Raw genomic sequence first — 115343 nt, 5'->3', positions numbered from 1 at the left:
GCGTACAGCCCCGAGACGCGGCCGCGACTGTCCGGCGGTGACATGCGAATGATCAGCCCGAGAGCCGACACCGTGAACATCGTCGACCCGATACCGCCCAACGACCGGAACAGCAGAAGTTGCCAGTACTCCCCGGCGAAAGCGCACGCACCGGTCGAGACCGCGACGATCAAAAGGCCGACGATGTAGACCGGACGCTCACCGAGTTTCTGTACCAAAGTGCCGCTCATCGGCGCGAACACCAATCGCATGAATGCGAAAGACGAGATCACGATCGTGGCGGCGGTGACCGATACGTCGAAGCTGCGCGCGAACTGCGGTAGAGCCGGAGCGACCAACCCGAATCCGAGGGCGATGACGAAGCTGGCGGCGACCAGTACCCAAATTTCCTGTGGCAGCTTGGCTGCACGAGTTTTCATGTCGCCCGGAATTCTAGCCGGGCGACACGAGCGGTCCGCGAGCTAGTTCGCCTTCAAGACGCCGGACACCAAGTCCTTGGCCGCTGCCTGAACCTGAGCCAGATGATCGGCGCCCTTCATCGACTCGGCATAAATCTTGTACACGTCCTCCGTGCCGGACGGCCTCGCTGCAAACCACGCGTTCTCTGTCGTCACCTTGAGACCACCGATCGCCGCGCCGTTTCCGGGCGCCGCGGTCAGTGTCGCCGTGATCGGTTCACCCGCCAGTTCGGTCGCACTCACCTGATCGGGAGACAGTTTCGCCAAGACTGCCTTCTGTGCGCGTGTCGCGGGCGCATCGATCCGCGCGTACGCCGGGCTCCCGAACTTCTCGGCCAACGCGTCGTAATGCGCTGACGGAGACTTTCCCGTCACCGCGGTGATTTCCGACGCGAGCAACGCAAGGATGATGCCGTCCTTGTCCGTCGTCCAGACGGAACCGTCGTGGCGGAGGAAGGATGCACCGGCGCTTTCCTCGCCGCCGAATCCCACCGACCCGTCGAGCAGACCGGGAACGAACCACTTGAAACCGACTGGAACCTCGAGCAATTCGCGGCCCACACTGCTGACCACGCGGTCGATCATCGAGGAACTCACGAGTGTCTTGCCCACCTTGGTGTCTGCGCGCCACCCTGGCCGGTTCGCGAAGAGATACTCGATGGCAACGGCGAGATAGTGATTCGGGTTCATCAAACCGCCGTCGGGTGTGACGATGCCATGGCGGTCGGAGTCTGCATCGTTTCCGGTCGCGATGTCGTAGCGATCCCGAATTCCGATCAGCGACGCCATCGCGTCGGGCGACGAGCAGTCCATGCGGATCTTGCCGTCAGTGTCGAGCGTCATGAATCGCCAGGTCGGATCGACGAGCGGATTCACCACTTCGAGGTCGAGTCGATGAGTTTCGGCAATCGCGCCCCAGTAGTCGACGCTTGCCCCGCCGAGGGGATCTGCACCGATCCTGATTCCGGCATCGCGGATTGCATCGAGGTTGAGGACGGAGGGGAGGTCTTCGACGTAGTACCGGAGGAAGTCGTAGCGTTCGACGCGGTCCAGCGCCTGCGCCGCCGTGACACGCCGTACCCCGGAAAGCCCCTTGCGTAGTAGCTCGTTCGCTCGATCGGCGATAACCGACGTCGCATCCGTATCCGCGGGTCCGCCGTGTGGCGGGTTGTATTTGAAGCCGCCGTCACGCGGCGGATTGTGTGAAGGCGTCACGACGATGCCGTCGGCCTTTGCCTCCGGTCCCGTCGAGTTGTACCGCAAGATCGCGTGACTGACCGCCGGGGTGGGCGTGTAGGCATCACGTGAATCGACGAGGACGACGACGTCGTTGGCGACCAGAACCTCCAAGGCCGACAGCCAGGCAGGCTCCGAGAGCGCATGTGTATCGCGGCCGATGAACAGTGGTCCGTCGATGCCCTGCGAAGCGCGGTACTCGACGATCGCCTGGGTTGTCGCCAGGATGTGAGCTTCGTTGAACGCCGCGTCGAGACTGGAACCGCGATGTCCTGAAGTGCCGAAAAGTACCTGCTGCATCGGGTTCTCGGGATCCGGGGTGCGCGTGTAATACGCGGTGACCAGATGAGGAACGTCGATCAGATCCTCTGGCAGAGCCACTTGTCCTGCTCGTTCGTGCGCCACGAATCCCCCTCGGCCCGGTGGTCGACCACTGTGTCGACGCGACTGTGGACAATTGTCTACCCTGGCCGCGTGGCGTGCACGCTCGACGCCGGATCGGTCAATCCGTGATCTGGATTCCCAACCACGCAGCGGACAGTCCGACGATCAAACTGACGACGATGTAGATCAGCGAGAGGGCCGTCTGGCGCCTCTCGACCATCCCGACATTCTCGTTCGCAAAGGTCGAGTAGGTGGACAAGCCACCGCAGAATCCGGTCGCCAGAAGTGCGGCCATCTCGGTGGAAAGAGCTGCCCCGGTGAACAATCCAAGGAGGAAGCAGCCGATCACGTTGGCGGCGAACGTCGCAGCCGGGAATCCCTTGTACGCGGGTACATACCGCGCCAACAGGTACCGGCCGCTCGCACCAGCGCCGCCGCCGAGTGCCACCAGGAGAACTGTCATGCCGGCGCGCCGTCCCGCGCGCGGATCCAGCGTTCACCGAGCCCTTTGCCCAGTGCAGCGGCGAGGATCGCGGGAATCAGCGTCCCGAGAACATAGAGAATCGATCGCCACGGACTCTCCGTCACGGCGTGAACCGCGAAGGACGAGAAAGTGGTGAAGCCGCCACAGAACCCGGTGCCGAGAAAGAGGTACCCAACCTTGTTGTGGACGAGGAGGGCCGCGAGAACACCGAGAACGAACGAGCCGACGACGTTGATGACCAGCGTCGTCCAGATGTGGGGAAAGAGCTCCCCCAGCCCGTATCGACTCAGTGCCCCCAATGCTCCGCCGACGGCAACCGCTCCCACCGCACCCGGCAGCTTCAGATCACCCATGCTCTCGCCTCACCCGAAAGAGCCTACGTCCCGGATCGGGCTTTCGGCGGGCGCGGAATGAAGTAACTTGTCCGCTGCTGGTACTCGCGATAACCCGGACGCTGTTCCATATGTCGCTCGAGCAACCGCGCACCGGTGGCGAAGACCAGGAAGTACGTCATGGCGATCGGCGAGAGGACAGTCAACACTCCCGGCCACACGGACGCCGAGACGAGGAAGATCCCCCACCAGACGCATGCGTCGCCGAAATAGTTGGGATGCCGCGTCCACGCCCACAAGCCTTGATCCATGATGTGGCCACGGCTACCCGGATCGGATTTGAATTCCTCCATCTGCCGGTCGCCGACCGTCTCGAACGTGACGCCGACAATCCACAGCACGATTCCGAGCACAACAAGAAGCCCGAAGCTACCGTTCGATACTGCTGCGACCTGGATCGGCAGGGAGACGAACCATAACGAAATCCCCTGCGTGAGATAAATCTTGCGGAGCGCATACAGCGTTCGATTACCCGTCGCTCGTCCGAGCATTTCTTCGTACCGCGGGTCTTCACCCTTGCCGCGGGATCTGATCGCCATGTGCGTCGCCAACCGCAGACCCCAGATCGCCACCAGCGCCAGCATCAGCAACCGGCGCCAGAGGTCGCCGGTTCCAACTACCGCGGACACGAGGGCGATCAGAACGAAGCCGGCGCCCCACGACACGTCGACAACATTGTGCCGCCCGATCCGTACACCGATGGTGGCTGTCACTGCCATTCCGACGGCGATCGCCAACAGGCTCGTGAGCGTGACTACTCCGAATGCGCCCCAGTCGAATCCGTTCATCGCCGCGACACCCACTGCGGCCGGACCGATTCCATATCCGATCGACCATCACCGTGCGGCCGGACCGACAGAATCTGATCGACGCCCATCCTGCCGTCCCGAAATGCCATTCCTCCGCCGACGAGGTAGAGACGCCACACCCGAGCGACTTCGACACCCACGAGATCCACGACGCGATCCCAGTTCGATTCGAAGGTCTCGATCCACGCGTCGACGGTCCGCACGTAGTGCTCACGCAGGGCGTGCACGTCCCGGACTTCGAGTCCACCTTCCTCGATCATCGCAACAGTGCGACCGACCGGCCGCATGTACATGTCCGGCGCGATGAACGACTCGATGAACGGACCTCCCCCGGGGTGCGCACCGGTGCGTGACATCTGCTGAATCAGCACACGGCCACCGGCAATAACGTTGTCGTGGAGCGCTTTCACGTATGTCGGATAGTTGTCCTCACCGACATGCTCACCCATCTCGATCGACGCGACCGCATCGAAGGGCCCGTCCGGAATCTCACGATAATCTTGGAGCCGGATCTCGACCCAGTCTTCCAAACCGAGTTCGCGGATCTTCGCGTCGACAAAAGCCTTCTGCTCCGCTGAGATCGTGATGCCGACCACCCGAGCGCCGTACTCACGCGCTGCATGCAGGCTCAGCGAGCCCCAACCACAGCCGACATCGAGGAACCGTAGGCCTCGCGCCCGATCGAGACCGACCTTGCGGCACACCAGATCCAGCTTGTCTGTCTGTGAGTCTTCGAGCGTGTATTCCGGCGCATCGGAAGTCCAATAGCCCGAGGAGTACGCCATGTTCTCATCGAGGATCAGTTGGTAGAAATCGTTCGACAAATCGTAGTGGTGCCCGATCGCCTCGCGGTCGCGCGCGAGACTGTGCAAGCGGCCCTTCACCTGAGCCTGCGACGACGGTGGAGCCAAAGGTCTCCCGAAAGCACCGAAGGATCGCGCAGCCTTGACCGCGGCCAGGACGAGAGACGGGGTCGGGGTGATCGACCCGAGCCCCCGCTCGGCAGAGACCTTCCACACGTGTGTGAGCGCATCACCGAGATCGCCTTCGACGTCGAGTTCACCGAGAACATATGCCTGCGCCGCTCCCAACTCGCCGGGATTCCAGAGCAAGCGTCGCAGCACATTCGGGCTGTAGAGCGTCACTTTCGGAGCATCTTCCGGACCTGCTGTGCTGCCGTCCCAAGCAGTCAATCTCACCGGAAGTTCGCCGCCGACAAGTGGACTGAGGATGTCCGAGAGACGGCCCGCAACGCCGGCATCTTGCGCCGTTCGATCCATCGTGGCGGTCATCGCTGGTTCCTCCGATCGAGAACAATTTGCTGGACGTCGAGATATCCCGAGCGAAACCCTGCCTCGGAGTAGCAGAGATAGAAATGCCACATGCGCGCGAACACTGCGTCGAACCCAAGCGCGGACGCTTCGTCGGTGCGAGCACTGAAACGCTCGTCCCACAGCCGCAACGTCTGCGCGTAGTGATCGCCCATCGACATCCGCTCACGCACCCGAAGGGTTGTCATGCGTTCGGTGACGTCCTCTATCGCCCGCACCGACGGGAGAAATCCGCCGGGGAAGATGTACTTGTGCACCCAGGTGTAGGTGTTGCGGGTCGCGAGCATCCGATCGTGCGGCATCGTGATGGCTTGGATCGCCGCGCGCCCACCCGGCGCCAGCAGGGCGTCGATCGTCTGGAAGTAGCTTCCCCAGTACTGGTGGCCGACAGCCTCGATCATCTCGACCGACACGACGGCGTCGTACTCCCCCTGTACTTGCCGATAGTCGAGAAGGTCGACCTGAACGCGATCTGCCAGTCCCGCAGCGCTTATCCGCTTCGCTGCCAATTCCTGCTGTTCGACCGACAGTGTCACTGAGCGCACCGTTGCTCCGCGCTCGGCTGCTCGGATCGCCAATTCTCCCCAGCCTGTGCCGATTTCGAGCACTCGCGAACCGGGACCGACACCCGCACCGTCCAGCAGGCGATCGATCTTCCGATGCTGAGCCGCTGCGAACGCGTCCCACGACGGGGTAGCTCCCATCGACAGATCCTCGAAGAGAGCACTGGAATACGTCATGGTGTCGTCGAGGAACAGTTCGAACATCTCGTTCGAGAGGTCGTAGTGCCGGGAGATGTTCGAGCGCGTGTTCTGCGTCGAATTCCGCTCACTGCGAGGCTGCTTCGGAATGTAGAGGCCTCGTAGCCGCTGCAGGAAGTCGGGAATCAGCGTCGCCACCCGGGAGGCGAAGACTTCCAGGACCGCGGTGAGGTCGGAGGCTTCCCAATCGCCCGCCATGTACGACTCGCCGAATCCGATCAACCCACTGTCGCCCACACGAGCAGCGAAGTCGTCTGGACGGTGGATGACCATCAACGGCGAATCCGGACTACCTCCACCGGAGAACTCACCGTTGGGCATCTGAACGCGCAGCGGCAAGCGCGCGACCGCCTTGTGGAACAGAGCGCGGGCAACCGGCGACGCAACCCTCACTTTGAAGCCGCTGGGCACCGTGGCAACGCCCGGCCACCGCTCGGTTTCGATCGTGTGAGCGGAAGGTTCGGTGCCGAGAGTGGTCGTGGTCATTGCACTGCCTCCTGCGGGTGATGTTGCGGTCGGGGAACGATGGGTAAGCGCCTGGCCCACAGCCGGATTCCTTGAAATCTGATCTGCGCGGCGACTCGGAGCGGAGCCAGCGGGATGGAGAGCGCACTGCGGACGATCTCGCGCGTCGTCGCCGGCACACAACGACCGGACACCGTGGCTACGAATGGCGCCTTGCCGTCACGGGCCAGAACTATCGAGAGCGCGAGCGCGGTGTCGGGTAGCGGAAGTCGCATCCGGTACTCGCCGTCCAGATCGTTGAATGGAGACACGTAGAACTCTTTGGACGTGCGAGCCCCGCCGCGTTCGTCGGTTTCGAGCAGGTAGCAATGCCGCTCGCCGTAGGTGTTGTGAACCTCGGCAACGACGCACCGCTGACTGCCGTCGTCGTTCAGACACCAGAACACACTCAGTGGGTTGAACACATGCCCGAGAACACGTGCGTTCGCAAGCATGAGGATGCGGCCGCCGGCGAACTCCAATCCGTTAGTTGCCAGAAAAGACTCGACGTTGGCACGAATCGATCGGGTGGGGTCGCCGAGGTGATCTCCGGCGTCGAACTTCGCCAAGGGTCGCAAAGCCTTCGGGAGCTCGGGCAGATCGTCGACGTCGACGAGCCAGCTGTAGCTTCGGTACTCGAACTCGTTGTGCAACGGCTCCGTTCGTACGTGCCGGATGCTCGTATGAACGATGGACGGCGTGATGGGTGCAGTCACGGCCACCGACCTCCGACGCGTTCGGCGGCACGCAGGCCAGACAGTGCACCGTCCTCGTGGAAGCCCCATCCGTGGTACGCACCGGCAAACGCGAGCACGTCCGAGTCCAACTCGGGAAGCCGCGCTTGAGCGGCGACGGAGGTGGGTGTGTACTGCGGATGCTCGTAGGTCATCTGATCGATCACCGAGTCCGGGGACACCATTTCGTCTCCCCCCAACGTCACCAGGTAGCGCCGACCGGTCTCCGGCAGCCGCTGCAACCTCGTCATGTCGTAGCTGACCAGAACGTGATCTGGCTTCGCGTTGCATTCAGGGATGTAGTAGTTCCACGACGCGCGCGCATTGGTGTTGCCGGGCAGCACATTTTCGTCCGTGTGAAGTTGGGTGTGGTTGACGGAGTACGGCATTGCGCCGAGGACCTGGGATTCGGCAGGCGTCGGATCCGCCAAAATCTTCAGTGCTTGCTGCGGATGCGTTGCGACCACAACTGCGTCGAAGGTCTGGATCTGGTCGTCGCCGTCACGAATGTCGACGCGATCGTCGAACCGTTGGACGGCGCGAACTGGCGTGTTCAGGCGGATATCCCCGATACTTTTGGCGACGAGACGAACGTATTCGCCCGATCCACCGGTGACTGTTCGCCAGGTCGGCGATCCAGTGACGCTCAGCATTCCGTGGTGATCGAGGAACGAGAACAGGTACCGCGCGGGATACTTCAGCGCCGAGCCGGGATCACACGACCAGACTGCCGACACGAGCGGAGTCATGAAGTGAGCGGTGAAGTAGTCGGAGAACCGGCCGCTGCGCAGAAACACTCCCAGTGTCTGGTCGGGTGCCGACGGATCCGTGTTGTCGAGCAGAGCGCGGGCACGGCGATGGAAGCGCTTGACCTCCATCAACATGGACAGAAAGCTGCCGTTGACAAGGAGCCCCGGCGTCGGGAGAACGCCGCGCAACCCTTGGCCCCCCGAGTACTCGAGACCGCAACCCCCACACCTGACCGACATACTCATGTCGGATTCCTGCGTAGGCACATCGAGTTCTGCGAACAATCGCAACAATGTCGGATAGGTGCGATCGTTGTGAACGATGAACCCCGTGTCGATGGCGAGGCTTCGCCCTTCCGGGTCGGTGACCGAATGGGTGTCCGCGTGCCCGCCGAGCCGTGAATCCGCTTCGTAGAGGGTGACGTCACTGTCCTTACTGAGCACCCACGCCGCTGTCAGACCTGCGACACCACTACCGACGACGGCCACCTTGCGCTTGTCGGAACTCATCGTCGTTCTCCCATCTTTGTTGCGGCTACCCCGCGACTCATTCGTGCGATTGCATCCGCGACGAGGCGATGCCAGGTCGCCGCCCGACGGAGCATGAAGTGGCCTGCGCCGTCGATGCCGATCCATTCAGCGCTGTTACCCGACTTCTGCAGTTCGTCAACTTTCCGACGAGACGCTGCCGGGTCGGTCCACGAGTCGGCCGTGCCGTGGAGCACAACCAGTGGTGTGTCCGAACGCAGATTCACCGACGTTCCATCGGGCCACCACGGCGCCAGCGCAACCACACCGACCACCGCCGGATCGCCACACAGTTCGGCGGCGACCCGTCCGCCCATCGAGTGGCCCAGCAAAATCACCCGAGCTTGTGCATTACGTTTCGTTATCGCGTCGAGTGCGGCTCGCGCGTCGGCGACCGGACTGCGCTCGGCACCGTTCCAACCACGCACCCGATAGCGAGCCTGCACCGCTCTCACACCGGAGCGGCGAAGCTGAGCGGTGAACGGGCGCATCCGAAGGTTGGACAGATGCCAGGCGCGAGCCGGGCGATGGCTCGAGACCTTTCCTCCAGGCAGCACGAGCACCACCAGGTGCTGGTCACCGTCCTGCTGTTGCCGTCGGTTGGGCGTCATGCATGGCATTCGGAGCCGAAAACCATTTGGATGGGGTTCGTAGAATTTCTTTTGTGAATCGTGAAGCACTCGTCGGTGACGTCCTCGACGCCATGGACGCCAACTTGGTTTCCCATGCCTGCCACCTGCATGAACACTTGCCGACTGCATCGGTCACGGTCACTGCGGACGTTGTCGTCGCAGACAGCGGCCTCGCCGACGACACTTTCAACATCATCGCTGGTGCTCGCTTCGCCGTACCTGCCGACGGGCCCGAAGATCGGCGACTGATCGACATCCTCGCCTCGATTCGGGCAACCGGACATCCGTTCTCCTGGTGGACCGGACCCCGCGATAATCCCTCTGACCTCGGGGCTCGCCTGTCCGCCCTCGGCTGCGTGCGCTCCGAGGAAGAACGAGCGATGACGGCGGACCTTGACGTCGTCCCTCATCCGACGCCTGTCCCAGAACTCTCCGTTCATCGGGTGACTACTCGTACCCAGCTCGCCGACTATGCCGCCGTGATGGCCGCCAACTGGTCGCCGCCCTCAGCCGCAGTAATTGGATTCTTCGAAGACACCGCTGATGCCGCCCTCGATGAGCGTTCGCGGAGTTCGTTTGTCGTGGGGTACGCGAACTCCCAGCCTGTCGCCGGAGCCGAGGTCCACTTTGCCGCCGGCGTCGCCGGCCTGTATGGCGTCGTCACACTCGAAACGGCTCGCCGACGCGGATTCGGCTCGGCGGTCACCCTTGCCGCACTCGACATCGCCCGCGAGCGAGGTGCCCGAACAGCAGTACTTCAGGCGTCCAGCGACGGCGCACAGCTCTATCGAAACCTCGGCTTCAAGGATGTCGGCACCTACGCCGAGTACTCGATCGGAAGCAGTTAGACGTCCCCGCGGGGACGCTTTCACCCCGTATCCGTGAAGGTGTCGGCACCCACATCTACCATCGAACGTACATTCGAAATGATGTCGGACTCGAGCCGGGGGGCAACCATGAACGCAGCATTAACCGAGAACGCAGCACTGATCGATGAAGATACGCAGGGTTCCAACCGAGACGACGTGGATCAGCTCGGCTCGGAAATCTGCGCCCTCGCCGGCCAGATCGCCGCGGCCACGGCTCGATTCCTTACCCTCCTGTCGAAATTCGACGAAGACCGCGGATGGACCGGTCCGGGACTTCACTCGTGCGCCCACTGGTTGTCGTGGAAGTGCGGAATGAGCCTGCACACCGGCCGTGAATACGTTCGCGTCGCCAAAGCGCTCCGACCTTTGCCCGAGATGCGGAAGGCCTTCGAGCAAGGCCGCCTGTCCTACTCGAAGGTTCGCGCCCTCACCCGGGTCACCACGCCCTCCAACGAAAAGCAGATGGTTCGGTTCGGATGTGAGGCGCCCGCAGCCCAGATCGATCGTCTCGCCGCAGGTCTGCGTAAAGCAACCGACAACGAATCCGGCAAAACCAAAGCAGTCGAACATCTTCAGGTCCGCTGGCATTGGGACCCGGATACGGGCGAATTTGTCATCAAAGGACGCCTGCCTGCGCAGGACGGCGCCCGAATCCTCGCAGCGTTAGCTGTGGCGGAACGTGAACGCACCCGAATCGCCGCCATCCGCCCCGTCGACGAGAAGGCCGCAAAGAACCCGGTCGGAAATATCGGGCCAGGTCTCGTCGCGATGGGAGAGCTCGCCACCGCCGCAGTCACGGACCGCACGCCCAAGGCCGCCGCGAACGAAGTTGTGTTCTTCCACGAAGCGAACACCGTCCGAGTGCCGAGCGGACCCGCATTGCCTCAAAATGCCGCTGAGGAAGTGCTCTGCAACGCCAAGCTTCGCCTGGGAACGACCAAGGAAGGATGCGTTCTGAATCTAGGTCGGCGGACTCGCGTCGTCAGCGCTAAACAAATGTTGGCATTGAACTACCGCGACGGATGCTGCCGCACACCAGGATGCGGACGGACCCGCTTCCTGCACGCACATCACGTGAAATTCTGGGGACGCGGCGGCAATACGGACTTGGACAATTTGATCATGCTTTGCGGTACCTGCCACCGCGCGCTGCACGACGGCAAGTTCACGATCTCTGCACTCGGCGAGCAGAAGTTCGAGTTCCACTACGCCAATGGAGACGTCATCGACCCAGCACCGCCAACAGAGGGGTTCGCCGATGACCTATTGCGCGGAGACGTACCCGACGACGCGATCGTACCGGCGTGGAGCGGAGAGCCCCTCCACCTCGATCACGCGGTCAGCGTCATCCTCGACGGCTGGGCCGCGTGAGCAAACATTGGTCTAGTCCAATCTGAATCCGTCGTGAACAATCAGACAACCCTCGCATTCAGGTAGTGCAATTGGTCTAGTCCTATCGCAATATCTTTAGCGTGACCAAGAAAATCGCTCGCACCTCAGCCGCTATCACACTCCTCCTCGCCGGCGCTGTTGCTGCCGGAACTGCAACTGCTGCAGCAATTCCCGGATCGTCCGACCTCAATCCGTCGGCCGCCGAGAAGACAGTTGTCATCGGCCTTGACGGCACCATGCTCAGCCACATCAAGACCGCCGACGCTCCCCGTCTCCAGAAGCTGATCGCCGAAGGAACCAGCGGAGAATCTTCCATCCTCGGCCACACCACCATCTCCGGACCGTCGTGGTCGACCATCCTGACCGGAGTCTGGGACACCAAGCACGGTGTCAAGGACAACACGTACGCAGGCGCCCGCTTCGACCTCTACCCGAGCGTGTTCACACGGTTGGAAACAGCACAGCCCTCTCTGCTCACCGAGTCGATCTCCACCTGGGGCGGCATCGACAACATCGCATCCAGCGGCACACCGAAAGCCGACGTTGTCGTCACCACTGCCGATGCAGGTTCCGGAGCGGCCACCGATGCTGCGACCGCTGACGCCGTCGCCCGCGACATCACCGACAAGGGACCTGACCTGATCTTCACCCAACTCGATCAGGTGGACGGCGCGGGGCACAGCGGCGGCACCAACGGCGCTGCGTACGAAGAGTCCATTGCCTCGGTCGACGCTCAGGTGGGCAAGATTGTCGATGCCGTTGATCAACGAGCCGCGAAGACCGGTGAGAAGTGGACGGTTCTGGTCACTGCGGATCACGGCCACAAGCCTGCTGGAGGGCACGGTGGCCAGACGCCGGCGGAAGCAACGACATTCGTCATTGCACGCGGTGCGGGATACGCGGCCGGCAAGACCACCGACGCGTACACGATCGCCGACATCACACCGACCATCCTCCAAAGCCTGGGCGTTGCATTGCCTGCCGATCTGGACGGAAAGCCGCTGGCCAAGGAAGCTCCCGGCTTCGTCGGCTCGGTCGACCTGGGATTCTTCGGCTCCTGATCGCAAGAAGACCCGGGCGCTCAGCAGAGTGCCGCAGCAAGACCGCAAAAAGGTCGGGCCGGAGAGCGTGTGCTCTCCGGCCCGACCTGTTGTGGAGCTGCCGGGAATTGAACCCGGGTCCTACGTTGAATCGCTAGGGCTTCTCCGTGTGCAGTTCGCTAAGTCTCTACTTGGATCTCCCAGTCTCGCGAACAAGCCAGGATGACGATCCCAGTCACTGTTTGATGTCCCATTCGACTCCGTGACCGAGCCGAACAGTAAAGCCCTCTAGCTGATGCCAGGAACCGGGTCGAGGGCAACCCCGGGCTGACAGACACGCTTCGCTACTTAGGCAGCGAGAGCGTAGTCGCGCTGATTGGAATCGGCGCTTATAGGTTTGCAGCGACGCTTACGGTGGTCTCTTGCCTGCACCGACACGCTTCCCCTAACTCAACACACGCAGTCGAAACCGTTCAGCCCCGTGTGTGCCCCGCGTCTTTCGTGGGGCTATTCACTATAACGCGCCGAAGTTCGGAAGTCATACCAATTAATCGGCGGCACTTTCCGTGTCCTTCGCCGCAGCTGATTCCCTGATAGCTGCGGTCTCACGCTCTGCAGCACCGGTGATGTTGATGATCATCCCTTGGAAGACAACTCCGTGGAAAGGCAGGATCGAGTACCAGTACGCCCGGCCGGCGAGCCCGCGAGGGAAGAAGACCGCACGCTGATCGAGATGCGAACCCACCGGCCGTCCATCCGCACCCGCCGGACCTTCCGACACTCGCAACTCCAACCATGCTCCGCCCGGGACCTTCATCTCGGCGCGCAATCGGAGCAACTTGCCTCGATCGATTTCTTCGACCCGCCAGAAGTCCAGGGCTTCACCGGTGTTGAGCCGACGTGGATCCCGCCTACCCCGGCGCAGTCCGACCCCGCCGACCGCGCGGTCCATCCACCCCCGGATGGCCCACGCCAAAGGGAATGAATACCAACCATTCTCGCCGCCGATCGACTCGACGACCGACCAGAGGGTCTTCGGATCCGCAGCACAGTCACGTTCGCGGTGGTCTACGTAAACTGCCTCCCCTGCCCAGTCCGGGTCGGACGGAAGAGGATCGGACGGCGCTCCCGCGATCGTCGCACCGGACCACGCCGTCTCCACCTCACCGGTCTCGATCTTGCGAAGCGCCAAACGCACAGCTTCCCGGTACGGTGTGAGGCCACCGGCCGGAGGCGGGATGAAGTCGTCGATGTCGTGGTTGTGCATCACCGCGTCGTTCTGCAGTGATTCGATCAGTGGCATCGCCAAGCCCCGCGGGATCGGCGTGACCAATCCCACCCAGTGACCTGCCAGACGCGGGGTGAGGACGGGCAAGACGAGGATGCGTCGGCGTACCAATCCTGCGACGTCGGCGTAGGTGTTCATCATCTCGCCGTACTGCATGACATCTGGCCCACCGATGTCGAAGGCGCGGTTGACCTCCGGCGTTGTCGCCGCGGCGGCGATCAAATAGTGGAGTACGTCACGCACCGCGATCGGCTGAATGTTGTTGTGCACCCACTTGGGTGTGGTCATCACCGGAAGCCGATTGGTCAAGTGGCGCACCATTTCGAAGGACGCCGAACCCGATCCGATCACCACCCCAGCTTGAAATACAACTGTCGGAACCTCGGAGTCGAGGAGGATCCGACCGACTTCGAGCCGAGACTGCAAGTGAGTCGACAACTCTCGGTCGGACGGATGAAGCCCGCCCAGGTAGACGATCCGGCGCACCCCCGCATCGCGGGCAGCGGCGGCGACGTTCTCCGCGCTTCGCTTGTCGATATCCGAGAACGAACCTCCACCGCCCATGGCGTGAACGAGGTAGTAGACCACGTCGATATCGTCGAAAACATCTGAGAGGGAGGCACTGTCGGTCAGATCCCCACGCTTGATCTCCACGGAATCATGCCAGGGAACATCGCGTAGTTTCTCCGGGCTGCGCACCACCACTCGAACGCGATGGCCCTCTTCGACCAGGCGAGGGGCAAGACGTCCGCCGATGTATCCGGTCGCACCCGTGATCAACACTCTCACTGCGTCCATCACCCCACGCTACGCACAATTCAACTGCGAAGCGCCAGTGCAACCTCGAGGTCGTCGTTGGTCAACATCATGTTGATCCCCGCTCCAGCCTTCGCCCCGGCGGCTGCGGCCATGATGACCTGGGCACCCGGGTCGACGACGTTGCCCGCAGCGAACACGCCGGGCACACTCGTCGCCCCCATCATGTCGACTGTGACGAAATCGCCCATCATCGTCTCAGCGCGCTGCGCGCCGAACGCGCGCAAGATCGCATCGTTGGGGTCCATCGTGAGGGCGCCACCGACAAAGACCGCCGAACGCGCGACCACAGTGCCGTCGGCCAACCGCGCGCCGACCAACCGATCATTCTCGACGACGGGACCGACGACCTCACCCTCGACGATCGAAATATCGCGAGCTGCAAGCTTTTCCCGATCTTCGGAACTCAGTTCGGTGATTCGATGGAGGAAGAGAACTACGTCGTCGGACCACTGGCGAACCATGAGGGCCTGGTGCATCGCAAATTCCGCGCTCTTGGCGATGACACCAAGCGGCTGTTCGCGCACGCTGTACCCGTGGCAGTACGGGCAGTGCAACACGTCGCGGCCCCAACGCTCGCCGAAGACTTCGAGTTCGACCGGCAGGCGGTCCGTCAGACCCGTTGCAACAAGGACTTTGCGCACCTGAATCTTGCTGCCGTCAGCCAGTTCTACCGAGAATTTCTCGCCGTCCCGTGTCACGGAGACAACGGTGCCGTCATGGAACTCGCCGCCGAATTTGCGGACCTCACCTCGGCCGATGGTCAACAATTCGGCGGGGTTCATGCCGTCGCGGGAGAGGAATCCGTTCATGTGATCGGCGGCCGCGTTCCGTGGTGATCCGTTGTCGAAGACGATCACGGACCTGCGTGCCTGACCAAGGATGAGTGCGGCGTTCAGCCCCGCCGCGCCGGCTCCGATTACTGCTACGTCGAATGAGTTCTGCGTCATGAATCCAGAATGACAAGAGATCGCGTTCTTGACAAACACTGTTGCCACTTTGGCAAAATAGATCCATGACCGAAACATCGTTCGAAGCCGTTCTAGCCGGCATCGGCCCTCGCCTACGTGCGTTGCGCCAGCAGTCCGACATGACCCTGGCCGACCTGTCGGAGACCACCGACATCAGCGTCAGCACACTCTCGAGACTCGAATCCGGTACTCGCCGAGCCAACTTGGAGTTGCTGCTGCCGATCGCCAAGGCACACGGCGTCCCGTTGGACGACCTGGTGAACAGCAAGATCAAGGACCCCCGCGTTCGAGAAGAACCGCGAACGGTCGGATGCATGACGGTCATTCCGCTGACCAGTCAGCCCGGCAACCTCCAGGCCTACAAGATGATCATCTCCCCCACCGACGACGATCGCGAACCGGGATCCCACGAGGGCTACGAGTGGGTCTACGTTCTGTCCGGGCGCATCCGACTCCAACTCGGCGACCGGGATTTCATCATGGGGGCAGGTGAGGCCGCCGAGTTCGACACCCACATTCCGCACCGCATCAGCGCTGCCGACGGCCGACCTGCGGAGGCGATCAGTCTCTTCGGGAAACAGGGCGAGCGTGTTCACCTACGCGCAGCGCCGGCCGACAGACGCGGCTGAAACACTAGGACTGAAAACGCTGGAACTCGAAAGAATCTAGGCGCCCGCGACGGCAATCATGCCGACCGCCGCCAGCGCCAACAGCATTCCCGCTTGTTGCACGCGGCTTACCCGCTCGCCCAGCATCACCATGGCGAGCAGAACCGTCGCAGCCGGATACAGCGAACCGATCACGCTGACCAGTGAGAGCATTCCGCCTTGGAAGGCGTAGATCATCGTCCCGTTCGCGACGACGTCGAGGACGCTGACGTACACCGCGAGCTTGAGTGGCTCGCCTCGTGGGAGAACGAAGTGACCGGCCGCCAGCGCGACCAACCACACCACGACGGTCGCGGCGCCTCGAGATACGGCCAACGCCCACAGCCCGCTGCCCTCGCCGATCTGGTGAAGTGCGATGAACGAGAGAGCAAAGGCACCACCGCTTCCGACGCTCAGAAGAGCCACTTGCCTGGTGAAGCGGAGAGTGATTCCGCCGGCAACCTCACCCGCGGTGTCGTCAGGTGACTCGCGGCTGACCAGGACGACGGCAACCAGCGCGACGGCTATACCCAGGTACGCGATCAACCCCGGCCGCTCACCGAAAGCGAAGCCGACGAGCACCGGAATACCCGCCACCAGAACAGCTGTCAGCGGCGAAACCACCGACATGGGGCCAGTTGCCAGCGCGAGATAGAACCACCACACCGCCAGACCACTCGTGACGCCCGCGATCGCGCCCCAGATCAAACCATTCAGTGTCAGCGTCCCGGATACGAAAGGTGCTGCGATCAGAACGATGACGAGCGAGAGCGGATACGAGACGATCACCACACGCAGTGCGGCAACTCGTCGTGATGCAACTCCCCCGACGAAGTCGCTGACTCCGTAGGCAACTGCCGCCACGAGGGCAAGCAGGATGGAGGTCAGCGCATGCCCTTGATACGACGACCGAGCTCGCGAGTCACCTCGCGCTCGGCGGTCCGCTTGGCCATGTCCTGGCGCTTGTCGTAGTCCTGCTTACCCTTTGCCAGCGCGAGTTCGACCTTGACCTTGCCGTCGTTGAAGTACATCGACAGCGGAACCAGTGTCTGGTTTCCCTCGCGGGTCTTGCCGACGAGGTGCTCGATCTCACGCTTGTGCAGCAGGAGCTTTCGGGTGCGACGCGGTGAGTGGTTGTTCCACGTGCCTTGCGTGTACTCCGGAATGTGCAACGAGCGCAACCACACTTCGCCGTTGTCCACGGTGGCGAATGCATCAACGAGCGACGCCTTGCCTTCACGCAGACTCTTGACCTCGGTCCCGACGAGCGCGATACCGGCCTCGTAGGTGTCGATGATCGTGTAGTTGTGGCGTGCTTTGCGATTGGTCGCAATGACCTTGCGGCCCTTTTCCTTCACTGTCCGGGCCTCTCAGTCCGCTGTCTTGCTGTCGAATGGTTCTTGCTGTTCCAGCATAGAAGCTCGTGCAAACCGATTATTCGCGGACGTACAGACGCAGTGTCACGTACGCCGTCACCGCGGCCATTCCGACGCCGGCAAGTACGAGGATCGGCGAGACGAACAGCACGTCACTGTTGGAGATCCGCGCCACGATATTGGCTTCGTAGACATCGGACAGGACCCCGTCGATGAAGACGTTCTTCGCCGTGAACAGTCCGGCAATGGCGAGCACCGCACCGATCAAGGCCGCCACGACGGCTTCGAGGAGGAACGGAAGCTGGGTGTACCACCGCGTCGCGCCGACCAACCGCATGATGTTGACCTCGGTACGACGCGTGAACGCGGCGATCTGGACCATGTTGGCGATCAGCAGGATGGCCGCGATCGCCTGGACGATCGCGATCGCGAACGCTGCGTTGCGCACTCCACCGAGCACACTGAACAGTCGGTCCACCAACTCGCGCTGATTGAGCACACTCTCGACGCCGGGCCTCGAACCGAAGGTGTCGTTGATGACGCCGAACCGCTCCGGGTCACTGAGCTTGACCTTGAACGACGCCGGGAAGCTGTCCGGGCTCACCAGCGCTGCCAGCTCGGGCTGGTCCTTGAACACGCGCTCGGTGGCGTCCTTCACGGCGTCTTCGCGGTTGAGGTACTGAACCGCGACGACGGACGGAGTCTGCTCGAGTTCCTTGCGCAACGAACTGCAGATCTCCTGCTCGCAACCGGGATCAGCCGAAGAGATGTCGTCGGTCAGGAAGATCTGCACCTCGACGCGTTCGAGGAAGATCTGCTGGGTCTTGCCTGCCATCTGCACGACCAGCAGACCACCGCCGAAGAGACCGAGGGAGATCGCCGTCGTCAAGATCATGGCGATGGTCATCGTGATGTTGCGGCGTAGGCCGGTCAGTACTTCGCTGAAAATAAAGCTGGCGCGCATCGGGGAATCCGATTCCTTTTCGAGAGGCCGGTTGTTTCACGACAACCGGTGGGCGTACGGGACGTGTGGTCGTAGTCGGCGCTACCTGCCGACGCCGTACACACCCCGCGCTTCGTCTCTGGTCACCTTGCCGAGATCGAGTTCGATGACGCGTCGACGCATGGAGTCGACGATGTGGTGATCGTGGGTCGCCATCACGACGGTGGTGCCTGTGCGGTTGATCCGCTCGAGCAGCAGCATGATGTCCTGGCTCGTTTCGGGGTCCAGGTTGCCGGTGGGCTCGTCGGCGAGCAACACGAGCGGGCGGTTCACGAATGCGCGGGCGATGGCGACGCGCTGCTGCTCACCGCCGGAGAGTTCGGTGGGCAGTCGATCGGCTTTGCCGGCCAGACCGACCATGTCGAGAACCTCGGGCACAGTGCGCGCGATGACGTTGCGGGGTTTGCCGATGACTTCCAACGCAAAGGCGACGTTCTCGGACACCGTCTTCTGCTGAAGCAGGCGGAAGTCCTGGAAAACACAGCCCATGCTCTGGCGAAGCTTCGGCACGCGGCGGGCCGCCAACTTGTTGACGTGGAAATCCGCCACCTCGATGTCACCGGACGTGGGCGACTCCATCTTGAGCAGCAACCGCATGAACGTCGACTTGCCAGAGCCGGAGGGGCCGATGAGGAAGACGAACTCCCCCTTCTCCACCTCCACGCTGACTTTGTCGAGCGCCGGCCTGGTGGAGGCCTTGTAGGACTTCGACACATTCTTCATGCTGATCACAACTAGCCAGTCTAGCCGTTATCTAACGGTGACCTTGGCGCCACGCGCGAGCACCCTCGTCCTTATCCGGTACCGGTGGTCGCAGGTGACTGTGGCACCGACGTCGGTGCCTGCATTGCCGCACCAGGTTGCGGGACGGTCGTCGTCGCAGGAGTCGTCGGCACTGTGGTCGCAGACTGTTCGGCGTTTCCCGGAGCAGGCGCTGGACCAGAAGTCGGCGTCGGAGAACCGGAGCTGCCCGTACTCGATTCCGAGGACGGAGCCTCGGTGGTCGTCTGCTCGGTCGAGGACGGCACGGGGGTCGTCGTCGACGGTTTGACCGATGGAGCGATGTACGGCTCGGTGACTGACGTGTCGACGCTGGGCGGCGGAGTTGCTGCCGTTTCTTCCGGATTGAGGTACGTGTGCAGCAGATACGTGAGGATCCAGGCGACCACGAGAATGAACGTCGAGGTGCGCATCCGGCCACCGAAGATCCGTGACGGAAGCCAGTCCAGGTGAATCAGGCGGTCGAGTCCGCGGCGCGGTTCCTGATCGGTCATTCGCTCGCCTCCTCGGTCCGTGCGGTGTGCAGATCCGGTGACACCGTGATCCCCTGACGTCGCAGTGCTGCGGCGACGCGGACACGAAGTGCTCGCCCGACCTGGAATTGTTTGCCAGGCAGCGTGCGCGCAACCATCCGCACGTTGACCTGATCGACCTCGAGGCTTTCGACGCCCATGACAGTGGGCTCGTCGAGCAGCAGTTTCTTGAGTCCACGGTCAGCCATCGCGTCGACTCCGACCTGACGAAGTACCTCGTTGACCCGGGTGAGGTCGGCAGTCGCCGGAACCGGAACGTCGATGACGGCGCGTGCCCAGTCCTTGGACAGGTTGGTCGCTTTCACGATCTGGCCGTTGGGAACGGTGATGACCTCGCCGTCGGAGTTTCTCATCCGCGTCACGCGCAGGGTCACGTCCTCGATGACACCTTCGGCGTCGTCGGAGGAGCCGGTGATCGCAAGCCGGACGGTGTCACCGAAGCCGTACTGGCGTTCGGTGATGATGAAGAAACCGGCAAGAATGTCCTGCACGACGCGCTGTGCACCGAAACCGAGCGCCGCACCGAGAACAGTTGCCGGCGCCACGAGACTGCCGATCGGCAAATTCAGTTGGTCGAGAACCTTCAGCGTCGCGATCACGTAGATGAACGTGATGACCACCCAGGTGATGACCTGCGCGACCGAGTGGCGATGCTTGGTCGCCTCGGAGCGAACCAGCGCATCGCCCAACTGATAGTTGGAGTCGATCTGGTCGGTGACCTTGTTGCCGCCCCAACTGACCAACCGGGCGAGAATCATCGCGCCGAGCACGGTCATGAGGACGGACAAACCGGTGGTTTGAAGCCAATCGAGCAGGTTCTGCCCAGGTCGAAGTAAAGTCATCGTGCCTTTCGGTATCCGAACGCTATGCGGACTGGTTCTCGCTCATGCGCCAGCGAATGCCGGCCTCGAGGAACCCGTCGATGTCGCCGTCGAGCACTGCCGACGGGTTGTTGACCTCGTACTCGGTACGCAGGTCCTTGACCATCTGGTACGGATGCAGAACGTAGGAACGCATCTGGTTGCCCCACGAGCTGCCGCTGTCGCCCTTGAGCGCATCCATCTCGGCGCGCTCTTCCTGACGCTTGACCGCGAGCAGCTTGGCCTGCAGGACGCGCATCGCCGACACCTTGTTCTGGAGCTGCGACTTCTCGTTCTGACAGGTGACGACGATTCCCGTCGGGATGTGTGTGAGTCGAACGGCGGAGTCAGTGGTGTTCACGGACTGGCCACCCGGACCGGACGAGCGGTAGACGTCGACGCGGATGTCGTTCTCGTTGATCTCGATGTGGTCGGTCGTCTCGACGACCGGCAGGACCTCGACCTCGGCGAACGACGTCTGGCGACGCCCCTGGTTGTCGAACGGGCTGATTCGGACGAGCCGGTGGGTGCCCATCTCGACGGACAGCGTTCCGTAGGTGTACGGGCCCTTGATCGCGAACGTCGCGCTCTTGAGTCCGGCTTCTTCGGCGTACGACGTGTCGTAGACCTCGACGCCGTAGTCGTGCTTCTCCGCCCAGCGGATGTACATACGCATGAGCATCTCGGCCCAGTCTGCGGCGTCGATACCGCCGGCGCCGGAGCGGATGTTGATGAGTGCGTCGCGCTCGTCGTACTCGCCCGACAGCATGGTCTTGACTTCCATCGCCGCGATGTCGTCACGCAGGCTCGCTCGCTCGGCGTCGGCATCGGCCACCGCGTCGGGGCCTTCGTCTTCTGCCAGTTCGTAGAGGATCGGCATCTCGTCGAGCCGCTCGCGCAGTGCAACGATGCGGCGAAGCTCCGCCTGGGCGTGGGAGAGCTGGCTGGTGACCTGCTGGGCGTGTTCCTGGTCGTTCCACAGACCGGGGTCGGCCGCCTGGTGCTCGAGCTCGTCGATGCGTCGGCGCAGCTCCTCGACGTCCACAACCGATTCGCAGGTGCGAAGGGTGGTGTCGAGGGCGTTCAGGTCTGCAATTACGTCGGGATGCACGGTTCTCAAGGCTACCGGGTGCCGACCTGGGCTCTGCTGTGCGTCACCCTGTCCGCTCCCCCGTGCGTCACCTATTGGGATCACCGCGACTGGAAGCCTTGCCAACCAGGGTCCGAGGGAACCTACTGGAGTGATGACTGTCACCGACGAATACCTGCAGAACAACGCCGCCTACGCCGAGCAGTTCACCGGTCCGCTCCCCCTCCCACCCAGCAAGCACGTTGCCGTTCTCGCCTGCATGGACGCCCGCATCGACGTCTATCGGGTGCTGGGGATCCAGGAAGGTGAATCGCACGTCATCCGCAATGCGGGTGGAGTCGTCACCGACGACGAGATCCGATCCCTCGCCATCAGCCAGCGTCTGCTGGGAACTACCGAGATCATCCTCATCCACCACACCGACTGCGGAATGCTGACGTTCACCGACGACGACTTCAAGCGATCCATCCAGGACGAGATCGGCATCAAACCAAACTGGGCTGCCGAATCGTTCCCCGACATCGACGAGGACGTCCGTCAGTCGTTGAAGCGCATCGAGAACAGTCCGTTCGTCACCGCGACGACCTCCCTACGCGGATTCGTCTTCGACGTCGCCACCGGAAAGCTGAACGAAGTCCTCCCCGTTTGAGCCGGTAGGTTGTGTACCCGTGACCGATCGCGCATCCGACCTCGCACTAGCCCTCCGTATCGCCGACGAGGCTGACGCGATCACTCGCGCCCGCTTCGGTGCGCTCGATCTTCGAGTCGACGACAAGCCGGACCTCACCCCTGTCTCGGACGCCGACCTCGCTGTCGAGCGTGCAGTGCGCGCGACACTCGGTGAGCACCGACCGGAGGATTCCGTACTGGGCGAAGAATTCGGCGGCGACGCAGTCTTCGAGGGCAGGCAGTGGGTGGTCGACCCCATCGACGGGACCAAGAACTTCGTCCGCAACGTACCGGTGTGGGCCACGCTGATCAGCTTGCTCGAGGACGGCGTCCCCGTTATCGGCGTCGTGAGCGCACCCGCCCTGAATCGGCGATGGTGGGCTGCAACAGGTTTGGGCGCACATACGTCCTTCGGGGACAGTGATGCGCGGGCGATCCAGGTATCCGCCGTCGATCGCAGCGAGTCAGCGAGCCTGAGCTTCTCGAGCCTCTCGGGGTGGAAGGACCGCGGAATTCGCGATCAGTTCGTCGAACTCACCGACCACGTATGGCGCGTGCGCGGTTACGGGGACTTCTTCTCCTACTGCCTAGTGGCCGAAGGCGCCGTCGACATTGCTGCCGAACCCGAGGTTTCCCTGTGGGATCTGGCAGCGCTCGACGTATTGGTCCGTGAGGCCGGCGGCGCGTTCACCGATCTGGACGGCGGCGCAGGTCCGCACGGCGGCAGCGCGGTCGCCACCAACGGACTGCTGCACGAAGACGTTCTAGCCCGCCTGCGGTAACCACCCGGATACCAGAACATCCCACCCGCCGCAAGGGTCCGAGGGAGGAGTTCCGACAGGCCCGTCGGCAGGATTCGGCACGACATCTCGGCCCGTTGACTGGAAGTAGTTGATCACGCACTACTTCCAGGAGAACGATGAACCGGATTTCCAGGCGCACGATTCTGTTCGGTCTGGCCGCAGCGCCCCTCGGGCTCGCGGTGGGCTGCGGCGCCGACCCGGCAGCGAAGAGCGCCACGTTGGCGGAGGCCGGAACTTCGCGTCCGCTACCGATTCCGCCGCTTGCCGAATCCACCGTCGACGACGCAGGTGTTCGCCACTTCACACTTCGTGCCGGTGCCGGGACCACCGAGATCGTCGCGGGAAAACTCACCGACACTTGGGGTTTCAACGGATCCATTCTGGGGCCCACCGTCCGCGCCGAACGCGGAGAATCTGTCGCATTCACGATCGACAACACACTGGCAGAGCCCACGACCGTCCATTGGCACGGCATGCATCTGCCCGCCAGATACGACGGTGGCCCGCACCAGACCATCGAAGCCGGCGGACGCTGGGAACCGGCGTGGACGATCGGTCAGCCGGCGTCGACGCTCTGGTATCACCCACACCCGCACGGATCCACCGAACGGCACGTGCAGCGCGGTCTTGCCGGACTGTTCCTGATCGACGAAGCCGACACCCGGGCGTTGGACATCCCCAAAACCTATGGTGTCGACGATGTTCCGCTGATAATCCAGGATCGTCGATTCCTCGCCGACGGCAGCTTCGACGAATCAGATCCGACCGACATCGGCCTGCTCGGCGACACGATCGTCACCAACGGCATCTCCGACGCCTACCTCGACGTCACCACCGGAGTCGTCCGGTTGCGCATCCTGAACGGCTCTTCCGGCCGTCTCTACAACCTGGGGTTCCCCGACGACCGCACGTTCGATCTGATTGCCACCGACGGCGGACTGCTCGAATCACCGATTGCGATCAAGCGGATTCAGCTCAGCCCCGGCGAACGAGCCGAGATCGTGGTTCGCGTCGACCCCGGTGCGACGACCACACTGGTGTCGTTCCCGATCGAGGACGGCGGTGGCGTGAGTTCCTCCGACGCCGAGAACTTCGGCATGAACGACCGCTTCGACATCATCGAGCTGCGGGGGGTTGCCAGCCGTGCGTCACGGTCGACTCTCCCGGCGCAGTTGGCCGTACTGCCGCGTCTCGATCCGTCGAAGGCAAGCGTTTCCCGAACCTTCGATCTGCAGTGGTACATGATCAACGGGCAACGAATGGACATGAACCGCATCGACTTCGAGGCCGAGGTCGGCGCGATCGAGGTGTGGACGATCACCAACAAGGACAACTGGCCACACAATTTCCATGTCCACGACGTACAGTTCCAGATCCTCGACGTCGACGGTCGCACTCCCCCGCCGCACTTGCGCGGACTCAAGGACACCGTCTACACACCGCCGGGCAGCAGGGTTCGCGTCGCACTGCAGTGGTCCGAGTACACCGATCCCACGTTCCCGTACATGTTCCACTGCCACCTGCTGATGCACGAGGACCAAGGGATGATGGGCCAATTCCTCGTCCTCGAACCGGGACAGAAGGCGGCTCCGATGCAGATGGACATGCCGATGCCTGGTTCGCACTCCGGTCACTGAAAGTTCTGCAAGTGGTACACAGCGAGGCGAACCCGATTGTCGCAACCGGTCTTCGACATCAGGTTCGCCACGTGCGTCTTCACCGTGGTCACACCCAGATGCAGTGAGTCTGCGATCTCCTGATTGCTCTTCCCTTCTGCCACCAGTGCGAGGACCTGCGATTCGCGATCGGTCAGCGGAACCCTCTCTGTCACCGCAGTGTCTGCGATACCACCGATCACCGCTCGATCCACAACGCGGCGGAGAAGTTCCGGAGTGAACACCATCTCGCCCTCGGCGACCCGCCGAATGGCGCCGAGCAGCTCGGCGGGTTCGGTATCCTTGACGAAGAACCCCGAAGCCCCCGCGGCGAGTGCGGGATACAGATGATCGTCGTCGTCGAAGGTGGTCAACACGAGAATGCGTGCTCGACGACCGGCCTTGACGATCTGCTGCGTGGCACCGATCCCGTCCAGCCCGGGCATTCTCAAGTCCATCAGAATCACGTCGGGATCCAATTCGGCAGCGAGTGCTACCGCCTCGACGCCGTTCGACGCCTCACCGGCCACGGTCATGTCCTCGGCTGCAGCGCACAGCATCCGCAAACCGGCGCGCACCAGTCGCTGGTCGTCGACGATCAGCACGCTGATCACGAGACACCGCCCGAGACAACCAGTGGAATACTCACGTGCACTTCCCATTTCCCGTCACTGTTCGTGCCGGCGGTCATCTCGCCGCCGACCAACTCCGCGCGCTCCTGCATTCCCACCAGGCCATGACCTGCATTCCGGGGCGATCCCTCGACGTCGTTGACAACCCTGACATGCACCCGGTTGTCATCGCGACCGACCGAGACCGATACCAGCCCCTTCTTGTCGCCATGCTTCATGACGTTGGTCAGTGATTCCTGAATCACCCGCAACAACGTCAGCCTCCCGATCGCGTCGAGATCGGCTGCGCCTGACTCGACATTCTCCTGGGTATCGAAAACCGACTGCACCTCGAAACCTGCCGCACGCACACGATCTATCGCCGCACCGATTTCCGCGTCTACGGCATCCGGCTCGACCAGAGCGACCTCACCGAGCGAAGGATCACGAAGTGCGACCAGAAGCCGACGGATATCGGCCAACGCATCCGACGCCGTCGCACGCACATCCGCGAGGACCTCACGCACGGCCTCGTCCTGGGGCGCCAAGACATGTTGAGCCACGCCGATTCTCAGGACGATCGATGCCATGTGGTGTGCAACCAGGTCGTGCAGTTCGCGGGCGAGCGCACTGCGCTCCGCAGCGCGGGTCTGCGCAAGATTGTTCGCGGCCAATTCACGCTGCGAGCGCAGATACAGTCCGAGCAGCAGTGGCAACCCCACGTACGCAAGCACTTTCACAGCCGTGGTGACCGAGAAGAATGCTTCGTGAGATTCGAACCAGATCCCCGCGAGCACCGAACCGCACCATCCTGCTGCCGATACGGCAACCATTTCTCTGCGCTCGGCCCGCATCGTGACGTCGACGACGGCGACAGCCCCGAGATACGGAACAAGTTCGGACAGCCCCCAGGCGTCGGCGACGAACATCGGAACGGCGAGCGCCGAGATGGCCAGGGACGCGAAGACCGGCCATCGACGGCCGGCGACGAAGGCAAGCGCCGACAGCATCGACAGTATCCAGTAGGTGACGGGAACTCGATACTCCCCCGGATACGTGCTGGCGATCAACAGGCACGGGACCACCACCAACGGCGCGTAGCGCATATATCGCTGTATCCGATCTGGCACCTCTGTCCGGCTCACCCCTCGAGCCTATGACGCGCATCATTTCGCGGTTTCTCGACAACAGACCTTACTGATGAGTAAGATAAAAATCGTCCAACGCCCCAACACCGAGAAACAGCTGGTGATCATGACCAAGCAAGACAGTGTTGCCCCCGACAAGAGCGCTCAGCGCAGCGAATCGGGCGCGCAGCGCGGCGGCGCCAAGGGTGCGCCCCGCGACACGTCCGCCGTCGGCCTGAACCCGATCAAACGCGACGCCATGGGCGCAGCCATGCGTGTGCTTACCAAGATCACCGGTTCGGAACTGGCCGAGAAGTTCAATCTGCGTCAGACCATCGATCGCGTGACCTACGAGGGCACCAAGACGGGCTTCAAAACCCTGGGTGCCGCCACTCGAGGATTCCAGAAGGTTTCGGGCAACGGTGCACCCAAGCGCCTGCCCGACAACCCGAGCAAGAACGCCGACTACTTCGATCTCACCCCGGACGACGACCAGAAGATGATCGTCGAGACGGTGCGTGAGTTCGCGGCCGAAATCCTGCGTCCCGCGGCCTACGACGCCGACGGCGCAGCTCAGGCCCCCGCCGATCTCTCCAAGCGCGCGGCCGAGCTCGGTATCACGCTGATCAACGTTCCCGAAGAACTCGACGGAGCAGCCGCCGATCGCGGCGCAGTCACCAATTCTCTTGTTGCCGAGGCACTTGCGCACGGAGACATGGGACTTGCACTTCCGATCCTCGCACCGAGCGGTGTTGCAGTTGCACTGACGCAGTGGGGCACCGACGCGCAGCAGAAGACCTACCTTCCGGCCTTCACCGGCGAGCAGGTCCCCGGCGCAGCAGTGGTGGTCAACGAACCACGCGCACTGTTCGATCCGTTTGCCCTGCAGACCAAGGCAGTGCGCTCCCCCAGCGGCTACAAGCTCAACGGCGTCAAGAGCTTGGTGCCCGCCGCGGCTACGTCCGAACTCTTCGTCATCGCCGCGGAACTCGACGGCAAGCCGTCCTTCTTCATCGTCGAATCCGACACCAAGGGACTCGTCGTCGAAGCAGATCCCAGCATGGGTCTGCGCGCCGCCGGCCTGGGTCGCCTGATCCTCACCGACGTCGCTGTGTCGGAGTCCGCACTGCTCGGCGACGGTGACGCCGAGCAGCGCAAGGCCGAATACGCCGACGCGATTCGCCTGGCTCGCCTCGGTTGGGCGTCCATGGCCGTCGGCACCAGCCAGGCAGTTCTCGACTACGTGATTCCGTACGTCAACGAGCGCGAAGCGTTCGGCGAGCCGATCAGCCACCGCCAGGCGGTTGCCTTCATGGTCGCCAACATCGGCATCGAACTCGACGGACTGCGTCTGGTCACGCTTCGCGGCGCTTCACGCGCCGAGCAGGGCTTGTCCTTCGCTCGCGAATCCGCTCTGGCCCGGAAGCTGGCTTCCGAGAAGGGCATGCAGATCGGCCTCGACGGTGTGCAACTCCTCGGTGGACACGGGTTCACCAAGGAACACCCGGTCGAGCGCTGGTACCGCGACCTCCGTGCCATCGGCGTTGCCGAGGGCATCGTCCTCATCTGACGCCGCTGAACTTCCAGGAGAACCACGATGATCAACCTCGAACTTCCCAAGAAGCTCAAAGCATCAGCGAACCAAGCACATCAGGTCGCGGCGCAGATCTTCCGACCCATTTCACGTAAGTACGATCTCGCTGAGCACGAGTATCCCGTCGAGCTCGACACCATGGCCGCCATGGTCGAAGGCCTCTCCGATTCCGGTGGAGACATCGGCGGTGCCAGCGGCGGACGGTCCGACGCGAGCGCCAAGGGTGGCAACGCCAACGGCGGCAACATGTCTGCGCTCCTCAACTCGCTCGAAACATCTTGGGGCGACGTCGGACTCATGCTCTCGATCCCCTACCAGGGGCTCGGCAACGCCGCGATCGCCGCAGTGTCCACCGACGAACAGCTCGAACGTTTCGGCAAGGTGTGGGCCTCGATGGCCATCACCGAACCGAGCTTCGGTTCCGACTCCGCCGCAGTGACCACCACCGCCGTTCTCGACGGCGACGAGTGGGTTCTCAACGGCGAGAAGATCTTCGTCACCGCCGGTGAGCGTTCGACGCACATCGTCGTGTGGGCGTCGGTCGACAAGTCGAAGGGCCGAGCGGCCATCAAGTCGTTCGTCGTTCCGCGTGACGCACCGGGCCTGAGCGTTGCTCGCCTCGAGCACAAACTGGGCATCAAGGCCTCCGACACCGCAGTACTCCTGCTCCAGGATTGCCGCATTCCCGCGGACAACATCCTCGGCAGCCCGGAGGTCAACGTCGAGCAGGGCTTTGCCGGCGTCATGCAGACGTTCGACAACACCCGGCCCCTCGTTGCAGCCATGGCCGTCGGCGTCGGACGCGCGGCTCTCGAAGAACTGCGCGGCATCCTGACCGAAGCCGGTGTCGAGATCTCCTACGACACACCGGTCTACAACCAGCATGCAGCTGCAGCCGAGTTCATCCGTTTGGAAGCCGACTGGGAGGCCGCGTACCTGCTGTCTCTGCGCGCGGCGTGGATGGCGGACAACAAGAAGCCGAACTCGCTCGAAGCGTCCATGTCCAAGGCGAAGGCCGGCCGCACCGGCACCGACGTGACGCTCAAGGCAGTCGAGTTGGCCGGAACTTACGGCTACTCGCAGCGCCCGTTGCTCGAGAAGTGGGGCCGCGACTCGAAGATTCTCGACATCTTCGAGGGCACCCAGCAGATCCAGCAGCTGATCGTCGCACGCCGCCTGCTCGGAAAGTCGTCCGCCGAACTGAAGTGACGGTCGAACTGAAGTGACGGTCGCACAGACCCGATCCCGAAACACTCCGCCCCGCCACCTTTCGAGGTGGCGGGGCGGAGTGCTCGGTCGCCATCGTGAAACTTCACCACCGAAACCTGATTGCCCATTAGTGTGTAATCAGTCCTACAACGACGCTCGGAAGAGGTTCACGTATGCCCGGATTGGTCACCAAGGTCACTGACACCATCGGCGCGGCGGGGGTCATGTTCCGAGCCGGACTCGTCCCGTTCCCTCGCCTCGATCGCGGGCTCAAATCCATTGCAGCCGTGGACAAGTACGGACCCTTTGCCGGTCCGGTCCATGCACACGCCGAGAACGGCTACGACGCGGTGGCGATCATCGACGAGCGCGGACCCATCACCTATGCCGAGCTAGAGCGTCAGAGCAACGCGTTGGTCCGGGCGTGGCAGGCCGACGGCATCACGTCCGACTCGGTCATGGGTGCGATGTGCCGTAACCATCGAGGCTTGGTCCTGACCATGCTGGCGGCAGCGAAGAACGGAACAAAGCTCGTTCTCATGAACACGGGCTTCGCACGGCCCCAACTCGTGGACGTCGCCGCGCGTGAGAAGGTGGTCGCCTTCGTCTACGACGACGAGTTCGCTGACATCGCCGATGCCTTGCCGGACGACGTCGTCGTCTATCGTTCCTGGCCAGAGGGCACGGCCGCGGACGGTTCCACGGCAGCTACTCTCGACGAGGCCATCGCCGGACGCACCACGTCGTCGGTGCCGGCACCCGAGAAGAACGGTGGCTTCGTCCTCCTCACCAGCGGCACAACGGGAACTCCCAAGGGTGCGCCGCGTGGCCACACCTCCCCTCTCGCGTCGGCGCAGTTCCTCGACCGCGTGCCGTTGCGCCGCGGACAGACCATGATGATGGCGGCCCCCGCCTTCCACGGAACCGGCGTCTCGCAGTTCGCTCTCGCGTTGGCGCTCGGCCAGACCGTCGTCATGCATCGAAAGTTCGACCCGGAGAACACGATCAAACTTGTCGCACAATACAAGTGCGACAGTCTGGTCGTGGTCCCGACGATGCTCACTCGCATCATCGACCTCGGTCCCGACGTGCTGTCCAAGTACGACACGTCGAACCTGAAGATCATCTTCTCGGCAGGTTCGTCACTCTCACCCGACCTGTGCAAACGAGTCACGGCCTCGTTCGGCTACGTCCTCTACAACCTGTACGGATCCACCGAGGTCGCGGTGGCAACAGTCGCGACTCCCGAGGATCTGACCATTGCGCCGGGAACCGCGGGCCGCGCGCCGGTGACCTGTCACGTCGAACTGTTCGACGAGAACAACAAGAAGATCACCACCCCACACACGATCGGCAGAATCTTCGTCGCCAGCGGGCTGAGCTTCGAGGGATACACCGACGGGCGTGACAAGGAACGTATCGACGGACTTCTCTCGACCGGCGACGTCGGACACTTCGACGCCAACGGCCTCCTCTTCGTCGACGGCCGCGACGACGACATGATCGTCTCCGGTGGCGAGAACGTCTACCCGCTCGAAGTCGAGAACCTGCTCGCCGATCGAGAGGACGTCTTGGAAGCGGCAGTCATCGGAGTCGAGGACGCCGACTTCGGGCACCGCCTGCGAGCGTTTGTCGTCGTCGCCCACGGCGCCGACCAGAACTCCGACGAGCTGAAGGATCACGTCCGGTCGAATCTCGCGCGCTACAAGGTTCCCCGCGAGATCGTCTTCATCGACGAACTTCCCCGCAACGCCACCGGAAAGCTGTTGCGCCGCGTCCTGATCGAGATGGAGATCAGCGAAGACTGAGCACAGTCACAAAGCGCTGAGCGTCCGGATCAGTTCCGCCTCGTCGACGCGAGTGGAGTGCCCGTCGCGGAGCACGACCTCGCCCGCAACCATCACCGTGTCCACGATCTGACGACTGCCCGTCGTGAGAATGGACGCGCCCGGATCTCGCACCGGGAGGCAACCGAAGTCGCGTTCGAACCGAATCATGGTGAGGTCGGCGGGATCGCCCACGGAGATCCCGCCAGACCTGGCCGGCAGACCGAGTGCTGCGTTCGCACCGCCGGATGCGATGTCGATCATGGCTTCGAAGCCGAGCAGGTCGGCGCGGCCACGCGCGGCTCGCTGCACGTAGGCGCCGGTGCGCAGCGTCTCGAGCATGTCCTGAGTATCGTTGCTGGCTGCGCCGTCCACACCCAACCCCACCGCGATCCCCGCGTCGAGGAAACTCGGGACGGGCGCGATTCCGCTACCGAGGCGCATGTTGCTGACGGGGTTGTACGACACTCCGACGCCGCGCTCCGCCAGCACCTTCTGACCACGGTCGTCGAGTTCGACGCAGTGGACCGCCAGCACCCGGTCCCACAAGAACCCATGGGAATCGAGGTAGTCGACCGCGTTCATGCCCGCGTGTTCGGTACACATCGTGTTGTCGGTCTGCGTCTCGAGCAGGTGAATCGAGACCGTCAGGTCGCGAGCCCGCGCGAACTCACGCACTTCCGACATCCCGTCCGGGGTCAGCGAACGCGGGTTCGGTACCGCGACTGCCACGTCAATGCGGGAACCTGCGACGTCGCGCATCATCTGATCCGTATGTGCGAGAACATCTCCGAGTGGTTGCATGAGCCGCGGATCGAAGCCCCACTTCCTCGTCTTGTCCGCCCGGTCTGCGGTTCCGCGTCCCAGCACCGCACGAATCCCGGTGTCGTGCAACGCCCGGATCACAGCGTCGTGAACCTCGCTGGACGGGTGCGGCCACATGTGTTCGACCAGGGTCGTCGTACCGCTGCGCAATGCCTCCAGCGAGGCTGCGACAGTGGCCGTGTATGCGCGCTCCGGCGTGATCTGAACCGACTCTTCTGCGACCGCGAGTAGCCATTCGAGAAGCGGTGTCCCTTCGGCGATCCCCCGCATCAGTGACTGCTGAAGGTGCGTATGGGTGTTGACGAACCCAGGGATCAGATACGCCCCCGATCCGTCCACACTTCCAGGTGTGGCGGTGCCGGTCGACTTCTCGATCGATTCGACCACCCCATTCGAGACGACGACGTCGCGGCCGGCCAGCCATTGCCCGCCGCTGTACAACGTCACGTCCCGGATGATCGCGTCGGTCATGTTCTTGGGCGCGGTAGTCATCGCCAGTTCTCCTGAAAGTGTGTGACGGAACGGATACGGATCAACGCGCGAAGTTCGCGCGTACTCGCTGGTCGATGTAGTCCTCGGCAGTGATCGGCGGGTACTTGCCCGCCGGCCCCTCGATGGTCACGTCGCGGTTCGCCTGAGCGAAGAACGCGAGGCTGTAGCGGGCTCCCCGATAGTCGGTGACTCCGGGACTCTTGACCCGGTGGAAGTTCGACGGCAGGACATCATCACTCCATCTCATCAGCATGTCGCCGATGTTGCAGGTGATCGCTTCCTCGGCCGGCACCACCGACGTCCATTCCTGGGTGTCCATCTCCTTGCCCGGGCACAGTTGCAACCCGCCCTGACCGTCACGCTGGAAAAGCAATGTCAGGCAATCGAAATCGGTGTGCGCTCCGGCACGCCACATCCCTTCGACATCTGCGTCGGCGGCAAGGGGGAAGTAGTGGAGTAGTCGCAGTGTGCTCTGGTAGGTGGCCACCGACGGGTCATGTGCCCTGGTGAAGAAGTCTCGTTCGAATCCCAGCTTCTCGGCGAAGCACGACAACAGGTCCATCGCAATGCCCCAGCACTTGGCTTCGAAGTCCAGGATCGTTTCGCGGAATCCACCCAATTCGTCTGCAGTGGGCCACAGATCACCCATATGCGGGCGGGTCACCTGGTAGGACTCTTTCTGATCAGGCGTTCCGATGGACGGACGCACCTGCGTCATGCTCTCCCAGCCGGAGTTGAAACCCTTCTTGAGCGGATACTGGGCTTTGACCTCAGTGGGCAGTGCAAAGAATCGCTCGGCCGCCGCGAAAGCCTCGCGGACCTGGTCCAGATCGATTCCGTGATTGACGATTTGGAAGAATCCGATGTCGGTCGCTGCCGACCACAACTCCTCGGCGATCTCGCTGCGCCGGTTCTCGAAATCCGAGAGATCGATTCTTCGGACCTCGCGGTCGGTGGTCTCCGTGCCCAGGCCACCCATGCGGGTCTCGCGGTTGAGTTCTGTCATGTCGTACGTCATTTGCTGTGAGCTCCTTCAGCGGATTCCGATGGACCGATCGGTGAATTTGTCGGTGTAGATCTCTTCTGCAGGCGATGACTGCGGTATCGCCGCACCCCCGGCGTTCAGAATGGGCTTCAGTTCTTCGACGGTGTGAGCGACTCGCGTCATGTCGAACGTGCCGACGGATCCGTCTGCCTCGTTCGCGATCAGGCCTTTCTCTTTCAGGAGCTGGGCACTGAATGCTGCTTCACCCTCGGTGTAGGGAGAGAACGACACGTCCTGCGAGACGACGTCGACAATGGCAGCATTCGCCGCATCCGGCGCAGTGATGTAGTCCGCGGTGGACTGCTGAATGATCGGAACCAGCTTGCTCAAACACGGCGAGAGTGTCTCGACCTTGTCGGCACGAACGGAAACATTGGACGCGTAGATGTCGAAACCCGAATCTTTCAGCAGGTCATAGGAAACCGGCTTGTCCCACGCCGGCGTCTCCTTCTCGTACGTGTACGGTTCCGAATTCGCGAATCCTTGCTGAGCGATGGTCGGGTCACCGACAAATCGCGAGGGAGCTCCGTCGTAGCTCGTGTCGAGCTGAGACTGCTTCAGTAGTCCTTTCGCCACGAGCCACTGCGGAAAGAGTTGCTCCTTGGAAACGACGACACTCGCGTCGGACTTGCCGATATCGGCAACACTCGTCCAGTCCGGATGAGACTCTTTGTCCCACATGAGGATTGCCGGGCTGTATTTGAGCAATGGCGTGACGGCCACAACGGGCTGACTTGCCGCTGCCGCGATCACCTGATCCCCGTGCACCAAGCCGAGAGTGATGGAATCGTCGACGTACATCTGGGAGCTGACGGATTGGAACCCGATTGCCGGTCCCCCGGCCCGCAAGGTCAGGTCGACTCCGGTGTCCTTCCCTCCGGCGACAAGAGTCCCACTGACGGACTTGTCGTCGGTGTCGACCGAATAGCCGGGACCGAGCATCTCGAAGAGCGCTCCCATATCCGACTGTGGCTGCCATTGGAGTTGAACCACAACGTTTTCCGGACAGAGACCAGCAAGGTTCTGCGCCTCGGCAGCTGGTTCGAGAGATTCGGCTTTGGTCGTCTCAGCCTCACTGGAGCTGCACGCAGTCAATCCGATGGCTGCACACATGGCCAGTGCCGCGCCCGCCGCTCCCACACTTCTGCGATTGGAATACACCTTGCGATTTGAATACACAGCGTCTCCTTCGTGAAAACAATTGGGATGTGGGCGAACCAAGAAGGGTGATCCGATGAGCACACTCTGCAGCACGTGGATTACATGCAATCGCCTCGTTGTTTCCATCAGGTAACGCGCGCCAGTATTCTCGCTTCACCTGCAATGTCACCTCACATTTACATTCAGCAATCTAGGCGACATACATGCAATTCAAGATAGTTCCTACATATTGAAGAACTTTTGCATGCATTACCGAACCGGAGGCTCAGATGGAACTCGCGAACACGATGCAGGATGCCGACGCTCGCAAGCTCACCGCGCCGATGCAGATGGTCTTTTCCGATGTCATCAAGAAGTTCGATACCGGCACTGTCGCGCTGGACGGCATCGATCTGGACGTGGAGCGAGGAGACTTCGTCGCCGTGGTCGGACCCTCCGGCTGTGGCAAGTCGACTTTGTTGCGCATGGCGGCCGGCCTCGAGCGACCGACCAGTGGTGCGGTTGCCCTCGACACCGAATCAGTTGGCTTCATCTTCCAAGAGCCGACTCTGCTCCCCTGGCGAACCGTGCAGGCCAACGTCGAATTATCGGCAGAACTCGGTGGCGGCGACAAAGCAGCGCGAAAGTTGCGCGCCGACGAGGCAATCCGCGCAGTCGGCCTTGCGGACTTTGCGAAACAACTGCCCAATGCGTTGTCAGGCGGAATGAAGATGCGTGTCTCGTTGGCGCGTGCGCTCACCCTCGCACCCGCTGTGATGCTGCTCGACGAACCTTTTGGTGCGCTCGACGAGATGACACGACTGGAGATGCAGGTAGAGCTCCAAAGGCTCTACACCGACAAAGGGTTCACCTCGATGTTCATCACGCACTCGGTATCCGAAGCCGTGTACCTCGCAAACAAGGTGGTCGTCATGACCGCCAGGCCTGGACGAATACATTCGGTCGTGGACATCGATTTCCCGTACCCGCGTAGCCCGGAACTGCGCTACGACGCCCGATACACCGAACATGTCGCCGAGATCTCGGCCAGCCTCCATGGGAGCTCACGATGACCGAAGTCCTTGCAGTACAACAGGGCACCACCGTACGCAATACCGCCGTTCGTAATGATTCTGCGACCACGGCGCAAGCACAGGCACAGTCCGGACGGCCCTCTCGAATGAGAGCGCTCGGCACCTTCCTGCTCTATCCGCTGCTCTCACTTGCCGGCGCGGTCGCAGCGTGGTCGATCGTCAGCTACCTCGTTCTCTCCCCGGAACGTCGATTTCTCCTTCCGCCGCCGAGTCAAGTACTGACGAAGTCGCTACTCGACTGGAAACACCTCTCTCCCATGCTCGAAGCCCTCGCAGTGACGGCACAGGTTGCGCTGGTCGGCTTCGTCGTCGCGGTGGCAGTCGGCGTCGGAACCGGCGTGCTGATGAGCCAGGCCAAGTGGATCGAGCGGATCGTCTATCCATATGCCGTTGTGCTGCAGGTCATTCCCATCCTCGCCATCGTCCCCCTCATCGGGCTCTGGTTCGGCTACGGCATGACCGCGCGCACCCTGGTGTGCGTTCTCATCGCGGCCTTCCCGATCATCACCAACACACACTTCGGGTTGCAATCGGTCGATCGCGGACTGCACGAACTCTTCACCCTCGGCCGCGCCTCGCGTTGGGATCGACTGGTGAAACTCGAACTGCGAGCGGCAATGCCGGCCATTCTCACCGGCATCCGCACCGCCTCCGGCCTTGTGGTCGTCGGTGCCATCATCGGCGACATGTTCTTCGCCAAAGGACAACCCGGGATCGGGACCCTGCTCGACGTCTACCGAAGCCGCCTTCAGTCCGAGGATCTGATCGCCGCGATCGTGATCGCGTCGGTGTTCGGCGTCCTCGTCTTCTCTGCCTTTGGATTCCTCTCACGTGTGCTCGTCGGTAAGTGGCACACGTCCGGCCGCAAGGACTTTAAATGACCCACGAAATTCCCGCCTTCGAAATCCCTACGATCGATATCAGCCCGTACCTCACCGGCGAGGCATCGGCTGCAAACGCCACCAACAGCACTGCCTGTGCGGAAGTGGCAGCTCAACTCGATCGCGCGTGCCGGGAGGTCGGATTCATACAGATTGTCGGACACAGCATTCCACGATCGGCGACCGACGGACTGGCCGACGCTCTCGACGAGTTCTTTGCTCTCCCACTGACGGTGAAGAACAACTATCGCCGTCCCTCGTCCGAGAACCGTGGCTACTCGCCACCGAAGTCGGAATCACTCAGCATGAGCCTGGGCGTCGCCGCTGCGAACCAGATGAACGATTTCTACGAAGCAATAGTCGTGGGTACAGAGGTGAGCGACTATCCGGCCCTCGACCTACCCGAGTCCAGCTACGCCGCCAACACTTGGCCTGAGGCCGCGCCCGGATTCCGACCGGCAATCGAAGAGTATTTCCGTCATGCCCAGGGCTTGGCACGAATCCTGATGTGCGCCTTTACCGACGCCCTCGGATTGCAGCCCGAGTACTTCGATTCGATGCTCGACCATTCGATCGACGCGATGAAGATGAACAACTACGCACTGCCTGAGGGCGAGATCCGCATCTCCGGCGACATGACGGGAATGGGCGCTCACACCGACTTCGGAATCTTGACCATCCTGTGGGCAGATCAAGTTCCGGGCCTTCAAGTTCTGAGTGCCGATGGCGTATGGCACGACGTCCAACCTGCCGACGGCGCACTCTTGATCAACCTCGGCGACGCGATGGCACGCTGGACGAACGACCGATGGCGCTCGACAGTGCACCGAGTCGACCCACCTATCGTCGATGGTCAGATCATCCGACGTCGCTCTGCCGCATTCTTTTTCGACGGAAACTACGACGCCGTCATCGAAGCACTGCCAGGGACTCTCGAACCGGGCGAGGTGGGATACCCGCCGATCACAATCGCCGAGAACATCGCGGCCAAAGTGGCCGGACTGAAAGGCGCGACGGCGCCCGAGGTCGACAGTCGCAGCGCTGACCGGGTGCGCGCCGCCGGATAGCGCTCCCGGGTACCGTCGATATCGTGCAGGATCGAAGTGAGGACAAGATGACCACCACCGAACGAGCTTTGCTCACCGAGTCCGTGCACGAGACGCTTCGAGAACTGATCTTTTCGGGAGAGCTGGCGCCGGGGACACCACTGAGTGTTCCCGCGCTGGCGAGCAAGCTCAATGTCAGTCGAACGCCGGTCCGCGAGGCCGTGCAGCAGTTGATCTACGAGGGCATCGCGGTCCACACCCGAAATGCGGGTGCAAAAGTCGATTCGCTTGACGCAGAGTCTCTGCGCGCGGTCTTCGAGGTGCGTGAGGTACTCGACGGTCTCGCGGCGTTCAACGCGACGGCCAATGCCACGCATGAAACCGTGTCACAGCTGAACAAGATGGTGCAGGTGCAACGCGAACTTCTCGAGAGCCCGCCGGATCAGCGTCGCGATTCGACGCTGGACCTCGAGTTCCACACCTTGATTCGTGAGACTGCATGCAATCACCCGCTCAGTGAAGCCCTACATCGTCTCGACGGACAGTCACATCTCTACCGTTCGGACATGTGGAGCCTCGAGCTCAATCGGCGGATCGCCGTCACCGAGCACGCTCGTATAGTCGCGGCCATCGAATCGGGTGACGCCTTGGGGGCCAGAACTGCCGCGAGCGCACACGTAGCCGGGCTACTCGTCCGAACAACCCGGACCTGAAGCTTTACCGAAATGACGGGAACAACGTGTCAGGCCAGGTGATGTCGCCGTCGTTCTCGTCCACGAACGTACCGACACAGTCGCGCCCCAAAGCGCTGATCGCTCCCGAGATGACCTCTGGATGCTCGAGCTCGGTGAGATGGTCTGCTCCGGTTCCGGCCCCGGGAACGCCATCGATGTACACCCGGCACTGGCCCCCGTCCAACCGACCGTCCGCCCACTCGCCTGAGCTCTGCACCACCGAATAGTAGGCAGATCCAGGAGTGTCCTCACCGGCATTGAGCTTGGTGAGAACTTCGGAGAACATGCAGGTGTCGTAACCGTCGGCAGGGCCTTGTACGCAGCCACCGGGGCTACCGTACTGAGGAGCACCGATGGCGACGAATGAATCCACTACTTCGGAGCCACCGAGGAACTTCGCGTAGTACCGGGAGCTCAGTCCACCCGCACTGTGCGCGATCACCCCGACGGAGTCAGCGCCGGCAGCGTAGGAGCGAATCGAATCGGCAATCAGCTCGGCGTCGGCCGCAATCATCTTGCCGGGTGCGTCGACGAAGTGTGTCTCGTAGCCAGCAGCGCTCAGTGCCTCGTCGAGGGCGCGGTAGGTCGCCTGGTGCGTTTCTCCCGAGTTGTAGAGCTGCTGCCCTGGAACGATGAAGACCACGCGCTTCGCATCGGTGATCCGCCCACCGGCGGCAGCGCTTCCTGCCGAGAACGCCAGAGCGGTGGCCACCAGCGAAGTAGTCACCGCCATCGCCAAAAGAATCTTCGAGAGTCGCACGTCGCCACCCTACGACGGCTGCGCACAAAAAAGGACCGCCGCACTGGAATCCAGTGCGGCGGTCCTTTTCTAGTAGCGGGGACAGGATTTGAACCTGCGACCTCTGGGTTATGAGCCCAGCGAGCTACCGAGCTGCTCCACCCCGCGATGCATTGACAAAGTTACACGAGCAGATGAACGGAACGCAAATCGCCTGCGCTGGAGCGAAATACACGCCTGAAAGTCGAAGAATCGGGTGACTGGGTTCACAAAATGCCCGTGAGCATCAACACATAACAAGCATGTAACGAACGTACCTCGAAACGGCATCGGAAAGGCTCTACCAGCACAAACGCCGAAAATCCTGGATGGGAGAAGACCAGGTGGTCCGGAAAATCGCGAATCGACCCTCGTTCAGCGCTCCCGTACGGTCGGTCCCGGCCCGAATCAACCGGGCGAACGCCGACCCGCCGCTGCTCCACTCTGCCCCGCGGGATCGGAACCCCCGAAACCTTCGAGGGGCAGAGACACGGAGAGACAAGCGCCCGGGAAAGTCAGCACCATCGCCGACCCGCAGGCCCGCCGATGTCAGCAAGCGCGGAGAGGATTTACCCCGACATGACGTACACCAGCATCAGCAAGCGTGCATTCGGCACATTGGCAGTAGCCGGCGCACTTGTCGCAGTGCCCCTCACCATGAGCACCGGCACCGCTTCCGCAGCCACCCACAACTGGGACGGCGTCGCACAGTGCGAGAGCGGTGGCGACTGGAACATCAACACCGGAAACGGCTACTACGGCGGCCTGCAGTTCTCGCAGAGCACCTGGACCGCCAACGGTGGCACCGGCTCGCCCGCCAACGCTTCCAAGGAAGAGCAGATCCGCGTCGCCGAGAACACCCTGCAGAGCCAGGGCCCCGGCGCATGGCCCGTCTGCGGCCAGCGTCTGACCGTCGCAAGCGAGCCGGCAGTCGAAGAGGCTCCCGCCGCAGCACCGGCTCCCGTCGCCGAGGCACCCGCAGTTGCTCCCGCCGTCGAAATCCCGGCCGAGCTCAAGCCCGCCGCACAGCAGGCTTACGACACCGCTCGTGACCTCGCCGGCCAGTACGGATTCGCCGCACAGTTCCAGCAGCTCTCCGATGCCAACGCACCGATCGTTGCAGCATTGCGCTGATTCAGCTCATACAGCTTCACTGAGCACACAAGAAGGCCCACCATCCGATCGGATGGTGGGCCTTCTGCTATTCATGAACTGACGCCGCTTACCTCGGCAGCGCCTGGTACGCGTCGACAGCCTTCTGCAGGCGGTCGAGCGCAGCACCGTAGCTGGTGAAGTCACCGCTCTGTTGCGCCGACTTCAATGCCGCCATTGCCGAATTGACCTCGGCCAGCGCCTTCGTGACGTCATCCGAAGAAGCCGGCGGGGCCGGTGCCGTCGGAGTAGTCGGCGTTTCCGGTTGCGCTCCGGTATCCGGATCGGGTGCCGGCTGGGTGACAGTCGCTGCCGAACCTGCGCCCGGCCAAATCTGACTGATCGCCTCGGAGACGGTCGGTGCATAACCGATCCGAATGCCGTTGGTGTCGCTGAAGCTCACCAGCACACGCGCCAACTGAGGGAACGCGTTCTGCGAGTTTCGCTGCGAGTACAAAGGTTCGACGTAGAGGATTCCGCCCTCGGCAATCGGCAGAGTCAGCAGGTTTCCGTACTGAATCTTGTTCGACTGCTTGAGCAGTGACACTTCCGAAGCAACACGCGAATCCGACGTCATCGCAGACTGAGCCTGCTGTGGACCCTGAGTCTGCGTATCGGTCGGCAGCTGCAGCACCGTGAACTTGCCGTAGTTCTCCTTGTCGTTCGCCACCGAGATGTAGGCCGACAGCAACTCACGACTGAACCCGACCATCGGACTGGTCAGACGGAAATCCGCCTTCGCGGTGTCCTTGTCGCCCACCAGCACGTAGTACGGCGGCTGGTTGGCCGACGTGTCGATCGTCGGATCACTCGGAACCGACCAGAACGCGTTGTTGGTGAAGAACTCACTCGGATCGTCGACGTGGTACTTCGCCAGCATCTCTCGCTGAACCTTGAACATGTCTTCCGGGTAGCGGAAGTGCGCCTGCAGGTCGTCCGAGATTTCGCTCTTCGGCTTCACCGTGTTCGGGAAGACTCCCATCCACGCCTTCAGAACCGGATCCTGCTCGTCGACCTGGTAGAGCGTGACCGTGCCGTCGTAGGCGTCGACCGTGGCCTTCACGGAGTTACGGATGTAGGAGAACTCCTGACGCGGAATGAGGCGCCCGGTTGTCTGGTCGATACTGTCCTCGACCAACCCGTCGAGCGAACTGCGCTGCGCGTACGGGTAGTCCTGGGCGGTGGTGTAGCCGTCGATGATCCACTGCATCTTGCCGTCGACCACTGCGGGGTAGGCAGCGCCGTCGGTCGTCAGCCAAGGCGCGACCTCCTCGACCCTTTCCTTCGGATCACGCTTGAAGATGATCTTCGAGTTCGAGCCGATTGCACTCGAGAACAAGATGTTGCGCTCGGTGTACTTCGCCGCGAATGCAAGACGGTTGAACCAGTTGCCGATCGAGACACCACCCGAACCGGTGTAGGTGTACTTCGAGGTGTCGGTGTCGTACTCACGAGGTCCCTCGCCGTCGACGGAACCGACGATCGAGTAATCGGCGTCCGACTGGCTGATCACCTCGCCGTAGTACGACCGCGGATTGTCCACCTTGAGGTTCTCGTTCTCGGGCGTGGTCGTCAGGTCGCTGACCGAGTAGATCGGGTAACCACCGGTGTTGTTCTGACTGTCGCCCTGCACGGCCGTGACTTCGTTCGCCTGGGCCGCGACGAAACCGTTGCCGTGCGTGTAGACCGTGTGCTTGTTGATCCAGTCCGTCTGGTTCCCGGAAAGGTTGTTCGGCGACAGCTCACGCGCTGCGACAACGAAGTCGCGCAACTGGCCGTCCTGTTCGTAGCGGTCGACGTTGAGCGTCTGCGGGAACCCGTAGAAGTTCTTGAGCTGACGCTGAGCGGTGAACGTCGGCGACAGGATCGTCGGATCCAGCAGTCGGGTGTTCGCGATCGTGGTCCGGTCGGCCGGAACGTCCTGGGGCTGCTTGGTGCCAACTCCCGGATAGTCGACGTAGTCGACGTTTTCTTCCGTGATCCCGTACGCCTGACGGGTCGCTTCGATGTTTCGTTCGATGTACGTGCTCTCCTTCTGCGCCGCATTGGGCTTGACGGAGAACTGCTCGACGATCATCGGGTAGACCGCACCGACGAGCACCGACGAAAGAACCAGTAGAGCGACTGCCATGGCCGGTATCCGAAGATCCCGCGTGAAGATCGAGGCGAAGAACGCCAAGGCGCAGATGACCGCAATGGACAACAGAATCAGCTTCGCCGGCAGAACCGCATTGATGTCGGTGAAGCCCGGACCGGTGAACGTCGGTTCCTTACGACTACTCGACATCAACGAGTACCGATCGAACCAGTACGCCACCGCCTTGAGGAGCACGAAGGTGCCGGCGATGACAGCCAGTTGAATACGTGCGGCAGTCGTGAATGTGCCAGCGCGCCCGGCCAACTTGATCCCACCGAAAACGTAGTGGGTGACCAGGTTTGCCACGAAGGCAAGCAGAATCGAGACGAACAACCAATTCAGAACGAAGCGGTAGAACGGCAGATCGAACGTGTAGAAGCCGACGTCCAAGTTGAACTGAGGATCGGTGATGCCGAACGGCTGACCGTTGAGGAACAACTGGATCGTGACCCAGTTGGCCTGCGCGATGAGACCGGAGAGAATGCCGATCGCGACCGGAATGATCACGCCGAACAGACGAAGTCGCGACATGACGGTCGTGCGGTAGCGCGCGATCGGATCGTTGGGTCCGGAGACCGGAACGAACACCGGACGTGCGCGGTACGCGAGAAGCATCGCGAGCCACACGATGGCTCCGACGACAATTCCGACCACGAGGAAGAGCACGAATCGCGTCAGCAGAACCTTGGTGAAGACACCGCGGTAGCCGACTTCTCCGAACCACAACCAGTCCGTGTACATGCCGATCAGTCGCGGCCCCACGAGCAGCAAGGCCGCCACTACGACAGCCACCACCAACAAGATTCGACTGCGTCTGGACAGAGAGGGTAAACCTGCGGGGGGCCGCATGCCCACGTGCCACGCTCCAAGATTTGGCGACGCCGTGGCGTCGCAACCGATTGCATCGATCACTGCGGCCACGCCCGAGTGGACTTGGCCGTTTCCGACCACTCTACGTAACAACGGTCACGGGTTGACAACACGGAGAGCAGAGAGCCGGACAGAAGGTGGGAGGATGAACGTGTGAGTGAAGAGAATATGAGCAGATCACCGAGTGCCCTCGCCCGGTGCGTTCATGAAGTTGTCGACCACATCGACGCCGAAGGCTGGGATCAACCGCCGAAGCTGTACGCGTTGGTGCCTACCGAAATGCTCGCCGCGGCCGAACCCGGACTGCTCGACCAACTCGCCGAGGGCGCCGAATACACACCGATCGAACAGGAATCGCTTCCCGAGGACATCATCGGCGGTTCACGGGCACTCGACGAGTTCCTGGCAACGACGCATTGGCCCGAGTCGGTGCAGGGTTGCATCCTGGTTCAGGAGATCGTCGTCCTGCCGCCCGAGGCGGAATCGGATCTCGATCACGCCACGGCGCCGGTATTGACCGATCAGCATGCTGCGGACGAGGTCGCGCGACTGACGGCCAACGCGCATCCCGATCGACGCGAGGCTCGACTGTTCGTCGGCGTGCTCCGTGACGGTCCTTCGCTGTCGCTTCTGCAGATGCGTCCCGACGAGGATGCGGATCCGTACGGCGACCTGGAACTGCTCACCTACGACGGTCTTGCACCTCACCTGGTTCACGCGTTGTACGCGACGCTCGACGAGGTCGAAGAAGACTGAAAGAAGAAGACTGACCGAGCCTGTCTTCGGCAAGGCAGGTTTCAGCAGCGGGGTGCGTCGCCGCCCGTGTTGAGGCTTTCGAGTGAGTCCACTGCGCCGGGCAGGTTGTCGACCTTGACGAGTCGAAGCCCGTCCGGCGCATTCTGTTTCGCCTCGTCACAGTTCTGGGCCGGCACGAGGAAGGTCTCAGCACCGGCTTCGGAGGCGGCGATCAACTTGTACCTGATACCGCCGATCGGACCGACCTCGCCGTCGGAGTCGATGGTGCCCGTTCCGGCCACGAACTTTCCGCCGTTGAGCTCCCCCGGAGTCAGCTTGTCCACCAAGGCCAGTGTGAACATCAGTCCGGCAGAAGGACCGCCGATGTCGGCAAGGTTGAACTGCACGGTGAAGGGAACGTCCGGGACCTCGTTGGGCGTGACGCCGAGGTAACCCGATTCGGGCTTGTTGGGCCGCGCCCCGACGGTGACCGGCACAACGGTCTCCACACCCTCGCGAAGGACGGTGACGTCGATCGCGGTGCCTGGCGCGATCGCACCGACCGTGTCCTGAACGCCGGTGATGGTGGTTACCGGAGTGTCGCCGATCTTGACCAGGACATCGCCTTCTTGCAGGGCACCCGCAGCGGGGCCGTCCGGGGTCACCTTCGAGACAGTGAGTGCCACCGGCTTGCCGAGAAAGTGCAGTGCAGCCAACTCGGCACTGTCCTCGGACTGCTGGAAGTCGGCGGTGTTGGCCTGCTGAATCTCTTCCTTCGACTTCTCGGGCGGATAGATTTCCGAGCGAGGGACGAGTCCGTTGCTGCCACTCGCCCACAGTCCGAACGCTTCGAAGACGTTGAGGCCGTCGCGAACCGACACCGTTGTCATGTTGAGGTTGCCGTCGGTGGGATCGACCTCGGTCCCCTGGATGTCGACGACGGGCTTACCGTCGACGTCGCCGAGGGTGTTGAAGGTGGGGCCAGGACCGAGTGCGACATAAGGAACAGTGACCATTGTTCCGACGACTCCCAACACGACGATGGGTGCGAGTGCGGCCAAGAGCGTCACTATCCGTCGATTCACCTGATCCAGAGTAAAGCGCGAAGGCGCCGGAGCACCGATCGCACCGCCTGAGCGCCGTGCGTGTTCGCCGTCAGCGTGACTCGGAGGGCGACTCCGACCGCTCGAGCCTTGTACCGTTGAGGTATGAGCAATATGCCGTTCGGCTTCTCCAACTCCGACGACGATCCCGATCGCGACAAGAACGCGGCGGGTGGCAATCCGTTCGGGGGTGGTGACACGCCGTTCGGGTTCGGCGCGGGCGGTGAGGGATTCGATCCGGCTCAGCTCGGCCAGATGCTCACCCAGTTCGGTCAGATGCTGAGCGGGATGGGCTCGTCGATGGGCCAGGGCGGTACTTCCGGTCCGGTGAACTACGACATCGCCAAGAAGCTGGCACGCCAACAGATCGGATCGGTTACACCGATCACCGAGGGCAATGTCAAGGCGATCGCCGACGCCGCACATCTGGCCGAGATGTGGCTGGACGCCGCAACGACGCTTCCTGCCGGAGCGAGCCGCACTCTCGCCTGGACTCCGAACGACTGGCTCGACAACACGATCGACACGTGGAAGCGGCTCTGTGATCCGGTGGCCGAGAAGGTGGCGGGCATGTGGGTCCAGGGACTTCCCGCCGAAGCACAGCAGATGGCGGGCCCGATGCTGGGCATGCTCGGCCAGATGGGTGGACTCGCGTTCGGCTCGCAATTGGGCCAGGCACTCGGCCAACTGTCCACCGAGGTGCTCTCCTCCACCGACATCGGCTTGCCCCTCGGACCAGAGGGCACCGCGGCCCTTCTCCCCGCTGCGGTTCAGGCGTTCAGTGAGGGTCTCGAACAGCCGCATCAGGAAGTTCTGGTGTTCCTCGCCGCGCGGGAAGCAGCTCATCAGCGCCTTTACAGTCACGTTCCGTGGCTGCGACAGCGTGTTCTCGCCACAGTCGAGGAATACGCCCGCGGGATCACGATGGACTTCTCGGCGATGGAAGAATTTGCCAAGGACCTCGACCCGTCCGCTCTCACCGATCCGAGCAAGCTCGAAGCACTGATGCAGCAGGGCACGTTCGAGCCGCAGAACACCCCGGAGCAGAAAGCCGCTCTCGAACGGCTCGAGACTCTGCTCGCGCTGGTCGAGGGTTGGGTGGAGACGGTCGTCACCGCCGCACTCGGCGAGCGACTGCCTGGTGTTGCCGCGATGAGCGAGACGTTGCGGCGTCGCCGTGCCACCGGCGGCCCCGCCGAACAAACCTTTGCGACGCTGGTCGGACTCGAACTTCGTCCTCGCAAGGTCCGTGAAGCGGCCGGGTTGTGGCAGAAGCTCACCGCGGAAGCCGGTATGGACACTCGTGACGGCGTCTGGTCACATCCCGACCTCATGCCCGATTCGAGCGATCTCGACGCACCGGACGGATTTGTCGCCCGGGTCCTCGGCGGCGGCGAAGCCGGCAATTTCGACGACCCGATCGCCCAGCTCGAAGCCGTCGAGGCAAAAGAGCGTGCGGCCGAGGCAGCGATGGACAAGACCCGCGAGGACGACGAAGAGAAATAATTCCTTCTCGACACATTTTCGCAGTTCAGCCATGCTGACGTCCTGTGGATAACTGTCACTGACGCGGACTCGCCGACGGCCCGCCGTGCCAGCATCGAACGATGACCGGTGACACGCAAGACGACACCACACAGAACAGCACGTCACAGCGATCCGCGGGACCCCGATGGGACCCGCGGATCGCTGTTCTGTCGCGCCCGGACGGTCGGCTGCAGCTGGGATGGACACCCGGACGTGCCGTCCTGCTGACGCTGCCTGTCGGGGTCGATGCGCGCGCGGTGAAGTCGATCCTCCGCAAAATGGACGGCTCCAGATCCCGCGCGACCATCCTGTGGGAAGCATCGACGCGCGGGATTTCGACGTCGGTGACGGAGAAGTTGCTCGAGCAACTCACCGATTCCGGATTCGTCCACACTGCCGCCAGGAGGACCGTGTCCGTCCGGATCCACGGTGTCGGTCCACTCTCGGACGCCGTCGAGCGCGCCCTGGTCACCGGCGGGGTAAGCACGCGTCGCTCGCGCGGGTATCGCAACACCGACGTCGTGCGCACGTGGAACGAACAACTGGTGGTCCTGGCCGACGACGTTGTCACTGATCCTCGCCTGGTCAGCGATCTCGTTCGCTGCGGACTCCCCCACCTTTCCGTCCGCATCCGCGACGGCAACGGCGTGATCGGTCCTCTTGTCGTGCCGGGCCAGTCGAGTTGCCTGCGATGCGCCGACATCATCCGATCCGAACTCGACCCTCATTGGCTTCATCTGTCCGCGCAGCTACTCGGCAGCGCCGGCCACGCGGAATCGGCGATGATCCATGCAAGTGTCGCGCTGGCCCTGGCCGAGATCGACTCCGCATTATCCGAGACAGCGGCGACGCATGCGGCGAGTCTGTCGTCGACGCTCGAGATCGCGCTCCGTCCGTATCGGATCACAACCAGGCGCTGGCCTCGGCAAATATCTTGCAGTTGCCAATACCTGGCACCTGTTTCGGGCAAAGGACGCCCCAGTCAGACATGATGGTGTGGTGTCCGAGATCCCACGCAAGAGTTCTGCCCGTACTGCCAAACTCGCGAGCATCCCCCTGGGGATGGCCGGTCGCGCCGCCATGGGCTTCGGACGCAAGCTCGCCGGCGGCGACAAAGGCGAGATCGACGCGCAATTGAGCGCGAAGGCCGCCGAGCAACTGTTCGCGGTGCTGGGCGAACTCAAGGGCGGCGCGATGAAGCTGGGCCAAGCGCTCAGCGTCATGGAGGCGGCGATTCCGGAGGAATTCGCGGAGCCGTACCGCGAGTCGCTGAACAAGCTCCAGGCCGCCGCCCCGCCGCTGCCGACCAAGCAAGTACACAAGATGCTCGATCAGCAACTCGGAACCAAATGGCGCGACCGATTCCAGTCGTTCGACGACGAACCGACCGCGTCGGCAAGCATCGGGCAGGTTCACCGTGCGGTCTGGGCGGACGGCCGCGACGTGGCCGTGAAAGTTCAGTACCCCGGCGCCGACGAAGCTCTACGCGCCGACCTCAAGACCTTGGGCAGATTTGCCGGTCTCTTCGGTTCGGTCATGCCCGGTGTCGATGTGCGCCCCGTGATCGAGGAGTTCACCGCGCGCACCGAGGAAGAACTCGACTATCGGATCGAGGCGAACAATCAGCGAGCTTTTGCAAAAGAATTCGACGGCGATCCCCAATTCGTGATCCCGCACGTCGTGGCGAGCGCGCCGAAAGTGGTCGTGACCGAATGGATGACGGCAACCCCGTTGACCAGAATCATCGAAAGTGGAACGCCGGAGCAGCGCAATGCTGCCGGTGCATTACTCGCCGAATTCCACTTCGCGTCTCCGGCCCGTGTCGGCTTGCTCCACTGCGACCCGCACCCCGGCAATTTCATGCTTCTGGAGGACGGCCGACTCGGCGTCATCGACTTCGGTGCTGCTGCGCCGTTCCCGAACGGACTGCCACGGGTTCTCGGCACGATGGTGCGCTTGGCTGTCGAGGAACAATTCGACGAATTGACGGAGTTGTTGCGCGCCAACGGTTTCGTGATTCCCGGACGCACGGTGACCGACAAGGAGATCGCGGATTACCTGCGACCCTTCACCGACCCGATCCAGACCGAGTCATTTCACTTCACTCGGTCGTGGCTGCAAAAGGCCGCCGGAACCGCCACTGACTTCAACAGTGCGCAGTTCCGAACGGCCCGTGCACTCAACCTTCCGGCCGAGTATTTGATGATCTTCCGAGTTCTTCTCGGTTCGGTCGGCATATGCGCCCAGTTGGACGCATATGCCCCGTACATGGAAATCCTGACTCGTTGGTTGCCAGGGTTCGCGGAGCCGGTTCTGGATGACACCGGCTCCGCCGAATAAGACGCCGGCTCCGCCGACTAAGACACCGGCTCCGCCGAATAGGGCTCTCACGCGCACACGAGTTGCTTGCGTGGGCGCCCCCTCGGTCTCTTGCGCGCTATGACGGCCCCCTGATCGAGGATCTCGCCTCCCCACACCCCCCACGGCTCGGCGCGGTCGAGAGCCGCACTGAGACAACGGGAACGGATGGGGCACTGCGCGCACAGTGCCTTCGCCTGCTCGAGTTCGGCCGGAGCTTCGGCGAACCAGAGATCGGGGTTGGATGCCCGGCACGGCAGGTCGCGGCGGGGGGACGCGACCTCGATGAACGTGACTGCAGCCGAAGTGACGTCGGTGGAAGTTACTGCAGTGGTGGAGTTTTCGGATTCCACGCGGATTGTCTGGGCAGACAACTCGGTCTCCTAGTGCTCGGATGCGAAACTGTGTCGCACGATATGGGTTCGATGGGTGCGAACCTGAGCCGAGTCGGAAACCGGATAAAGAGGGGTATCCAACACAAAGGCCACGGTCCGCAGGGGCTGCGGGTCCGTGGCCGTAAGTGAACGGATGTGTCCTACCGAGAAATACCTCGATGGCTTAAGAACACGGACTCGACAGCTGCTTTCTTTGCTGCTGCTTGAGGGCGCAGGCGGAACGCATGCTGCGCCCATCCCGCTGCACGCGGCAGCATGGGGGCGGCAACAGCGAACTTTGCGCTTGCGCACGCTTCATACGAGATCAAGTTCGTCATTTTTTTGCCACCTCCATTTCGTGTCGGTCCGGATAGTTTCTGCGCACAGGTTGCCCCGTAACACTGAAAACCAGAGTAGAGAATTCGTCGAATCTGCACAACCTATTTTTGACCTGCGGTTATGTAACTCACCGTTGTCGATTCGGATGCATTTCAGATATCGAGTGTTGCCGCACGCAGTTCGCCGCGAATGACAGCTAGTACGTCTTCCCCGAAGTTGTCGAGTTTCTTCGGCCCGATTCCAGGGATCGAAACCAGTCCGCGATTGTCTTGTGGTCGTTGTTCGGCAATAGCCATCAGTGTGTTGTCACTGAAGACGACATAGGCCGGAACTTTGAGTTCTCGGGACTTGTCCAGCCGCCAGGCCTTGAGGTGCTCGAGCAATTCCAGGTCGACATTGGACGGGCATTTTTCGCAGCGCCCGAGCATTGTCGCCGACGTCCCGATCAACGGTTTGCCGCAGACGCGGCAGCGCGGACGCTTCTTGTTCCCCGACGACGGCGCGGCAACGCGCGAAGCCGGTGAGTCCTCGGGGATGAGCCCGTTGAGGAACCTCGACCGGCGACGGGACTTGCGTCCCCCCTCATTGCGAGCCAATGCCCAAGACAGCTGCAGATGCTCGCGGGCGCGGGTAACACCCACGTACAGAAGCCGACGCTCCTCCTCCACCGCGACGTCGTCGGCGCCCGAATTGGCGTCGCCGAGAACGTGTTGGATCGGCAGGGTGCCGTCGTTGAGGCCGACCAGGAACACCGCATCCCATTCGAGCCCCTTGGCCGCGTGAAGGGAAGCCAACGTCACGCCCTGCACGGTCGGTGGGTGCCGCGCCTCGGCTCGGGCTGTTAGCTCCTGTAGAAGCCCGGTGAGCGACAGTTCGGGTTCGTGGACGAGTTGTTCTTCGGTCAGCGCCACGAGAGCCGAGAGCGACGCCCAGCGCTCGCGGGCCTGCGTGCCCGAAGGTTCTTCGTTGGTCAGACCGAGTGGCGCGAGTACAGCGCGAACCAGTGAAACCAGCGCTTCGCCGTTGTCTGCGCCTTCGGGAAGGTCGTCTCGTCCGGCGGCCTGACGCAGCGCCGCCACTGCCTGACGGACCTCGGTGCGGGTGAAGAAGCCCTCTCCACCACGCACCTGGAACGGAATGCCGAGCTTGGTGAGTGCCTGCTCGTGCGCCTCCGACTGAGCATTGATCCGATACAGAACAGCGATCTCGGCCGCTGGAGTGCCTGCCGCGATCAGCCGTTTGATCGCCCGCGCAACGCCGAGCGCTTCGGCAGGCTCGTCGTCGAACTCCATGAACTCCGGCTCAGGCCCCGGAGCGCGTTGCCCGATCAACTGAAGACGCGTCCCGGCGATCCGTCCGCGCGCTGCACCGATCACGCGGTTCGCCAGCGACACGACCTCAGGGGTGGAGCGGTAGTCCCGTTCGAGCCGGACGACGGTCGCTTCGGGGAATTTCCGCGAGAAGTCCAACAGATAGTTCGGGGTGGCGCCGGTGAAGGAGTAGATGGTCTGATTCGCATCGCCCACCACGGTCAGGTCGTCGCGGTCGCCGAGCCAGGCGTCGAGCACCCGCTGTTGCAGCGGGGTGACGTCCTGATACTCGTCGACCACGAAGCAGCGGTACCGCTCGCGGAACTCGTCGGCAACCGTCGAATGCTCTTCGAGCGCAGCCGCGGTGTGAAGTAGGAGATCGTCGAAATCGAGGAGCATTCCGTCCTGGCCACGTGCCTTCAGCTCTTCGTATGCCGCGTAGACCTGCGCAACCTTGGTGGCATCGACCGGCGCCTCGCGACGAATCTTGGCTATCGCGCGTGGGTAGTCCTCGGGCGCGATCAGTGAGGCCTTGGACCACTCGATTTCGCTGGCGAGGTCGCGCACGCTTTCCGTACTGGTGGACAACCCGACACGAGCGGCGGCACTGCTGACAACCGCGAACTTCCGATCGAGCAGACGCCACGGCGTGTCACCGATCACCTGCGGCCAGAAGTACTTGAGTTGACGAAGAGCGGCGGCGTGGAAGGTGCGAGCCTGTACCTGCGGCCCACTCCCACCAACCCCCAGCTCACGAAGCCGTCCACGCATTTCGCCGGCCGCTCGCGCGGTGAATGTCACGGCAAGCACCTGCCCGGCGGAGACATGACCGTCGGCAACCAGATGCGCGATCCGGCGGGTAATGGTGCGGGTTTTGCCTGTTCCAGCGCCCGCGAGGACACATACCGGGCCGCGTGGCGCGAGCACGGCGGCCGATTGTTCTGGATCCAGTCCGGTGTCCGCAGGCATGGGGACCATCATGGCAGGACGTTCCGACACTCCATTCGCCGCGCCCGACGGTATGTGGGCAAGAGAACACGGGCCGATACGGAACAACGCTCTCGGTCGTGGTGTTATATCGGCCGTGACTTCTACCGAAAATGCGCCTGCCCTGACCATCTACTCGACCACGTGGTGTGGCTACTGCCGCCGCCTCAAGACGCAGCTCAACGCGTCGGGAATCGAGTACACCGAGATCGACATCGAGAACGATCCGGCAGCAGCCGATTTCGTCGGCAGCGTCAACGGTGGAAATCACGTCGTTCCGACCGTGAAGTACGGCGACGGCAGCGTCGCGACCAACCCGTCGCTCAACCAGGTCAAGCAGGCCCTGGGACTGTAGAGCCTTTCAGGCTGCTGTCTGACCCAGCTCTTATTTGACCCAGCTCTCGAGCATTCCGCGAGCGATGGAGATCGAGCCGGGCAGCAGCAGTGGCGCGTCCGCTTCCGAACCCCAGTCGCCGAGTTCGAGAGCGGCACGCACCTCGTCCTTCGTGAACCAGGTGCCCTCGGCGATCTCGCCGTCCGCGAACAGAAGCGGAGCGGCGGGGTCGCCGATTGCGGCGAAGCCCAACATCACCGAGCGAGGGAACGGCCAAGGCTGGCTCCCGAGGTATCGAACGCTGTGCACGTCGATGCCGACTTCTTCCTTGATCTCGCGGACAACGCACGTTTCGAGCGACTCCCCGGCCTCGACGAATCCCGCGAGAATCGAGAAACGTCGCTGCGGCCAGGTCGGCTGACGAGCGAGTAGAACTCGATCGCCGCCGTCGTGCACCAGGCAGATGACCGCCGGATCCGTTCGGGGAAACTCCTCGTGGCCGGTGGACGTGGAAATGCGTGACCAGCCGGACATGGTGGGTTCACTCGGTGCGCCGTCGATAGCGCTGAATCCGGCACTGTCGTGCCAGTTGAGAATCGCGACGGCACCGGTCAACAAACCGGCGTCGGCGTCGTCGAGTGTTCCGCCGAGCATGCGCAACTCGGACAACGTGCCCGCCAGCAGCGACACCCGCACCGCCCAGACGTGGCGATTCTCCCGAATTCCCAGGAACACTGCACCGCGCACCGGTTCCGGACCCAGTTCGGTTGCCTCGGCGAAGACCAACTGACCTTCCGGTGAGACCTTGACCTGACCCCGTGAATTCACACGGAGGAGCAGCGCGTCCGCCCAACCCGTGGTCAGTGCGGCGGCATCCGACCGCAATTCCTCGGCGCGGCCGACGCTCGAGCGTGAGAGCAGCGGTGTTTCGGTCAGCTGGAAGTCGTTCACGCTCACGACATTACTGCGCGCACGAAGCTCGGCAGCACTCAGTTCGTGACGCGGCGGATGTAGAGCAGGCGATCGTTCTCCTCGACGGCGTCCACCTCGGGCGAACCGACGCGAACCAGACGGCCGTCGCGAACTACCCCGAGCACGATGTCGGAGAGATGACGCGGAGAGCCGCCGACCTCGTCACGTTCGACTGCGCGCTCGGCGATCGCGAATCCGGCTTCCGGGGTCAGAAGGTCTTCGATCATCTCCACGACAGTGGGCGTTGTGGTCGCGATGCCGAGGAGTCGACCTGCCGTCTCCGAGGACACGACCACCGAGTCTGCGCCGGACTGACGCAGAAGATGCGCGTTGTCGGCTTCACGGATGGCTGCGGCGATCTTGGCTTTCGGCGCGATTTCGCGGGCTGTCAGCGTCACGAGCACTGCGGTGTCGTCACGATTCGTGGCGACGATGATCGACGACGCATTCTGCGCACCTGCCAACCGGAGTACGTCCGATTTCGTCGCCGAACCGAACACCGTCACCAGGCCCTTGCTCGCCGCGGAGTCGAGGACTGTCTGATCGGTATCGACGACCACGATCTCCGACGCCGGTACACCGTCACCGAGCATTGCTTCGATTGCCGTCCGCCCCTTGGTCCCGTATCCGACGACGACGGTGTGATTACGCACGTGCTGCCTCCAACGCTGAATTTTGAACGCCTGACGCGAACTCTCGGTCAGAGCTGAAAGTGTGGTTCCGACCAACACGATCAAGAAGAAGATTCGAAGTGGCGTGATCAACAGGACGTTGACCAGGCGCGCCGACGGAGTGAACGGAGTGATATCGCCGTAGCCGGTGGTCGAGAGCGAAACCGTCGCATAGTAGATGCAGTCGAGCAGCGACAGCTCGTTGTCCTGTGCGTCTCGGTATCCGGCGCGATCGATGTAGACGATCAACACGGCGGCGCCGAGAGCACCCAATGCGATGAGAACTCGCTTGTAGATGGCCCGCGCCGGACTGGTCTGTAGCTGGGGAATGCGCAGCACCCCGACAAGGGCGAAGTCAGGCTGATCGGTCAATGCTTCCGACCTGGTCAAACGCGCCCGGAGCTTACCGGCCATACATCGACTCTCTCACTCGAACTTACGAAATACCTACACGGACATCGGCAGGCAGCGTAACCCTCGAAGATCGACTTCGGAACTCGGGCGCCGAATAGCGCGCGGGTCGTGGCGCCGGTAGTGGCAAGAAGGTCCACCGTGAGGCAGGCTGGGCAAATGCCTTTCACCGGTTCGACGTCCACTCCCAGCCAAGCGGCCGCTCTTCGTTTGTCGGCCCTCCTTCTCGGCGCCGGCACCATGCATTTTGCAGCGCCCTCGTTCTTCGACAGCACCGTTCCCCGCCAGCTTCCCGGACAGGCCCGCACCTACACCCAGGTGTCCGGCGTCGCGGAACTGGCGATCGGCGCTGCCTTGGCCGTGCCGAAGACCCGCAAGCTCGGCGCGGGCCTTGCCGCCGCGCTCTTTGTTGCCGTGTTCCCCGCCAACATCCAGATGGCGATCGACTGGTGCCGAAGCCCGAAGACGTCCACACCGCAGAAGATCGGTTCGATCGCACGTCTCCCCCTGCAGGTCCCGCTGGTGACCGAAGCACTCAAGGCTCGTCGAAACGCAAGCTAATCTTGCGCGCCTGCCGTTCGGATGAGGCGAGCGAGAGCCTCACCGTCCGGCAGGTTCTCGGGTGCGATGGTGCGACCCGATCGAACGTAGTGAAACGCCGCCCTCACCTTGTCGGCCGGAAACTGTTCGTTGCGCCCCGCAGAACGAGCTCTGGCTGACATCAATTCGGCCCAGGCCACCCGATACGCGGCCAACTGCATCACAACAGCGTCCTCGTTGGCGGCCGACGGTTCGGCACCGGTCTTCCAGTCGATCACCGTCCATCCGCCGTCGGGATCGGCGAACACAGCGTCGATCCGACCGCGCAAAACCGTTCCGGCAATGGATGTTTCGAAAGGAACTTCCACTTCGATCGGGCTGCGATTGGCCCACGGGGACCGCAAGAACGCATCCTGAAGTTTCACCAGGTCGGTCTCGGGACCCGCGCCGGTATCCGCGGCGCCGGGTAGCTCGTCGAGATCCAACAGCCGAGTCGCACCGAACCTTCGCTCGATCCAGGCGTGAAAAGCGGTTCCACGACGAGCCAACGGGTTAGGCGGATACGGCAGCGGACGACGTAGGCGAGCCGCCAGTTCGTCCGGATCTGCCTTGAGGTCGACGAGCTGAGTCACCGAAAGCTGCGCCGGGAGAATCACTTCGGCACGCGCGTTTGCGCGGGCCTCGCGCTCGGCCAGGAGCACGTCGACGTCCGAGGCCCAGTTCTCCGGATCGTCCTCCGGTTCTTCCGCCTCTTCGCTGTCTTGCGGCAGCGAAGCGAGAGCGGACAGGACGCTCGCGGCTCCGGCCTCGACGGCGCCGCGCCGCGCACCCAGCGGATCCGGCGGCCACTGCGCCGTACGGGGCGTGGCGGCCAACGGGTTCTCGGTATCGGGTTCCGGGGCCGGCGCCCATTCCTCCACGACACCGATCGCACCGCGTGAGTCTTCCTCATCGGCATCGTTGTCGGCCGTGACCATCTGATGCAGCTCGTCCAGGAACTCCGAAGGCCCCTTCGGTTCCGAACCGGATTCCGCCCAGTGATGCGCCGAGATGAACAGCGCCCGTTCGGTTCTGGTCAGCGCGACGTAGAACAACCGCCGGTCCTCGTCCAGTCGACGGTTGGACAAGGCCTTCTTGTGCGCCGTTATCGCGTTCTCGAGGTCCTTGCGGTTGTAGAGCTCCTCGAGGTCGAGCACCGGAACTCCGTCGGCCGAATCCGCGTCGACCGCCCGGTCACCACGCAACGACGGTGGCAGTTCGGCGAGCGCCCCGAGCCACGATCCGGACGCGGTGGACGAGGGGAACACCCCGTCGCTGACATGCGGGATCGCCACTACTTCCCATTCGAGCCCCTTCGCCGAGTGCACGGTCAGGATCTGGACCCGATCCGGCGCCACCTCCACTTCGCCTGGCGTGAGGCCCTTTTCGATCTGTTCAGCTGCCGCGAAGAAAGCCAGCATCCCGGTCAGATTGGCAGTTGGACGCGTCGCGTAGTTGGCGACGACGTCGGCGAAGGCGTCGAGATGCTCGCGGCCCGCGGTCCCGACGACGCCGACTCGGGTCCGTGCGCCCGCCTCGATTCCGATCCCGAGCACCCGCTCGACCTCCGCCACCAATTCGGTGAGCGGCTGGCCGATACGTTCGCGCAACGACGCCAACTCTGCCGCTATCGCGTTGATGCGTGTGTACCCGAGAGCCGAATAGCGTTCTGCCGGGCCTGGATCGGAGATCGAGTCGACCAATCCTGCTTGCTCGGCGTTCTCCCCGGGCAGAGCATCGTGGACCGCCGAGGTGAGCGCCTCGGCGTCGGTGACCGCACCCGCCGTTCCGTATCCCGCGGAGATGGCAAGTTCGCGGGAGCGTTGAGAGAGTGCGGCCAGGTCCTTCGCGCCGATCTGCCATCGCGCGCCGGTGAGCAGCCGAACAGCTGCGCTTCCTGCAAGCGGATCGGCGACCACCCGGAGCATGGCGATCACGTCCGCAACCTCGGGTGTGTGCAGGAGCCCACCGAGTCCGACCACTTCGACCGGCAGACCTTTGGACCGCAAGGCCTCGGCCAGCGGAGCGGCATCGGCGTTCCGGCGGATCAACACCGCTGCCGTGGGCGTCGGGCGGTCTTCGGCACGTGCCGCCTCGTATTCTTCGGCGATCTTCTCCGCCACCCACTGACGTTCCTGTTCGACGTCGCCCAGAAGCGCCAGTCGAACGTCTCCGGCGACGGCTCCCGGCCGTGCACGCAGGGTACTGACGGCCACGCCGCGTCGACGCAACGGTGCCGACGACAGGTTAGCCAGCTCGAGAGCCTCCGGCGGGTTACGCCAACTGGTGAGCAGTTCGAGCGTCGGAGCCGGTTTTCCGTTGGCAAGCGGGAAGTCGGTTGCGAACCGTGGCAGGTTGGCCGCCGACGCGCCGCGCCAACCGTAGATCGACTGCATCGGATCGCCGACGGCCGTCAGTGCCAAGCGGCCGTCGGCTCCCCCACCGAACAACGAGGACAACAACACTCGCTGAGCGTGACCGGTGTCCTGGTACTCGTCGAGAAGAACCACCCGAAAGCGCTCACGCTCGGTCTGCCCGACCTCGGGATGCTCGGCGGCGACCCGGGCAGACAGCGACATCTGGCTGCCGAAATCCAATGCGCCTTCACGCCGCAGCGTCTCACCCAGCCGGGCGACGAGAGGCAACAGTTCGATGCGCTTATGTTGCACATCAAGGTAATTCAACAGCTCCTTGCTCGGTCCACCCCGCTGTTTCGGGCCGGCGGGCAGAGTGTGAATCAGCTTGTCCAGCTCGGTGTGTGCCTCGAGCAACTGCTCGGGATCGACCAGGTGCTCCGCCAACTGACCGGCAAGAGCCAGAACGGTCTCGGTGATCGAACCCGGATTCTTGTCGGTGTCCAGATCACTGTCCCAGCCGCTCACGACGCGGTGCGCAACCTGCCACAGTTCGGTCTCGGACAATAACGTCGCCGAGGGTTCGATGGGCAACAGCAGTCCGTGTTCGGAGAGCAACCGTCCCGCGTAAGCATGGTAGGTACTGACTTCGGGTTCGCCGGCCAGAATCCGGGAACGCACTCCGCCGGTCGGGTCGAGTGCCCGCAGAACGTCCGAACCCGCCAGCCGCGCCAACCGCTTGCGGATTCGCGACGTGAGCTGTTGCGCCGCTTTGCGCGTGAAGGTCAGGCCGAGAACCGCCTCGGGGTCGACGAAGCCGTTGGCCACCAGCCACACGACGCGAGCAGCCATCGTCTCGGTCTTTCCGGCACCGGCGCCGGCGACCACCAATGTCGGACCGAGCGGTGCGGCGATCACTGCTGCCTGCTCGGGCGTCGGAGGGTGCTGACCGAGCGCGACCGCCAGGTCGACAGGGTCGATCTTCGGTCGGCGTGCCTTCTGCGTCGCGGCAGCCACTTAGTTACTCACCTGTCGTCCCTCGTCGTGTGCCGGGCAACTCGAACGCACCGGGCAATGTCTACATCCGTCGTTGACCCTGGCCAGATACTGCGGCCCTTGGGTCGCTGCCGCTGCGTTGTGAATGACGTCTCGCCACATCTCGACAGCTTCGGCCGTCAGCGGCGGCTGAACTCGCTGCGCCGCACCGTCCTTCTTGTTGGACTTGGCCACGAATACCAGGCGCGCACCGCCGGGTTGTGTGGCCGGTTCGCCGGCAATCGCACCTTCGGCCGCTGCGACCTGGTACGCCGCCAACTGCGCATGAGATTGCGCGGCCTCGTTGCTGACGGGGTTTCGCGCAGTCTTGACGTCGACAACCACCGGGCGACCTTCGGTGTCGCGCTCGAGCCGGTCGATCCGGCCACGTAGCTTGACCGCAGGCGCTCCTTCTTCGCGCGGTTCGAGGACCCCCTCGACCGCGACCTCGACGCCGACTTCGGTCAGCTCACCGCGAGTTGCGTTCATCCAGGCGGTGAACGTCGCCAGCATCTCCCGAGTTCGATTGAGTTCACGGCGCGAGTACCACTGCGATCCCAGATCGATGGATTCCCAGGCATTTTCGAGTGCCTTCTCGACCTGATCCGGTGGAATCCGGCCGGCCAGTGCCTGCACCAAGGTATGGACCAGCGTACCGGCGATCGCATGAGTGTTGTCTCCGTCGCTGCCACCATGACGCTCGAACACCCATCGGAGAGGACATGTTTCGAGAAGCTCGATGGTGGACGGGGACAGTGAAACCGGTCCGTCCTCGGGCTGCCACATGGGAGCAGCGGTACTCGGCTCGGCTGTGCCGTACCACTGATCCGGATGCGCGCCTCGTACTCCGGCCGCAGCCAGACGGGCCAACTGGCGAGCAGCCCGAGAATGCTTCTCGGGGTCGAAATGCGCGATGTCGGGATCACACACCACGCTGCGAAGCTGTGCGACCAGTGCAGGCAGCGACAGAACCCGGGTATCCCCGGTCTCGGGTGCAACGACGTCGAGATCGGAGGACGGGTCGTCCGAGTACGCGTCACCACGGATCAATTCGTCCACGAACCGCGAAGGCACCAAGTCGGTGTCCCCCGAAGCCGATTCGACTGCGGTGATCAGCAGACGGCGACGAGCACGGCTACAGGCGACCAGGAACAACCTGCGTTCTTCGGCCAGAAGTGGCGCGGTTCGCGAGAGTCGTTCGGCAGCCGAGTCACTGCCGTCGGAGACTCCGTTGACCAGGTCGATAAGTGCTTCGGTACGCAGTAGCGAGCCGCGTGCCCGCAAACTCGGCCAGAGCCCCTCCTGCACACCCGCCACCGCCACAACCGCCCATTCGCGCCCCGCCGCGGCGTGAGCGCTGACCACGGTGACGGCGTCGGGAGCGATGACCGATCGGCTCCGCGAGTCGGTCGGTATCTCCTGGCTGGTCAAGTAGTCGACAAAACCGGAGAGTTGCGAACGCGGCAGCCGGTCGACGTAGTTGGCAGCCGCGTCGAAGAGTGCGACTACGGCATCGAGGTCTCGATCGGCTTGTGAGCCGATCGGTCCGCCGCGCGCCGACGCGGCCGCCCACCGCCGTTCCAGCCCCGTCGCCTGCCAGGCCGCCCACAGAACTTCTTCGACCCCGAGACCACGCTCGAGAGGCACTCGGGCCTTGCGAAGGACCGACAGCACGCGATTGAGGGCCGCAGCTTCGACGTCTGTCAGCTTGCCCATCAGGCGCTTGGACTGCGCACGATCCTCGTCGATCAGAATGAGCCGCAACAACTCCGAGGAGTCCCGATCACTTCCCGATGCCAACTCGACCCGGCGCAGGCCACGACGCAACCGGCGCAGGGTGACCGGTTCGGCGCCGCCGATGGGACCGGCCATCAGGGCAAGCGCGTCGTCGCCGGTGAACTGATCGCCGCCGAGCGCCCGAAGGACCAGCAGCAGGCCGGACACTCCGTGTTGCCGCGCGAGCGGCAATTCGGTGGCAGCGGTCGTGACGGGCACCCCCGCCGCGAGCAGGGCTCGCCGGAGAGGGGCGAGAGTGCGCGGGACCGACCGCACGATGACGGCCATGTCGGACCACGCAATCCCGTCCAGCAGATGCGCCCGGCGCAAGGTATCTGCGACGACTGCCGCCTCTTTGGCCGTCGTACCAAGAACCCGCACCGACGCCCGTCCCGGATTCTCATCGGTGAGATCGGATGGAACCGCGATGCGATGAGCCAAGTTGCCAGGCAGCCGCGCAGCGATCTTGGCCGCGATCGACGCGACGTCGGCGTTGTTGCGATACGTGACGGGCAGAACGATCTGGCGCTCGTCTCCACGCTCGGCCAGTCCGAGCAGGAACGCCGAATCCGCACCGCGGAATCCGAACACGGACTGATCGGGATCACCGGCGATGACCGTGCCCGCAGTTCCGGTTCCGATCAACCGAACCAGTTGCGCCGCCTGCGGATCCAGATGTTGTGCGTCGTCGACAAGGAGGTGCCGGATCCGAGCGCGCTCGGAGCGAAGCAATTCGGGATCGGTGGCGAACGCGGTCAATGCCGCACCGATCAACTCGGCCGCGTCGAGCGCCGGCGCCGTCGCCTCCGGAGCCTCGACACCGACACTGCCGCGCAGCAGCACGCCTTGCTCGTAGGCCTCGGCGAACCGCCCGGCCGCCACCCACTCCGGACGGCCACGCTTCTTGCCGAGCTTGACCAGATCTTCGGGGCCGAGCCCGCGCTCGTTGGCTCGCAGCATCAGATCTCGAAGTTCGACGGCAAAGCCGTTCAAACCCAATGCGGGTCGCAGGCGCTCCGGCCACCGGAGCGCACCGTCTTCGATGTCGCCGCGCAACATCTCGCGGAGCACCGAGTCCTGCTCGGCGCCGGTGATCAGGCGTGGCGGCGCGTTGCCGTGTGCTGCGGCTTGAAGCCGGAGAACGGCAAAGGCGTAAGAGTGAACGGTGCGTACCAGCGGCTCACGGGTTGCCTGCGGTCCGCGTTCCTGTTGGTACCCGAGCAACCCAGCGGTGATCTGCTCGCGGACCTGCGTCGCGGCTCGGCGTGACTGGGTGAGCACCAGGACCGATTCAGGATCTTCGCCACCCGAGATCTTCTGCACTGCCAGATCCACGAGAAGGGACGTCTTGCCGGTTCCGGGACTGCCGAGTACCTGCCAGGGATTCCAAGCCGCTGCCGAACCGAAAGAAACAGGGCCGAACGCGAGCTGGAACGGATCCTCGGACGGCGGCGCGAAGAGCCGCGTCGTCCCTTCATCCCACGTTCGAGGTATCGGAGACGGCGCAGTTCGGTGCACCAACCGCGCCCGCGGAATGGTGACCTTGCTGCGTGTTGCCGTCTCACTCACCCAGGCATTCCACCAGAGCGCACCGACAACTCACACATCGCCTGCATCCGGCATGATTGACCTCGTGTCTGCACTCCATACGTATCTCTACGGACCCGTCTGGGCGCCGGAGATCCTTTCGCTGCACGGTCTGACCGGTCACGGCCGCCGTTGGCAGTCGATGGCAGAGAACCAACTGCCCCAAGCGCGCTGGATCTCGCCCGATCTGCGCGGTCACGGGCGCTCGACCTGGGCTCCCCCGTGGAACATCGAATCCCACGTGGAGAGCCTGCTCGAGACACTGGACGAACATGCAAACGGACCGGTGGTGATCGTCGCGCATTCGTTCGGCGGAATGCTGGCGCTTCACCTCGCGGCCACCGCGCCGGAACGCGTTCGTGGGCTCGTTCTGCTCGATCCAGCGATCGGCTTGGATCCGACTTTCATGCAGGAAGTGGCCGAACTCACAATCGGCTCACCGGATTACACCGATGCGGCCGAGGCGTACTCCGAGAAGATTCACGGCTCGTGGGGTGAGGTTCCCACCCAGGACCTCGACGTCGAGATGGCCGAGCACCTGATTCAACTGGGCAACGGGCGCGTCAACTGGCGCCTGTCCACGCCCGCGATCGTGACCGGGTGGGGCGAACTCGCTCGCCCGATCGTGCTGCCACCGCCTTCGATGCCGACCGTGCTGGTTCAAGCAATGAAAGTCCAGCCTCCGTACGTCACCGACGAGTTCCGGGCAGCGCTCACCGAGCACCTCGGTGAAAATCTGACCAGCGTCGAATTCGACTGTGACCACATGGTCCCGCACGTGCGGGCCGACGAAGTCGCCGCCCTCGTTCGCAGCGTGCTCTGAAGGAACCGACATGGCAGCCACCACCGAAGAGCAGATCGAAGAGGTACGGCGACTCATCGCGTCGATTCCGGCCGGTTTCGTGGCGACGTACGGCGATATCGCTGATGCTGCAGGACTTTCCAGTGCTCGCACGGTCGGTTGGATCATGCGGACGGACTCTGCCGACCTGCCGTGGCATCGGGTTCTCGGCGCCTCCGGCAAACCGTCGGCGCACCTGGCTCATCGTCAGATCGCCAAGCTCGAACTCGAAGGGGTACCGATCAAGGAGGGTCGGGTCGACCTGAAGAAGGCACGGTTTCACTTCTGATCCCGTGTCACCGGTCGTCCTCATCCCGGCGATGGGGCAGCATGGAGGCATGACCACCACGCCGCCGACCGCCGCCGTCATTCTGGCGGGTGGTCGCGGGACCAGAATGGGTGGTGTCGACAAACCTGGCCTTCTCGTACACGGTCGCAGGCTCCTCGACATCGCGCTTTCAGCAACGTCGCATCTCGACGCCGTCGTCGTGGTCGGCCCGCATCGACCTGAACTTGATCCTGGAATCACCCAAACTCAGGAATCTCCGGCCGGAGCCGGCCCTGTCGAGGCGATCTGGGCCGGGTTGTCTGCGACCCGGTTACCCGATAACGCCGTGGTGGTGGTGCTGGCGTCCGACCTGCCGCACATCGAGGCCGAATCAGTCGACGCCTTGATCGCTGCCACGTCGACGGACAATCCGGTGACGTGTGCCGTGGACGAGAACAACCGAACCCAATTCCTGTTCTCCGCATGGACATTTCGCGAACTCCGGCAACGCCTGTCCACATTGCGGGAGAGTTCGGGGCTGGAGAACCAACCTATGAAAGCGATTGTCACCGAGCCGTTCTCGACGCTGAGTGTCGCTGGTACGACCGACTGCGACACACCGGAAGACATCGATCGCGCGCGAAGCCATCCGCGGCTGACGGTCGATCAAGCCCGCGCCGCCGTCAGGAACTCGCTGACAGCATTGCCGCCACACCGTGCCGATCTCGCCGACAGCCTCGGAGCAACGCTCGCGCAGCCTCTGGTCGCCCTGGGTGATCTTCCCAGGTCAGACGTTTCGGCGATGGACGGGTACGCGGTCTCCAGCGAGGGCCCCTGGCGAATCCGCACCGAGATCCGCATCGCGGGCGCCGACGGGCAACTCGAACTCGGCGAAGGTGAAGCGATTCGCATTGCCACGGGAGCACACCTGCCCCTCGGCGCCACCTCGGTAATTCGTGACGAGTATCTGTCCGTCGACGAGCCATCTCGGATGGTACGGAGACTGCCGGATGCGCCGCACCGCAACGACGCTCGACCACGAGGGGAAGATTGGACCACCGGATTCACGATCGCCCCGACAGGTACCGCGGTGACTCCGGCGGTGATCTCCGCAGCTGCCAGCGGTGAAGTGTTCGACGCCCTCGTCCGTGGTCCGGTACGGGCACGCCTGATAGTCACCGGCGACGAGATCCGGCGGACCGGTCCACTGCGTGAAGGTCAGACTCGCGACTCCGTCGGCGGGATTCTCCCCTACCTACTGGAAAGCAACGGCGTACGGTGCGTGGCGAATTCGCACCTGCGAGACACTGCGGACAGTTTCGAGCGGGTGCTCGCAGACGGAGTCGACCAGGAAGCCGATCTACTCGTCGTCATCGGTGCGACGGGAGGCGGCGCTGCCGACGAAATGCGCAGTGCGCTCGATCGACTCGGCGCTCGCACGATTGTCGGGCGAGTCGCCTCGCGCCCCGGCGGATCTCAGATAACGGCCGTCCTGCCCAGTGGTCTGGTGGTTCTCGGCCTCCCCGGCAATCCGTACGCCGCCGTGACCACCCTGTTGACGATGCTGCCCACCGTCGTGGCCGCCTTGACCGGAAGCGACACGCCGCCGCCACTACTCGGCATCATCGAGAACGCCGCTGCGGTGAGTTCCGATGCGGTACGCCTGTTGCCGGTGACACAATCCGAAGACGGTCGCTGGCGCGCCGATCCGTCTGTACGTACCGCGCACCTTGCGGGGTTGATCGAACGCTCGGCGTTTGCACTCGTACCGGCACACTCCGACAACGGCGCCGTCGCCGAATTGGTCGTCCTCCCACGCTGACGGGGTCAGCGGTTTCTGCGCCCGCGCCGGCCGACGTCCGCCAGCACGATCACGCCGACCACGATCGCGAGCACCAGCGAATACACGCCCCACAGCACCAAGAACGGCAGCAGCCAGCCGGCATCAACGGTCTGACCGCGCGGTCCGACGCAGTACAGCGTGAAATTGGTGGACGTACCGTCGCCGTCGGTAAAGGAATCCGAGACGACCATCGCGCTCGATGTCGGTTCTTCACAGAAGATCGGCGCCAAGTGCGCGACCTGGCCGGGCCAGATCACCGAAGACAGCAGTGCGGCAAAGATTCCCACGACCACGATCACCGCTACCGAGATCAGTAACGGAGCGATTCGGCGGCTCACAGCGGCTGCACCAGAAAGGGAGTTCCGTCAGGCTCGAAGACCACAAGTACTCGCGAGCGTGGGGATTCCACCATCACGGAGGCGTGTATCGACTCGGTTCGACTGACCGAGATCCCGGTGACTTCGCCGTCGTCGACTCCGCTGCTAGCCAGCGCGTCGTCGACCAACTTCTCGACATTCGCCAATGCCGGCACTTGATCCAGCGTGAACGATCGCGCATCGAGATCGTCGGTGACACTGACTTGCACGGGGATGGGCTCGCCGAGAATGACGCCGTCGAAAGAGAATCTGTCGAGCTGTGACGGCTTCCCGGGGTCACGAACGGTGACCCCGAGCGTCTCGATCGGGCTGATGTCGATGCTGGTCACCGATATCGCGTCGACGCCGTATCTATGTGCGAGGCTGTCGAACCCGCCTCGCACCAACTCCGACGTCATCCCACCGCCACGTTCGCGCATCTGGTTGTCGAAATCCATCCGATCGACGGCACCGATGCATCCGCTCAGACCCGTGGCCGTCAAGGCGATGGCTACCGTCCACAGCGCCGGCCGCACCTGCGAGGACGCCAATTTCATGAGCGGAGCGTACCGCGAGTGTCCGGTTCCATCTCGGTGACCTGCGCGTCGGACGAATTCCTGTCGGCGACTCGTGGGATCATCGCGCCATGAATCGTGTCGACGAAGGATTCGAACCGCCGGACGCATTGGTCGAGTGGTGCCGCTCCCGCACCTTTCCACTGCACGTCCTCGACGACGAAGCGACCGTCGACCTGGATTGGTGGAACGCGCACCTGAAGGACGCCGGCCACACCATCAGCCTGCGCGGGCGTGATCTCGACGGCAAAGTGATCACCGAAGGCCGAGCCATCGTTCAACGCAACGACCTTCGCCCGTCGAGCGACCTCGTTGTCGCCCAGCACGACGGCCTCGGACTGCTCTTTCTCTGCGCGGCCTGGCAGGGCTCGCACGAAAGCAGACGGTTCACGCGGCGGTTCCCCAACGTCTTCAATCCGCATCACCGCGAAGACGAGGATCCGCTGACCCAGATCACAGCCATTCTCGATCACTGTTCGAAAAACAAGTCGATGCCGGTCGTGCGGCGCGACACCTGGTCCGGGTGGCCACTCACGCCCGGCGTGGGGGTATCACTCATGGCCGCTTTCATGTGGGCGGTGGGCGTACAGGACGAAGGCCGACGCGCTCAGATGATCGATCAGTACGGCGTCTCGACACTCATCCACGAGGGCTGGCTCGAGGATCCTTCCGTCACGGGCTTCACGACGCGTCGCTACCGCCGGTACTGCGAACTGCTCGACAGTTGGGCCTATGCCGCCGGCACCCAACCCGAGATCGTCGAGATGTGGTTGGTGAAACGGTGGAGTGCGCGGTTGGCCCAAGCACGCAACGACGTCAGCGCCCCCACCCTGTTCTAATCCTCAGAAAGGCCGTGTCTCAGAAAGGCCAGGCAGGGAGGGTAGGCAGCCCCACCCTCGTCGGCCTCCCGACCAACCAGGCCAAGGTCTCCGCATCCGACAGCGAAGGAACACGTACACCCGGGACCGCTGTCTCCAGTGCGCCCAACTGATGGGCGAGAGTGAATTCCACGAACTCGGCAGGCCAGTCGTGGCAGGTGTAGCCGATGTCGAGGTCCATCAGGTGAATCTCGATCTCGTTCCAGCGCAGAATCGGCAGATCGAATGCCGTCACAGGTTTGCGCCACGGCACCGGCGTGTCCAGTCGATCTGCCTGGATCTCGCACAACGCGTCGACCAGTCTCGTTCCCGAGAAGCGGTAGTCGAGAGCCAACAATTCAGCCGGGCGATCTGCACCTTCCTCGATTGCAGCATTGCGCGCGTCCGGTCCCCCGGGATACATCTCCCCCGATTCGCCGCCCTGCACTCCGGCAACAAATCTGCCCAGCGCGTCGGCGTTGCGCGACATGTGCGTCACGACGTGTCCCCGGCTCCACCCGGGGAGCCCGGAGGGCTCCCGCGCCTGCTCTTCGGTCAGTCCGCCGATGAGAGCCTGTGCCTTGACGTCGGATTCACGAACTGCGGCGACCAGGTCGGCATACGTCGGCGTTACGGAGTGAGACGTCATGCAGCGATACTAGTTCCCTTCGCGCACTCTCATACCGATTCACGACAAGGTCCACCACTCCCGGATCGACGCCGAGCGGTTCGGTCACACCATCGGCTCCTGCAGCGTGCAATCTTTCGTGAAACAGTCCGTGTGCGAGGAGGTACGAGGCAACGAACACTCGCTTCGCGCCGCGAACGCGTGCTGCTGCAACGACATCGGCTACCTTCGGTTCCCCGGTCGCGATGTATCCGATGTCCACCCGGACCCCCGCCGCTTCGGCGAGCATCAGCGCAGCACGCTCGACGTCTCGCAGCGCCCGCGCATCGGAGGACCCGGCAGCAGCAAGCACTATCGCGTCGCCTGGATTCCACCCCGCTTCGGTCAAGCGTCGGAGCAGCACGCGCGCAAGCGCCGGATCGGGTCCGAGTGCGGGCGTCACAGTCACAGCCGAGTGCTCACTGATCGCCACTTCGCGTCGAACATCGGTGTGAACGTGGTAGCCGGACGCCAGGAAGGCCGGTACGAGAATCGCTCGCCCCGGAGTGTCCCGGAGGACTTCAGAAGGTGACGGACCGAGCACGTCGACAAAGGCAACGCGCGTGCGTCCGACGCGCGTGCAGACGGCTTCGGCAAGGGCGGCAACCATTTCCACGCCACGTGGGCTACGCGTGCCGTGAGCTACCAGTACGAGTACATCGTCATCGCGTTGCATAGTCACCTGGATTCTGTACGTAGTCGCCGGGGTCGAGGGCAAGTCGATAGCCCCGCTTGACCACGGTCTGAACGGCTTTGGGCGCACCGAGGCACGCGCGCAATCGGGCGACGGCGGTCTCGACGGCATGGGTGTCGCCGCCGCCTCCGGGAAGAGATGCCAGAAGTTCGTCGCGGGAGACGACTCGGCCGGGGCTGGCACCGAGAGTGCGGATCAACGACATCGCAGCCGGCGGCAATTGCTTCACTTCACCGTCCACGACGACGCAACCGCCGCGGATGCTGATTTCGTGTTCGCCGGCTTGAATCTTGTTGGCTCGCTGCGGGAGTTCGTCGACGATGTGTCGCGCGAGCGCCCCGAGACGTGCCCGCGCCGGGGCTGTGGTCGGTACATTCAAGGCTTCGAGCGGCGCCGAGGTGACCGGGCCGACGCACATTGCCGCCACCGGACCCCGCATCGCGTCGAGAATGTCGCCGAGATCCCCGGTCTTGTCGGCGCGCATCAACATCGACGCAACGGCCGGTGCACTGGTGAAGCTGACGGCGTCGATTCCAGCTGAAGCGATGGCGTCGATCATCCGGTCGAGCAGCGTCGGATCCTCCGGCGGTTCCCATCGATAGACAGGGACCGCGATGACCTCGGCGCCCGCGTCGCGCAGCACCTGACAGAAATCGGGAATCGGCTCCCATTCGGTAGTGGCGCCGTGCAGTTGAACGGCGATTCGTTTTCCCGAGACACCTTCTGCAAGAAGATGTTCGAGCACTTCGGCGGAAGACTCGGATGCCGGAGACCATTCTTCACGAAGGTCGGCCGCGCGGATTGCCCCTTTGGCCTTGGGTCCGCGCGCGAGCAGACGAGCCGAGCCCAACGCGGATCCGAGATTTTCCGCCTCACCCCACCCGTCGGCTGCTTCCAGCCAACCCCGGAATCCGATCCCGGTCGTGGCGACAACCACCTCGGGAGGATCCGAGATGATCTGCTGTGTCACCCTTTCGAGCTCGCGGTCGTCGGCGAGAGGGATGATCCGAATCGCCGGAGCGTGAACGACGTCCGCTCCCCGACGAGTCAGCAACGTCGCGAATTCCTCGGCGCGGCGCGAAGCGGTGATACCTACCGTGAATCCAGCCAACGGCATGTCGTCACTCACGAGACTGCATCGGCGACAGTCGAGCGAACGCCCTGCATCTGAAGGCTGTGTACCTGAACGACGCCTGCCCACACGCGAACTCCGTATACCGGCAGCGCGACCGCGGAGTCGTCCAGCGCTCGGCCGTCGACCAGCGAGAACGCCTGCTTGAGCAGCGGCGAGACCACGATCGGTTCACCGTCCCGGTCGCCGACGAGTCCGCGTGACATCACCGCGGCGCGGCCGTACGGATCGAAGTTGCTGACAGCCCGCAGTGTGCCGTCCTCTAGCAGGAACAGCGCCACCTGCTCGCCGCCGCGAAGAAGCACGGCGACCCCGCGTCCAGGGATCAGATGGCTCAGCGGGCAGGCCGACGTCCATTCGAGTCGATCCGAATCCAGCTTGGCGATCTGCGCATCGATGACACTCATCGAAGTCCTCCTGTCGATCCGGCGACAACGTCGCGCGGGTTCTTGTCTACGTTTCTACGGACCCCGTGTTTCCCACGGGTTACGCGACTATTACCGGCGCGTAGGGATGCTCGGCATACCCATCAGGACTGGAACCTTGCGCACTCCGGTCTCGTCGAACACAACCGTCGGGTCGGCTTCTTCCGGTGCGTTGACGAACGAGACAAACCTCGACAACTTCTCCGGATCACCCAGCACACCAGCCCATTCGTCCTGGTAGCCCTCGACGTGCTTGGCCATCAGAGCCTCGAGTTCTTCGCCGATTCCCAGGCTGTCTTCACAAATAACGGCCTTGAGGTGATCGAGTCCGCCTTCGAGTGATTCGACCCACGGCGCCGTGCGCTGGAGGCGATCGGCGGTGCGGATGTAGAACATGAGGTAGCGGTCGATGTACTTGACCAAGGTTGCGTCGTCGAGGCCTCCGGCAAGCAGCTGAGCGTGTTTGGGCGACTGTCCGCCGTTGCCGCCCACATACAGATTCCAACCGTTCTCCGTCGCGATGACGCCGACGTCCTTGCCACGCGCTTCGGCGCATTCACGAGCACATCCCGAGACGCCGAACTTGATCTTGTGCGGCGAACGCAGGCCGCGGTAGCGGTTCTCGAGGTCGACGGCCATTCCCACCGAGTCCTGAACGCCGTAGCGGCACCAGCTCGAACCGACGCAGCTCTTGACCGTCCGCAGGGACTTGCCGTACGCCTGACCCGATTCCATCCCGGCGTCGACGAGACGCTTCCAGATCGCGGGCAACTGTTCGACACGAGCCCCGAACAAGTCGATGCGCTGACCGCCGGTCACCTTCGTGTACAAGCCGAAGTCACGCGCCACCTCACCGATGACGATGAGCTGCTCACCCGTGACCTCGCCGCCAGGCATACGAGGTACCACGGAGTACGTACCGTTCTTCTGGATGTTCGCGAGGAAGTGATCGTTGGTGTCCTGCAACGACGCCTGCTGGCGGTGCAGGATGTGATCGGAGTCCGTCGATGCCAGAATCGAAGCGACTACGGGCTTGCAGATGTCGCAACCGGCGCCCTTGCCGTACTTGGCGATCAGCGCCGAGAAGGTTCTGGTCTGCGTCGACTGGACGATCTGGAACAACTCGGCCCGCGATTGAGCGAAGTGCTCGCACAGTGCCTTCGACATCACGACGCCGGAATCGGCCAGCAGCTGCTTCACAGTGGGAAGGCAACCGCCACAGGTGGTTCCGGCGCTGGTGCACGCCTTCACCGAAGCAATGTCGCATGCGCCGGCCGCGATTGCGCCGCAGATGGCTCCCTTGGTCACCGCGTTGCACGAGCACACCTCGGCATCGTCGGGCAGCGAGCCTGCACCCGGCTTCTCCCCCGCAGGCGAGATCAATGTCGCCGGGTCACCGGGTAGTTCGCGACCGACCAGCGGGCGCAGCGACGCGTAGGCCGACGCGTCACCGACAAGAATGCCGCCGAGCAGGATCTTCGCATCATCGGAGACCACGAGCTTCGCGTACGTCCCCTTGGACGCGTCGCTGAGGACAACTTCGAGAGCTCCCGGTGAGGTCGCCATCGCGTCACCGAAACTGGCGACGTCGACGCCCATGAGCTTGAGCTTGGTGGACATGTCGGCGCCCGGGAAATCCGCGGCGCCGCCGAGCAGACGATCGGCCACGATCTCGGCCGTCGTGTAGCCGGGAGCAACCAGACCGTAGCAACGGCCTTCCACCGCAGCACATTCTCCGACGGCATAGATGTTCTCGTCCGAAGTCACGCAGCCGAGGTCGGTCAGGATGCCGCCGCGCTCCCCCACTGCGATGCCGGCGTCGCGGGCCAGCTGATCTCGCGGACGAACTCCGGCGGAGAAGACGAGCAGCGACGCGTCGATGGTGGAGCCGTCGGAGAGTTCGACCACAATTCCGTTGTCGGCCTGCGAGATTCCCGCCGTCCCGACTCCGGTGTGAACGGTGAGCCCGAGTTCGGTGACGAGGCGAGCGAGCAGTGCGCCGCCGCCCTCGTCGACCTGCATCGGCATCAATCGCGCATTGTGTTCGACGACGTGTGCCGTCATTCCCATGAGCGAGAGAGCATTTGCGGCCTCGAGTCCGAGAAGACCGCCGCCCACCACGACGCCGACAGCGCCAGGACCCGCCTTCTCGGCGGCGGCCCGGATACCGTCGAGGTCGTCGAGGGTGCGGTAGACAAAACATCCGTCGCCGTCGTGCCCCGGTACGGGAGGCACGAACGGATACGAACCGGTCGCCATCACCAGAGCGTCGTAGGAGATCGTCTCGCCGGTTGTCGTCGTGACCGTGCGTGCATCTTTGTCGATCGAGAGCGCGCCTTCCCCCACTCGGAGGTCGACCAGGCTGTCGCCGACGTAATCGTTGCCGGCCAGTGCCAATTCCTTGGGGTCCCACGCTCCGACGTACGAGGACAGCCCGACTCGGTCGTACGCTGCGTACTGCTCGTCGCAGAGTACGGTCACCGACCAGTTGTTCGCTTCGTCGCGCGAACGCAGTGCCTCGACGAATCGGTGTCCGACCATTCCGTGTCCGATGACAACAACCGACTTGCTCATGACGCCTACTTCCTGAGGTACGAGATAGTTCTGAGATTCTGCGGACCGCTCACGCCGTGACTGCGACCTTCGCCTCGTCGACGTCTGTGGTCAGCGTCGACGGCTTGCGCAGGAAGACGAACCAGGTGACTGCGATGCAGGCGATGTAGAAGGCCAGGAACACCCAGAAGGCCATGGTCGCCGACTTCGCGGGGCTGCTGTACGACGCGCGCAGCACCAGGTTGATGCCTACGCCGCCCAAACCGCCTACCGCACCGGCAAATCCGATGAGAGCACCGGAGATACTGCGCGACCACGTTGCCTTCTCGCTTCGATCCATGTGATCGAAGCTCTGAGCCTTCGCCTCGAAGATCGCCGGGATCATCTTGTAAACGGATCCGTTTCCGATGCCGGAGAGCAGGAACAGGGCGATGAATCCGAGAACGAATGTCACCATGATTCCGGCGCTGGCGACGCCCGCGGTGTTGTCGTCCATCGTTCCGGCCGTCACGAGAATCGATGCAGCGAATGCCATGGCGACAAACGTCCACATGGTGATCTTGCCGCCGCCGATCCGGTCGGCCAGCTTGCCGCCGAGGGGGCGAGCGATCGAACCGAGGAGAGGACCGATGAAGGCGATCTGTGCTGCATGCAGCGCGGCCGCGGCCGGAGTGGCACCGCCGGCGAGGAAGTTGATCTGCAGAACCTGACCGAAGGCGAAGCTGAATCCGATGAAGGAACCGAACGTACCGATGTACAGGAAGCTGATCACCCACGACTCGGAGAACTTGAGTGCCTTGGCCATCGAGCGCAGGTCCGACTTCTGGTTGCCCAGGTTGTCCATGAACAGCGCGGCACCGACGGCAGCAGCGGCAATGAACACGAGATAGACAGCGCACACGATCCACGGAGCACGGTTACCGACGGTGGCGATCACCAGCAGACCGATCAGCTGGATCATCGGCACACCGATGTTGCCGCCGCCGGCATTGAGACCGAGCGCCCACCCCTTGAGGCGTTGCGGGTAGAAGGCATTGATGTTGGTCATCGACGACGCGAAGTTGCCGCCGCCGATACCTGCAGTGGCCGCTACCAACATGAACGTGGTGTACGACGCACCCGGATTCATCATCAGGTAGAGCGTGAGAAGTGTTGGTACGAAGAGGAACAGCGCACTCATGACGGTCCAGTTGCGACCACCGAACCGTGCGGTGGCAACCGTGTATGGAATGCGGAGGACCGACCCGACAAGTGTGGGCACTGCGACGAGGAAGAACTTTCCGGCCGCGTCGATGCCGTAGATATCCGTCGGCATGAACAACACCATCACGGACCAGATCGACCAGATCGAGAAGCCGACGTGTTCGGCTACCACTGACCAGATCAGGTTCCGCTTCGCGATGTCCTTGCCGCCGGATTCCCAGGCGTCGACGTCCTCTGCATCCCAATGCTCGATGTAATGACTCACCAGGGCCTCCTGAATATGTTGGAGACCCAAAGGTAGAAAACGGTTATTGCGCCGGTGCTGCGTGCGATGACCGCGAAGTCAATTGATCCTCACCCGGTAACAAGACCGGGTGTGAGCTAGTTTTTCGCAGGTGCGTGCCAGGAATCCTCGAGCATCCGAGGCTTGCATGCCTGGTAGGCGCCCAGGAGCACCACGATCACAGCGACGACGAGCAGGCCGAACGGCGCAGCGTATCCACCGGACACGTCGTGGAAAACGCCGAACAGGAGCGGACCGAGGCAGGCAACGGAGTAGCCGATGCCCTGGGTGAAGCCGGACAGTGCCGAGGAACCGATGTGCGAACGAGTACGCAGGTTGATCAGCGTGAGCGACATCGGGAACGTGCTCGGACCGAGGCCCAGGACGACAACCCACACGACCGGCGCCGCCATCGGGGCAAAGTACAGCCCGCCCATGCCAACCAGGTAGCAGACGGCACACGCGATCACGACGGGGAAGGGATTGGCCATTCGGGCGCACAGCGTCGGCGCACCGAACGCTGCGACGAGCCCGATCACCGAGAACATTCCGACCATCGTTCCGCCGAAGGCATCACTGGCTCCGGCGTCACGAAGGATCGAGGGAATCCACGTGAACATCGAATACGTGATCAGTGAGGTCATGCCGAACATGCCGGCCATCCCCCAGGCCACGGGAGAACGCCAGACCTGACCGCGTGGCTGTTCTGCCACTGCCGCAACCGAATCCGATGCATTCTCGACGGACCCGGCTTCGTTCGCGCGAGCCTTGCGCGAGCGAGCGAGGGTGATCAACCACGGCACGGCTGCGGCGAAGCCGAAGGCGGACCACCAGCCGATCGAGAACCGCCACCCGAAGGCGTCGGCAACCGGGACTGCGACGAACGCCGGAACGATGGTGCCGATCTGCACGGCCACGATGTAGACCGAACTCATGGTGGCGAGGCGATCCGAGAAGTACCGCTTGACCAACGGCGGGATCACGACATTGCCGATTCCCATGCCTGCCAGTGCCAAAGCCGAGAGGGCCAGCAACGACCATGTCTGAGACATCATGGCGCGCAACAGCATTCCGACGCCGGCCATGAGCATCGCGACGAGGGCCGTTCGCTCGAGCCCGATACGTTTCGCGATGGCGGGAGTGATGAGACCGAAGATGGCGAACATTGCGGTCGGAACCATGCCGAAGACACCGACGATCGAGGCGGAGAAGCCGATCTCGTCGCGAATCTCGGCCGCCAAGGGCGAGAACGAGGTCACCGCAAGTCGAAGTACGAGCGCAGACATCGCAATCGCAGCGAAAACGAGCACACGGCCTTGTATCAACGAGCGGGTTTCGGTTCTCTCCAGTTGAGCAGTCACCGGCAAATCATAGGATGACCGGACGAACTCGCACAAGCGCGGTAATCTAACGTCACATTCACACCACTTACCCGGACCCGAGGAAACAACCACGTGCAACCCGTTCGACGCGCAAGTCTCATCTCGCAGGTCACCGAACAACTCCGCAACGAGATCCGGAGCGGGACCTGGCCGATCGGTTCCAAAATCCCCACCGAACCGGAACTGTCGGAGCTGACCGGGACCGGTCGCAATACCGTGCGCGAGGCGGTCCAGGCGCTCGTTCACGCCGGAATGCTGGAACGTCGTCAGGGATCGGGCACCTACGTCGTTGCTGTCTCCGACCTCGGTGGCACTCTCGGCAACTACTTTGCCGGCGCCCACCAGCGGGATGTACTCGAACTTCGGCGCGCACTCGACATCACCGCGGCCACCCTCGCCGCCGCACGGCGAACCGAAGACGACATCGCCGAACTGACGCGACTACTCGAGCTTCGCACCGCGTCATGGGAGGGTCAGGACATCGACGCTGCCACCACCGCGGACGTCGCCCTGCACCGAGCAATCGTCGCGGCCAGCCACAACGAGGTCTACCTGGAGTTCTACGACTCCCTGCTCCCCGTCATCGAGACCACGATCCAACAGCACATCGATGCAACCGGCGAAGGATTCCACTCGCAGCACGCAAACCTCGTCAACGCTGTCGTCGACGGGAACACCGTGGCCGCCTCGAACGCCGCACGCGAGCTGTTCGAGGGCCTGGTCTCGGACTTCGGTACCGGCGCCCCGATCTAGAGCAGCAAGCGCACGATGTCGGAAGTACGGGCCAACCCCGGGAACGCGTCCGCCGTCGAGCGGGGATGCAGAACATGAACTGCCAGGCGGAACATCACCGCACGTAGAAGCATCTGCGGCCACTCGGGGAGATCTTCCCACCGGCCGACCAGTGCCTCGTCGGCACCGCCCCACGAGATCGCGTCGACCACAGCGACGGCGGCGGCCCACGCAGCCGGTCGCCAATACGGCGTGATGTCGGTGATTCCGGGGGCCATACTGCCCGAGAACAGCACCGTCCCGAACAGATCGCCGTGCACGAGCTGGTCCGGGCTCTGCACCGGCTTCCGCAAAGTAGCGAGCCCGGCAATCAGTTCCAGACTTTTGCGACCGTCCGGAGTGGGCGTCTCGAGTTGCTCGACGCCCTTCGCGATCCTCAGCGGAACCGTTTCCCATGCCGCGCGATCAGCGGCGACGAATACGTCGACCTCGGCCCACGGCGGCACCGGCGGTTGTGCAAGGAAGCGCGGGCGCTCGAGCGAGGCCGTCGCCGCATGCAGTCGGCAGGACATCGAGACCACTTCGTCGTGACGTGGTTCCGGCGATCCGACGATGAATGTGTCAGCGCGCCAGCCCGAGACGACGTAACGACCGTCAGTCGAACGCACCGGTCGAGCCAGCCGAACGCCGTCGACTTCGAGGTTCTCTCGCACCTTCGCCGACCACGCTGCGCGGGCATGATCCGCGACTGCTGAAAGGACGACGTCTCCACACAGCCACCCGCCGTCCCAATCCGCACCGAGTGGGATGGGATCGACTTCACGGAGGCCGAAGGTGGAGCACACGTGCTGGGGAGGTTGGCCTGTGCTCACACCCCAACGCTACCGGTGCGCGGCGCCGCCTCCCGCGAGGCGCGCCTAGTAGACCGGCAGACTCGCATCCACCTGGTTCGCCCAGGCGATCGCGCCGCCTTGAACATGAACTGCGTCGGAGAAACCGGCGTTCTTGAGAAAGGCCAGTGCCTCGGCCGAACGAATGCCGGTTTTGCAGTACAGAACTATCTGCTTGTTCTGCGGCAACGTCGCCAGAGCTTCACCGGAAAGGATGCGGTCCTTCGGGATCAGCACCGCCCCCGGCAGATGCATGATGTCCCATTCAACTGGTTCTCGTACGTCTACCAGCTCGATCGATCGTCCCTCGCCGATCATGGCCTCCAGCTCCGGCGCCGTGATCGTAGAACCGACAGCAGCAGCGCTCGCCTCTTCGGACACGACGCCGCAGAACGCGTCGTAGTCGATCAAGGCGGTGACCGGCACGCGGGTCGGATCACGCTGAAGGCGGATCGTCCGGAACGTCATCGCAAGAGCGTCGTAGATCATCAGGCGCCCGAGAAGCGGTTCGCCGATCCCTGTGATGAGCTTGACCGCCTCGGTCGCCATGATCGAACCGACGGTCGCAGGCAGGACTCCGAGCACACCACCCTCGGCGCACGAGGGGACCATGCCGGGCGGCGGCGCCTCCGGGTAAAGATCGCGATAATTCAGTCCCGCGCCGTCCGGGGCGTCTTCCCAGAAGACCGAGACCTGCCCTTCGAAGCGGTAGATCGAGCCCCACACGTACGGCTTTCCGGCGATGACGGCGGCATCGTTGACGAGGTACCGCGTCGCGAAGTTGTCCGTACCGTCCAGGATCAGGTCGTACTCCGAGAACAGTTCGACCGCGTTGGAGTTGTCCAGGCGGAATTCGTGCAACCGGACGTCGACGTGCTCGTTTATCTCGAGAATCGACTCCTTCGCGCTGACCGCCTTCGGGCGTCCGACGTCGGAGCGTCCGTGAATCACCTGACGCTGCAGGTTCGACATGTCGACCTCGTCGAACTCGACGATCCCGATGGTGCCCACTCCTGCGGCCGCGAGATAGAGCAGTGCAGGCGAACCCAATCCACCGGCGCCGATGAACAGGACTCGCGCATTCTTGAGCCGCTTCTGGCCGGTCATGCCCACGTTCGGGATGATCAGGTGCCGGCTGTATCTGGCAACTTCCTCCCGGCTCAACTCGGCTGCCGGCTCCACCAGTGGTGGCAATACGACGGGTGTTGCAGACACCGCGAAACACTCCTAGTTCAAGACGAGATCAGGGATTCTCGATCCGGTCACGCTCGAGGGTACGGCCACGGATTGAAGCGGCACGTGAGTCCGTTCATCGGAACGACGCCCTCGGGATCAAGCCTAGCGATGTCGTTGTTCGCGGTTCCGAAGGTCTGCTGCATCATGATCGGTGCGAGTCCGCCTTCGGTCTCGCACGGCTGATGAGCGGCGTATCCGATGGCATGGCCGACCTCGTGATTGATCTGATACTGCCGATACGAGCCGATGTCACCCTGGAACGAAATGGCGCCTCGCACCCATCGCGGTTCGTTGAGCAGGACTCGGTCCATGCTCGGGTTGTAGCAGGATCCTTCGAGTTCGATCTCGTATCCGCAGCCTTCACGGATAGTCATCTGCGAGGTCAAGGAGATCCGGAAGTCCGGCTCGCCCGCGTCGACGCGCCGGAACGCGACCTTGGGATCATTGGTCCAACTCTTCGGATTTGCCAGCGTCTGATCGACCATGCGTCCGTACGATTCGTCACCGCCGAAACCGGTCGTGTCGACGCCGTCCTCGATCTCGACCGTGTACGTGAACTCGCGTTCGGTTCCCTGTCCGACCTTGCCCGTCGTACCCGGTACGACGTGCCACGTTCCGCCGCCCGCGACGGTGAACGGACCACCGTCGGGGAGAGCACCGGACGGTATCGACGACGCAAAGGTTCCGTCTCCGGCCGGCGGCGCACCGATGACGTCGGTTCCGTCGGTGCTGTGGGCGAGGTCGGCAGTGGCCGACGTCTTGCTCGCGGTGTCTGTGGCGTCCGGACGTACTGCGTCGACGATCACAAGGATGGTGAGCACCACGAGAACCGGAATCGCGTAGGCCCGCCAACCGTATGTCGAGACGAAGCGCCCGAGCTTGCTCTGCTTTCGCGCTGCCCGGTCCGGCCGCGGATTACGCGGGGTTCGGCCCACTTCTCGTTTGGTCGGATCCCACTGGGCACGCAAGGGCTGATGGGAGGAAATGCCGCGATAGTCGCGTTCGCCGTAGGCACGATCATCCGGCACCTCTGGCCGACGTTCGTCGCGGGGCGCTCCAGTTCCGCTACGCATTCGACGTTCCTCACGTTCAGGGTTCTGCGTAGTTCGTCCACGCATGCGCGGTCCCCCTGGGTCAGTCACGTCGTCCAGAATCTCACACACGGCAAGTCGCTCGCCCGGGCTGACCGAAACATGCTGGTCCTGGCGTGTCATGGCAACCCGTCCTGTAACGAGAAAGACCGCTGGTCTCGCTCACCGAGGCACGCGCGACTCGCCCGGGCGACACACGGTATCGTTCATTCGGCTACGACCGGTGTGACGGAGGATACTGGCGGGTACGCACACGCGACTCGCGGATCCGCGCGCCGACCGAATTTACTTTTGCTCAGATTGGAAGCGACATGACAGAACTCGCGGATCGGACAGACTCCGATCGCGGTACAACGGCTGGCAAGCCTGCCGGAACACGTCGCAGCACCCGACTCCCCCGCGATGCGCGCCGCCTCCAGCTCCTCGCAGCTGCAAGTGAGGTATTCGTCGCGAACGGGTACCACTCGGCCGGCATGGACGAGATCGCCGAGTGTGCCGGTGTCAGCAAGCCAGTCCTGTACCAACACTTTCCAGGCAAGCTCGAACTGTATGTCGCAGTCCTGCAGAGTTATGTCGACAGCCTCATCTCGGGTGTACGCCAGGCCCTGCGATCGACGACGGACAACAAACAGCGTGTCCGCGCCGCAGTCCAGGCGTTCTTCGACTTCGTCGACAACGACTCGCAGGGCTTCCGCCTGGTGTTCGAGTCCGACATCATGGGCGAACCTCAGGTCCAGACACGCGTCGAACAAGCCACCGAAGCCTGCGTCGACGCCGTGTTCGACCTGGTCAGTCAGGATTCCGGACTCGATCCGTATCGCGCGCGCATTCTTGCCGTCGGTCTGGTCGGTGCCAGCCAATTCACGGCGCGGTACTGGCTCGAAGCCGCGCGGCCGATCCCCAAGGAAGAGGCCGTGGAAATCACCGTGACACTGGCGTGGGGCGGTCTCTCACACGTGCCGCTGCAGGCCGAAACCAAGTAACCGGAACCCGAACGAGAATGGGCGGGCAGTCTCACGACTGCCCGCCCATTCTGCTGTTACAGCTACGCGTCAGACGGTAGGCGCGAATCCGACCTTGCGGATATCGGACGGACCGATCTCCACGTACGCCACACGAGAAGCCTGCACCAGGAACTTGCGGCCCTTGTCGTCGACGAGAGCCAGAACCGGCTCGCGGCCACCGAGGACAGCCGCGACCAGTGTCTCGACCTCGTCAGGGGTCTGTTCGCTGTTGACGATGAGCTCACGCGGGCTGTCGATTACACCGATCTTGACCTCCACGGTCAACCTCCGAACTGTTCGTGAATTACATCCGTTGTCGACGCAAGGCTAATGCAGCAGCGACCGCCCACGCTCCTCTGCACGCTGTGCCCAGAGCGAACAGGCACCTAGACGAGTCCGAGAATCGCCATCCGCTCGGCGTGCTTTGCCTGCATACCGTCGAACAACGCGACAACTCCGTTGAGGTCACCCGAGGCCGAGATCACCAGATCCGTGAGGTCCTCACGCTGCGCCAGCACGAACTGCGCCTGCGTGATTGCTTCACCCAGAAGACGGCGTCCCCACAACATCAGCCGGTCCTTGGCGCGGGTGCTGGCCTCCACTGCTGCCTTCACCTCGAGCACCACGAACTCCGAGTGGCCCGTCTGGGACAGCACGTCCTCGACGATCTCGGCGACATCCGCCGGGAGGGAGTGCCCGATCTCGCGGTAGAAATCGGCAGCGATTCCGTCGCCGACGTACGCCTTCACGAGCGATTCCAGCCACGTCGACGGTGTCGTCGACGCGTGATAGTTGTCGAGAGCACGAACGAACGGGTCCATGACGGCAAAGATCTCGTGGCCACGTTCCGTCAGCGCCGTTTCCAGAGTCTCGAAGTGGTCCATCTCGGCGGCGGCCATGCTGGCGAACGCCACCTTGCCTCGCAGGTCCGGTGCCATTTGTGCGTCCTCCGCCAACCGGTAGAACGCCGAAATCTCGCCGTAGGCGAGAACGGCAAACAAATCGATCACGCCGGGGTGATCGGAAGCGACTCGGCCTCCGGTTCCAGCGTCCGTCGAAGCATCAAGATCGTGTGCGCCCATGACTACGAACTGTAGTGCTTCGACGGCCGACGCGACCGCCAAGGACCGCATGTCCGATTCGGTGATCTTCGACATGTCATCGCGAGGGGCGGACAACGTGCAGCTACAATGGTCTTGGGAGTTCGCCAGTTCCCCCGGCTCTTATGATTAGCCGGGACGGCTGCTTTAGGTCAGCCGACACGACTGTGCTCACGCGGACCCCACCGATAATGTGCGCGCACCTGCATCGACGGTTGTTGCCCGCTTCGCCGAGATCTCCGGACGGTTCGAATTCGTCCGAGTGGAATTCAGTGCTGAGGCGTAGGCATGACCGAAGAAAAAGAGGGCATCGACATCGGCCGATTTACGGCCTGGCCCCTTACCTTGTGCGTGCGTACCGCCACGAGGAAAGGCTAGTCCCCTGAGCAAGATCACTGTCGACCACGAAGACGAAGCAACCGAGAACACCGTTTCCGTCCAGCTCGACGACACCCATGTACCCCCGAGCTTCGCCGAACTCGGTGTCCGCGACGAAATCGTCCGCGCACTGAACGAGATCGGCATCGAGCGCACCTTCGCCATCCAGGAACTCACCCTTCCGTTGGCTCTCGCCGGTGACGACCTCATCGGTCAGGCCCGCACCGGAATGGGCAAGACCTTCGGTTTCGGCGTCCCGCTCCTGCATCGCATCGTCACCGCCGAGAACGGCACGGCTGTCCTCGACGGCACGCCTCGCGCTCTGATCATCGTTCCCACCCGCGAACTGTGCATCCAGGTCGCTCGCGACCTCGAGAACGCCAGCAAGTACCTCCGAGTCGGCGACCGAGGCCTCCAGGTTCTGCCCATCTACGGCGGACGGCCGTACGAGGCGCAGATCTCGGCACTGCAGAAGGGCGTCGACGTTGTCGTCGGCACCCCGGGTCGCCTGCTCGACCTCGCCAACCAGTCGCACCTGATCCTGGGCAAAGTGGGCGTTCTCGTCCTCGACGAGGCCGACGAAATGCTCGACCTCGGATTCCTCCCCGACATCGAACGCCTCATGGGCATGGTCCCCGACAAGCGTCAGACGATGCTCTTCTCCGCCACGATGCCCGGCCCGATCATCACCCTGGCTCGCACCTTCCTGACGCAGCCGACGCACATTCGCGCCGAGGAAGCCGAATCCTCCGCAGTGCACGACCGCACGAGCCAGCACATCTACCGTGCGCACGCTCTCGACAAGGCCGAGATGGTCGCCCGTGTTCTGCAGGCCGAAGGCCGCGGCGCGACGATGATCTTCACCCGCACCAAGCGCACAGCCCAGAAAGTCGCCGACGATCTCGCCGAGCGCGGTTTCTCCGTCGGTGCCGTCCACGGTGACCTCGGACAGATTGCCCGCGAGAAGGCCCTGAAGGGCTTCCGCAACGGCAAGGTCGACGTGCTGGTCGCCACCGACGTCGCCGCACGCGGCATCGACATCGACGATGTCACCCACGTCATCAACTACCAGTGCCCCGAGGACGAGAAGACCTACGTCCACCGCATCGGTCGCACCGGCCGCGCCGGACGCACCGGTATCGCCGTCACGCTGGTCGACTGGGACGACATTCCTCGCTGGCAGCTCATCGACAAGGCACTGAGCCTCGGAATCCCCGATCCGGTCGAGACGTACTCGAGCTCGCCGCACCTCTACGAAGAGCTGTCGATTCCGGCTGACGCCAAGGGCACTGTTCGCAGGGCCAAGGCCGCCCCTGAGAAGGCTGCAACCGACAAGGCAGCAACGGACAAAGCAGACGCGCCGAAGACGGCCGACGCCGACGGCAACGAAGAGAAGGCCGCGCCTCGTCGCAACCGGACTCGCCGCCGTACCCGCGCTGGTGCTTCGACCGACGCCGCGACGTCCACCACCGCCGGCGCCACCACAGCTCCCCCTTCGGCACCGGCTGCAACCGCTACCGAGAACTCGGACGAAGACGGAGCGGCCAAGCCGCGTCGCCGTCGGCGTCGTCGCCCCGCGGCTTCCGCGACGGCAGGCGCCGCAGAGTAAGCTGCCGATGTGCTGGCTCCCGAAAGGCGTACTCGCTCAGATGTGATCGGTGCGCTGGCAATCGCGCTGGCCGTAATCGTGGCGGTGACCGTGGTGTGGTTGCGCAGTGATGCGCGCGGAACCACCTCGGTCACCGCCGAATCTCCACTCCCACCTCTGTCGACGTCGGTGTTGTTACCCGACATCCTGAGGCAGACGTGGGAATCTCCCAGTGCCGACTCGACGGCACCGATCACCGTCGGAAATGCCGTCGTCACCGCCGACGGTTCCGACGTGATCGGCCGCGACCCGGCAACAGGCGAAGAAGTGTGGCGATACGCGCGCAACATTCCCCTGTGCGGTGCGATCGGTTCGTGGGATCGCGTCGTCAGCGTCTATCAGGACAATCGCGGTTGCTCTCAGGTCACGTCACTGGTCGCCGACACCGGCGCCCGAAAGGACCAGCGCAACAGCGACGCCGATTCCGCGGTCAGTTTGTCGGCGGACGGCACCTATCTGATCTCACGCGGCAGTGAGCGAATGGAACTGTGGCGCTCGGACCTCGTCCGAACTCTCGAGTACGGCCGGGTCGACGCGAAGGTCAATCCGAACAAGCAACCCCGCACCGGATGCACGCTGCTCGACGCTGCGTCGAGCGCCAACCGAGTCTCGGTACTCGAACGTTGCCCGGGTGAAGCCTCCAACAGGTTGACGGTGATGAACCCCGCACCGAAGGACGCCCAGGAACCCGAAGAATACGGATCATCGATTCTCCTCGGCTCCGAAGGCGCCCGCCTTCTTGCCGTGGCCGGCGAGAAGACGGCGGTCTACCTCCCTGCCGCCAACGGAACCGCTTCTCGCATCACCATTTTCGACGGAACCGGCAATCCGATCGTCGACTATCCGATCGAGGGAGCGGTGACCGAAGGGGCCCGCACCCACGCCGACAAGGCTTCGATCACGTGGTGGACCGGCTCTCAGACGGTCAACCTCCGCCTGAGCGACCTGGCTCCGACGTGGATCGTCAACGGAACGTCAGGGCCCGGAAGCATGGTCGCCGGTCAGATGCTCATCCCCGTTCCGGGCGGCATTGCAGCCGTCAGCCCGTCGGACGGAGCGGTGCAGCGCATGATCGCAGTCGACCGCGGTGAGACGACGACGCCGATCGTGCTCGCCAGTGCGGGCGAGACGATTCTGGAACAGCGCGGCGATACCTTGTTTGCGCTGCGCTAGAAGCTCTCGCCTTCCTCAGAGCGCCAGTTCCGGCGCGAAAGTCACGACTTCATTTCCAGCCCAATGCTTTACGAGATTGTCGGCGAGTTCTCGATAGGCATCCGCGCCCTTGTTCTTTCGCCCGGCAAGGACCGTCGCGCCGGAAGCAGAGGCCTCGGCGAACTTGACGGTGCGTGGAATCGGAGGCGCCAGAACGGCGAGGGAGTAGCGGTCACTGACGTCAGCGAGTACGTCGCGACTGTGCGTGGTTCGAGCGTCGTACAGAGTCGGAAGTGCGCCGAGCAGAACAAGATCCGGGTTGGTGATGGCTTGGACTTCACGAACCGTACGCAGCAACTGTCCGACGCCGCGGTGTGCGAGGGTTTCGCATTGCAGTGGAACCAGAACCGACTGCGCCGCAGTCAATCCGTTGAGTGTGAGCACACCCAACGACGGTGGGCAGTCGATGATGATGACGTCGTAAGAACCCAGGAGCGGAGACAGCGCCCGCTTGAGCGCGAACTCTCGACCGGGTCGCATCAGGAGCAGCGCTTCGGCGCCCGCGAGATCGATGGTGGCCGGCAGGAGATCCATACCGTCGTCCGTTTTCAGCACGGCGTCGACCGCGTCGAGATCACCCGCCAGGACCTCGTTGACCGAACGCTCGAGGCGATCCGGGTTGTGTCCGAGCGAGAACGTCAGGCAGCCCTGCGGGTCGAGATCCACCACCAGAACTCGTTGTCCGAGCGCGGACAAAGCCGCACCGAGAGAAGCGACGGTAGTGGTTTTAGCCACGCCGCCCTTTTGATTCGCCACTGCGAGAACCGTCGTCACACGTAGATCCTTGCGCACTTCGCGCCAGGAGGCGAGCTACACACGCGAGGCAGCCTGCAATGATGGTCGACATGACCTCCCAGTCCGCCCCCTCGTCGATCCCCCTCGGTGCTCGCGTCGTACTCATGCGCCACGGTGAAACCGAGTGGGCACGCACCGGGAAACACACGGGCCGGACCGAGGTTCCGCTGACTCCGCTCGGCGAGATGCAGGCAACCGCGACCGGAAATCGCTTGCGAACCCTCGACCTCCGGAACCCCATGATTCTGACGAGTCCGCGGCTGCGCGCACAGTTGACGGGTGATCTCGCCGGCCTGCCGGAAGAGCGAACCTGGGATGCACTTTCCGAATGGGACTACGGCGACTACGAAGGCCTCACGACGCCCGAGATCCGCGCAACGGTGCCCGATTGGACCGTCTGGACACACCCGTGCCCCGGCGGCGAGCAGACCGATCAGATCCATGCCCGCACCGACATGGTGCTGTCGATGGTGCGTTCGCAGCTACCCGAGCGGGACGTGATCCTGATCGGGCACGGCCACTTCTCACGCGCGCTCATCGCCCGCTGGCTCGAGCTCCCGGTCACCGAAGGAAAGCGTTTCGCGTTGTTCCCGGGCGCTTACACGGTTCTCGGTTACGAGCACGGCGCCAGCCACCTCGTCCATCACAACGTGCCGCCGCTCGTGGAGGCTTGAGGCTTAAGATTCTCCCCATGATCCGACGCGCCACGCCCGCAGACGTCCAGCCGATCACCGACATGATCTACGAGTTGGCGGACTACCAGAAGGCCCTCGACGAGTGCACCGTGAAGGCGGAACAGATCGGCGAGGCATTGTTCGGGCCGGCCGCGACGGCCTTCGCGCACGTCGCTGTGAATTCGGCTGACGACGTCGTCGGCATGGCGCTGTGGTTCCGCAATTTCTCCACGTGGGACGGCGCCCACGGCATCTACCTCGAAGACCTGTACGTCAAGCCCAGCCAGCGCGGATCAGGCCACGGAAAGGCTCTTCTGGCCGCGCTCGCCAAGGAGTGCACCGACAACGACTACACCCGGCTGTCCTGGTCGGTGCTCAACTGGAACACCCCCTCGATCAAGTTCTACGAGTCACTCGGTGCCGACGCGAAGACGGAGTGGACCACGTATCGCCTGACCGGCACCCACCTCGGGGCTCTTGCCGCCGAAGCTGAGTAGGACTGAAGCAGGGTAGGCGTTCCGCCCTACTTGTCCCGCGGCTCTTCGGTCTCGTCCGGGCGTCCCTCTTCCGGCGACACCTCGTCTGCGTACGCTCCGTACTCCGCTGCCATCCATCGAGACGTCGGAGCCGAGAACAGGCAGCCCAGAGCGCCGAGAACGACGACACCCAGAACGATGCCGAGCGGCACCTGATGCGAATCGGTCAGGAGCGACCAGGCGACCGGCAGGAGCAGCAACTGCGCGACGACGGCGATTGCCCGGCCCCACCGGCGGCCCGTCAGCAAAGCGATACCGGCAGCCAACACCGCGCCGCCGAGGATCGCGACCCAGGCGGCAAATCCGTATCCGTTGGTGACGCTCTGATCGTGACCGGTCGCGCCGCGAATCACTGCGACGATCGCGAACCCGGCGGCAACCAGCCCTTGCAGCGTCACGAGGGCACCTGCCCATGTGACTGTCTTGGGCAGGGCGTTCGGACTGGCGGTATTCGGCACGAGGCCAGCCTAGAACACGACACCGGATAGGCTCATGCCCCGTGCGCGCACTGCTGATCGTCAACCCCAATGCCACCTCCACCACCGCTGCCGGTCGTGACCTGTTGGCACACGCCCTCGAGAGTCGGGTGCGACTTACTGTGGCGCACACCACACATCGGGGACACGCTGCCGAACTGGCGCGCGAAGCCCACGAAGACGGCTTCGGCTCGGTGATCGTCCACGGCGGCGACGGAACGGTCAACGAAGTGGTCAACGGACTGCTCGGGTCACCGCATCCCGCGTCGATGAAATCGGTTCCGGTCGGTCCGATCCCGACGATCGCTGTCGTCCCGGGAGGCTCGGCAAACGTTTTCGCGCGCTCACTCGGTATTGCCGCCGACCCGATCGACGCCACAAACCAACTCGTCGATCTACTCTCGGAACGAACGAGACGCCGAATCGGGCTCGCACACTGCGACAACCGTTGGTTCACATTCAACGCCGGAATGGGCCTCGACGCCGATGTATGCGAAGCCGTCGACGCCAGCCGTAAGAACGGTGACGCCGCCACACCCGCCCGGTATGTCCGAACCGCGATCGCGGCGTTCTTCCGTGCCAAGCGAGCCGAGCCCGCCCTGACAGTCCACCTCCCCGATCAGGATCCCGTCTCCGGAGTCCACTACGCGTTCGTGTCGAACTCGAGCCCGTGGACATATCTGGAAGAGCGTCCCGTACACACCAATCCGGGAACGACCTTCGACAGTGGACTCGGCATCTTCGCCATGACGAGCACCAAAGTCCTACCGTCTCTGCGGGTTGTGCGACAGCTCCTCGCACGCGGCGCAGAACCGAAATCAAAGGTCCTTCTACGCACCGACGACGTCCCGACAATCACCATCGAATCGTCGCGACCGATCGGACTGCAGATGGACGGCGACTACATCGGACTTCGCGAAAAAGTCGAATTCACCTCGGTCCCGGATGCACTGGAAGTGTTCGCACCGATTCCGACGTGAGTCAGGCAACACGTTTGACCTGCAAAAACTCTGGTGCCGAATAGTCGAAATCGGGTAAAATGCCGGTGACGCCCAGGTGGCCGTCAGGTGTGTCACAAATTAGTGAGTTGGCCCACGAACCCGTTCAAACCTATTGACATACCGCGAGTTCGTGAAAGCATTCACAAGTAACAGTGCGGAAACATTGATGACGCACACACAAACTCATTGGTACCAAATGGTGTGAATACACACCCAATTAAGGAGCGAAAAAAGATGGACTGGCGCCACAACGCAATCTGTCGCGACGAGGATCCCGAACTGTTCTTCCCGGTGGGAAACAGTGGACCGGCCCTCGCTCAGATCGCTGATGCCAAGGTTGTCTGCAACCGCTGCCCCGTCACCGCCGAGTGCCTGTCCTGGGCTCTCGAGTCCGGTCAGGATGCAGGCGTCTGGGGCGGAATGAGCGAAGACGAGCGTCGCGCACTCAAGCGTCGTAACGCACGTACCCGTGCACGCACTTCCGTCTAGGTATAACCGAGACGTTCGACTCGCGGCGGAGAACAGCCCCTCCGCACAGTCGAAGACGACAGCCCGACACCACATGGTGTCGGGCTTTTTGTCTGCTCGAATCGCTAACGCTGCTCGAATCAGTAACGCGCAGTGCGTCTACCGAGCGGCACACGCAGAACCGCGTCGGTGCCGCCACCGCTTCCCGGGTGCAGTCCGAGCGAGCCACCGAGTTCGGCGCCCAGCAAAGTCCGCACGATCTGGAGTCCGAGCCGATCGGACTTCTCGAGGTCGAAGTTCTCCGGCAGGCCGCGCCCGTTGTCGTGGATGATCACGTCCAACCAGCGCGCAGAACGCTCGGCGCTGAGTGTGACCGTGCCGGTCACTCCCGGATCGAAAGCGTGCTCGATCGCGTTCTGCACCAACTCCGTCAGCACCATGACCAGCGGGGTGGCGCGCTCGGCGGAGAACACTCCGAAACTGCCCTCACGCCGAATCGCCACCGGCACACCCACTCCCGCGACATCTGAGAGCATGGGAACCAACCGGTCGATCACCTCGTCGAGATCCACCTCTTCGTCCACCGACATCGACAAGGTGTCGTGAACGAGGGCGATGGACGTCACGCGCCTCACCGACTCTGTCAACGCCTGTCGCGCTTCGTCGTTGCCGGTTCGCCTGGCCTGTAGACGCAGAAGCGCCGCGACGGTTTGCAGGTTGTTCTTCACTCGATGGTGAATCTCGCGGATGGTTGCGTCCTTGCTCAGGAGAGCGCGATCACGACGCTTGACCTCGGTGACGTCGCGGACGACGACCGCCGCACCGACATGCCGGCCGCCCGGCTTGAGAACCAGGGCTCGCAGCAGAACGGTCGCCCCGCGCGCCTCGATCTCCATACGGCGACCGGGCTTGTCCGCCAACGTATCTCGGATGTATCCCGCAGCTTCCTGAGACTCGAACGGGTCGGTGACCAACGAACGGGTCAACGCCGCGAGGTCTTGGCCCACCAGATCCGAACTCAGACCCATCCGGTGATAAGCCGAGAGCGCGTTCGGGCTGGCATAGACGACGGTGCCTTCGGTATCGAGACGGATGAAGCCGTCGCCCGCACGTGGGCTCGAGTTCGTGTCGGAGCGCGATTCTCGGATCGGGAAGGTTCCGTCGCTGATCATCTGACACAGGTCTTCGGCGCAATCGAGATACGCGAGCTCGAGCGGACTCTGCGCTCGCTGGTGCGACAGGTTGGTGTCGCGGCTCAGAACCGCGATGACTCGCCCGTCCAGACGCACCGGAACGGCTTCCCGACGCGGCGGCATTCCTTCACGCCACGTCTCGTCTTCCCCGCGCACGACGCGGCCCTCGACGAGAGCGCGAAGAACCTGCGGGTGCTCGGACTCGGAAACGACCGTTCCGACTGCGTCCTCCGGAAAAGCCGTCGATGCCGTTGTCGGCCGGCAATGCGCGACGCAGATGACCGTCCCCTCGGATCGGTTCTTCTCCGATTCGGTGCCCACCCACAGGAGAACGTCGGCAAAGGAGAGGTCGGCGAGCAGTTGCCACTCCCCCACGACGCGCTGGAGATGGTCGACCGCCGCACCGGGAAGATCGGTGTGTTCGGCGAGGAGGTCACTGAGAGTGGACATCGTCCGGCTTAGGAGATCACGGCGATCAGATCGCCTTGCTGAATCACGTCGCCGACCTTGACGCCCACCGTCGTCACCGTTCCCGGAACCTCGGCCAGGACGGGAATCTCCATCTTCATGGATTCGAGGATGACCAGGGTGTCGCCGTCCGCAACGACGTCTCCCTCGCTCACGACGACCTGGTAGACCGTCGAAACCATCTCGGCGCGCACGTCTTCTGCCATCGTGAACCTCACTTCTGTCGGAACTGCACTCTGACCACGAAAATACGTCGACGGATCACTCGATCGACCTGCCAATGGAACCACACCGGCATCGGCGTGAAACAATGACGCGAAAGAAACAGAAGGGAGACCAATCATGGGTAAGCGTGGTCGTAAGAAGCGCAGCCGTAAGGGCAACGCCGCTAACCATGGCAAGCGTCCAAACGCCTGACATGTAGCGCAACAAAACGTCCGAGGGGCGGGGAAGCATTGCTTCCCCGCCCCTCGGCGTTACTGCCTTCCGACTGCTGCCGCTCAGATCTTCGCTGACGGGCTAGCTGTCGGTTTCGGTAGTCGTTATGACGATGGTCCGACGCAACTCGACGGTGAGCCGCTGACGCAGGCTTTCCGGCGCGTGGTCTCCACCGCACTTACGGTTGATCAGGCTCTTGACCTTCTCCTCGATCCCGTAGGCCTCGAGGCACGATCCACAATCGTCGATATGACGCTGCAGGCGCGCACGACTCGAATCGTCGCATTCACCGTCGAGCATCAACCAGACGTCGGCGATGACTGCCGAGCAGTCGAGCCTTTCGAATTCGTCCTGCTCACTCATCGTGTGACACCTTCCGTCTCGGTGGCTGCGACTGTGGCTGTGTCGACCGCGCCGTCCCGATTGAATCCCCGGTCTTTTGCGACATCGGCCAAAAGACCACGCAATTGCTTGCGACCACGGTGCAGTCGCGACATCACCGTTCCGATGGGTGTGCCCATGATCTCCGCGATCTCCTTGTACGGGAATCCTTCGACATCGGCGTAGTACACGGCCATACGGAATTCCTCGGGAAGCGACTGCAGCGCCGCCTTGATGTCATCGTCAGGCAACGCGTCGAGCGCCTCCACCTCGGCCGATCGCAGCCCCGTCGAGGTGTGCTCGGCGGTGGCAGCCAACTGCCAGTCGGTGATCTCGTCCGTCGGATACTGCGCGGGTTGGCGCTGCTTCTTGCGGTACGAGTTGATGTAGGTGTTCGTGAGAATCCGGTACAGCCAGGCTTTCAGGTTGGTACCGGCACGGAACGAACGGAAAGCGGTGTACGCCTTGACGTACGTCTCCTGCACGAGATCCTCGGCATCAGCCGGATTCCGCGTCATGCGCAGGGCAGCGCCGTACAACTGGTCGAGCAGCGGGAGCGCGTCGCGCTCGAACCGGGCAATCAACTCATCCGCAGTTTCGGGCGTTTCGGACACAGCGCCGTCGATAGGTTCAGTTACCCCTGACGGTTCGTCCTTGGGCCGGTCGTGTTCCAGCACTCTGATCCCTTCACTAGCCGTAGGGATCAAGGTTACCGCCAACTGAAGATCCGACCCACGGGCCGGTGGTGGCTCACACACAGCCAGCACGGTCGCTCCTTCGCTTCTCGGGACAAGTTTCATCAACTGGTACCAACACGGGAGTCTGCGACTCTGTTCCCGGCCTGGTCGGATGCACCTGTCGGCTATCCACATAGGGTGCTCCTCATGGCCGGAACAGCGACCCCTGCGACCGTACTTCTCGACAAGTCGAAGACACCGCACCGCGTTCACAGCTACGACCACGATCCTCGCGCCGAATCGTTCGGCGACGAGGCGGTGACTGCACTGGCCGAGTTGGTAGGAGTCGAGGCCGCACAGATCTTCAAGACCTTGGTCGTCAAACTCGACACCGGCAAGCTCGCCGTCGCGGTCCTGCCGGTCCCGAACAAGCTCTCGCTCAAAGCCGCAGCCGCTGCCCTCGGTGCGAGCAAAGCCGTCATGGCCGATCGCGCCGAAGCCGAGCGCTCGAGCGGCTACGTCTTCGGCGGTATCTCACCGCTCGGCCAACGCAAGAAACTGCCGACCGTGATCGATGCGTCGGCGCTCGACTGGGACCGCATTCTCTGCAGCGCCGGACGGCGCGGGCTCGAGATCGAGCTGGCTCCGACGGACCTCGCGCAGTTGAGTGGCGCGGTCACGGCGCAAATCACGGCGGGCTGAGTATCCGGTCGCTACGGTCTCACCATGCGACCACACCTGAAAACTCTTGCACTGACCGCTGCAGCGGCAGCTCTCACCGTCTCGCTGACGGCCTGCGGGAGTTCGGACAATGCCGCCAAGGAAGTCACGGTAGTCGGATCAGGGCAGGTCCGCGGGGCGCCGGACATCCTCAATGCCGACATCGGCATCGAGGTGGTTGCCCCGGATGTATCGGGAGCGGTCTCGGAGGCGAATGACAAGGCCCGTCAGATGATCGACGCGATAGTCGCCGCCGGTGTGGCCCCCGAGGACGTGCAGACAAGCGATCTGTCCGTCCAGCCGCAGTACGACGCCAGCGGCGGACCGTTCGTCGGCGGCAACGTGACCGGCTACCGGGCAACCAACTCGGTACGAATCGTCGTGCGCGATCTCGACAAGGCCTCTTCTGTCCTGGACGCCGGCATCGCGGCGGGCGGAAACGCGGCACGGCTCGGCAACGTCGCCTTCGCCATCGACGACGACTCTCAGCTTCTGGCCGACGCTCGCACCCGGGCATTCGAGGACGCGAAGAACCGTGCCGAGCAGTACGCGGATCTGTCCGGTACGTCGCTCGAGAACGTCGTGACCATCACCGAGGCACACGACACGAGCGGCGGTCAGACCATGCGCGCTCCCGACGCCTCGATGTCCGACATGGTTCTCGCCCCGGGAACCCAGCAGGTCTCGTTCGAGGTGACCGTTACCTGGGCTCTCGGCTGACCACTAGAGCAGGCTGATCTGCTCGCCGGCACGGTCGACGTCCGGCTCGATCAACTCGTGCCCGTTGTTCTTGACACTGTTGACCAGCGGCCGGACTCGATCGACGTCGATCCGCTCGAAGAGGTCCGGCACCGGTTCGAGCAGAGCCGAATCGACGGTGTTGTCGGGATCGAGCCACGCCTCCCAGCGGTCACGAGGCAGGGCGAGGGGCATGCGGTCGTGAACCTGCTCGAGGTGACCGAGAGAGTCGACTGTGACGATCGAGCAGCTCAGGACGGGGCTCGCGTTCTCGACCCTCGGGTCCCGCCAGGCAGACCACACGCCCGCCATGAACAGCCGTGATCCGTCGTCGGGGTGCATGTAGTAAGGAATCTTCGCTGCCTTTTTCCCGCCGGTGGCCTCGGTCTGCCACTCGTACCACCCGTCCATGGGGACCAGGCAACGCTTGAACTTGAAGGCGGTCCGAAACGCCGGCTTCTCCGCCAGCGAGTCGGCGCGGGCGTTGAACAGGACCGGGCCTTTGCCCAGCTCCTTGGTCCACGACGGCACCAATCCCCACCGCATCCGCCGAATCCTCTTGGTCGGATCGCTGTCGGGGTTCTCCCGATCGTGGCGTTCGACGACGGTCAACACCTCGGTCGTGGGGGCCACGTTGTAGTCGGCTTCGACGGGCGCCGAGTGGTCCGTCTCGTCGAGCGCATCGAGTTCCACCGCCAGGGTGGCCGGGTCCGCTGTGGTCGCATACCTTCCGCACATGACACCCAGGGTGGCACGGTTTCGACCATTCCCCCACCGATGAGAGAAGATGGACCATGTGAGTCTGAGTCTGTGGAGCGCCCCGAGGGCCCAAGCACCCGTCGATGCAGTGGTGACGCTGCCCGGATCCAAGTCCATCACCAATCGAGCTCTGATTCTTGCCGCACTTGCGGATGGCCCGTCCACGATCACCGGTGCACTTCGCAGCCGTGACGCCGACCTGATGATCGCAGCTCTGCGTGACCTCGGCATCGGCGTCGAGGAAGCCGGCGATCCGACCACGCTTCGCATCACCCCTGGGCCCCTGCGCGGCGGCGAGGTCGACTGCGGCCTGGCCGGCACCGTGATGCGCTTCCTGCCACCGCTCGCCGCGATGGCCGACGGCAGCGTCCGCTTCGACGGCGACGAGCAAGCACGCACCCGCCCCCTCGGCACCATCTTGGAGGCACTGCGCGGTCTCGGCGCTCGGATCGAAGGTGACGCACTCCCGTTCACCGTCACCGGAACCGGATCCCTACGCGGAGGAACGGTCACCATCGACGCATCCGGCTCGTCGCAGTTCGTCTCCGGTCTCCTGCTCTCGGCTGCTGCCTTCGAAGAGGGTGTCACCGTTCACCACGACGGCAAGCCCGTCCCGTCCATGCCACACATCGACATGACCGTCGAGATGCTCCGCCAATCCGGAGTTTCCGTGACGACACCAGCCACGGGCGGAGACGCAGACACGTGGCGAGTGGCACCGGGGCCGGTGCGCGCCGTGGACTGGGCGATCGAACCCGATCTCTCCAACGCCACACCGTTCCTGGCCGCAGCCGCTGTTACCGGCGGAACCGTCAGCATCCCGATGTGGCCGTCGTCGACGACGCAGCCCGGCGACGCGATCCGCGGGATCCTCGCCTCGATGGGCGCCGACGTCACTCTTGCCGACGGCGTGCTGACCGTTCGCGGCCCGGAGAAACTGCGTGGCATCGACATCGACCTCCACGACGTGGGAGAGCTGACCCCCACCGTCGCGGCCCTGGCCGCTCTCGCCGAGGGCACCTCGCATCTACGAGGTATTGCACACCTGCGCGGGCACGAGACCGACCGTCTGGCCGCCCTCGCCGACGAGATCAACAAGCTCGGCGGTTCCGTCACCGAAACCGACGACGGCCTGACGATCGTTCCCGCGGAACTCCATGGCGGACAATGGCTCTCGTATGCCGACCACCGCATGGCAACAGCCGGCGCCATCATCGGCCTGGTCGTCGACGGCGTCGACGTCGACGATGTCGGAACCACAGCCAAGACACTGCCCGGCTTCGAGAACATGTGGATCGACATGCTCGAGAGTTCGCCGGCGACACCGAAGGCAAGCTTCTGAGTCCGCGGCAGTACGACGAGTCCGACGTCCGGGTACGTCCCGGCCGCGGATCCCGCCCCCGTACGAAGACTCGGCCCGAACATCTCTCGGCCGAATCGGGGATGGTGGTGTCGAAGGATCGTGGCCGTTGGGGTTGCGTCCTCGGCGGCGACCCCGACCGACTGATCGTCACGATGCGTGCCCGCGAACTTGGCCGAACCCCCATCGTCGTCGGCGATCAGGTGGACATCGTCGGCGATCTGTCCGGCAAAACCGATACCCTCGCCCGTATTGTCCGGGTCTCCGAGCGTTCTACGGTTCTGCGACGGACGGCCGACGACACTGATCCCTTCGAACGCATCGTCGTCGCGAACGCGGAGCAGTTGCTCATCGTCGTGGCACTCGCCGATCCCCCACCGCGCACCGGTTTTGTCGAGCGCGCACTGGTCGCCGCCTACGTGGGTGGCCTGACACCGATCGTCTGCCTGACCAAGAGCGACCTCGAACCACCCGAGGAATTCGCGAGCACTTTCGCCGACCTCGACATCCAAGTGGTCGTCGCCGGTCGCGACGATCCCCTGGACGAACTGACGCAGATCCTCGAGCACAAGTTGACCGCCCTGATCGGACATTCCGGTGTCGGAAAATCGACATTGGTCAATCGCCTTGTCCCCGATGCCAATCGAGCGGTCGGCATCGTATCCGGCGTCGGCAAGGGCCGGCACACATCGACGCAATCGGTGGCACTCCCCCTCGCCGGTGGCGGCTGGGTGATCGACACCCCGGGCATCCGTTCGTTCGGTCTCGCGCACATCTCGCCCGAGAACGTGGTGGCTGCATTCTCGGATCTCGCTGCGGCGATCGAGGATTGCCCGCGCGGATGCACGCACCTCGGGCCGCCGGCAGACCCCGAATGCAAGCTCGACCTGCTGGAGGGCAAATCCGCTCGACGCGTCGTCGCTGTGCGACAACTGCTGGAAGCGATCAAGTCCAACGATCAGTACTGAGCGACACCCCTTAGCGAGAACAGCAAAGCGGCCCGGCACCATGTCGAATGGTGTCGGGCCGCTTGTTGCGTATGGTCAGCGCAGGCGGGAAATCAGCGCAGGCCGAGAAGGCTGCGCAGCTTTCCACTCTTGCGCTTACGTGCGATGGCGCTCTTGAGACCGTTACGACGCCCGGTCACGGGATCGACAGTCGACGTCAGTTCGCCCTCGAACATCCGCTCCGACGCCGTCTCGGGCGCATTGTCGACGGTGTCCTTGAGGTACTTGTTGGGCAGCGACAGCTTGGCGATGGTGCGCCAGGACTTGGCGTACTGCACGGCAAGTGGGCCCGTCGTGTACGGCAGGTCGTACTTGTCCGCGAGCTGACGCACCGTGACCGCGATGTCCTTGTAGCGGTTGCTGGGCAGATCGGGGAACAAGTGATGCTCGATCTGGTAGCTCAGGTTGCCCGTCATGAAGTCCATGAGCGCGCTGCCCTCGATGTTGGCGCTACCGAGCATCTGACGCAGGTACCACTGGGCCTGCGTTTCCTTGTCGATGTCTTCCTTGGTGAACTTCTCGGCACCGTCCGGGAAGTGACCGCAGAAGATGACCGCGTTGGTCCACACGTTCCGCAGGGTGTTGGCGGTGAAGTTGGCCGACAACGTGCTCTTCCACGCCGGGCCGGTGATGGCCGGGTAGATGACGTAGTCGCGCAGGACCTGCTTGCCGATCTTCTCGCCGACCTCGCGGAGCTTGCGCTGGGTCTCTTCCTTGTCGGCGCGGCCCTTGGCCACCTTGCCGAGCTCGAGGTGCTGTGCGGCGATGCCGTACTCGAAGAACAGCGCAAGCAGCGTGTTGTAGACCAGATTGCCGGCGTTGAAGGGCTTCCATCGCTGATCGCGGGTGACGCGCAGGAGTCCGTATCCGACGTCGTCGTCCATTCCGAGGACGTTGGTGTACTTGTGATGCAGGTAGTTGTGGGTCTGCTTCCAGTGCGCAGACGGACCGGTGACGTCCCACTCCCACGAGGTGGAGTGGATCTCCGGGTCGTTCATCCAGTCCCACTGACCGTGCATCACGTTGTGCCCGAGTTCCATGTTCTCGATGATCTTCGAGAGCGTCAGCAGGCCAACTCCGGCGAGCCACGCCGGACGGCGACGGCTGGCGAAAAGCACTGCGCGGCCGCCGATTTCGAGTGAACGCTGCAGGCGAATGACGTTGCGCACGTAGCGCGCGTCCTTCTCGCCGCGCGACTCCTCGATGTCGCGACGAATCGCGTCGAGTTCGCGGCCGAGCGCCTCGATGTCGGCGTCCGTGAGATGTGCATATTCCTTGACATCTGCAATCGCCATGGAAAGCCTCCTAGCAGTGAGTTAGGCGCAAAGTAGTAAGTGCAGAACGATCATGACTTCGAATCGTTCAGATCAACTGCACCTACTGTAGCGTAACTTACGACACCGTAGGTTAGGTTTTTCCCGATGTAACCTATATCACTTCCGGCGCTTCGGCATGCGAGAACGCGCCTGCGACTTGAGTGCGGTCAACAATCCGAGGCGCTTGCCGGTGACCGGATCGGTACGCAGGTCCTCGACCATCGCCATGGCTGCGTCCCGGAACCCTGAGTCACGGAACCGTAGTTCCGAGGACGTTTCCGGAGCATTGTCCGAGGTCGCAGTCAGCCACTTGTCCGGCAAGGCCAGCTTGTGGATCGTGCGCAGCGCCAGGAGATACTGCTTGAAGAGCGAACCGGTGGTGTACGGGAGATCGAACTTCTCGCACAATGCACGCATCTTCACGGCAATTTCGGGGTAGCGGTTGCTCGGCAGATCAGGGAAGACGTGGTGCTCGATCTGGTAGCTCAAGTTGCCGCTCATGAGTCCCATGAGCTTGCCCGAATTGAAGTTCGCGCTACCGAGCATCTGGCGCAGGTACCACTCGTGACGAGTCTCCTGCTCGAATTCGGCAACGGTGAACTTCTCGGCGCCGTCCGGGAAGTGACCACAGAAGATGACGACGTACGCCCACAGGTTGCGCACGAGATTCGCGGTGGCATTGGCCGTCATGGTCGACTTCCACGCCGGCCCCGTCAGCGCGGGGAACAAGATGAAGTCCTTGCCCACCTGACGAAAGATCTTGCGCGCGAAGTCTTTGTTCGCCTGCGAGTTCAGTTGCCCCTTTTCCGCGCCCTCCAACTCGGCTGCCGCCGTGAGGTCGTGCAGCGCGATGCCCCACTCGAACGTGGCCGCCAAGATCACGTTGGCGATCGGCTGGAAGAGGTTGATCGGCTTCCACGGCTCGTCCCGCGTCATACGCAGGATCCCGAAACCGAGGTCCTCGTCCATCCCGACGACGTTGGTGTACGTGTGGTGCTGGTAGTTGTGCGCACGCTTCCAGTGCTCGGAAGGACCGGTCTGATCCCACTCCCACGAGACGGAGTGAATCTCGGGATCGTTCATCCAGTCCCATTGCCCGTGCATGACGTTATGCCCGAGCTCCATGTTCTCGATGATCTTCGACAGGCTCAGCAGGGTCGTGCCGACCAGCCATGCCGGTCGGTACCGACTGCCGAACAGCGCGATACGCCCACCGAGCTCCAACGCCCGCTGGACGCGAATGACGCGACGAATGTAGCGGGCGTCCCGGATTCCACGAGAGTCTTCGATGTCGAGTCGAATCTGATCGAGTTCACGTCCGAGAGCTTCGACATCGGCCTCGGTGAGGTGCGAAAACTCTTTGATATCGGTGATGGCCACCGTGGTCCTCCGTGTGCCTAGAAGCTATGCGTCCAGCGTACAGTCGCCGGCGGCAGCGGAGATGCACGTCTGAATGCGCTCGCCCTCCGCGTGCTGTTTTCCCGAGCGTAGGTCGATTGCGTGGCCGGCGACGAGAGGCACGACACACGTCTGGCAGATGCCCATGCGGCAACCGAAGGGCATCAAGGCGCCGGACTGCTCGCCGGCTTCCAGAAGCGTCGTCGCGCCGTCGACGGTGATCGTCTTACCCGACTTCTCGAACGTGACCGTGCCGCCGTCCGCCGAGGCGTCGATGCGCGAAACCGCGAATCGCTCCATGTGGAGTCGATCCTCGATGCCTTCCGCCTTCCAGACGTCTTCGAGCTCGTCGAGCAACGGAAGGGGTCCGCACGCCCAGGTGTGGCGCTCACGCCAGTCGGGGCAGACCGTGTCGAGGGAACTGAGTTTGAATTTTCCGTCGCGGCGCGTGAGCTGAACGTGACTCACGAAGTCCTCGTGCTCGGCGTGCAGTGCCGTGAGTTCGTCGGCGAACATCACGTCGGATTCCGTCGGAGCCGAGTGGATGTGCATGACGTCGGGCAATTGACCGCGCCGGTTCATCGTCCGCAGCATGCCCATGACCGGAGTGATGCCACTGCCGGCGGTGATGAACAGGATCTTCTCCGGCGGCGGATCCGGCAACGCGAAGTTACCCGAAGGCGTGGCCAGTCGAACGATGGTTCCCGACGGCACGGCCCCGCTGACGAGGTGGCTCGAGAGAAAGCCCTCTGGCATGGCCTTGACCGCGATGGAAATGCGCTTGTTCTCCCAGTTGGGAGGCGAAGTAAGTGAGTACGACCGCCAATGCCAGCGTCCGTCGATATGCAGACCGATGCCGATGTACTGCCCCGGCTGGTAATTGAAGTCGAATCCCCACCCCGGCTTGATGACGATGGTCGCCGAATCCGTGGTCTCAGGCCGGACTTCGACGATCTGACCACGCAGCTCGCGGGCGGACCACAACGGATTTGCGAGGTGCAGGTAGTCGTCGGGAAGCAATGGTGTGGTCAGCCGAGCCGCCGCACCACGAAGCAGATTGAGCTTCGACCGCGCTGCCGGAACTACCGACGCTGCCGGTGCCTCGATCCAGTCCTTCAGACCCATCAGACCTCCACCTCTCACCTTCCGAACCCACTGCCTACGGTACCGTAGGTTATCAGGTTACGGTACCGTAGGTTACTTCACGGTAAGCACATTCACAGCAGGTCGAGCAAGAACGGCAACTCCTGCGCGGCGTACCACGCCAACTCGTGGTCCTCCGCGTCGCCGAGCGTGAACTCGGCATCGGCGTCACCGAGATCCGCCGCGTCGACTATGCCAGCAGCGCGCTCGATGTCCGATTCTGCCTGTTCGAGGTCGACATGCACAGATGCAACCTGAGCCATCGTCACAGGACCCGCCAATCGAACTACAGAATCGTCGAGATCGGGCCGCAACTTCACATCGGCATCGTCGACGTCGGCGGCAACGACAGCACGCCGGAAGGTGACATCACCCTCGGTTCCGGCGATCAGCCGCAGCGACGCACGCGCAGCCTCACCCATGGCGACCTCGGCCAACTCGTCGTCATCGCCCGCCGCGTACGACTCACGCAGAGTCGGGGTGACCGCAAAAGCCGTCCGGCTCATCGGGTCGAACTCCTGATCTGCGACCAACTTCTGCAAAATCTCGACCGTCGCCGGTACGTACACCCTCATGAGACCACCTTCATGCTCGTTCGTCACCGACTCGCATCCGTCAATTCCTCGAGTGACTCGAAGATCAGCGAACGAACGACGTCGACGTCCGACATCGCGTCACGGTCGGCATTCAAACCGTAGTAGACATTTCCGTCGTACGACGTCAGGGCGATGCTGAGTGTCTGATTCTTGAGCAGTGGCGACACCGGATACATCTCCAGCATCCGAGCCCCACCGAGGTAGAGCGGGAACTGTGGCCCTGGCGCATTGGTGATCATCAAGTTGAACATTCGCTGCGACAGACTACTGGCCGCACGGGAGCTCATCGCATGCAGCGTCGCCGGCGCAAACCCGGACATTCGCACCATCGTCTGCGCGGTGACCCGCCGACCCTGACGCGCGAATGCCTCCGTCGCATGCGCCACGTGAGAGAGCCGAACAACCGCGTTGGGTTCACCGACAGGCAGGTCGATGAGGAACGACGAAACATGCCCCGGCGCCTGCGGATCGTCGACGTCGGGACTCTCGGGGCCGTCCGTGTACACCGACATGGGCACCATCGCCCGCACGATGGTCGCCTCGGTCACCGGCTCACCACGCGAGAGCAGCCAGTTCCGCATCGCACCTGCGATGACGGTGAGAATCACGTCATTGATCTCGCACCCGTACCGCGCGCGAATACGTCGATAGTCCTCGAGAGACGTCTTGGCCACCGCAAGGCGTCGATTGCGCGAGATGCTGGCGTTGAGCGGGCTCGACGGGGCCACCTGGGTCGCCGTTCGAACCACTTCCGCGAGTTTCCCGAGTGCACTCACAGCCTCGGTGACGGATGTGGTCACGTCGTTGAACGCAGCACGCGCCCGCGCGATCCCCTCCCCCGGGCTCGTCACGAGATCTGCCATTGCACTGACCAACAAGCTGGTATCGCTCGGTGGCCTGGCGGGCATCCACAATTCTTCGGGGCCTGGCGCTCGATTCTTCTCCGGATCGAAGATCACCTGACTGATCTCTGGAGCCGCCTCGCCGTCCACCAACGACGAATGAGACTTCGTGAAGATGGCAAATCTGTTTCTGCTCAGCCCCTCGACCAGGTACATCTCCCACAACGGCCTCGTGCTGTCGAGGGGTCTCGACGTCAGCCGCGCGATCAGATCCATCAGCTGTTCGTCGGAACCTGGTTTGGGCAGAGCCGATCGGCGTACGTGATAGGTGATGTCGAAATCCGAGTCGTCCACCCAGACGGGGCGGGCCAGGCCGAACGCCACCTCACGCACTCGCTGGCGGTAACGCGGAACCGATCCGAGCCGCTCTTCGACCAGACGAAGCAATTCCTCGTGATCGATCCCGTTTCGCAGTTGCCTGAAGATCCCCAACGAGCCGACATGCATCGGCGTCGTCCCGGCTTCGAGGAAGTAGAAAGCAGCATCCTGAGTCGTCAGTCTGTTCACCATGGCTTCGTGTCCCCTCCTTCGCCGAGATCGAACAGAATCGACAACTCCTCGATGGTCGATTCCGAGCCGACGTGGTGGACCCCGACCATCCCGACCGCCACCGCCGCCCGGACGTTGATTTCGAGATCATCCACGAAAACGAAGTCCTCCGGCTCGACGCCCAAACGACTCGCCGCCAATAGATAGATCTCGGCGTCGGGCTTCGCCATCTCGACATCACCGGACAAGATCACGTCGTCGACCAAGACCCCGTCTCCGAGATCCCGCAACCACTGAGCATTGGCACCGCCGGGATCGTTGCTGACGATTCCCGTCACGATTCCGCGGGCCTTCACCGCGCGCACGACCGCGCTCAAGCCGTCGAGATCCGATCCCGGACCGAACAGCACGCCACCGACATCCAACAGAAGTCCCCGCACGCCATCACCCTAAGTCGCGATGGTGATCACGGCGACATCTCGAGCGTTTCGTGTCATGCTTCTCACCATCGCTCGGGGGAGCGAAGTCCGAGACGACCATCTCGGACGCACGATCATCCGGGGGGATGTCATGGAGCAGGACTGCACAATCATTCTCGAGCCGGCACCACAATTCGAGCCTCACGCGCATACCGTCGCGCTTACGCGGCCGCAGTGCCGACCCGACCGAGCGCAGTGCCGAACAGACCGAATGCTGCGTCGCCCACGAAAGTCGCCACACAACGGGACGTCGCCCAGTGCCGGTTTCACTCACGTGCTGGAACCGCAGTTGGCGGGTGCCGACATCTTCTGGAACCGATCGCTTCGCCTGGTTCTCGAAACCGTCGACCGGCGACGAAATCCGCGGCAACTCAAGGGCGTATTGACGCCGTCCGTCCTGGAAGTTGTTGCGCGACTTTATACTTCGGAATTTTCTGCCCGGAAGCTGGGCGGCGCGGCCGTTCACCGCACCCACGTTCAAGCAGTGTCGAAGAGTACCGCCGAAGTCTGTGCGACGTACACACGAGGCACGCAGACATTTGCCGTCGCGGGTCGGATCGACCATACAGACGGAACAGGCTGGACGGTCACCGCACTACACGTGGTGTGACCGTCCAGCCTGCTGAGTACTAACTGCGCTGGTAGCTCAGCTGTACTGAACCTCAGCGCTTGCGCTTGGACTTCGGAGCTCGATTGCTCTTCGACTGCGTCCGTGCTGCTTCACGACGTTCGCGGCGCGAGGCGGCCCCGTCACCGGAGTCGGCGGCCGAGTCCCGCGTTGCCTTCGCCTTGCCGTCCTCGTCCGGGCCGGTGTACGTCAATCGCGACGGACCTTCGTCGTCAAGTCCCTTGGCGCGCAACGCCGTCGGGGCAGCAGTTCCGGTTGTCCTGGCTGCAGCTTCCTGCGTCGGGAGCGGCTTGGGCGCCGTGGCGGACGCCGCAGCGGCCGAGCCGGCCGTGACGGAGATTCCGCTCGCGGGCTGCGCCGGAGCTGCCTCGACCTGCAGGTTGAAGAGGAATCCGACGGACTCTTCCTTCAATCCGTCGAGCATGCCGATGAACATGTCGTAACCCTCGCGCTGGTACTCGACCAGCGGATCGCGCTGGGCCATCGCACGCAGACCGATTCCCTCCTTGAGGTAATCCATCTCGTAGAGATGCTCACGCCACTTGCGGTCCAGGACCGAGAGGAAGACACGACGCTCGAGTTCACGCATACCGTTTTCGCCGGCGATCGCATCGATCTCGGCTTCGCGCTTCTTGTACGCCGCGTGGGCGTCTTCGAGCAAAGCGGTTCGCAGGTCGTCACGGCTCAGGTCACTGTTGATGCCTGCGCCGTCCTCCCCTGCCAACGTCTTGTGATCGATGCCGACCGGGTAGAGCGTCTTGAGCGCGGTCCACAGCTGCTCGAGATCCCAGTCCTCGACGTATCCCTCGGCGGTGGCACCGTCGACGTAGGCGGTGACCACGTCAGTGATCATCTGCTCGACCTGGCCCTCCATGTCCTCACCCTCGAGGATCTGGCGGCGCTCCTTGTAGATGACCGTTCGCTGCTGGTTCATGACCTCGTCGTACTTGAGGACATTCTTGCGAATTTCGAAGTTCTGCTGCTCGACCTGAGTCTGAGCGCTCTTGATGGCCTTCGAGACCATCTTGGCTTCGATCGGGACGTCGTCGGGAAGGTTGAGGCGCGTCATGATCGACTCGAGTGCCGAACCGTTGAAGCGGCGCATGAGCTCGTCACCGAGCGAAAGGTAGAACCGCGATTCGCCGGGATCACCCTGACGTCCGGAACGACCGCGCAACTGGTTGTCGATACGACGCGATTCGTGACGCTCGGTGCCCAGAACGTACAGGCCGCCGGCGTCGCGGACCTTCTCCGCGTCTGCCTTGACCTCAGCCTTGACCTCGTCCAGGACTGCGTCCCAGGCTGCTTCGTACTCGTCCGGCGTCGTGACCGGATCGAGGCCCTTCTTGCGCAGCGCGATGTCCGCGATGATGTCCGGGTTACCACCGAGAACGACGTCGGTACCGCGGCCGGCCATGTTGGTCGCGACGGTGACCGCACCGGAGCGACCGGCCTCGGCGATGATGGTCGCTTCCTTCTCGTGGAACTTCGCGTTGAGGACGTTGTGTGCAACGCCGCGCTTGGTGAACTGCTTGGACAGGTACTCCGAGCGCTCGACGCTGGTGGTACCGATCAGGACGGGCTGGCCGTTCTCGTGGCGCTCGACGACGTCGTCGACCACCGCGTCGAACTTGGCTTCTTCGGTCTTGTAGATGAGGTCGCCGTTGTCGACTCGGACCATCGGGCGGTTGGTCGGGATCGGGATCACACCGAGGGTGTAGGTCTGGTGAAGCTCGGCAGCTTCCGTCTCGGCGGTACCCGTCATGCCCGACAACTTGTCGTACAAACGGAAGTAGTTCTGCAGCGTGATGGTGGCGAGAGTCTGATTCTCCGCCTTGATCTCCACCTTCTCCTTGGCCTCGATCGCCTGGTGCATGCCCTCGTTGTAGCGGCGGCCGACCAGCACGCGGCCGGTGAACTCGTCGACGATGATGACCTCACCGTCGCGGACGATGTAGTCCTTGTCCTTGGTGTAGAGCTCCTTGGCCTTGATCGCGTTGTTCAAGTAGCTCACCAGCGGAGAATTCGCGGCTTCGTACAGGTTGTCGATACCGAGCTGGTCCTCGACCAGTTCGACGCCCGCCTCGTGCACACCGATGGTGCGCTTGCGGATGTCGACCTCGTAGTGGACGTCCTTCTTCAGCAGCGGCGCGATGCGAGCGAACTCGCTGTACCACTTGCTGGAGCCGTCGGCCGGACCCGAGATGATGAGCGGGGTTCGGGCTTCGTCGATGAGGATCGAGTCGACCTCGTCAACGATGGCAAACGCGTGGCCACGCTGGACCAGGTCGTCCAGCGAATGCGTCATGTTGTCGCGCAGGTAGTCGAAGCCGAACTCGTTGTTGGTGCCGTACGTGATGTCGGCTGCGTAGGCGACGCGGCGCTCAGCCGGCGTCATACCCGAGAGAATCACACTGGTCTCGAGGCCGAGGGCGCGGTGAACGCGACCCATCCACTCGGAGTCACGCTTGGCGAGGTAGTCGTTGACCGTGACCACATGGACGCCGTCACCGGCGATCGCGTTGAGATAGGCCGGAAGAACACAGGTCAGGGTCTTGCCCTCACCGGTCTTCATCTCGGCGACGTTGCCGAAGTGCAGGGCCGCGCCGCCCATGATCTGCACGTGGAAGTGCTTCTGGTCGATCACGCGCCACGACGCCTCGCGGGCCACGGAGAATGCCTCGGGCAGCAACTCGTCGAGGGTTTCCCCGGCGGCGTAGCGCTCACGGAACTCGGTGGTCTTGGCTTTGAGTTGCTCGTCTGTCAGGCCTTCGACATCGGGCGACAGAGATTCCACATGCTCGGCGATGTGCTTGAGCCGCTTGACCATGCGACCTTCACCAACACGGAGCAGCTTCGATAGCGACAGCGACGGCACAGTCTTCTTCGTCCTCAATCTTCGGCGACAGGGGTCACACACTGAAAATCCGGCCGGGGTCCGAAAACTCCGGCCGGATTCCATGGTAGGCGCTACCGGCGGCGAGCGAGCAAACCCACCACCGATTGGGTCATGTCAGGCGGATCAATCCGTAGTCGAAAGCGTGACGACGGTAGACGACGGACGGCTTGTCCGACTCCTTGTCATGGAAGAGAAAGAAGTCGTGTCCGACCAGTTCCATCTCGTACAGAGCGTCGTCGATGGTCATCGGCTCGGCCGGGTGATCCTTCGTGCGGACCACGCGTCCCGGGCCGTCGTACTCGTCCGGCTCTTGGCCGTTCAGCGAAATGTCCGGTGTGACTCCGAGCGAGTCTGCGTCGACGAGGGAGGCGGTTGCCTCCGCGACGGACACCGGTCGCTTGTCGCCGTAATGGACCTTCTTGCGGTCCTTGGTTCGACGGAGGCGACTCTCGAGCTTGTCGATCACCGATTCGAAGGCGGCGTAGAAGCTGTCTGCGGACGCTTCGGCTCGGGCCACCGGGCCTTTACCTCGAGCGGTGATCTCGACGCGCTGGCAACTCTTGGCCTGTCGTCGGTTGCGTTCATGTTGGAGTTCCACGTCGAAGTGGAATATGGAGGGGTCGAAGTGTTCGAGTCGCGCCAGCTTTTCCGAAACGTAGATTCGGAAGTGATCGGGGATCTCGACATTTCGTCCCTTGACTACGACGTCGGATCTCGGAGCTGCGGCATTCTCGGAACGCTCGATGGTGGCGTCCTCGATGAAAAACGAGGCTTGCGAAGGGGTCGTCACTCGTACCTCCCAATTACGGCCCCGCCCCACGGTGGGCGGCGGCAAATTCTGCAAGTACCGAGAGGGGATCCGCCCGGCACCAGTATCGAAGTACCACCTCCTACCAGTATTTTCGGGTGTGCCGCCGACGCTAGTACGTAACGCGCGCGAGTGCCACTGTTCCAACGAAATTCATCTAAGCCCCTGCAAGAACAAGCACGAGAGTTGTCCGAATCCCACTGAGCGCGAGAGCCCGAACCGACTCTGCCGCAGTCGCTCCCGTGGTCAGGACGTCGTCGAGCAGGACGATGTCGCCGTCCCCGACAATCGAAGAGACTGCAGTGGTGTCGAGAGACACATGACCGTTCACATTGGTCACCCGGTCGGCCGCGGACAGTCCGACCGAGTCACGTACGCCTCGCGTCATCCGGAGAATCGGACAGACACGTACCGGACACCCCTCGACAGAACCAACTTCCCGCTTTTCGCGCACACTCTCGGCTATCCGGCGAACCGGATCACCCCCGCGAGAACGCGCCGCTCGGGCGCGTGTGGGAGCCGGCACCAGCATGATCGGCGTACGACCCCCGCCGCCGACCTCTCCCCACCGTTCCAGAGTGCCCAATGCACCGGCCACAGCGATCCCCAGAGGCGTTGCGAGGTCTCGACGACCCCGTTCCTTCATCTCGATCACACTGCGCCGCCTGGGGCCGTCGTAGCGGCCGAGTGCCCAGACCGGCACGCCCGGGTCTACGCGCGGACTCAATTGAACCGGATGGTCACGCAGCAGTTCCGCGCACTCACCGCACCACAGTGTCCCCGTGCGGCCACACCCACCACACTCGCGTGGCAACAGCAGATCGAGCAATCCGGCACCGAATTTCTTGTCCCCCATGGCCGAATCATGAATCAGAGCACCGACATGCATCAGAGCACAGACATGCACCAGAGCACCGAGACGTCAGCCGGGTAGAACCGGAATCGCCTTCTGTCCGGTCAGCACAGTCACTTCACGCCAGCGTCGATCCCCGGCGGGGTCGTTGTTGTTCAGTTGGAACACCGCACGCGCGTCGGCGACGTACTCGGTGGTCGGCGACGCATCGACGGAGGTGACGGGAGCGGTCAGGTTTCCACTCGGCAGCGCGTCCATTCGTGAACCGTCTATCGCGACCTGGACGACCGGTATGTCGGCTCCACTGCGAGCGATCACGATGGTGTCGCTGTTGCTCCAGTCGAGTGAGAGCGCGGTACTGCCCAAGCCGGACGCCACAGCACGCGGACTCGTCAGGGCGTAGACCCCGCTGGGTGTGCGCACGACCACGGCCAGGTAGACCTTGCCGTCGATGATCATCGCGGCTCGCACGCCGTCGCGAGAGAGACGCAATTCCGAGATCGTGGAGCCGACCGACGTCAAGGCCCCGACATCGACGTTGGTGACCGACACCCGACCGGTTCCTGGTTCGCGGACGACCCGAACGACGGTATTGCCGTTCACCGCCGCCCAGACCGCGTTGTTGTCGAGTTCCCACGAGGGCCGGGTGATGGCGCTGCCTTCGAGCACCGGAGCGGAACCATCGCCGTATGTACCGAGCGACAAGTCGAACCGGGTGGCTGGATCCGGCCGAGCGGTGTCTGCGACGGCTGCGACCAACTTGCCGTCCCGCGAGAGAGCAGCCGCCGTGAGGTTGCCCGCATTGCCCGCGAAACCGGGCACCGGAGTCGCCTCCTGCTCGCTGACGCTCACCAGTGAACCGTTGCGCAGTGCGTGCAGTCCGACGGTCGCACTCGTGGTGGCCAGCGGGTTGGTGGACGCGACGTCGGCGGTGGTCCAGCCTTCCGCATGAGCCGCGTCCAGCGGTTCGCCGTCGATCTCCAGAACGTACGGTCCCGCGACATCGGCATTGGCGAGCGTCCAGATGACTTGCGCTGCAAACAAACCGCGCGTCGCAGCATCCATCGGATTGTCCAGACGGAAGTTGATGCGCACACCGCCGAGACCGACTCCGACCTGTCCCGGCTTGCCGTCGGCCTTGGTGATCGGACCGATCACCGACACGCCATTGCCGAGTTCGTTTCGTACAGCCGGCGCCAGCGCTGCCTTCGGTCCGTCGATCATGAGGCCGATCAGCTGAGCTGCCACCTGGTCCTGTCCGCCGGAGATCCAGCGAAGGTCGGGGACGACTGTCTGGCTGGTCGGGTCGAGGAAGAACAACGACTTCCGCTGATATGCGCCGAGGAACTGCGGGCGCTCCATGATCACACCGGGTGGCAGATCGCTGATACGCCATTCGCCATCGGTCAACGTCAGCGTCATCTTCGCTTCGAAGCTGCCCTCTTCGGGGACGTACAGCCCGCCGGGGTCGAGGCGACCGACCTTGTTCACACGAATCGTGTACACCGCTTCGGAACTGGTTCGCGACGCCGACAGGGTGTCGATCTTGTCGACGATGACGGCACTGGCCGCGTCGTCCCAGCGCGCCGACGCGTCTTTGGTGAGGTACTGACGGGCTGCGGCATGCCGGTTGGACGGATCGGTACTCGCCTTGACGAAGTCACGTACCAGCAAGTCCGGCTCTCGCCCCGAGGCCGGTGATTCGACGGAGGTTCCGGGCACAGCGGTTGCCAGAGTTCCGATTGCCTGCGGCGAGGAGGATTCCGGCAAACTCGCGCACGCGCCGGTCAGCAACAGCACGCTGAGCGTCGTTGCGAGAAGTGCCAGACGGCGGCGGGTTCCGATCATGATCGATCCCCACCGTTGGACTCGTTCCGCGAGTCCGATTCGCGCGGAGTCGGCAGGGACGACGTGACCTCGCCGACGGTATCGGCGACGATGTCGGCTTCGCTCGGGGTGCGGACGAACTTTGTGGTCGTCGGCTTGAGAGGCAGTGGGCTCGACACGACTTTCTTGCCACGGGTGCGCGAGAGCGTCAGCCGGAAGCAGGCGCCGACTCCCGGTTCGCCCCAGGCCTCGAGCTTGCCGTCGTGCAGATTCGCGTCTTCGACGCTGATCGCGAGGCCGAGTCCGGTGCCGCCACTGCGGCGCACGCGGGACGGGTCCGATCGCCAGAACCGGTTGAAGACCAACTTCTCCTCGCCCGGACGCAACCCGACGCCACTGTCGCGGACGATGAAGGCGAGGGCATTGTCGTCGGCGCGAAGGCGAAGCAGAATCGGCTTCCCCTCACCGTGGTCGATGGCGTTGGCCAGGAGATTTCGCAGAATGCGTTCGACGCGGCGCGGATCGACATCTGCCATGACGGGCTCGTCCGGCATGTCCACGATCAGTTCGGTGCCGGATTCGCGGGCGAGATGGCGAACTGTGGAAACGGCCGCTCGCGCACACATACGCACGTCGAGTTGTTCGGATGCGAGTTCCGCGACACCGGCGTCGTGGCGGGAGATCTCGAGGAGGTCCGCCAGAAGCCCCTCGAACCTGTCCAGCTCGGCGACAAGCAGTTCCGACGACCGACGCAGCATCGGATCGAGGTTTTCGCTGCCGTCGTAGATCAGGTCGGCTGCCATGCGGACCGTGGTCAGAGGTGTGCGGAGTTCATGGCTGACATCGGAGGTGAAGCGTTTCTGGAGACTGCCGAACTCCTCCAACTGGGTGATCTGTTTGGACAGACTCTCGGCCATCTCGTTGAAGGACATGGCCAAGCGCGCCATGTCGTCCTCGCCGCGGACCGGCATTCGTTCCTTGAGTCGGCCGTCTGCGAAGAGTCGGCCGTCTGCGAAACGCACCGCGATTCGTGAGGCCGATCGGATGGGAAGCACGACCTGCCTGGCAACCAACAGCGAAATCGCAGCCAGGAGCACCAGCAACACGGCTCCACCGATCAGCAGGGTGCTTCGAACAAGCGACAGACTCCGGTCTTCGCTTGCGAGCGGGAAGATCAGGTACAGCTCGAGTCCCGATATCGACGACGCGGTGGGGCTACCGATGATCAGCGCGGGACCGGAGTAACCGTTCGGGTTGGACACCGTCGCGAATTGGTAGCTGATCTGGCCGCGTTTGACGAACTCGCGCAGGTTGTCTGGGATTTGATCGACCGGTCCCGAACTCGTCGGCTGGCGCGGCCCGTCCCCAGGCACGATGAGCACCGGGTCGAAGGTGCCGGCCGACCCGGAGGCCTGGCCCGAGGTCTGGTTGCGACGGCTTGTCAGTCCGGATGCAGCGCTTTCCAATTGAACGTTGAGCGCCGTCGAATCGTCGACGCCCGCGAGTTGGTCTTCGACGATGCCGCGGGCACGGTCCATTTCCTCGGTTGCCGCGGTGATCTTCGTTTCCAACAGTCGATCGGTGATCTGGCTGGTCAGCACGACACCGAGAATGACGATGACGATCAAGGACAACGTCAAAGTCGAGACGACCACTCGCAACTGGAGCGAGCGTCGCCACGTGTGCGCGAGGGTGTTGCTCATCGAGTGACACCACCGCAGAAATGGCGTCAGCCGTCGATTGAGACGACGACGCCACCTGGAAACTCCGCTCACGGCGGTCCGGCCTTGTAGCCGACCCCCCTGACCGTCAGAACCACTTCGGGATTCTCGGGATCAGTTTCGACCTTGGCGCGCAAACGCTGAACGTGCACGTTCACCAGACGGGTATCGGCGGCGTGGCGGTATCCCCACACCTGCTCGAGAAGGACTTCACGGGTGAACACCTGGCGCGGCTTGCGCGCCAATGCGACCAGCAGGTCGAATTCGAGTGGTGTGAGCGAGATCTGCTCGCTGCCGCGGCTGACCTTGTGCGCCGGAACGTCGATCACGATGTCGGCGATGCTCAGCAGCTCGGCCGGTTCCTCTTCGGTGCGGCGCAGGCGAGCGCGAACTCGCGCCACCAATTCCTTCGGCTTGAACGGCTTCATGATGTAGTCGTCCGCACCGGATTCGAGGCCGAGCACGACGTCGACGGTGTCGGTCTTGGCCGTCAACATCACGATGGGCACACCGGAATCCGCACGCAGAACCCGGCATACGTCGATCCCGTTCATTCCGGGAAGCATGAGATCGAGCAGGACGAGATCGGGGCGCGTCTCACGCACTGCCGCGAGCGCCAGGGTTCCGTCGCCTACCACGTAGGGATCAAAACCCTCACCACGCAGCACGATCGTGAGCATCTCGGCGAGTGCCGTGTCGTCGTCGACAACCAGAATCCTTGGTTTCATATCCCTATCGTTGCATCTCGGAGCGATGAATCAGACCGTTACGAGGCCGTGCGGCGTGCCGCGTCTTTCCCTCTACTGTGCCGGAAAGTTCGAATCCCGGCTGCCAGGGTGACCGATCACGCGAAATCCGCGAGCCTGCGTGCCAGATCTGCCGGGTCCGTCTCCGGCCCCACGATCCACCAGGGTGAGGCCCAGTTCGTCGCTGCCAACTGCTTGTAGAGCTCACCGGTTCTGGCCTGCAGACCGCCGTCGCGCTCGTAGGCGTCGAGCTGACGCGACGCGTCCTGGGCCTCACGGGAGCGGGCGCGCTGCTCGGCCAGGGCTACCGGCACGTCGAGGTACAGCTGCAGATCGGGAGCGGGGAGAGCGAGTCGACCCAACTCCAATTCACGGATCCAGGCGACCATCTCGCCGTCCACGCCCTGATGCACGCGCGCCGCGTTGTAGGCAGCGTTGGAGGCAACGTAGCGGTCGAGGAGAACAATGTCGTTGGCGGACAACAGTTCCGAGATCCGATCCGCAGCACCGGCGCGGTCCAAGGCGAACAGGACTGCCATCGCGTTCACGGATTCGGCCAGGTCTCCGTGTGATCCTTTGAGCGCCTCGGCAGCAAGATCCGCGTGGATCGACTTTCCGTACCGCGGAAAATCCAGAGTCGCGATCGACGTGCCGCCGCGGCGGAGTTCGGTCTCCACTTTGCCGATCAACGTTCGCTTTCCAGCTCCGTCGAGGCCTTCCAATGCCACCAGTGTTCCCACGGCGGACAAGCCTATCCCCCGGCCTGCTTGCGCAGACCGGGGGACGGCGGGCACTACATTCTCAGCGACGAATCGCCGGGTCAGTAGCGGTAGTGCTCCGGCTTGTACGGGCCTTCGACGTCGACGCCGATGTACTCAGCCTGATCTTTCGTGAGCTTGGTCAGCGTGCCACCGAGTGCCTCGACGTGGATCTTGGCGACCTTCTCGTCGAGGTGCTTCGGGAGGCGGTAGACCTCGTTGTCGTACTCGTCCGGCTTCGTCCACAGTTCGATCTGTGCGATGACCTGGTTGGAGAAGCTGTTGCTCATCACGAACGACGGGTGGCCCGTCGCGTTGCCGAGGTTGAGCAGGCGGCCTTCGGACAGCACGATGATCGAGTGGCCGTCGGCGAAGGTGAACTCGTCGACCTGCGGCTTGATGTTGATCCGCGTGACGTCGCCGGACTTCTCGAGGCCTGCCATGTCGATCTCGTTGTCGAAGTGACCGATGTTGCCCAGGATGGCCTGGTGCTTCATGGCCTTCATGTGCTCGAACGTGATGATGTCCTTGTTACCGGTGGACGTGATCACGATGTCGGCCCAGCCGATGGCCTGCTCGACTGTCTTGACCTCGAAGCCGTCCATGAGCGCCTGAAGGGCGTTGATGGGGTCGACCTCGGTGACCGCGACGCGAGCGCCCTGGCCACGAAGTGCCTCGGCACAACCCTTGCCGACGTCTCCGTAACCACAGACCAGCGCAGCCTTGCCGCCGATCAGAACGTCGGTGCCGCGGTTGATGCCGTCGAGCAGCGAGTGGCGTGTGCCGTACTTGTTGTCGAACTTGCTCTTGGTGACCGAGTCGTTGACGTTGATCGCGGGGAACGTGAGTTCACCGGCAGCGGCAACCTGGTACAGACGAAGAACGCCCGTGGTGGTCTCCTCGGTGACACCCTGGACGGACTCGGCGATCGCAGTCCACTTGCCCTTGTCAGCGGCGAGCGACTGACGCAGAAGCGCAAGGAAGACCTTGTACTCGTCGGAATCCTGGTCGTCGTCCGTCGGCGGCACGACGCCGGCCTTCTCGAACTGTGCGCCCTTGAGCACCAGCATGGTGGCGTCGCCGCCATCGTCGAGAATCATGTTGGCGGGCTCGCCCGGCCAGGTCAGCATCTGCTCCGCTGCCCACCAGTACTCTTCGAGGGTTTCACCCTTCCAGGCGAAAACCGGAACGCCCTTGGGCTCTTCCGGGGTGCCGTGCGGACCGACGACGATGGCGGCGGCAGCATGATCCTGCGTGGAGAAGATGTTGCACGAAGCCCAGCGGACCTCGGCGCCGAGCGCCGTCAGCGTCTCGATCAGAACCGCGGTCTGAATGGTCATGTGCAGCGAGCCGGAAACGCGAGCGCCCTTGAGCGGCAACACCTCTGCGTATTCGCGACGAAGCGCCATGAGGCCGGGCATCTCGTGCTCTGCCAGACGGATTTCCTTGCGACCGAACTCCGCGAGCGAAAGATCTGCAACTTTGAAGTCGATGCCGTTACGGCTCTCGGCCACGGGCGTTGTTGAAACTGAGGTCGTCATCTGCCTCTCCTGGTTGACGTGCAAACTATGCACAAGCCTATCGGTGTACCAGGCTATCGGTTAGACGCCCTCTCCCGCCCGCCCCTCTACTGCGCGACCCTCTCGCGCCACGTCGATGAATGGCCCGAGCAATGTGCCCAGATCCTCCGCCACCGAAACCTCGGACTCCGGCGGCATCGAAATGTAGCTGAGCCCGAGACGCGCAATCGCCCTGGCCAGAATCCCGGCATCGGCGGGTGACGCCTGAATCCACCCTCGCTGGAAGCTCTCCGCAAGCCGCGACGACGCGCGTTCGATGATGACCGCGCTGTCAGTGGTGATCAGGCGAAGAAGGTCCGGCTTGGCCTCACCGGTGAGCAGAGAGATCACCAACGGGTCGGTTGCGCTGGAGGCGAAAAACGAGCCGAAGCCCGCCGTCAATGCCTCGACTGCACGTCCGTCGTTCGCCACCATGGCCTCGTCCACCGCATCGACGAATCCGTCGGCAAGGCGAAGCGCGTATGCCTCGGCAAGCCCTTGCCTCGAACCGAACTCGTTGTAGAGCGTCTGACGACTCACACCGGCATGCTTGGCCAGAACTGTCAGCGTCACCTCGGACCAGTCACGCTCGGTCAACAACTCACGCATCGAATCGAGCACCGACGTACGCAGCAGCAGGCGCGACGCTTCTTTCTGCGGCAGACGAGTTGGCGTCGAAGTCATGGTGACGACACTACCGCCGCGCTCAGGTCCGTTCGACGCCGACGCAACTCACCGCCGCTCGACCTCCACCATGAAGAAGTCGCTCTTCGCCGCGCCGCAGTCCGGGCAACTCCAGTCTTCGGGAATGTCGTCCCAGCGAGTTCCCGGTTCGATACCGTCCTCCGGCCAGCCGACTGCCTCGTCGTACTCGAAGCCGCATTGCGCGCACTGATACAGCTTGTAGTCGTTCATGATTCACTCCCCGCCGTTGCCGGCATCGGCTCGAAGTCCAGCTTTTCCCTCACGCCGCAGTCCGGACAGCACCAGTCGTCCGGCACGGCATCCCACGGCGTTCCTGCCGGAAACCCTTCTCGTGGTGCACCCTTCGACTCGTCGTAGACGTATTCACAAACCGGGCATCGGTAGCTGCTCATCACGCTGCTCCGTATCGGGCGAGAATGCGATCACGCTTGGACGGCTGAACGTTGACTCGGGTGATGTCACCGCCGTAATGGGCAAGGACCTTGGGATCCATTACTTTTCGCCACAGCGGCGGAACGTAGGCGAGCATGATCATGCTCGCGTACCCACTGGGCAGGTTGGGCGCACCGTCCATGCTTCGAAGCGTCTGGTAACGACGTGTCGGGTTCGCATGATGGTCACTGTGACGCTGGAGGTGATACAGGAAGA

General features: G+C 63.3%; 110 protein-coding genes, 1 tRNA gene, 1 other RNA gene and 1 pseudogene (1 of these 113 running past the window's edge). 39 read left to right on the top strand and 74 right to left on the bottom strand.

Features of this window, described 5'->3' with window-relative positions; all coding sequences use genetic code 11:
* The 10 genes from ABX74_RS19485 to ABX74_RS19440 all read right to left on the bottom strand — a co-directional run.
* A protein-coding gene (locus ABX74_RS19485; protein WP_047889488.1) for an MFS transporter crosses the window boundary here: on the bottom strand, positions 1-419 show its 5' end (the start). The gene continues 835 nt to the left of window position 1, outside the view; the window shows 419 of its 1254 coding nt (coding positions 1-419); it begins with the start codon at positions 417-419; its stop codon lies off the left edge, out of view.
* 42 nt (positions 420-461) lie between these two features.
* Complete coding sequence (gene pgm / locus ABX74_RS19480; protein ID WP_021334357.1) at positions 462-2099, bottom strand: phosphoglucomutase (alpha-D-glucose-1,6-bisphosphate-dependent); 1638 nt, start codon at positions 2097-2099, stop codon at positions 462-464.
* Positions 2100-2196: 97 nt separating this feature from the next.
* Positions 2197-2541 (bottom strand): fluoride efflux transporter CrcB, encoded by a 345-nt coding sequence (gene crcB / locus ABX74_RS19475; protein WP_019747865.1) that lies wholly within the window; start codon positions 2539-2541, stop codon positions 2197-2199.
* Positions 2538-2915 carry a fluoride efflux transporter FluC gene (locus tag ABX74_RS19470; protein WP_021334356.1) on the bottom strand — a complete coding sequence of 126 codons (378 nt, stop codon included), beginning with the start codon at positions 2913-2915 and terminating at the stop codon, positions 2538-2540. The genes crcB and ABX74_RS19470 overlap by 4 nt, the downstream gene beginning before the upstream one ends.
* A 23-nt stretch (positions 2916-2938) precedes the next feature.
* A complete protein-coding gene (locus ABX74_RS19465) occupies positions 2939-3742 on the bottom strand; it encodes a DUF1295 domain-containing protein (protein WP_047889506.1) in 804 nt (267 codons plus the stop codon).
* Positions 3739-5055 (bottom strand): SAM-dependent methyltransferase, encoded by a 1317-nt coding sequence (locus ABX74_RS19460; RefSeq protein WP_047889487.1) that lies wholly within the window; start codon positions 5053-5055, stop codon positions 3739-3741. Before ABX74_RS19460 ends, ABX74_RS19465 begins: the two co-directional genes overlap by 4 nt.
* Positions 5052-6341, bottom strand: a complete 1290-nt coding sequence (locus tag ABX74_RS19455; RefSeq protein ID WP_047889486.1) for an SAM-dependent methyltransferase — start codon at positions 6339-6341, stop codon at positions 5052-5054. Before ABX74_RS19455 ends, ABX74_RS19460 begins: the two co-directional genes overlap by 4 nt.
* On the bottom strand, positions 6338-7081 hold the full coding sequence (locus ABX74_RS19450; protein ID WP_047889485.1) for a DUF1365 domain-containing protein: 744 nt from the start codon (positions 7079-7081) through the stop codon (positions 6338-6340). The genes ABX74_RS19455 and ABX74_RS19450 overlap by 4 nt, the downstream gene beginning before the upstream one ends.
* Positions 7072-8352: an NAD(P)/FAD-dependent oxidoreductase gene (locus ABX74_RS19445; RefSeq protein ID WP_047889484.1), complete on the bottom strand. Its 1281-nt coding sequence runs from the start codon at positions 8350-8352 to the stop codon at positions 7072-7074. Before ABX74_RS19445 ends, ABX74_RS19450 begins: the two co-directional genes overlap by 10 nt.
* Positions 8349-8981, bottom strand: a complete 633-nt coding sequence (locus ABX74_RS19440; protein ID WP_041814884.1) for an alpha/beta hydrolase — start codon at positions 8979-8981, stop codon at positions 8349-8351. The genes ABX74_RS19445 and ABX74_RS19440 overlap by 4 nt, the downstream gene beginning before the upstream one ends.
* 53 nt (positions 8982-9034) lie before the next feature.
* Here ABX74_RS19440 and ABX74_RS19435 point away from each other — a divergent pair, with 53 nt between their 5' ends.
* The 3 genes from ABX74_RS19435 (at position 9035) to ABX74_RS19425 (ending at position 12324) form a co-directional block, all read left to right on the top strand.
* Entirely contained in the window at positions 9035-9850 is an 816-nt protein-coding gene (locus ABX74_RS19435) for a GNAT family N-acetyltransferase (protein WP_220463453.1), read from the top strand.
* Between the two features lie 108 nt (positions 9851-9958).
* Positions 9959-11242, top strand: a complete 1284-nt coding sequence (locus ABX74_RS19430) for an HNH endonuclease signature motif containing protein (RefSeq protein ID WP_047889483.1) — start codon at positions 9959-9961, stop codon at positions 11240-11242.
* A 101-nt stretch (positions 11243-11343) separates the two neighbouring features.
* Complete coding sequence (locus ABX74_RS19425; RefSeq protein ID WP_046378361.1) at positions 11344-12324, top strand: alkaline phosphatase family protein; 981 nt, start codon at positions 11344-11346, stop codon at positions 12322-12324.
* 89 nt (positions 12325-12413) lie between these two features.
* Here the strand turns inward: ABX74_RS19425 and ssrA are convergent.
* The 3 genes from ssrA to ABX74_RS19415 form a co-directional block, all read right to left on the bottom strand.
* Positions 12414-12784: a transfer-messenger RNA gene (gene ssrA, locus ABX74_RS29990) on the bottom strand.
* 66 nt (positions 12785-12850) lie between these two features.
* Positions 12851-14389 carry an SDR family oxidoreductase gene (locus tag ABX74_RS19420; protein WP_047889482.1) on the bottom strand — a complete coding sequence of 513 codons (1539 nt, stop codon included), beginning with the start codon at positions 14387-14389 and terminating at the stop codon, positions 12851-12853.
* 20 nt (positions 14390-14409) lie between these two features.
* Positions 14410-15357: an NAD(P)/FAD-dependent oxidoreductase gene (locus tag ABX74_RS19415; RefSeq protein ID WP_029255069.1), complete on the bottom strand. Its 948-nt coding sequence runs from the start codon at positions 15355-15357 to the stop codon at positions 14410-14412.
* Between the two features lie 65 nt (positions 15358-15422).
* On the opposite strand from ABX74_RS19415, the gene ABX74_RS19410 reads away from it, so the two are divergent.
* A complete protein-coding gene (locus tag ABX74_RS19410) occupies positions 15423-16007 on the top strand; it encodes a helix-turn-helix domain-containing protein (protein ID WP_007731290.1) in 585 nt (194 codons plus the stop codon).
* A 36-nt stretch (positions 16008-16043) separates the two neighbouring features.
* Here ABX74_RS19410 and ABX74_RS19405 read toward each other — a convergent pair whose 3' ends face one another.
* The 7 genes from ABX74_RS19405 to prfB form a co-directional block, all read right to left on the bottom strand.
* A complete protein-coding gene (locus ABX74_RS19405) occupies positions 16044-16901 on the bottom strand; it encodes a DMT family transporter (RefSeq protein WP_082148532.1) in 858 nt (285 codons plus the stop codon).
* A gap of 8 nt (positions 16902-16909) precedes the next feature.
* Entirely contained in the window at positions 16910-17383 is a 474-nt protein-coding gene (smpB, locus tag ABX74_RS19400; protein ID WP_003942330.1) for an SsrA-binding protein SmpB, read from the bottom strand.
* 76 nt (positions 17384-17459) lie between these two features.
* Positions 17460-18365 (bottom strand): permease-like cell division protein FtsX, encoded by a 906-nt coding sequence (ftsX, locus tag ABX74_RS19395; protein WP_003942367.1) that lies wholly within the window; start codon positions 18363-18365, stop codon positions 17460-17462.
* An 81-nt stretch (positions 18366-18446) separates the two neighbouring features.
* Entirely contained in the window at positions 18447-19127 is a 681-nt protein-coding gene (ftsE, locus tag ABX74_RS19390; protein ID WP_020969258.1) for a cell division ATP-binding protein FtsE, read from the bottom strand.
* A gap of 71 nt (positions 19128-19198) precedes the next feature.
* Positions 19199-19678, bottom strand: coding sequence for a hypothetical protein (locus ABX74_RS19385; RefSeq protein ID WP_047889480.1), 480 nt, complete (start codon positions 19676-19678; stop codon positions 19199-19201).
* Positions 19675-20559 carry a mechanosensitive ion channel family protein gene (locus tag ABX74_RS19380; RefSeq protein ID WP_019747849.1) on the bottom strand — a complete coding sequence of 295 codons (885 nt, stop codon included), beginning with the start codon at positions 20557-20559 and terminating at the stop codon, positions 19675-19677. The genes ABX74_RS19385 and ABX74_RS19380 overlap by 4 nt, the downstream gene beginning before the upstream one ends.
* Positions 20560-20581: 22 nt before the next feature.
* Positions 20582-21688 (bottom strand): peptide chain release factor 2, encoded by a 1107-nt coding sequence (gene prfB / locus ABX74_RS19375; RefSeq protein ID WP_003942364.1) that lies wholly within the window; start codon positions 21686-21688, stop codon positions 20582-20584.
* 133 nt (positions 21689-21821) lie between these two features.
* Here prfB and ABX74_RS19370 point away from each other — a divergent pair, with 133 nt between their 5' ends.
* The 3 genes from ABX74_RS19370 to ABX74_RS19360 all read left to right on the top strand — a co-directional run bounded on the left by ABX74_RS19370 (position 21822) and on the right by ABX74_RS19360 (position 24776).
* Positions 21822-22316 carry a beta-class carbonic anhydrase gene (locus tag ABX74_RS19370; protein ID WP_019747848.1) on the top strand — a complete coding sequence of 165 codons (495 nt, stop codon included), beginning with the start codon at positions 21822-21824 and terminating at the stop codon, positions 22314-22316.
* A gap of 19 nt (positions 22317-22335) precedes the next feature.
* Positions 22336-23118 (top strand): histidinol-phosphatase, encoded by a 783-nt coding sequence (gene hisN / locus ABX74_RS19365; protein ID WP_019747847.1) that lies wholly within the window; start codon positions 22336-22338, stop codon positions 23116-23118.
* Positions 23119-23255: 137 nt separating this feature from the next.
* On the top strand, positions 23256-24776 hold the full coding sequence (locus ABX74_RS19360) for a multicopper oxidase family protein (protein ID WP_047889479.1): 1521 nt from the start codon (positions 23256-23258) through the stop codon (positions 24774-24776).
* Here ABX74_RS19360 and ABX74_RS19355 read toward each other — a convergent pair.
* Both ABX74_RS19355 and ABX74_RS19350 read right to left on the bottom strand, forming a co-directional pair.
* Positions 24770-25408, bottom strand: a complete 639-nt coding sequence (locus ABX74_RS19355; protein WP_047889478.1) for a response regulator — start codon at positions 25406-25408, stop codon at positions 24770-24772. The genes ABX74_RS19360 and ABX74_RS19355 overlap by 7 nt on opposite strands.
* On the bottom strand, positions 25405-26511 hold the full coding sequence (locus ABX74_RS19350) for a sensor histidine kinase (RefSeq protein WP_029255065.1): 1107 nt from the start codon (positions 26509-26511) through the stop codon (positions 25405-25407). Before ABX74_RS19350 ends, ABX74_RS19355 begins: the two co-directional genes overlap by 4 nt.
* Before the next feature lie 142 nt (positions 26512-26653).
* Here ABX74_RS19350 and ABX74_RS19345 point away from each other — a divergent pair, with 142 nt between their 5' ends.
* From ABX74_RS19345 to ABX74_RS19335, 3 genes are all read left to right on the top strand, one after another.
* Positions 26654-28102, top strand: a complete 1449-nt coding sequence (locus ABX74_RS19345; protein WP_029255064.1) for an acyl-CoA dehydrogenase family protein — start codon at positions 26654-26656, stop codon at positions 28100-28102.
* Between the two features lie 27 nt (positions 28103-28129).
* Positions 28130-29335 (top strand): acyl-CoA dehydrogenase family protein, encoded by a 1206-nt coding sequence (locus tag ABX74_RS19340; RefSeq protein ID WP_003942363.1) that lies wholly within the window; start codon positions 28130-28132, stop codon positions 29333-29335.
* A 173-nt stretch (positions 29336-29508) separates the two neighbouring features.
* Positions 29509-31143 carry an acyl-CoA synthetase gene (locus ABX74_RS19335; protein WP_003942348.1) on the top strand — a complete coding sequence of 545 codons (1635 nt, stop codon included), beginning with the start codon at positions 29509-29511 and terminating at the stop codon, positions 31141-31143.
* A 6-nt stretch (positions 31144-31149) separates the two neighbouring features.
* Here ABX74_RS19335 and ABX74_RS19330 read toward each other — a convergent pair whose 3' ends face one another.
* Genes ABX74_RS19330 through ABX74_RS19320 form a run of 3 tightly spaced genes read right to left on the bottom strand, consistent with a single transcriptional unit; the run spans position 31150 to position 34702 of the window.
* On the bottom strand, positions 31150-32478 hold the full coding sequence (locus ABX74_RS19330) for an amidohydrolase family protein (RefSeq protein WP_047889477.1): 1329 nt from the start codon (positions 32476-32478) through the stop codon (positions 31150-31152).
* Between the two features lie 40 nt (positions 32479-32518).
* Entirely contained in the window at positions 32519-33496 is a 978-nt protein-coding gene (locus ABX74_RS19325) for an isopenicillin N synthase family dioxygenase (RefSeq protein ID WP_020907141.1), read from the bottom strand.
* Between the two features lie 15 nt (positions 33497-33511).
* Complete coding sequence (locus ABX74_RS19320; RefSeq protein WP_047889504.1) at positions 33512-34702, bottom strand: nitrate ABC transporter substrate-binding protein; 1191 nt, start codon at positions 34700-34702, stop codon at positions 33512-33514.
* Positions 34703-34953: 251 nt separating this feature from the next.
* On the opposite strand from ABX74_RS19320, the gene ABX74_RS19315 reads away from it, so the two are divergent.
* The 4 genes from ABX74_RS19315 to ABX74_RS19300 are packed head-to-tail and all read left to right on the top strand — an operon-like array spanning position 34954 to position 38397.
* Positions 34954-35736 carry an ABC transporter ATP-binding protein gene (locus ABX74_RS19315; RefSeq protein ID WP_047889476.1) on the top strand — a complete coding sequence of 261 codons (783 nt, stop codon included), beginning with the start codon at positions 34954-34956 and terminating at the stop codon, positions 35734-35736.
* Positions 35733-36638, top strand: coding sequence for an ABC transporter permease (locus tag ABX74_RS19310; protein WP_047889475.1), 906 nt, complete (start codon positions 35733-35735; stop codon positions 36636-36638). The genes ABX74_RS19315 and ABX74_RS19310 overlap by 4 nt, the downstream gene beginning before the upstream one ends.
* On the top strand, positions 36635-37705 hold the full coding sequence (locus tag ABX74_RS19305) for an isopenicillin N synthase family dioxygenase (protein WP_047889474.1): 1071 nt from the start codon (positions 36635-36637) through the stop codon (positions 37703-37705). The genes ABX74_RS19310 and ABX74_RS19305 overlap by 4 nt, the downstream gene beginning before the upstream one ends.
* A 47-nt stretch (positions 37706-37752) precedes the next feature.
* Positions 37753-38397: a GntR family transcriptional regulator gene (locus tag ABX74_RS19300; protein ID WP_020907137.1), complete on the top strand. Its 645-nt coding sequence runs from the start codon at positions 37753-37755 to the stop codon at positions 38395-38397.
* Between the two features lie 4 nt (positions 38398-38401).
* Here the strand turns inward: ABX74_RS19300 and ABX74_RS19295 are convergent, their stop codons facing one another.
* On the bottom strand, positions 38402-39178 hold the full coding sequence (locus tag ABX74_RS19295; RefSeq protein ID WP_029255060.1) for an esterase/lipase family protein: 777 nt from the start codon (positions 39176-39178) through the stop codon (positions 38402-38404).
* 73 nt (positions 39179-39251) lie between these two features.
* Positions 39252-39325 (bottom strand) — tRNA-Met (locus ABX74_RS19290).
* 450 nt (positions 39326-39775) lie between these two features.
* On the opposite strand from ABX74_RS19290, the gene ABX74_RS19285 reads away from it, so the two are divergent.
* A complete protein-coding gene (locus tag ABX74_RS19285) occupies positions 39776-40330 on the top strand; it encodes a transglycosylase family protein (RefSeq protein WP_019747833.1) in 555 nt (184 codons plus the stop codon).
* An 88-nt stretch (positions 40331-40418) separates the two neighbouring features.
* Here ABX74_RS19285 and ABX74_RS19280 read toward each other — a convergent pair whose 3' ends face one another.
* On the bottom strand, positions 40419-43334 hold the full coding sequence (locus tag ABX74_RS19280) for a UPF0182 family protein (protein WP_223257968.1): 2916 nt from the start codon (positions 43332-43334) through the stop codon (positions 40419-40421).
* 174 nt (positions 43335-43508) lie between these two features.
* Between ABX74_RS19280 and ABX74_RS19275 the strand changes: the two genes are divergently transcribed.
* The gene (locus ABX74_RS19275) at positions 43509-44111 is read left to right on the top strand and encodes a PPA1309 family protein (RefSeq protein WP_019747831.1); all 603 of its coding nucleotides are present in this window, start codon (positions 43509-43511) and stop codon (positions 44109-44111) included.
* 41 nt (positions 44112-44152) lie between these two features.
* Here the strand turns inward: ABX74_RS19275 and ABX74_RS19270 are convergent, their stop codons facing one another.
* Entirely contained in the window at positions 44153-45175 is a 1023-nt protein-coding gene (locus ABX74_RS19270; RefSeq protein WP_042951437.1) for a PDZ domain-containing protein, read from the bottom strand.
* A 123-nt stretch (positions 45176-45298) separates the two neighbouring features.
* Between ABX74_RS19270 and ABX74_RS19265 the strand changes: the two genes are divergently transcribed.
* From ABX74_RS19265 to ABX74_RS19255, 3 genes are all read left to right on the top strand, one after another.
* Complete coding sequence (locus tag ABX74_RS19265; RefSeq protein WP_024487215.1) at positions 45299-46699, top strand: zinc-dependent metalloprotease; 1401 nt, start codon at positions 45299-45301, stop codon at positions 46697-46699.
* Between the two features lie 101 nt (positions 46700-46800).
* Positions 46801-47712 (top strand): hypothetical protein, encoded by a 912-nt coding sequence (locus ABX74_RS19260; RefSeq protein WP_053062054.1) that lies wholly within the window; start codon positions 46801-46803, stop codon positions 47710-47712.
* Positions 47713-47716: 4 nt separating this feature from the next.
* A complete protein-coding gene (locus tag ABX74_RS19255; RefSeq protein WP_020907132.1) occupies positions 47717-49060 on the top strand; it encodes an ABC1 kinase family protein in 1344 nt (447 codons plus the stop codon).
* Positions 49061-49107: 47 nt separating this feature from the next.
* Here ABX74_RS19255 and ABX74_RS19250 read toward each other — a convergent pair whose 3' ends face one another.
* Both ABX74_RS19250 and ABX74_RS19245 read right to left on the bottom strand, forming a co-directional pair.
* Entirely contained in the window at positions 49108-49431 is a 324-nt protein-coding gene (locus ABX74_RS19250) for a WhiB family transcriptional regulator (protein WP_047889473.1), read from the bottom strand.
* Between the two features lie 512 nt (positions 49432-49943).
* Complete coding sequence (locus ABX74_RS19245; RefSeq protein ID WP_029537946.1) at positions 49944-52082, bottom strand: ATP-dependent DNA helicase UvrD2; 2139 nt, start codon at positions 52080-52082, stop codon at positions 49944-49946.
* Positions 52083-52185: 103 nt separating this feature from the next.
* On the opposite strand from ABX74_RS19245, the gene ABX74_RS19240 reads away from it, so the two are divergent.
* Complete coding sequence (locus ABX74_RS19240; protein ID WP_003942350.1) at positions 52186-52443, top strand: mycoredoxin; 258 nt, start codon at positions 52186-52188, stop codon at positions 52441-52443.
* A gap of 30 nt (positions 52444-52473) precedes the next feature.
* On the opposite strand, the gene nudC is transcribed toward ABX74_RS19240, so the two are convergent.
* Positions 52474-53373: an NAD(+) diphosphatase gene (gene nudC, locus ABX74_RS19235; protein ID WP_007731249.1), complete on the bottom strand. Its 900-nt coding sequence runs from the start codon at positions 53371-53373 to the stop codon at positions 52474-52476.
* A 38-nt stretch (positions 53374-53411) separates the two neighbouring features.
* On the bottom strand, positions 53412-54479 hold the full coding sequence (locus ABX74_RS19230) for a potassium channel family protein (RefSeq protein ID WP_003942296.1): 1068 nt from the start codon (positions 54477-54479) through the stop codon (positions 53412-53414).
* Between the two features lie 156 nt (positions 54480-54635).
* Between ABX74_RS19230 and ABX74_RS19225 the strand changes: the two genes are divergently transcribed.
* Positions 54636-55037: a membrane protein gene (locus tag ABX74_RS19225; protein ID WP_019747824.1), complete on the top strand. Its 402-nt coding sequence runs from the start codon at positions 54636-54638 to the stop codon at positions 55035-55037.
* Here ABX74_RS19225 and ABX74_RS19220 read toward each other — a convergent pair.
* The gene (locus ABX74_RS19220; RefSeq protein WP_047889472.1) at positions 55034-58426 is read right to left on the bottom strand and encodes an ATP-dependent helicase; all 3393 of its coding nucleotides are present in this window, start codon (positions 58424-58426) and stop codon (positions 55034-55036) included. The genes ABX74_RS19225 and ABX74_RS19220 overlap by 4 nt on opposite strands.
* Complete coding sequence (locus tag ABX74_RS19215) at positions 58427-61789, bottom strand: ATP-dependent helicase (RefSeq protein WP_020969239.1); 3363 nt, start codon at positions 61787-61789, stop codon at positions 58427-58429.
* Between the two features lie 52 nt (positions 61790-61841).
* Between ABX74_RS19215 and ABX74_RS19210 the strand changes: the two genes are divergently transcribed.
* From ABX74_RS19210 to ABX74_RS19200, 3 genes are read left to right on the top strand one after another with little or no spacing between them, the layout of a single operon-like run.
* Positions 61842-62630: an alpha/beta hydrolase gene (locus ABX74_RS19210; protein WP_020969238.1), complete on the top strand. Its 789-nt coding sequence runs from the start codon at positions 61842-61844 to the stop codon at positions 62628-62630.
* 10 nt (positions 62631-62640) lie between these two features.
* Positions 62641-62937 (top strand): MGMT family protein, encoded by a 297-nt coding sequence (locus ABX74_RS19205; protein ID WP_047889471.1) that lies wholly within the window; start codon positions 62641-62643, stop codon positions 62935-62937.
* 49 nt (positions 62938-62986) lie between these two features.
* Complete coding sequence (locus ABX74_RS19200; RefSeq protein WP_024487218.1) at positions 62987-64738, top strand: NTP transferase domain-containing protein; 1752 nt, start codon at positions 62987-62989, stop codon at positions 64736-64738.
* A 5-nt stretch (positions 64739-64743) separates the two neighbouring features.
* On the opposite strand, the gene ABX74_RS19195 is transcribed toward ABX74_RS19200, so the two are convergent.
* Positions 64744-65097, bottom strand: a complete 354-nt coding sequence (locus ABX74_RS19195; RefSeq protein ID WP_020907125.1) for a hypothetical protein — start codon at positions 65095-65097, stop codon at positions 64744-64746.
* A complete protein-coding gene (locus tag ABX74_RS19190) occupies positions 65094-65672 on the bottom strand; it encodes a hypothetical protein (RefSeq protein WP_020969236.1) in 579 nt (192 codons plus the stop codon). Before ABX74_RS19190 ends, ABX74_RS19195 begins: the two co-directional genes overlap by 4 nt.
* A gap of 89 nt (positions 65673-65761) precedes the next feature.
* On the opposite strand from ABX74_RS19190, the gene ABX74_RS19185 reads away from it, so the two are divergent.
* Positions 65762-66529 carry a hypothetical protein gene (locus ABX74_RS19185; protein WP_003942311.1) on the top strand — a complete coding sequence of 256 codons (768 nt, stop codon included), beginning with the start codon at positions 65762-65764 and terminating at the stop codon, positions 66527-66529.
* 19 nt (positions 66530-66548) lie between these two features.
* On the opposite strand, the gene ABX74_RS19180 is transcribed toward ABX74_RS19185, so the two are convergent.
* The 7 genes from ABX74_RS19180 to ABX74_RS19150 form a co-directional block, all read right to left on the bottom strand.
* A complete protein-coding gene (locus ABX74_RS19180; protein ID WP_020969235.1) occupies positions 66549-67196 on the bottom strand; it encodes a maleylpyruvate isomerase family mycothiol-dependent enzyme in 648 nt (215 codons plus the stop codon).
* Positions 67141-67890, bottom strand: coding sequence for a sirohydrochlorin chelatase (locus tag ABX74_RS19175; protein WP_020969234.1), 750 nt, complete (start codon positions 67888-67890; stop codon positions 67141-67143). The genes ABX74_RS19180 and ABX74_RS19175 overlap by 56 nt, the downstream gene beginning before the upstream one ends.
* Positions 67877-69037, bottom strand: coding sequence for a uroporphyrinogen-III synthase (locus ABX74_RS19170; protein WP_019747814.1), 1161 nt, complete (start codon positions 69035-69037; stop codon positions 67877-67879). The genes ABX74_RS19175 and ABX74_RS19170 overlap by 14 nt, the downstream gene beginning before the upstream one ends.
* Positions 69034-69447: a nitrite reductase small subunit NirD gene (gene nirD, locus ABX74_RS19165; protein ID WP_019747813.1), complete on the bottom strand. Its 414-nt coding sequence runs from the start codon at positions 69445-69447 to the stop codon at positions 69034-69036. The genes ABX74_RS19170 and nirD overlap by 4 nt, the downstream gene beginning before the upstream one ends.
* A 90-nt stretch (positions 69448-69537) precedes the next feature.
* Positions 69538-72039, bottom strand: a complete 2502-nt coding sequence (gene nirB / locus ABX74_RS19160) for a nitrite reductase large subunit NirB (RefSeq protein WP_020907121.1) — start codon at positions 72037-72039, stop codon at positions 69538-69540.
* A 49-nt stretch (positions 72040-72088) separates the two neighbouring features.
* The gene (locus tag ABX74_RS19155) at positions 72089-73489 is read right to left on the bottom strand and encodes an MFS transporter (protein WP_085989607.1); all 1401 of its coding nucleotides are present in this window, start codon (positions 73487-73489) and stop codon (positions 72089-72091) included.
* A 113-nt stretch (positions 73490-73602) separates the two neighbouring features.
* Complete coding sequence (locus tag ABX74_RS19150; protein ID WP_019747810.1) at positions 73603-74865, bottom strand: MFS transporter; 1263 nt, start codon at positions 74863-74865, stop codon at positions 73603-73605.
* Between the two features lie 93 nt (positions 74866-74958).
* On the opposite strand from ABX74_RS19150, the gene ABX74_RS19145 reads away from it, so the two are divergent.
* Positions 74959-75639, top strand: a complete 681-nt coding sequence (locus ABX74_RS19145) for a FadR/GntR family transcriptional regulator (protein WP_020907120.1) — start codon at positions 74959-74961, stop codon at positions 75637-75639.
* On the opposite strand, the gene ABX74_RS19140 is transcribed toward ABX74_RS19145, so the two are convergent.
* From ABX74_RS19140 to ABX74_RS19130, 3 genes are read right to left on the bottom strand one after another with little or no spacing between them, the layout of a single operon-like run.
* Positions 75636-76490, bottom strand: a complete 855-nt coding sequence (locus ABX74_RS19140) for a TIGR02569 family protein (protein ID WP_007731227.1) — start codon at positions 76488-76490, stop codon at positions 75636-75638. The genes ABX74_RS19145 and ABX74_RS19140 overlap by 4 nt on opposite strands.
* A 45-nt stretch (positions 76491-76535) precedes the next feature.
* Complete coding sequence (moeZ, locus tag ABX74_RS19135) at positions 76536-77723, bottom strand: adenylyltransferase/sulfurtransferase MoeZ (protein WP_019747808.1); 1188 nt, start codon at positions 77721-77723, stop codon at positions 76536-76538.
* Positions 77724-77770: 47 nt separating this feature from the next.
* Positions 77771-78817 carry a DUF3152 domain-containing protein gene (locus ABX74_RS19130; RefSeq protein WP_153212496.1) on the bottom strand — a complete coding sequence of 349 codons (1047 nt, stop codon included), beginning with the start codon at positions 78815-78817 and terminating at the stop codon, positions 77771-77773.
* 329 nt (positions 78818-79146) lie between these two features.
* On the opposite strand from ABX74_RS19130, the gene ABX74_RS19125 reads away from it, so the two are divergent.
* Positions 79147-79818, top strand: coding sequence for a TetR/AcrR family transcriptional regulator (locus ABX74_RS19125; protein ID WP_003942309.1), 672 nt, complete (start codon positions 79147-79149; stop codon positions 79816-79818).
* A gap of 69 nt (positions 79819-79887) precedes the next feature.
* On the opposite strand, the gene ABX74_RS19120 is transcribed toward ABX74_RS19125, so the two are convergent.
* Positions 79888-80118: a DUF3107 domain-containing protein gene (locus ABX74_RS19120; RefSeq protein ID WP_003942312.1), complete on the bottom strand. Its 231-nt coding sequence runs from the start codon at positions 80116-80118 to the stop codon at positions 79888-79890.
* A gap of 107 nt (positions 80119-80225) precedes the next feature.
* Positions 80226-80921 carry a ferritin-like fold-containing protein gene (locus ABX74_RS19115; protein WP_029255047.1) on the bottom strand — a complete coding sequence of 232 codons (696 nt, stop codon included), beginning with the start codon at positions 80919-80921 and terminating at the stop codon, positions 80226-80228.
* Positions 80922-81321: 400 nt separating this feature from the next.
* Between ABX74_RS19115 and ABX74_RS19110 the strand changes: the two genes are divergently transcribed.
* Both ABX74_RS19110 and ABX74_RS19105 read left to right on the top strand, forming a co-directional pair.
* Positions 81322-82926, top strand: a complete 1605-nt coding sequence (locus ABX74_RS19110; RefSeq protein ID WP_030244557.1) for a DEAD/DEAH box helicase — start codon at positions 81322-81324, stop codon at positions 82924-82926.
* A gap of 9 nt (positions 82927-82935) precedes the next feature.
* The gene (locus ABX74_RS19105) at positions 82936-84138 is read left to right on the top strand and encodes a PQQ-binding-like beta-propeller repeat protein (RefSeq protein ID WP_029255045.1); all 1203 of its coding nucleotides are present in this window, start codon (positions 82936-82938) and stop codon (positions 84136-84138) included.
* A gap of 15 nt (positions 84139-84153) precedes the next feature.
* Here the strand turns inward: ABX74_RS19105 and ABX74_RS19100 are convergent, their stop codons facing one another.
* Positions 84154-84951 (bottom strand): ParA family protein, encoded by a 798-nt coding sequence (locus ABX74_RS19100; RefSeq protein WP_003940948.1) that lies wholly within the window; start codon positions 84949-84951, stop codon positions 84154-84156.
* 71 nt (positions 84952-85022) lie between these two features.
* Between ABX74_RS19100 and ABX74_RS19095 the strand changes: the two genes are divergently transcribed.
* Both ABX74_RS19095 and ABX74_RS19090 read left to right on the top strand, forming a co-directional pair.
* Positions 85023-85646: an acid phosphatase gene (locus ABX74_RS19095; RefSeq protein ID WP_019747801.1), complete on the top strand. Its 624-nt coding sequence runs from the start codon at positions 85023-85025 to the stop codon at positions 85644-85646.
* Positions 85647-85663: 17 nt separating this feature from the next.
* Positions 85664-86143 (top strand): GNAT family N-acetyltransferase, encoded by a 480-nt coding sequence (locus ABX74_RS19090; RefSeq protein ID WP_003940724.1) that lies wholly within the window; start codon positions 85664-85666, stop codon positions 86141-86143.
* 26 nt (positions 86144-86169) lie between these two features.
* On the opposite strand, the gene ABX74_RS19085 is transcribed toward ABX74_RS19090, so the two are convergent.
* The gene (locus ABX74_RS19085) at positions 86170-86640 is read right to left on the bottom strand and encodes a membrane protein (RefSeq protein WP_019747799.1); all 471 of its coding nucleotides are present in this window, start codon (positions 86638-86640) and stop codon (positions 86170-86172) included.
* Between the two features lie 41 nt (positions 86641-86681).
* On the opposite strand from ABX74_RS19085, the gene ABX74_RS19080 reads away from it, so the two are divergent.
* Together ABX74_RS19080 and ABX74_RS19075 are read left to right on the top strand one after the other, a co-directional pair.
* Positions 86682-87638 carry a diacylglycerol/lipid kinase family protein gene (locus tag ABX74_RS19080; RefSeq protein WP_019747798.1) on the top strand — a complete coding sequence of 319 codons (957 nt, stop codon included), beginning with the start codon at positions 86682-86684 and terminating at the stop codon, positions 87636-87638.
* Positions 87639-87893: 255 nt separating this feature from the next.
* Positions 87894-88148, top strand: a complete 255-nt coding sequence (locus ABX74_RS19075) for a WhiB family transcriptional regulator (protein ID WP_003940950.1) — start codon at positions 87894-87896, stop codon at positions 88146-88148.
* Positions 88149-88267: 119 nt separating this feature from the next.
* On the opposite strand, the gene ABX74_RS19070 is transcribed toward ABX74_RS19075, so the two are convergent.
* On the bottom strand, positions 88268-89770 hold the full coding sequence (locus tag ABX74_RS19070) for a sensor histidine kinase (protein ID WP_019747797.1): 1503 nt from the start codon (positions 89768-89770) through the stop codon (positions 88268-88270).
* 8 nt (positions 89771-89778) lie between these two features.
* Complete coding sequence (locus ABX74_RS19065) at positions 89779-89994, bottom strand: biotin/lipoyl-binding carrier protein (RefSeq protein WP_007731208.1); 216 nt, start codon at positions 89992-89994, stop codon at positions 89779-89781.
* Positions 89995-90130: 136 nt separating this feature from the next.
* On the opposite strand from ABX74_RS19065, the gene ABX74_RS30920 reads away from it, so the two are divergent.
* Complete coding sequence (locus ABX74_RS30920; RefSeq protein ID WP_022597109.1) at positions 90131-90205, top strand: 50S ribosomal protein bL37; 75 nt, start codon at positions 90131-90133, stop codon at positions 90203-90205.
* Between the two features lie 102 nt (positions 90206-90307).
* On the opposite strand, the gene rsrA is transcribed toward ABX74_RS30920, so the two are convergent.
* Positions 90308-90589, bottom strand: a complete 282-nt coding sequence (gene rsrA, locus ABX74_RS19060) for a mycothiol system anti-sigma-R factor (protein WP_003940722.1) — start codon at positions 90587-90589, stop codon at positions 90308-90310.
* On the bottom strand, positions 90586-91284 hold the full coding sequence (locus ABX74_RS19055; RefSeq protein WP_019747795.1) for a sigma-70 family RNA polymerase sigma factor: 699 nt from the start codon (positions 91282-91284) through the stop codon (positions 90586-90588). The genes rsrA and ABX74_RS19055 overlap by 4 nt, the downstream gene beginning before the upstream one ends.
* Before the next feature lie 207 nt (positions 91285-91491).
* On the opposite strand from ABX74_RS19055, the gene ybaK reads away from it, so the two are divergent.
* On the top strand, positions 91492-91986 hold the full coding sequence (gene ybaK, locus ABX74_RS19050; protein WP_019747794.1) for a Cys-tRNA(Pro) deacylase: 495 nt from the start codon (positions 91492-91494) through the stop codon (positions 91984-91986).
* Between the two features lie 24 nt (positions 91987-92010).
* Positions 92011-92724, top strand: a complete 714-nt coding sequence (locus ABX74_RS19045; protein ID WP_021332569.1) for an SIMPL domain-containing protein — start codon at positions 92011-92013, stop codon at positions 92722-92724.
* Between the two features lie 3 nt (positions 92725-92727).
* On the opposite strand, the gene ABX74_RS19040 is transcribed toward ABX74_RS19045, so the two are convergent.
* Positions 92728-93480 carry an SOS response-associated peptidase gene (locus ABX74_RS19040; protein ID WP_020969226.1) on the bottom strand — a complete coding sequence of 251 codons (753 nt, stop codon included), beginning with the start codon at positions 93478-93480 and terminating at the stop codon, positions 92728-92730.
* A gap of 49 nt (positions 93481-93529) precedes the next feature.
* Between ABX74_RS19040 and aroA the strand changes: the two genes are divergently transcribed.
* Entirely contained in the window at positions 93530-94843 is a 1314-nt protein-coding gene (aroA, locus tag ABX74_RS19035) for a 3-phosphoshikimate 1-carboxyvinyltransferase (RefSeq protein WP_047889470.1), read from the top strand.
* Positions 94792-95829 carry a ribosome small subunit-dependent GTPase A gene (rsgA, locus tag ABX74_RS19030; protein WP_007731200.1) on the top strand — a complete coding sequence of 346 codons (1038 nt, stop codon included), beginning with the start codon at positions 94792-94794 and terminating at the stop codon, positions 95827-95829. Before aroA ends, rsgA begins: the two co-directional genes overlap by 52 nt.
* A gap of 92 nt (positions 95830-95921) precedes the next feature.
* Here the strand turns inward: rsgA and ABX74_RS19025 are convergent, their stop codons facing one another.
* The 6 genes from ABX74_RS19025 to ABX74_RS19000 form a co-directional block, all read right to left on the bottom strand.
* Complete coding sequence (locus ABX74_RS19025) at positions 95922-97163, bottom strand: fatty acid desaturase family protein (RefSeq protein WP_047889469.1); 1242 nt, start codon at positions 97161-97163, stop codon at positions 95922-95924.
* 138 nt (positions 97164-97301) lie between these two features.
* The gene (locus ABX74_RS19020; protein ID WP_020907111.1) at positions 97302-98564 is read right to left on the bottom strand and encodes a fatty acid desaturase family protein; all 1263 of its coding nucleotides are present in this window, start codon (positions 98562-98564) and stop codon (positions 97302-97304) included.
* Positions 98565-98588: 24 nt separating this feature from the next.
* A complete protein-coding gene (locus ABX74_RS19015; protein WP_003940928.1) occupies positions 98589-99707 on the bottom strand; it encodes a ferredoxin reductase in 1119 nt (372 codons plus the stop codon).
* Between the two features lie 92 nt (positions 99708-99799).
* A complete protein-coding gene (locus tag ABX74_RS19010; RefSeq protein WP_020969223.1) occupies positions 99800-100300 on the bottom strand; it encodes a DUF6912 family protein in 501 nt (166 codons plus the stop codon).
* A 23-nt stretch (positions 100301-100323) separates the two neighbouring features.
* On the bottom strand, positions 100324-101733 hold the full coding sequence (locus ABX74_RS19005; protein WP_047889468.1) for a WS/DGAT/MGAT family O-acyltransferase: 1410 nt from the start codon (positions 101731-101733) through the stop codon (positions 100324-100326).
* Positions 101727-102152, bottom strand: a complete 426-nt coding sequence (locus ABX74_RS19000) for an HAD-IA family hydrolase (RefSeq protein WP_020969221.1) — start codon at positions 102150-102152, stop codon at positions 101727-101729. Before ABX74_RS19000 ends, ABX74_RS19005 begins: the two co-directional genes overlap by 7 nt.
* Before the next feature lie 55 nt (positions 102153-102207).
* Here ABX74_RS19000 and ABX74_RS18995 point away from each other — a divergent pair, with 55 nt between their 5' ends.
* Positions 102208-102801, top strand: a complete 594-nt coding sequence (locus ABX74_RS18995; RefSeq protein ID WP_020969220.1) for an Rv3235 family protein — start codon at positions 102208-102210, stop codon at positions 102799-102801.
* Between the two features lie 52 nt (positions 102802-102853).
* Here the strand turns inward: ABX74_RS18995 and secA are convergent, their stop codons facing one another.
* The 12 genes and pseudogenes from secA to ABX74_RS18940 form a co-directional block, all read right to left on the bottom strand.
* Positions 102854-105697 carry a preprotein translocase subunit SecA gene (secA, locus tag ABX74_RS18990; RefSeq protein WP_019747784.1) on the bottom strand — a complete coding sequence of 948 codons (2844 nt, stop codon included), beginning with the start codon at positions 105695-105697 and terminating at the stop codon, positions 102854-102856.
* 130 nt (positions 105698-105827) lie between these two features.
* The gene (hpf, locus tag ABX74_RS18985; protein ID WP_003940893.1) at positions 105828-106508 is read right to left on the bottom strand and encodes a ribosome hibernation-promoting factor, HPF/YfiA family; all 681 of its coding nucleotides are present in this window, start codon (positions 106506-106508) and stop codon (positions 105828-105830) included.
* Positions 106509-106683: 175 nt separating this feature from the next.
* Positions 106684-107415 (bottom strand): ComF family protein, encoded by a 732-nt coding sequence (locus ABX74_RS18980; RefSeq protein WP_047889467.1) that lies wholly within the window; start codon positions 107413-107415, stop codon positions 106684-106686.
* Positions 107416-107448: 33 nt separating this feature from the next.
* Complete coding sequence (lpqB, locus tag ABX74_RS18975; protein WP_020907106.1) at positions 107449-109227, bottom strand: MtrAB system accessory lipoprotein LpqB; 1779 nt, start codon at positions 109225-109227, stop codon at positions 107449-107451.
* Positions 109224-110981, bottom strand: coding sequence for an MtrAB system histidine kinase MtrB (mtrB, locus tag ABX74_RS18970; protein WP_047889466.1), 1758 nt, complete (start codon positions 110979-110981; stop codon positions 109224-109226). Before mtrB ends, lpqB begins: the two co-directional genes overlap by 4 nt.
* A complete protein-coding gene (mtrA, locus tag ABX74_RS18965; protein WP_003941013.1) occupies positions 110978-111655 on the bottom strand; it encodes an MtrAB system response regulator MtrA in 678 nt (225 codons plus the stop codon). Before mtrA ends, mtrB begins: the two co-directional genes overlap by 4 nt.
* A 116-nt stretch (positions 111656-111771) precedes the next feature.
* Complete coding sequence (locus ABX74_RS18960) at positions 111772-112413, bottom strand: dTMP kinase (protein ID WP_020907105.1); 642 nt, start codon at positions 112411-112413, stop codon at positions 111772-111774.
* Between the two features lie 80 nt (positions 112414-112493).
* Positions 112494-113972, bottom strand: coding sequence for an adenosylhomocysteinase (gene ahcY / locus ABX74_RS18955; protein WP_021332564.1), 1479 nt, complete (start codon positions 113970-113972; stop codon positions 112494-112496).
* A 60-nt stretch (positions 113973-114032) separates the two neighbouring features.
* Positions 114033-114674, bottom strand: coding sequence for a TetR family transcriptional regulator (locus ABX74_RS18950; RefSeq protein ID WP_021332563.1), 642 nt, complete (start codon positions 114672-114674; stop codon positions 114033-114035).
* A gap of 48 nt (positions 114675-114722) precedes the next feature.
* Positions 114723-114905, bottom strand: coding sequence for a rubredoxin (locus tag ABX74_RS18945; protein WP_003940894.1), 183 nt, complete (start codon positions 114903-114905; stop codon positions 114723-114725).
* Positions 114902-115087 (bottom strand): rubredoxin, encoded by a 186-nt coding sequence (locus ABX74_RS29985; protein ID WP_003940827.1) that lies wholly within the window; start codon positions 115085-115087, stop codon positions 114902-114904. The genes ABX74_RS18945 and ABX74_RS29985 overlap by 4 nt, the downstream gene beginning before the upstream one ends.
* Positions 115087-115343 (bottom strand): annotated as a pseudogene (locus ABX74_RS18940) (alkane 1-monooxygenase); the annotation flags it as partial. The pseudogene ABX74_RS18940 and the gene ABX74_RS29985, both read right to left, overlap by 1 nt.

It is taken from the genome of Rhodococcus sp. ARP2, from assembly GCF_001029585.1.
Taxonomy (GTDB): domain Bacteria; phylum Actinomycetota; class Actinomycetes; order Mycobacteriales; family Mycobacteriaceae; genus Rhodococcus_F; species Rhodococcus_F erythropolis.
This window is presented reverse-complemented; position numbering and strand designations above follow the sequence as displayed.

Coding starts and splice junctions, on each gene's coding strand:
- ABX74_RS19430 (WP_047889483.1), top strand. CDS start 9,959: ATGAACGCAGCATTAACCGAGAACGCAGCACTGATCGATGAAGATACG.
- ABX74_RS19175 (WP_020969234.1), bottom strand. CDS start 67,890: ATGCAACGCGATGACGATGTACTCGTACTGGTAGCTCACGGCACGCGT.
- ABX74_RS19115 (WP_029255047.1), bottom strand. CDS start 80,921: ATGGGCGCACACGATCTTGATGCTTCGACGGACGCTGGAACCGGAGGC.
- ABX74_RS19380 (WP_019747849.1), bottom strand. CDS start 20,559: ATGACTTTACTTCGACCTGGGCAGAACCTGCTCGATTGGCTTCAAACC.
- ABX74_RS19340 (WP_003942363.1), top strand. CDS start 28,130: ATGATCAACCTCGAACTTCCCAAGAAGCTCAAAGCATCAGCGAACCAA.
- ABX74_RS19025 (WP_047889469.1), bottom strand. CDS start 97,163: ATGGCGATTGCAGATGTCAAGGAATATGCACATCTCACGGACGCCGAC.
- ABX74_RS19330 (WP_047889477.1), bottom strand. CDS start 32,478: ATGACTACCGCGCCCAAGAACATGACCGACGCGATCATCCGGGACGTG.
- ABX74_RS19190 (WP_020969236.1), bottom strand. CDS start 65,672: ATGAAATTGGCGTCCTCGCAGGTGCGGCCGGCGCTGTGGACGGTAGCC.
- ABX74_RS19245 (WP_029537946.1), bottom strand. CDS start 52,082: ATGATGGTCCCCATGCCTGCGGACACCGGACTGGATCCAGAACAATCG.
- ABX74_RS19335 (WP_003942348.1), top strand. CDS start 29,509: ATGCCCGGATTGGTCACCAAGGTCACTGACACCATCGGCGCGGCGGGG.
- ABX74_RS19470 (WP_021334356.1), bottom strand. CDS start 2,915: ATGGGTGATCTGAAGCTGCCGGGTGCGGTGGGAGCGGTTGCCGTCGGC.
- ABX74_RS19045 (WP_021332569.1), top strand. CDS start 92,011: ATGCGACCACACCTGAAAACTCTTGCACTGACCGCTGCAGCGGCAGCT.
- ABX74_RS19185 (WP_003942311.1), top strand. CDS start 65,762: ATGAATCGTGTCGACGAAGGATTCGAACCGCCGGACGCATTGGTCGAG.
- ABX74_RS19300 (WP_020907137.1), top strand. CDS start 37,753: ATGACCACCACCGAACGAGCTTTGCTCACCGAGTCCGTGCACGAGACG.
- ABX74_RS19280 (WP_223257968.1), bottom strand. CDS start 43,334: ATGCGGCCCCCCGCAGGTTTACCCTCTCTGTCCAGACGCAGTCGAATC.
- ABX74_RS19180 (WP_020969235.1), bottom strand. CDS start 67,196: ATGACGTCTCACTCCGTAACGCCGACGTATGCCGACCTGGTCGCCGCA.
- ABX74_RS19130 (WP_153212496.1), bottom strand. CDS start 78,817: ATGCGTAGCGGAACTGGAGCGCCCCGCGACGAACGTCGGCCAGAGGTG.
- ABX74_RS19285 (WP_019747833.1), top strand. CDS start 39,776: ATGACGTACACCAGCATCAGCAAGCGTGCATTCGGCACATTGGCAGTA.
- ABX74_RS18945 (WP_003940894.1), bottom strand. CDS start 114,905: ATGAACGACTACAAGCTGTATCAGTGCGCGCAATGCGGCTTCGAGTAC.
- ABX74_RS19040 (WP_020969226.1), bottom strand. CDS start 93,480: ATGTGCGGAAGGTATGCGACCACAGCGGACCCGGCCACCCTGGCGGTG.
- ABX74_RS19420 (WP_047889482.1), bottom strand. CDS start 14,389: ATGGACGCAGTGAGAGTGTTGATCACGGGTGCGACCGGATACATCGGC.
- ABX74_RS19410 (WP_007731290.1), top strand. CDS start 15,423: ATGACCGAAACATCGTTCGAAGCCGTTCTAGCCGGCATCGGCCCTCGC.
- ABX74_RS19070 (WP_019747797.1), bottom strand. CDS start 89,770: ATGTCCACTCTCAGTGACCTCCTCGCCGAACACACCGATCTTCCCGGT.
- ABX74_RS19465 (WP_047889506.1), bottom strand. CDS start 3,742: ATGAACGGATTCGACTGGGGCGCATTCGGAGTAGTCACGCTCACGAGC.
- ABX74_RS19125 (WP_003942309.1), top strand. CDS start 79,147: ATGACAGAACTCGCGGATCGGACAGACTCCGATCGCGGTACAACGGCT.
- ABX74_RS19385 (WP_047889480.1), bottom strand. CDS start 19,678: ATGACCGATCAGGAACCGCGCCGCGGACTCGACCGCCTGATTCACCTG.
- ftsX (WP_003942367.1), bottom strand. CDS start 18,365: ATGCGCGCCAGCTTTATTTTCAGCGAAGTACTGACCGGCCTACGCCGC.
- ybaK (WP_019747794.1), top strand. CDS start 91,492: ATGGCCGGAACAGCGACCCCTGCGACCGTACTTCTCGACAAGTCGAAG.
- crcB (WP_019747865.1), bottom strand. CDS start 2,541: ATGACAGTTCTCCTGGTGGCACTCGGCGGCGGCGCTGGTGCGAGCGGC.
- rsrA (WP_003940722.1), bottom strand. CDS start 90,589: ATGAGTGAGCAGGACGAATTCGAAAGGCTCGACTGCTCGGCAGTCATC.
- ABX74_RS19310 (WP_047889475.1), top strand. CDS start 35,733: ATGACCGAAGTCCTTGCAGTACAACAGGGCACCACCGTACGCAATACC.
- ABX74_RS18950 (WP_021332563.1), bottom strand. CDS start 114,674: ATGACTTCGACGCCAACTCGTCTGCCGCAGAAAGAAGCGTCGCGCCTG.
- ABX74_RS18995 (WP_020969220.1), top strand. CDS start 102,208: ATGCTTCTCACCATCGCTCGGGGGAGCGAAGTCCGAGACGACCATCTC.
- ABX74_RS19230 (WP_003942296.1), bottom strand. CDS start 54,479: ATGGCCGGTAAGCTCCGGGCGCGTTTGACCAGGTCGGAAGCATTGACC.
- ABX74_RS19315 (WP_047889476.1), top strand. CDS start 34,954: ATGGAACTCGCGAACACGATGCAGGATGCCGACGCTCGCAAGCTCACC.
- ftsE (WP_020969258.1), bottom strand. CDS start 19,127: ATGAAGAATGTGTCGAAGTCCTACAAGGCCTCCACCAGGCCGGCGCTC.
- ABX74_RS19445 (WP_047889484.1), bottom strand. CDS start 8,352: ATGAGTTCCGACAAGCGCAAGGTGGCCGTCGTCGGTAGTGGTGTCGCA.
- ahcY (WP_021332564.1), bottom strand. CDS start 113,972: ATGACGACCTCAGTTTCAACAACGCCCGTGGCCGAGAGCCGTAACGGC.
- ABX74_RS19205 (WP_047889471.1), top strand. CDS start 62,641: ATGGCAGCCACCACCGAAGAGCAGATCGAAGAGGTACGGCGACTCATC.
- ABX74_RS19350 (WP_029255065.1), bottom strand. CDS start 26,511: ATGCGCTACGCGCCGTTGGTGGTGGTCCCGTGCCTGTTGATCGCCAGC.
- ABX74_RS29985 (WP_003940827.1), bottom strand. CDS start 115,087: ATGAGCAGCTACCGATGCCCGGTTTGTGAATACGTCTACGACGAGTCG.
- ABX74_RS19305 (WP_047889474.1), top strand. CDS start 36,635: ATGACCCACGAAATTCCCGCCTTCGAAATCCCTACGATCGATATCAGC.
- ABX74_RS19065 (WP_007731208.1), bottom strand. CDS start 89,994: ATGGCAGAAGACGTGCGCGCCGAGATGGTTTCGACGGTCTACCAGGTC.
- ABX74_RS19460 (WP_047889487.1), bottom strand. CDS start 5,055: ATGACCGCCACGATGGATCGAACGGCGCAAGATGCCGGCGTTGCGGGC.
- nirB (WP_020907121.1), bottom strand. CDS start 72,039: ATGAGCAAGTCGGTTGTTGTCATCGGACACGGAATGGTCGGACACCGA.
- ABX74_RS19005 (WP_047889468.1), bottom strand. CDS start 101,733: ATGGTGAACAGACTGACGACTCAGGATGCTGCTTTCTACTTCCTCGAA.
- nirD (WP_019747813.1), bottom strand. CDS start 69,447: ATGAGTGTCATCGATGCGCAGATCGCCAAGCTGGATTCGGATCGACTC.
- ABX74_RS19325 (WP_020907141.1), bottom strand. CDS start 33,496: ATGACGTACGACATGACAGAACTCAACCGCGAGACCCGCATGGGTGGC.
- ABX74_RS19455 (WP_047889486.1), bottom strand. CDS start 6,341: ATGACCACGACCACTCTCGGCACCGAACCTTCCGCTCACACGATCGAA.
- lpqB (WP_020907106.1), bottom strand. CDS start 109,227: ATGATCGGAACCCGCCGCCGTCTGGCACTTCTCGCAACGACGCTCAGC.
- ABX74_RS19095 (WP_019747801.1), top strand. CDS start 85,023: ATGACCTCCCAGTCCGCCCCCTCGTCGATCCCCCTCGGTGCTCGCGTC.
- ABX74_RS19225 (WP_019747824.1), top strand. CDS start 54,636: ATGCCTTTCACCGGTTCGACGTCCACTCCCAGCCAAGCGGCCGCTCTT.
- ABX74_RS19360 (WP_047889479.1), top strand. CDS start 23,256: ATGAACCGGATTTCCAGGCGCACGATTCTGTTCGGTCTGGCCGCAGCG.
- ABX74_RS19265 (WP_024487215.1), top strand. CDS start 45,299: ATGAGCAATATGCCGTTCGGCTTCTCCAACTCCGACGACGATCCCGAT.
- ABX74_RS19015 (WP_003940928.1), bottom strand. CDS start 99,707: ATGGGTCTGAAGGACTGGATCGAGGCACCGGCAGCGTCGGTAGTTCCG.
- ABX74_RS19370 (WP_019747848.1), top strand. CDS start 21,822: ATGACTGTCACCGACGAATACCTGCAGAACAACGCCGCCTACGCCGAG.
- ABX74_RS19440 (WP_041814884.1), bottom strand. CDS start 8,981: ATGACGCCCAACCGACGGCAACAGCAGGACGGTGACCAGCACCTGGTG.
- ABX74_RS19260 (WP_053062054.1), top strand. CDS start 46,801: ATGACCGGTGACACGCAAGACGACACCACACAGAACAGCACGTCACAG.
- ABX74_RS19210 (WP_020969238.1), top strand. CDS start 61,842: ATGATTGACCTCGTGTCTGCACTCCATACGTATCTCTACGGACCCGTC.
- aroA (WP_047889470.1), top strand. CDS start 93,530: ATGGACCATGTGAGTCTGAGTCTGTGGAGCGCCCCGAGGGCCCAAGCA.
- ABX74_RS18980 (WP_047889467.1), bottom strand. CDS start 107,415: ATGCATGTCGGTGCTCTGATTCATGATTCGGCCATGGGGGACAAGAAA.
- ABX74_RS19415 (WP_029255069.1), bottom strand. CDS start 15,357: ATGACGCAGAACTCATTCGACGTAGCAGTAATCGGAGCCGGCGCGGCG.
- mtrA (WP_003941013.1), bottom strand. CDS start 111,655: ATGAAACCAAGGATTCTGGTTGTCGACGACGACACGGCACTCGCCGAG.
- ABX74_RS19010 (WP_020969223.1), bottom strand. CDS start 100,300: ATGAGGGTGTACGTACCGGCGACGGTCGAGATTTTGCAGAAGTTGGTC.
- ABX74_RS19090 (WP_003940724.1), top strand. CDS start 85,664: ATGATCCGACGCGCCACGCCCGCAGACGTCCAGCCGATCACCGACATG.
- ABX74_RS19075 (WP_003940950.1), top strand. CDS start 87,894: ATGGACTGGCGCCACAACGCAATCTGTCGCGACGAGGATCCCGAACTG.
- ABX74_RS19200 (WP_024487218.1), top strand. CDS start 62,987: ATGACCACCACGCCGCCGACCGCCGCCGTCATTCTGGCGGGTGGTCGC.